A 115,343-nucleotide genomic window follows, 5' to 3' on the forward strand; every position below is an offset into this window, starting at 1 on the left:
GATGGACCCAGGTATCCCAGAGGACGTTGGCGCCTTCGAAGCCCATCTGCGGCGAGTAGCGCGCCGGATAATCCTGAACGTGGACGGGAGCTGAAATGACGGCGCAGGCGACGCCGAGCCGCTTGGCGATGTGCCGCTCCATCTGGGTGCCGAGGACGAGTTCCGGCTGGACCGCGGCGATCGCCTCTTCGACGTCGAGATAGTCGTCCGAGATCAGCGGCTCGACGCCGTACGCCTTGGCGGCGGCCCGGATGTCGCGCGCGAACTCGCGCGAATAGGTGCCGAGGCCGCAAAGCGTGAAGCCGAACTCCTCGGTCGCGACCCGGGCTGCAGCGAGCGCGTGGGTGGCGTCGCCGAAGACGAAGACGCGCTTGCCGGTCAGATAGTTGGAATCGACCGACCGGGAGAACCAGGGAAGGTTCGAGCGGGGTGCGACACCCGTCGCCGCCGCCTCCGGCAATCCTGCAAGCCGGCGCACTTCGGCGACGAAATCCCGCGTCGCGCCATGGCCGATCGGCACGACGGTGGTGAACGCTTGGCCGAAGGTCCGCTTCAGCCATTTCGCCGCGACGCCGGCGATCTCGGGATAAAGGACGACGTTGAAGTCGGCCTCGTCGAGCCGCCCGATGTCGGCGGGCGAGGCGCCGAGCGGCGCGACGACGTTCACGACGACGCCGATCTCGCCGAGCAACTTGCGGATCTCGGCGACGTCGTCGCGATGGCGGAAGCCGAGGGCCGTGGGGCCGAGGATGTTGCAGGTCGGGCGGCGTGCTTCGCGCGGCCCGAAATTCGCGGCTTCGCCGTGTGCGTCGGCCGCTCTCTTCTCTGGTTCGGCGGAAGAGTCGATGCCGGCGTCACCCCCCTCTGCCCTGCCGGGCATCTCCCCCACAAGGGGGGAGATTGACCCCGCTTTTGCGCCGAGGCCACTCTGAGACGCTGGGTCTTGCGTTTCCGACGACGCACCAGGCGAGGCATCGAAACCGCCGACCTCCCCCCTTGAGGGGGAGATGCCGGCAGGCAGAGGGGGGTGCCCCGGCACGGCATTGGCAGGAATGGCGCCTGCGGCATCGCCGACCTGCGGGTGAACCGGGGCGGCCAGCGTCCGGACGATCTGATAAAACGTCTCCGCGGCGCCCCAGTTTTCCTTGCGCTGGTAGGAGGGCAGCTCCAGCGGGATGACCGGCACCGGCAGGTTCGCCGCCTTGGCGAGGCCAGCCGGATCGTCCTGGATCAGCTCGGCCGTGCAGGAGGCGCCGACCAGCATCGCCTGCGGCTGAAACCGCTCATAAGCATCCTTCAGCGTCCGCTGGAACAGGGCCGCCGTGTCGGTGCCGAGATCGCGGGCCTCGAAGGTCGTGTAGGTCACCGGCGGGCGCTTGTCGCGGCGCTCGATCATGGTGAAGAGGAGGTCCGCATAGGTGTCGCCCTGGGGGGCATGGAGAACGTAATGGACGCCTTCCATCGCGGTGGCGACGCGCATCGCCCCCACATGCGGCGGCCCCTCATAGGTCCAGACGGTGAGTTGCATGGCCGCCTCCCCTAGACCTTCAACCGCGTCTTGCGGTCGAGCGGGCGGGCGAAGAGCGCGGCGAGGTCGCCGGCCTGCTCGTAGCCCTGGATCGGGGTGAAGAGGAGCTCGATCGACCATTTGGTCGTCAGCCCCTCGGCCTCCAGCGGATTGGCGAGGCCGAGCCCGCAGACGGAAACATCCGGCCGCGTCGCCCTCGCCCGGTCGAGCTGCCGGTCGACGTCCTGGCCCTCCGACAAAGCAGTTTTCTCTGGCAGCAGCGCCAGTTCCTCGGCGAGATGCTGGCGGTGGAGATAGGGCGTGCCGACTTCGGCGAGATTCATGCCGAGTTCGCGCGACAGCATCCGGGCGAGCGGGATCTCGAGCTGCGAGTCGGGAAAGAAGAAGACCGCGCGGCCGGACAGTTCGGCTCGATATGGCTCCAAAGCCCGCTTCGCCCGGGCCTCGGCCGCGGCCGTCGCCGAGCGAAAGCGCATCGGATCGATCCCGAAAGCGTCCGCCGCCGCCTTCAGCCACAGCGTCGTGCCCTCGGCACCGAGCGGGAACGGCGCCGCGATGCGGCGCGCACCGCGTTCGTCGAGAACCCTCGCCGTCTCGCCGAGGAAGGGCTGGGCGAGGAGATAGCGCGTCGACGGCCCGACCGGCGGCAGGTCCCGCGCCCGGCGCGGCGGCAGAAAGCGGACGTTCTCGATGCCCATCGCGTCGAAGAGACGGGCGAACTGGTCCTCGACCACGTCCGCCAGCGCGCCCACGACGAGGAGCTGCGGCGCCCCGGCCTCGGAGTCCGGCAGTTGCGGCACGAGGGCGGCGAGGCAATTGTCCTCGCCCTGGGTGAAGGTCGTTTCGATGCCCGAGCCGGAATAGTTGAGGATCCGAACGTCGGGCGAATAGCGCTGCGACAGCCGCGCTGCGGCGCGCGACAGGTCGAGCTTGATCACCTCCGAGGGGCAGGAGCCGACGAGGAAGAGCATCCTGACGTCCGGCCGCCGCTCGATCAGCCGCGATACCGCCTTGTCGAGTTCTTCATTGGCGTCGGCGAGGCCGGCGAGATCGCGCTCCTCCATCACCGCCGTCGCAAAGCGCGGCTCGGCGAAGATCATGACGCCCGCGGCCGACTGGATGAGATGGGCGCAGGTCCTGGAGCCGACGACGAGGAAGAATGCGTCCTGGATCTTGCGATGCAGCCAGACGATCCCGGTCAGCCCGCAGAACACCTCGCGCTGGCCGCGCTCGCGCAGCACCGGCCGATCCGCGCAGCCGAGCGACGGCATGATATCCGCGACGGCGGGCGCCGCACCTCGCGACATCGAAGGACCGCCGCTCATGCCGGCACCTCGAGCGTCGGCGAAACGGACCCCGCGCTCCCCTGAAGTCTCGCCGCGCGAAGCTTGAGGACGAACTGGGCGGCATTGAGAACATAGGCGCCATAGCCGGCGAGCGCGACGGTGAACTGCTCGGCCGCCGAGCCGACGCCGGCGATCAGCATGACGAGATAGGCGGTGTGGAGGGCGATGACGCCCATCGACACGGCATCTTCCCAGAAGAAGGCCGGCGCGAACAGCCACCGGCCGAAGACCACCTTCTCCCAGATCGAACCGGTGATCATGATCGCGTAGAGCGCCAGCGTCTTGACGACGACCGAAGCGACGGCCGCCTGGTAGCCCCCGCCGGTCAGAAGATAGCGGCCGACGAGAGCGATGGAGACGAGGCAGATCAGAAATTGCAGCGGCGCCAGAACGCCCTGCACGGCGGTCCAGGCCGTCGCGTCCCGCCGCGCCCGCTCGGCCGGCGTGTAAAGCGACCGGCCCCTTTTCGCGGCGGCGCCCTGGTTCGGCAATGAGATACGAAACGGTGCCATGGCCGAACTGTGAGACCGGCCAACCCATGTGTCAAGCCAAATTGACGTCGAGAGAAATTTACGGTTTCGTTCCGCCTATGATTTTATCTCCGCGCGGCGGATTGCAATCGTTCCAACTTTGGAGGAAGCTTCGTGGGTAAAGATCGCCGAACACACGCAGGCGCCGCGCTGACAGCGCGTTTCGGGCGCGGTGGAGACAGGCGACGATCTGGGAGGGGAGATCAATGGCAGACATCCCCCAAGCGGCAGAACGACCTCACGGAGACCTTCAGCCTCACTTCGATCGGGGCCAGGTGTCAACTCGCGCTTACACAGCCGGTGAGGAGGACTGGCGATACCGCCTGTCCGAGGCCATCGTGGCAAAGGTGATTCCGAGCCTCTACGCCGCGCATGGCGAAGCCGGTCCACTCAACCAGAGATCGACGTCCACGGGGGAGATTCATCGGCGCATCGAAGCCGAGCGCTTTCTGGGTCTCGTTCTCTCGGACAGTCCGGAAGCCCAGTGGCGCCATCTCCTCGACCTCCAGGCCGCCGGCATGGATCTCGAAACGCTGCTGATGGAAATCATGGCGCCCGCCATTCGCGAACTCGGCGAGATGTGGCTGAACGACCGGATGAGCTTCGTCGAGGTCACGACGAAGTCGGCCCGGCTGCAACACATGATTCGTTCGCTCGGCCGGCCCGACTCGTTCCAGATGACGGATGGGCGCGCCAGCGTGTTGTTGGCGGCGGCGCCCGGGGAACAACATACCTTCGGCCTGTTCGTCCTGGCCGAACTCTTCCTCGCCGCCGGCTGGAGCGTTTCGCTCGAAGCCAATTCCAGCCTCGACGTCTTGTGCGAACTCGCCGAAAGCCGCCGCTACGATGCGATCGGCATGAGCGTCGGCAGCGAGCGGTTCCTGCCGCCCGTGCGCGAGCAGGTCGCGGCGTTGCGCCAGGCAACCGGATCGCAAACAAGTCGCATCTTTCTCGGCGGATGGGCTTTCACCGTCGCGGGACAATCGTTAGATGACTACGGGGCCGATCTCGTCGCAGTAGACGGGCGCAGTGCAGTCGAACGGGCGGAAACGCTACTGATCGATCGCTGAGACGCTGCGCAGACGATTTCGGAACCGAACGGGGGGGACGGACGAGAGATAGGTGCCCTGAGGATGGAACATCCGAGCACTGGCCGGCAGTTTTCCGACCCGAGCCGTTCGTTTGCGAATCTCGAAGCCGCCCTCGTTGCGACGATGGTGACCTCGGCGACCGACGTCGCCCTGCTTCTCGATCGTTCCGGAACGATCGTCGACGTCGCGATGCGCGAGCCCGATCTCTTCGGGTCGGTCGAAAAGGCCTGGATCGGCAAGAGCTTCGTCGACGTCGTCACGGTGGAGAGCCGGCAGAAGGTCGAGCGCATGCTCGCCGAGGGTCCCGACCAGGACTCACCGGCCCGGCGCGAGATCAACCATCCGATAGCGAACGGCTCCGATCTGCCGATCAGCTATTCGCTGCTGCGTTTGACCCAGAACGGCATGCGTCTCGCCCTCGGGCGTGATCTGCGGACGATGGCGGCCCTGCAGCAGAATCTCGTCGAGACGCAGCTCGCGCTCGAAACCGACTATGCCCGCCTGCGCAGTACCGAAACGCAATATCGCGTTCTGTTCGATACGGCAGTCGAACCGATTCTGCTCGTCGACGCTGCGGCACGACGCATCATCGACGCCAATCTCGCTGCGCGTCAGCGTCTCGAAAAGGACGGCAGGCGGATCGTCGGAGCGCCGCTGTCGAGCGTCTTCGGCCAGGCCAGCCAGGGGGACGTCGAGGCGTTGATCGCGGCGGCTCGCCGGTCCGGCGAGTCGGAGAGCGCCGAACTCGTTCTGGCCGGCGGCGAAGACGCGGTCGCCGTGGTGATCCGCTTTTATCGTCAGCATGGCAGCAGCCGCATCATTCTGCGTCTGGCGGGCGACGAGGGAGCCGGGAAGCGGGAAATCGGCGACGATCTCGTCGCAAGGCTGGGCCGGGCCTCGCCGGACGCCATCGCCGTCGTCGGCCCCGACCGGGCGGTGCTGGAGGTCAACGAGAGCTTCCTCGACCTCACCGAAATCGCCAGCCGCAGCCAAGTGGTCGGTCGCCCGTTGGACGAGATACTCGGGCGGCGGGGCGTCGAACTCGGCATCCTGATGAAGGCGATCGACGGCGAGGGCTTCGTCCGCAATTTCGCCACCCATCTCAACACCCGCTACGGCGGGGTCGTCGACGTGGACGTCAGCGGCTCGGCGATCACCAAGGGCGACCGGCGCTTCTACGGCTTCTCGATCCGCGAGACGTCGCGCGTGTCGGCAAGGCCCGCGACCTCCGAACCCTTCCGCTCGGCCAACGACATGACCGGGCTCGTCGGCCGCGTGCCGCTGCGCGAGATCATCCGCGAGACCGCGGACATCATCGAACAGCTCTGCATCGAGGCCGCCCTCGAACTGACCCGCAACAATCGGGCCTCGGCCGCCGAAATGCTCGGTCTCAGCCGGCAGAGCCTTTATTCCAAGCTGCGGCGCCACAACATTTCCGGCAATTTCTCCGAAAGCGACGAAACCCATTGAAAGGATCGCGGCGGACCTTCGTCGCCGTCGACGGGCACATGTCGGCCATGACACCGAAGTGTCAAAATTTGTTGACACTCGTTCCCGCCCCGCCTAGCCTCCCGTCATGAGCCGCTTGATCGCAGACACCCCGGCCGGCATGCGACCGATCGTTTCGGCCGGGATCGAATTGTTGAAGCCGATCACCTGGTTCGCGCCCATGTGGGCCTTCGGCTGCGGAGCGATCTCGGCCCGTTACATGGCCGAGCCGGATCGTCAGACCATCTGGATCGTCTTGGCCGGAATCGTGCTCGCCGGGCCGCTGCTCTGCGGTGCGAGCCAGGTTGTCAACGACTGGTTCGACCGCCACGTCGACGCGATCAACGAGCCGAACCGGCCGATCCCCTCGGGGCGGATGCCGGGCCGCTCGGCGCTTTATCTGGCGATCGCCTGGACGGCGTTGGCGCTGGCGGTCGCCTTCGCGCTGGGGCCGTGGGTCGGCCTCGCCTCCGCCCTCGGCTGTCTGCTCTCCTTCGCCTACAGCGCGCCGCCGCTGCGGCTGAAACGCAATGGCTGGTGGGGCAATGCCGCCGTCGCCTTCGCTTACGAAGGGCTCGCCTGGTTCACCGGCGCCGCCGTCGTCGCCGGTGGTCTTCCCGACGCCGAGATCGTCTTCGTCGCCTATCTCTACAGCATCGGCGCCCATGGGATCATGACGCTCAACGACTTCAAGGCCATCGAGGGCGACGTCGCGCTCGGCGTCCGCTCCCTGCCGGTCCAGTACGGTGCGAGGGCCGCGGCGCTGATCGCATGTTTCGTGATGGCGCTGCCGCAACTTCTCGTCGCCATCCTCCTCGCCGCCTGGGGCGCGCCGCTCTACGGCCTCGCCATCCTCGTCCTTCTCGCCGGACAGGCGATGCTGATGCGCCGTTTCGTCGCCGATCCGCGCGGCCGGGCGCCCTGGTACAATGCCACCGGCACCAGCCTCTACGTCCTCGGCATGATGGTCGCCGCCTTCGCACTCGGCGGCATCGTCGGGAGCTAGACGATGGCGCAAGGCGGTCTCACCTGGCTGCAGATTCTCCGGCTGGCCCTGGTCCAGACCGGCCTCGGCGCGATGGTGGTGCTGACCACCTCGACGATGAACCGGGTGATGGTGGTCGAACTCGCCTTCCCGGCCATCGTGCCCGGCGCCCTCGTCGGCATCCATTACGCCCTTCAGCTGACGCGCCCGCTCTTCGGCCACGGCTCGGATGGCGGCCGGCGGCGCACCCCCTTCATCGTCGCGGGCCTGGCGGTCCTCGGCCTCGGCGCCGTCGCGGCCTCCGGCGCGACCGCCCTGATGCAACATCACCCGACGGCCGGGATCCTCGCGGCGATTCTCGCCTTCGCCGCGATCGGCGTCGGCGTCGGCGCGGCGGGAACCAACCTCCTCACCCTGGTCGCGACCCACGTCGCCGCGGACCGTCGCGGACCCGCCGCGACGCTCATCTGGATGATGATGATCTTCGGCTTCGTCGTCACCACCGCCGTCGCCGGCAAGGTTCTCGATCCCTATTCGCCCGAGCGGCTGATCGCCGTGACGGCCGCCGTCTGCGGCATCGCGTTCCTGGTCGCTCTTGCTGGCCTCGCGGGCATCGAACGGCCGGCACGCGAGAACGAGGGGCGCGGGGCCTCTGCCCCCAAGCCTCCTTTCCGTCGGGCGCTCGAAGAGGTCTGGCGCGAGGCGGAAACCCGCCGGTTCACGATCTTCGTGGTCGTCTCGATGCTCGCCTATGCCGGCCAGGATCTCATCCTCGAACCCTTCGCGGGCATCGTCTTTTCGATGACCCCCGGCGAGACCACCGGCCTGTCGAGCGCCCAGCATGGCGGAACCTTTCTCGGCATGCTGCTCGTCGCGGCTCTTTCGCCGATCCTCGCGCCGCGGATGCGGAACGTCCTGACCAGACTGTCCGTCGCAGGCTGCCTCGCTTCGGCCCTGGCGCTGGCCATGCTCGCCGCCTCGGGCCTCGTTCCCGGCTTCCTGCCGATCGGGGTCCTGGTCTTTGCGCTCGGCCTCGGCAACGGCGTCTTCGCCGTCGCGGCGATCGGCAAGATGATGGCGCTTGCCCGCGAGGGTGAGCGCGGGCGCGAAGGGGTGCGCATGGGCGTATGGGGGGCGGCGCAGGCGATATCCTTCGGTGCAGGCGGCTTCCTCGGCACCGTTGCCGTCGATCTCGCCGGCCAGGTCATCGGGCCCGGCGGCGGCGCCTATGGCGTCGTCTTCGCGGTCGAGGCGCTGCTCTTCCTCGTCTCGGCGAAGCTGGTGACCACCACCGTCCGGCAGCATTCGCGAGCTCCGGGGGAAAGCGAAGAGACGCGTTCATCCAACGAGGTGGTGCCGGCATGACGGACGAAACAAACGACATCGCGCACTTCGACGTCGTCGTCGTCGGCGGCGGCCCGGCCGGCGCTACGGCGGCGCAAGCCCTGGCCGAGGCCGGCCATTCCGTCGCCTTGCTCGACCGGGCCGGCCGCATCAAGCCATGCGGCGGCGCCATTCCGCCCCGTCTCGTCCGCGATTTCGACATTGCCCCGGAGCTTCTCGTCGCGCGCATCGCCAGCGCCCGGATGGTCTCGCCGTCGGACAAGCGCGTGCCGATGCCGATCGAGAACGGCTATGTCGGTATGGTCGATCGCGAACATTTCGACGAGTGGCTGCGCGATCGGGCGGCGGCCGCGGGCGCCACCCGCTTCACCGGCCGCTTCCAGGCGATCGAACGCGAGGGCGGCCGCACCCTGGTCCGCTTCCTGCCGTCATCCGGCACGGTCGAAGACGGCAACACCATGACGGAACGGCTGATTTCCACCCGTCTCGTCATCGGCGCAGACGGCGCCCGCTCTTCCGTCGGCCGGCAGGCGATCCCCGGTGCCGACAAGGTGCCCTGCGTCTTCGCCTATCACGAGATCGTCCGCGCCAAACCGGCCGCCCCCGAAGCCGATTACGATCCGGTGCGCTGCGACGTCTATTATCAGGGCCGGATCTCGCCGGACTTCTACGGCTGGGTGTTTCCCCATGGCGCCACCGCCTCGGTCGGCACGGGCAGCGCCATCAAGGGATACGGTCTGCGGCCGGCGGTCGAGCGGCTGCGCGAGACGGCCGGCCTTGCCGGCGCAGAGACCATCCGCCGGGAAGGCGCGCCGATCCCCCTGAAGCCGCTGAAGCGCTGGGACAACGGCCGCGACGTGATCCTCGCCGGCGACGCGGCGGGCGTCGTCGCGCCGGCATCGGGCGAAGGCATCTATTACGCCATGGTCAGCGCCCGGATGGTCGCCGAGGCGGCAGAGGCCTTTCTCGCCACCGGAAACGCCAGGGCCCTCGCCGCGGCGCGAAAAGCCTTCATGCGCGAGCATGGCCGGGTGTTCTGGATCCTCGGCATCATGCAGACCGTCTGGTACCGGTCGGACAAGCAGCGCGAGCGCTTCGTCTCGATCTGCCGCGACGAGGACGTGCAGCGCCTGACCTGGGAATCCTACATGAACAAGAAGTTGACGCGTCGCGACCCGGCGGCGCACCTGCGCATCTTCTTCAAGGATCTCGCCCATCTGTTCCGGCTGGTGTCGCCCTGACCGTCGTCGAAGGCGGCCGTCGGCCACATGCGGCCGATCAGCCGGGAATGGTCACGCCGCGATAGGAGGCGATGGCAAGCAGGATCGCGGCGCCGAGCACCGCGCCGATCATCAGCCAGATCAGCCCGATGGCGAAGTCGCTGGTCCTCGAACGCTGAGGCTTTGCCTGGGTTCTCTGCGCCTTGTCGGGAAAGCGGAGCGGCTCGTCGTCTTCCTCGGCATGCCTCGGACTGCGACCAGCCTGATGGATCTCCCCCGCGCCCATCGCGTCGTCGGCGGCATAGGCCTTCTCGCGCTCGACGATCCGCGCGGCGACATAGTCGGTGACGCGATCGGCGATCACCCGCGGCTCGGTGGATTCGGCCATCGTCAGCCGGCCGATGCGGGTCTCGCGGACGAAGCGGTAGGTGCGCCGGTCGCGCGCCATCATGACGTTGGCCGTCCCGTCGACCCACAGCCGGGGATGGCTGCCGCCGGAGATCGTGAAGTCGAAGAAGTCGTCGGCCGGGTCGAGTTCGCCGACGATCGGCTGAAGCTCTTCGGCGAGGATTTCCAGACGCGCCCGATCGGCCTCGCGGATGTCGACGACGACGTCCGAGCGTTGCGCCGCGGCGATCTTCGCCTGCCGGACGGCGTCGGCCAGACGCTTCGTCCCCATCAGCTGCGCGATGTTGTCTCTCGACTCGCTCATTCTCGCCTCGAATCGACACGGTAACCGAAAATTAACCGTACCGGGCTTTGCGAGCGAAGGAAACACCACCCGGCGATCTCGGCCAAACGACTATCCGGGCTCCGCCCTGCTGATCGCCCGGGCAACGGCGGCGCGCGTCTCGCCCGGCGCCTCGAAAGCCAGCATGTGGCCGACGCCGGCGAGCCGTCTCACGGCAAAGGCGGCGGGCAGGTTCTCGCTCTGCGCGACCGGCGTGACCGGGTCCGCTTCGCCCCAGAGGAGTTCGATGGGAATCTTCGTCTCCGCGACGGCATCGAGCGGCAGCACGCCCTGACGGCCGGACGAAAAGAGCAGGTGGAAGACATGGCGGACCTGATCTCGCGCATCGCAGTCGTTCAGGCCCTGCAAGGCTCCACCCGGAAGGGTGGAGCCCTCCGCCATCATGCCCCGCAGCGCGGCGACCCGGTCCTCCTCCGTCTCGGCCTCCATCATCCTTCGGATCGGCTCGACCCCGATCTGCGGCCCGAAGCCGCCCGGCGCGAGCAGCGTCAGCGACGACACCCGCGCGGGTTCGAACAGGGCCATCAGACAGGCCACCGCACCGCCCATGGAATGGCCGACGACATGGGCAGCATCAATGCCCCGGCGCCGCATCTCGGCGATGACCGCCCGCGCCGCCACCTTCGGCGGGCCGAAGCCGGGGTAATCGCGCGACCGGCCGTGGCCGGGCAGGTCGAAGGCGAGGCACCGCCTTCCCTCGGCGGCAAAGGCTTCGGCGAGCGGGTCGAAGACCTCGGCCCGGCCGTCGAAGCCGTGCAGGAAGACGAGCGGCGGCCGGTCGCCGCCACCTCTTTCGATCGCGTGAAGACGCGGCTGGTCGTTCAAAGCCGTCTCGTCGCGTGCCGGCTCATCTGGTGCCGGCCCGCTCGGCGAGAATGCGGTTCACAGCCGAGACGATGGCCTCGAGCGAGGCCGTGACGATGTTCTTGTTGATCGCCGCGCCGAACAGCCGCCCGCCCGGATGGGCGATCTCCATGTAGCAGATGGCGCGGGCGTCGGAGCCGGCGCCGAGCGAATGCTCCGAATAGTCGAAGACCGAAAACTCGATGCCGAGATGGCGCTTGAGCGCGTCGATGAAGCCATCGATCGGGCCGGTGCCGTTGCCCTGGATGGTGATCTCCTTGCCGTCGTCGACGATCGTCGCCTCGACGACCCGCTCGCCCTTCACGCTCTGGTTCGGCCGGGTGAAGTGATCGACGAATTTCAGCCGCCCCTGCGGCTGCTCGACATAGCGCTCGATGAAGCGGTCGTAGATCGCCTTGACCGGCAATTCGACGCCCGTTTCGTCGGTGATCCTCTGGATGTCCTCGCGGAACTCGATCTGCAGGTTGCGCGGCAGGTTGAGCCCGTAATCGGCCTGCAGGACATAGGCGATGCCGCCCTTGCCCGACTGCGAGTTGATGCGGATGATCGCCTCGTAACTGCGGCCGACGTCCTTCGGGTCGATCGGCAGATAGGGCACCTCCCAGACCTCGCTGTTGGCCGCGCGGCGGGCCTTCATGCCCTTGTTGATCGCGTCCTGATGCGAGCCGGAAAAGGCGGTGTAGACGAGTTCGCCGACATAGGGGTGACGCTCGGGAATCGCCAGCCTGTTGCAGTATTCGTAGACGTCCTTGATCCGGTTGATGTCCGAAACGTCGAGGCCGGGGTCGATCCCCTGCGTGTACATGTTCAGCGCCAGGGTCACGAGGTCGACGTTGCCGGTGCGCTCGCCATTGCCGAACAGCGTGCCCTCGACCCGGTCGGCGCCGGCCATCAGGCCGAGTTCCGTCGCGGCAATGGCGGTGCCGCGGTCGTTGTGCGGATGCAGCGAGACGATGAGGTTCTCGCGGTCGTCGAGATTGCGGCACATCCATTCGATCTGGTCGGCATGGACGTTGGGCGTCGACATCTCGACCGTCGCCGGCAGGTTGACGATCAGCTTGTTCTCGGCCGTGGGCTGGATGATTTCCGCGACGGCGTTGCAGATCTCGGCGGCAAATTCCAGCTCGGTCCCGGTGAAGCTCTCCGGGGAATACTGGAAGCGATAACCGCCGCCGGCCTTCGCCGCCATGTCGGTGATCATCTTCGCAGCGTCCACCGCGATCTGCCTGATCCCGGCGCGATCCTTGTCGAACACCACCCGGCGCTGCAGCTCGCTGGTCGAATTGTAGAAATGGACGATCGGCCGGACCGAACCTTCCAGAGAGTCGAAGGTCTTCTGGATCAACTCCGGCCGGCACTGGACGAGCACCTGCAGCGAGACGTCCTCGGGCGTGCCGCCCTGTTCGATGCACCAGCGGGCAAAATCGAAGTCGGTCTGCGAGGCCGACGGAAAGCCGATCTCGATCTCCTTGAAGTTCATCGCCAGCAGGAGCGCGAAGAAGCGCGCCTTGCGATCGTGGCCCATCGGATCGACCAGCGCCTGATTGCCGTCCCTGAGATCGACCGAGCACCAGATGGGCGCCTCGGTGATCGTCTTCGACGGCCAGCTGCGATCCGGCAAATCGATCGTGCCGTAGGGCCGGTACTTGCGCGGCGCGTCGTTCATGGTGCGCGCCGTCTCGCGCGGGCGCTCCGCCTGTCGCGCGGCTTCGGCGGCAAAGGGAGTGATGGGACTGACTGACATCGGTTTTCAACCTTGATCGCTCGGAACGCCCTCGCGAGGGGCCATGGCGCCGCCTTCATGCGGGAACGCGTCCGAATTTGCACGGATTTTGTGGGATGCAAGGGGCAGAGCGAAGTCGAGGCAGACCGCGCCGGCTCGACCGCCGGACGCCCCTTCGATCAACGGGTCCGACGGCCGCCGCTAAGCAGAAGAAGGAGCGGAAGGAGGCCGCGCGACGCCGTGGCGCGGGAAACGCGCGTACCGATGGCCGAAAAAATGGCGGGCGTCGAAATCATGGCCGGGAACGTAGCCAATCGTGCGCGGAATGCAAGACGGATCGCGCCGATATCCGCGCGGGAGCCGGCGCAGGAGCGGACGTGCTCGTTCGGCGCACGGGAAGTCGATCGAAAAACTTTTCGTGACGCTAGGGTAGATTGATGCATCTCGGCAGGTTTCGTCCTATGAAGACGACCGGGGCTCGTGAATTCCTGCGGTCGAGGCCGTTCCCATGCAGATGTCGAGACGTGGTGTTCTCAAAGCCGTCGCATCGCTGACGATGCTGGGCCTCCTGCCCGTGAGCTTCGAGCAACTCGCAAGTGCCCAACCGCTGAGGGTGCGCCACGACGCCCGCACGGCCGAGGGCAAGGAAATGCTCAAGACCTACGCCCGGGCGGTCGACCTCATGAAACGGACCGGCGCCGGCACGCCGGCCTCTTGGACGTTTCAGTGGTACACCCATGCGGTCAGCGGATCGTCCAGCAAGCTGGCGGAACTGAACCGGATCTACGGCAGCCAGCCGAGTCCGGACCGGGATCTCGCCAATCGCGTCTGGAGCACCTGCCAGGCCCATGGCAGCGGCACCTGGGAGCCGAACTTCCTGCCCTGGCACCGGGCGCTCATCCTGTTCTTCGAGGACACGATCCGGCGGGTGGCGGAGGACGACGGCTTCACCCTGCCCTACTGGAACTATACCGAGGACGCCTCGATCCCGGCCGAGTTCCGCCGCCCGAACGACCCGGCTTTCGCCTCGCTCTATCAGGCGAACCGCAATCCGGGCATCAATGACGGCCTCCCTCTGACGCGGGTCAAGGGCGGCCTGCCGGGACAGCTTCTGTCCCTCGCGGTCATGGACGAGCGGCAATATTACGCCGGTCCCCAAGGTGCTCCGCAGGGTTTCAACGAGCGGATCGACAACGACCTGCACGGCTTCATCCACGTCAATACCGGGGGCACCGAGAACATGGGGTCGGTGCCGTTCGCGGCGCAGGACCCGGTCTTCTGGATCCACCACTGCAACATCGACCGCATCTGGGCGGGATGGAACGCCGAGGGCGGCCGCAACCCGACCGGACGGCAGTGGGCGAGCGAGCAGATCCACGTCTTCGCGGACGCGACCGGCAACCGCATCGAGGTCTCGAACGGCCAGGTGACGGCGATCGAGCCGCTCGGTTACGCCTACGACACGCTGCCGCGCCGGCAGGTCGCCGTCGCCTCGCGCGAGACGGCACGGACGGCGGGATTGAGCGGAGCGGCTGCCGTGAACGACATTCTCGGCGGCGGCAGCACGCAGGTCGCGCAAGCCGGCCAGGACCGGAACGGCCAGGCCGGGCACGACCAGGCCGCCCCGGATCAGGCACAGGCGGCGCAGAGCGAGATGATGGCGACGACCGACCAACCGGTGGTTCTCGGGGCCTCGCCCACGGCGATCACCCTGACGCCGTCCCGGCGCGCCGCGCCGGTCCAGAGCTTCGCGCTCGAATTGAAGAACTCGCCGAAGCGCCAGTATCTCGTCCTCAGCGGTATCAAGACCGACATTCAGCCCGGAACGATCTACAACGTCTTCGCCGGCCAGCCCGGCAGCCAGCCCGCGACGGGAGACAGCCCGAACTACGTCGGATCGCTGCAATTCTTCGACGCCCAGCCTTTCGGAGCGGAGGGCGGGACGAAGCCGGTGCGCTTCGTCTTCGACATCACCGACAAGATCCAGTCCGGAGTCATCACCGATCCGCTGAGCTATTACGTCCTGCCCGCCGACGATCCAGCTGCCAGCGCAAAGCCGGTGATCGGCACGATCGAGCTGGTCAACAACTGAGGATCCGCGCCTTGGCGCAGCCGGTGATGGAGAACCGTTCGGCGCCCGTCCCGGCCGTCAAAGCACCGGCACGCCGGTCTGCTTGGCCTCGTCCTCCGGCTCGACGTGGATCAGCACCCGGGCGCCGGTGAACAGCTCCTGCAGCGCGTCCTCGATCCGGTCACAGATCAGGTGGGATTTCGCCACGGTCATCTCCCCGGGCACGACCAGATGGAACTCGATGAACATGGCGCGCCCGGCAAGCCGCGTCTTCAGGTCGTGCACCTCGATCGCCCCCTCCGCATTCAGGGAAATCGTCTCGCGCACCTTGGCGTCCGATTCGGCGTCGATCGCCTGGTCCATCAGCCCTGAAAGCGACGAGGTGACCACCCGCGTCCCTTCCCAGAGGATGTTGAGCGCGACCAGGGCGGCGAGGATCGGATCGAGGACCGTCCAGCCGGTCGCCGTCGCCACGGCGAGGCCGGCGATGACGCCGACCGAGGTGACGACGTCCGCCCGGATGTGGCGCCCGTCGGCGGAAAGCGCCGGCGAGCGGTGGGTCCGGCCGAGCCGCATCAGGAGGGTCGCCCAGACGGCATTGATTCCCGTCGCGAAGCCGTTCAAAAGCAGGCCTTCGAGCGGCGCGTCGAAGCCGCGCGGATCCCAATAGGCGCCCCAGGCTTCCTTCAGGATGAGCAGCGCCGCGACGACGATGAGGACGCCCTCGACGACGGCGGAGAAATACTCGGCCTTGGTGTGGCCGAAGGGATGATCGCTGTCGGCCGGCTTGTAGCTGACGGCCACCGCCCAGAGCGCGACGAGGCCGGCGACGACGTTGACGATCGATTCCAGCGCGTCCGAAAACAGCGCCACCGAGCCCGTCAGCACATAGGCGTAATATTTGATCGCGAGAACGGCGATCGCTACGACGACGGTCGTCGCCGCCATGCGCATGGCGATCGGGGCTTTCGTATCCGGCATCGTCGATCCCGCCGCCGTCGTCAGGCGGCTTTCTCCCTGGCACGTCGGGGCAGATGGGCGACGACGTTCTCGATCATCCGCATCCCGGCATCGCCACCGAGCGTCATGATGCTCTCTGGGTGGAACTGGACGGCGGCGACCGGCTCGGTCCGATGCTCGAAAGCCATGACGATGCCGTCGTCGGTCTCGGCGGTCACCTCGAAGTCGCGCGGCAGGCGCACCGGATCGGCGAAGATCGAGTGGTAGCGCCCGACGGTGATCTCGGCCGGCAGACCGGAAAAGACGATCCCCGGCTTGTCGATCCGGATGCGCGAGGGCTTGCCGTGCATCGGCACGTGCAGCGTCCTCAGCGCGCCGCCATAGGCTTCGGCCAACGCCTGGAGCCCGAGGCAGACGCCGAAGATCGCCGCGCCGCGCTCGCGCGCCGCCGCGATGGTGCCCCTGCAGTCGAAGTCGGACGGCATGCCGGGCCCCGGCGACAGCACGACGAGATCGGGATCGATGCGCTCGAAGATTTCGGCCGGCACCGGCGTGCGGACGGTCGAGACGCTCGCGCCGGTCTGGCGGAAGTAGTTCGCCAAGGTGTGGACGAAGGAATCCTCGTGGTCGACGAGGAGGATCCTCAACCCCTCGCCCACCCGCGCCGTCTCGCGGTCGCCGGCGCCGGCATTCGACGCGCCGGCCTCGCGGATCGCGCCGAGCAGCGCCGAGGCCTTGAGTTCGGTCTCGGCCTCTTCCTCCTCCGGGTTGGAATCGTAGAGCAGCGTCGCGCCGGCGCGCACTTCGGCGATGCCGTCCTTCAGCCGGATGGTGCGCAGCGTCAGGCCGGTGTTCATGTCGCCGTTGAAATGCACCATGCCGACGGCGCCGCCGTACCAGGCGCGCGGGCTCTTCTCGTTCTTCTCGATGAAACGCATCGCCCAGAGCTTCGGCGCGCCGGTCACCGTCACCGCCCAGGCGTGGGAAAGGAACGCGTCGAAGGCGTCCATCCCGTCGCGGAGGCGGCCCTCGATGTGGTCGACCGTATGGATCAGCCGGGAATACATCTCGATCTGTCGCCGGCCGATCACCTTGACCGAGCCGGGCTCGCAGACGCGGCTCTTGTCGTTGCGGTCGACGTCGGAACACATCGTCAGTTCCGATTCGTCCTTCTTCGAGTTGAGCAGCTTCAGGATCTGCTCCGAATCGGAGATCGCATCCTCGCCGCGCTTGATCGTACCGGAAATCGGACAGGTCTCGACCCGGCGGCCGTTGACCCGGACGAACATCTCCGGGCTCGCGCCGATCAGGAACTCGTTGTCGCCGAGATTGATGAAGAAGGAATAGGGCGACGGGTTCACCGCCTTCAGCCGCCGGGAGATTTCGGACGGCAAGTGCTCGACGCGCTCGTAGAAGACCTGCCCGGGGACGACCTCGAACAGATTGCCGCGACGAAACTCCTCCTTGGCCTTGCGGACGAGCTCGGCATATTCGCCCGGCTCGTGGTCGCCGCGGGGCGGAATCCGGTCGGCCGGCGCGAAGGGCGCGGCCTCCCCGCCACGCCCGAGCGCTTCGGTCGAAGTGCCGTCCATGGCGAAGTCGTAGCGGGTGACGAAGGCCGAGGCCGAATAGTGGTCGACCTCGACGAGTTCGTCCGGCAGATAGAGGACGAGGTCGCGGCGCTCCGGATCGCGGCTTTGAACCTCGCGGACCGGGTCGAACTGAAAGGCGAGATCGTAGCCGAAGGCTCCGTAGAGTCCGACCGCGTCGTCCTCCGGCGAGCGGAACAGAGAGACGATCCGGCGCAGGATCGAGAACACCGTCGGAATGCGCGAGCGCTCCTCCTCGGTGACGGCGACGGTCGGCTCGGCCACGACGACGTCGATGCGCGTCTCGCCGACCGACGTCGACGCGACCTCCTCGCAGCCTTCGAGCACTCCGGCGACGAAGCCGGCGAGCACCCGGCCACGCTCGTTCAGCGCCTCGATCCACAGGCTCCGCCCGCGCGAGGCGATCGCCAGCGGCGGATCGACGAAGGCGACGTCCTGGCGGGTGTAGCGGCCGGGATATTCGTAGTTGGAAAACAGGATCGCGCCGCGCCGCGTATCCAGCCGATCGAAGAACGGTTCGATCGCGCCGGCATATTCGATCGCCTCGCGCCGCCGCGTCACCGTGACGCCGCCGGCCGTCACGTAGCGCTCGGCACCGCCCGGAAGCTCTTCGCTCGCCATGTCCTATTCCTCCGTGTCGGCCCCGCTGGCCCGGACGACGAAAGCAAAAAGGCCGCCCGGTTCACGAGGCGGCCTTTTCGTTCGAGATCACGATGCGTGACGGCTCGGGCCGCTCTTTCAGAGCGTCCACCACCAGTTCATCGCCGTGACGACCATTGTTTCCATGGCTCACCGATAGCCGGTGAAGGGACAAAGGGCAATGGGCCCTGGCGGTGATTCGCCAAAGGGCCGTCGAGCGGTGGAAGCCGCCCTGCCCGACGCCTCACTTGAGGTCGGCGGGAAGGATCGCCTCCGGAATGCCCTGGTAGCAGACCGGCCGCAGGAAACGGCGGATGGAGAGCGTGCCGACCGAGGTCGCGCCGAAATTGGTCGAAGCGGGATAAGGCCCGCCATGGACCATGGCATCGGCCACCTCGACGCCCGTCGGAAAGCCGTTGGCGAGGATGCGTCCGGCCTTGCGCTCGAGAAGCGGCAGGAGCTTCGATGCGGCATCCGCATCGCCCGCATCCATGTGCAGCGTCACCGTCAGCTGACCGTCGAGACCCTTGGCGAGCTTTTCCATCTCGGCGACGTCCTTGACGCGCACGACGATGCCGAGCGGGCCGAACACCTCCTCGGTCAAGGTCTCGTCCTTGGCGAATACCTCGCCGGTGGTCTCGAAGACGTAGGGCGACGCATGGCGCGTGGCATTCGCCTCGCCGGTCAGCGCGGTGACCCCCGGCGTCGACTCGATCCGGGCGGCGCCCTTCCGATAGGCTTCGGCAATGCCCTCGGTCAGCATCGCCTGCTTGGCGACGTCTTTCGCCGCGGCGACGGCGGCCTCGACGAAGGCATCCGCCCCCTCGCCGTCGACGACGATGGCGATGCCGGGATTGGTGCAGAACTGGCCGGCACCCATCGTGAGCGAGCCGGCCCAGCCCTTGCCGATCGCCTCGCCCCGCGCCTTTACGGCCTCCGGCATCAGGAACATCGGATTGACCGAGCCGAGCTCGCCGAAAAACGGGATCGGCTCGGGCCGGCGAGCGCACAGGTCGAACAGCGCCCGGCCGCCGCGGAGCGAGCCGGTGAAGCCCACCGCCTTGATCAGCGGATGGGTGACGAGTGCCTCTCCGACGTCGCGCTTGCCGCCTTGGACGAGCGAGAACACGCCGGGATGAAGGCCGTGCTTCTTGATGGCCGCATCGATCGCCTGGGCGACGATCTCGCCGGTGCCGGGATGGGCGCCGTGGCCCTTGACCACGACCGGGCAGCCGGCCGCGAGCGCGGCTGCGGTGTCGCCGCCGGCGGTCGAAAAGGCCAGCGGGAAGTTGGAGGCACCGAAAACGGCGACGGGGCCGATCGGCCGCTGGATCAGGCGAAGATCGGGCCGCGGCGCCGGCTGGCGATCGGGCATCGCCGCGTCGTGGCGCCGGTCGAGATACGCCCCCTCGCGGATGTGGCTGGCGAAGAGCTTCAACTGGCCGGTGGTGCGGCCGCGCTCGCCCTGCAGGCGGCCCGCCGGCAGCCCGCTCTCCTCAGTGCCGATCTCGGTGATCTCGTCGCCGCGCTTGTCGATCTCTTCGGCGATCGACTCCAGGAAGGCGGCGCGCTCCTCGCGGCTGGAATAGCCGTAGGTCCAGAAGGCTTCCTCGGCCGCCTTGACCGCCGCATCGACGAGTTCGGGCGTGCCGATGGAAAAGTCCCGCGGCTCGCCGGTCATCGGCTCGGACTTGAAGCTCGCGCCGGAGCCCTTCCATTCGCCAGCGATCAGATGTTTGCCGGTGAGTTCCAGTGCCATGTTCGAACCTTCTTCGCTATTCGTCAGTGTTTCGTCGCTTCGGGCCGCGCGCCTCGACGGTCGCGGCGATGGGTCGGACGTCGGAGCGTCGAGCGACACTCTCCTGCATCTTCGCAACGTCTCGCATCGGCCGTATCGGCGCCGATCGATTGCCCGCGATCCGCCATGAGTGCAAGCCGGCCCGGCTCGAGCGCGGGAAAAGCAGCCCGGCCCGGGCCCCTCATATAGGTCGCACTCCCCACGCCCGCTTCCTCCGCGCGGCGGTGCGCCCCTTCTTCGGCGCCGCGTCACCGCGCCCGTGCTCTCACGCCCCAGTGGCGTTCGTTCAAGCGGAATGTCCGTATCCGCCGCCGGGAAAGACGCCGAGGCCAGCCGGGATCGGATTAGCGGATTTGCTCCGCCAGCCGGGATCTAGCCGAAACCTTGCAGGAATCGAGGGGCACCGACGCTCTTTCGCCGAAAAACCGGTCCGCCGACCGGCACCCACATTCCCGCCGAAACCGGAATCGCCCTGTCCGCAGGCGGCTGGGGACCGGCCGCGGAACCCGTCGACACGACACGTCGCCGACATGGAAACCACTGGCAGAGAAGTGGTACGGTTGGCTGGAGTTGAACCAGCGACCTTCGGAGCCACAATCCGACGCTCTAACCAACTGAGCTACAACCGCACGCTGGAACGGGGCGTCACGAGGCGCCGCCGTCCACACAGACCGGATAGTGATTTTCGCCAGCCGATGCAAGCCCGCAAAGCGGCGCAAACGGCGGGGTCCCGGCCAAAAAAATCAAAGGGCCGCGCAGGGCGCGACCCCCTCAATTCTCAACAGGCTGCAGGCAAGCAGCGACCCGAAAAGGGTCCGTCGGGCTCAGTTGCCCTTCGACGCCTTCTGGAAGGCTTCGCGGCCCGGCTTCATCATGTCCTGGGCGACGGCCTGGGTGAGCGTTTGCATTTCCTTGACCTGGTCGGTCGCCATCTCGACCTGCTTGCGCACGTAGGCGGTCTGCATCTCGATCATCTCGGCGAAGGTCTTGGCGGTCATCATCGAATCGAGATGCTGGAAGCCGAGCTCGGCATTCGTGCGCATCGCGTCGATGGCCTTCTTGGAAAGCTGGAGCGAACCCTGATGGGCGTTTTCCATCGTCGATTCGAGAGCCTTCGTGGCCTCGTCGGCGGCAGCCTTCATGCGGCCATAGGCCTCCTTGGACTGCTCCATCGACTTCTGGGTCATCGAACGGAAGGTCTCGTTCATCTGGCTCGGATCCATCCCGAGCATCGACTGGGCATTCGGCATGGCGAACGGATCGCCTCGCGTATCGGACATCTGGTTGTCTCCTCACATCGTGTTCTTGTCGTCGGAAAGGCCCATTCCCTCCGTTCGAGAGCTGACATAACATCGATCATGTTGCACCGCAACATGAACTCGATCAATTTTTTTGCAATTGCTCACTCGTTAACCGTTTCGAAAGTCCGCTGTGCGGGATGGACGGAGGTTCTTTATTCGCTCCGTCCATCTCACTATGAATGAAAGCTTAAGACCAATACCGGATTGACGGGCCTCACCGGCGGCGCGCGTGTGGCGGAAGCAACCTACGAACCCATGGCGACCACCTTCATGCGACAGACGCTGGCCATCATGGCGAACCCTGCCGTACGCGGGGCCAACGCCGCTGAAACCGCAGTTCTGGTTCTCTCTTCGGATCTTTCCCGCCTCCTCTGGGCGAATGCGGCCGGAGCGCAGAGCTTCGGCTTGTCCTCGCCCGGCCCGCAGCGGGCCGCGGACGGGCGTCCCCGGGTTCTCGCTCAGCTTTCGGGATCGTCCGGCATTCTGTCCCGCAAGGGGCGAACGTCGCTGCTCCTGCGCATCCACCAGGGCGTTCGCGCGACGAACCTTTCGGCCGAACTCCGCCGGCTGGCCGTCGAGGACGGCGGCATCGGAGACGGCGAGGACCATGCGCTGCTGACGGTGAGTGCCGTCCGTCCGGCCTATCGGCCGCAGGACCGGGACGGCGCGCTCGTCCGCGAGGCAGGTCTTTCGGACGAGCATGAGGTTCGCCTCGTTCCGTTGGACGCCGCGACGTCGCTTGCGCCGGATGACGATCTGCCGGCCGCCCAGGCGATCGCCGCCTTCATTGCCGGCGGTAAAGCCATCGCGGAGGTCGGCACGACCTCCGGAAGATCTCTCCTGCTGGCACGCATCGCCGACGACAGGATGGTCGTGGCGCCGGGCAAGGACACGGCGCAGATCGCCTCCGAGCCAGAATTCGAGCCTTCGCCGGCCACCCCGCCCTTGGCGGAAAACGCGCCGTCGTCCCCGCAGCACCCGGCGCGCTTCCGCTCGAACTGGGCGAGCGCCGGGTCGACGGCGACGCCGGCGGCCGTCCCGGCTTCGCCGGATGATGCCGATCGCTCGTCGACCGGATCGACGGAAGAGCTCTTCGACGACGCCTCGCCCGCAGAGGCCGCGGCGCCCCCCCCTGCTGGTCTCGACCTGGCCACGGAGGGTTCGACCGCCGCTGCGGGGAACGAGCCGCACGGCCCCGCCGAGAGAGAAGCCGGGGCGTCGCCGCCATTCGAGACGGCATCAGACCCGCGCCCGCTGCGCCGGCATTCGATCTGGAACGTCGCCGCCCCCGCAGGCGGAAAGGTCACCGCGCAACCCGTTTCGGCCGAAACACCACAGCCGACCGCGCCGGACACGAGCCGCACGGATCCGACGGGGCCCGAAGCGCAGGACTCGCACGCCTCGCGGGGTGGCGTGTCGGAAGGCGACCGCCGGCCCGATATATCTTCGAGCGAAGACAGGACCTCGGGCGAAGACGGGCTTTCCTCGCCCGACGGCAGGTTTCATGGCGAAGACGAAATCGCGTTGGTCGAGACGGCGATTGACGAACCCGATACGGGCCCCGACGCCCGAGCCGAAACGGACTCCGTCCCGCAGGACGAGGCTGCGCCAATGATTTCCGGACATCCTTGCGAGCCTGTGGCCGCACCCGGCGCCGTCGACGGTCCGCCGAGGGCCGACGACGACAGTGCCAACGCGGGAGAGCACGTCGAACCTCCCGCGCAAGACGTTCGCCCGGCGAAAGCGTCGGACTTCGCGGCGTCCGGCGCCGGCGGGCAGACGGCACCGTCGAGCCCGTTTCACGCCCGCACCGGCGGCGATCCGGTGCGCTTCGTCTGGCGCATCGACAGCGAGGGCCGGTTCCGCTCGCTGTCGCCAGAATTCGCCGATGCCGTCGGCCCGGCCTCTGCCGCCGTTCTCGATCGCAGCGTCGACGAGGTGGCACGGGCCTATCGGCTCGACGGGGACGGCGCTCTGCGCCGGCTGCTGTCGCGCCGCGACACCTGGTCGGGGCGGACGGTCATGTGGCCGCTCGAAGGCACCGCCAAGAAGGTGCCGGTCGATCTCGCCGCCCTGCCGATCTACGCGCGCGACCGCAGCTTCGACGGTTTTCGCGGCTTCGGCGTCGTGCGTCTCGCGGATGCGGTGGAAGATGCGGATGCGATCGGGCTTTCGCCGGCGGCGGCGCTGCGCGACGTTCCGCCCGCCGATCCGTCCGAAGGAGAGCAGGCCGACACGGCGCTGGAGGATTCGCTTCCGGCCTTCATGCGCAGCATCGGCGCGGCGGCGCCGCCGATCAACTTCGGCCGCCGCGACCCAGAAAGCCGCCCCCCCTCACCGGCCCCGGAGCAGCCGGCCCGGTCGGACGAGCCGCGGGAGCGCTCCGCCGACAAGGTCATCCGGCTGGAGGAACGGCGGCGCGCGCCGAACGCCGGTCTCAGCCAGTCGGAGGAGGCCGCCTTCCGTGCGATCGGCGAGACCCTGGCACAGGACGGCTCGCAGCCGCACGATCTCGCCGAGGCCGTGACGGCCGCGTCGAAGCGAATCGGCGCGATCGAGGAGGCTCGCCAGGCGGACGGCGACACGGCAGATCCGGACGCCGCACGGAATGACCCACGAGCGGCCGGCTCGATCGATCCGGATTTCGCGGCCGCCCTCGAGCGGGCCTACGGAACGCTGCCCATGCCGATCCTGGCGCAGACCGGACAGGAGCTGGTCTATGCCAATCGCGAATTCCTCGATCTCGCCGGCTATGCCGATCTGGCGGCGCTGAAGTCCGCGGGAGGATTCGAAAGCCTGATCGTCGACCGGCAGGAGGGCGACGCGGACTTTCTTCGGCTGCGGCGCAGCAACGGCCAGACCCTGGCCATCCGCGCGCGCATGCAGCGCACGAGCGTCGACGGGACGTCCTGCCTGCTCTTCGCCTTCTTCGCAACGCCGCGCCTGTCGCTCGTCCTGCGTGAAATCGTCGAGACGAGCGAGGCGCAAACGCCCGGCGTCGCCCGCGGCGTCCTCGAAGATCCGTTGCTCGGCCTTGCCGCCGACGGCATCGTGCTCGTCGACGAGGACGGCCTCGTCACCGCAATGAGCGAGCCGGCGCAGCAACTGTTCGACATTCCGCCCGCCGACATTTCCGGCCGCCCCTTCGTCACGCTCTTTGCCCATGAAAGCCAGAAGGCGATCAAGAGCCTGATGAGCGGCCCGGAGGACGGCGGGTTCGCCGCAGCGGAAAGCCGGACGGGACCTGGGGACAAGTGGTTCGCGCGCCGCGACGTGATCGGCCGGGTCGCCGGCGGCGAATTCCTGCCGCTCTCGGTCTCGCTCGGGCGAGCGCCCGGGACGACCGGCTTTTGCGCGGTCATCAACGACATCACGCCGTGGAAGCGGGCCGAGGAGACGGCGCTCCGCGACCGCGCCAGCGCACAGGCTTCGAACCTGCAGAAAAGCACCTTCCTGGGCGAAGTCGCACAGGAGATCAAAGACCCGATCGACGCGATGATCGGCTTTGCCGATCTGATCGGGACCGAGAGCCTCGGGCCGGTCGGCAACGAGCGCTATCTCGAATATCTCGACGACATCAAGCGCTCGGGCCATCAGGTGATCGATCTCGTCACCATCCTGCACGATCTCGCCAAGGTGGAGAGCGGCAGGCAGGAACTGAGCTTCGAGGCGGTATCGCTGGCCGAGATCGTCACCGAGGTCACCGCCGTGATGGCGCCGCAGGCCAACCGCCAGCGCGTCATCATGCGCACGCACATGCCCTCTTCGGTGCCGCCCGTCGTCGGCGACCGCCACACCATCCGTCAGATCGCCACCAATCTCGTCGCCAATTCGATCCGCTCGACGCCCGCCGGCGGACAACTGATCGTCTCGCTGCGGCACGAAGACGAAACCGGCGTCTCATTGCGATTTCGCGACAGCGGCGTCGCCATGCGCCAGGACGAGATCGACAGTGCGCTGCACGGCCCGGGAACCGGCTATGCCTCGACCGGCGCCGAGACCGGCCGCCTCGGTCTTCCGCTGACCAAGGCGCTGGCGGAAGCCAACCGGGCGGAGCTTTCCATCTCTTCGACGCCCGGCGAAGGCACCCTCGTCGAGGTACGATTCCCGCCGTCGCGGGTACTGCTCGACTGAGGCGAGTACGCGAGGGCCCGAAAGTCCGGCCCCCGCAAACGTCGAACGGGCCGCGCTGAGGCGGCCCGTCTCATCAATTCTCGAGCCCGAGCCCGGATCGCTCCGGGACGGGGACCCGACGTCAGTTTTGCTTGCGGCCCTTGCCGTAGACCCAGTAGTGGGCGCCTTCTTCCGCGATGTAGCGGGCGTCCGGCATCGTGGTGACGAGGTGAAGGTCGCCGTCCGCCTCGATCTTCCGGCTGGCCGCCGCGAAGTCCGTGCCTTCCAGATAGCTGTTCCGGGTGGAGGTGACGAGATAGCCGTCGTCCGACAGGTAGGACGCCAGACGCTTCAGACCGTCCGGTTCGACGTGGCCGAGCGTGAACACGCCGCAGCATACGATCAGGTCGTACTTCCCGTCGAAGACCGGAGCCTTGTCGACGTTGAGGTCGACGTTGGCCGCCAGCTTGTCGTAGACGCCGGTCTCGCGGGCGATGTCGCACATCTCCTGGGAGAGATCGAAACCGTCGATCTTCTCGAAGCCCTTCGCCCTCAGCTCGATCCCGCCGAGACCGGTCCCGCAGCCCGCGTCGAGCACACGGATCGTCTTCGATTCGCGGCAGAGATAAGTATCGGCCACCATCAGCGCGATGCTGGCGATTGCTTTCGGGCCGCCATATTCTTCGTTCTTGACGTCGTTGTCGTAACGTTCGGCCCAGTCCGCATAGTATTTTTCGAGCTTCTCAGTATCACCGGCAAGCACGTGCGATGCATGGATGGTGTTTTCCGAATTCGACAAAGTTCGACCTCTCGTCTGATTGCGATGGATTCAACGATTGTCAGATGACGCAATGCAGCGTGCAATTCGAGTCTTGACACGAATATTTTTGCAAACTTTCTCCCTTGTCTTTGATATTGTAGACGTTTCACGATAATTCGTGAAACGTCTTTTGGGCATCGGGACACGTGCGTCGCGAAATGGGGAGGATCGACCGTCATTTGTCCTCCCGCACCCTCTCCCATCCTCATGCAAAGTGCGGTTCCGAACGCGGAACGAAAACGTGATGACCGCCATCCAATTTAGAACCGCACCAGCAATCGCGGTAACGGCTTGAATTGGTTGACCTCCTTCCGGCCACGTCGACCCCGTCAGCCGGCTTTTTAGAACTCTTCCAAGGCGTTGATTTTACTGATGAAAGCGTTGCTGTTATGCCGTCCCGGCATCGCCGAGTCGGTGCGGTCCGGAGCCGACCCGGAAGGTGTCGGGTCAGACGGAGCGCGTCGGCGGTCGCAGTGCACAGCCGCCCCGCATCGAGTTCCGACCCGACAGGACAGAGTCAGATGAAACGTTCCCGTTCCGCCCGCACCGCCCTGCCCCTTGGCTTCTGCCTGCTCGCTTCGGCGGCCTTTGCGACGCCGGCCGCACGGGCCGCGGACGTCAACATCTACACCTCCCGCCAGCCGGAGCTGATCCAGCCGGTCCTTGATGCCTTCACGCAGGAGACAGGGCTGTCCACCGCGACGATCTTCATCGACAAGGGTCTGGAGGAGCGCATCAGGGCCGAAGGCGCCAACTCGCCGGCCGATCTCGTCATGACCGTCGACATCGGCCGTCTCGACGCGGCGAAACAGGCCGGCGTCGTCCAGCCGGTCGACAGCGCCGTGCTCACCGAAAACATTCCCGAGCAGTTTCGCGACGGCGAAAAGGAATGGTTCGCGCTGACGGCCCGTGGCCGCGTGGTCTACGCCTCGAAGGAGCGCGTCGATGCCGAGGCCATCACCTACGAGGAGCTCGCCGATCCGAAATGGAAGGGGCGGCTGTGCACCCGCTCCGGCCAGCATCAGTACAACATCGCCCTGATTGCCGCCTACATCGCCCATCACGGCGAGGACGCGGCGCGCCAGTGGGTCACCGGTCTGCGCGACAATCTCGCCCGCCGGCCCGAAGGCGGCGACCGCGACCAGGCCAAGGCGATCTATGCCGGCGAATGCGACGTCGCCCTCGGCAATACCTACTACGTCGGCAAGATGGCGACGAACGAGCAGGAGCCGGAGCAGAAGGACTGGGCGAACGCGATCAAGGTCATCATGCCGACCTTCGACAACGGCCGCACCCATGTGAACATTTCCGGCGTCTCCCTGGCCAAGAACGCGCCGAACCGGGAAAACGCCGTCAAGCTGATGGAATTCCTGTCGAGCGACGAAGCCCAGAAGATCTACGCCGAGCTGAACTACGAGTATCCCGTCGAGCCCGGCATCGAGACCTCCGATCTCGTCAAGTCCTTCGGCGAGTTGAAGCCCGATACCCTGTCGCTCGACGAAATCGCCAAGCATCGGACCAAGGCCTCCGAGATCGTCGACGAGGTGAATTACGACGGCGGCCCGCAAAGCTGAGGACGGCGGCGTACCGCCGATGTCCGTCATCTCCTCCGGCAAGACCCGAGCCTTCCTGCCGTGGCGGCTCGACCGCCGCGGCAGGGGCGACGACGGTTATCTCGCCCTCGCCTTCGCGGTGGCGGCTCTCGTCGCCATGCCCTTCGCCGCGCTCGTCTGGCTCGCCGCCTCGGGCACCTCTTCGAACTGGTCGCATCTGGCGACGACGATCCTGCCGGAGGCGAGCCGGGTCACGCTCCAGCTGATGCTCGGCGTCGCCCTTCTCGCCGGCACGTTCGGTGTCGTCACCGCCTGGCTGGTGGCGAGTTTCGACTTTCCGGGCCGGCGCCTTTTTTCCTGGGCGCTGGTCCTGCCGCTGGCCGTGCCGACCTACATCGCCGCCTATTGCTTCGTCGAATTCCTGCATTTCGCCGGGCCGGTGCAATCGGCGATCCGGGCGATCTTCGGTTTTCAGACGAGTCGCGACTACTGGTTTCCGGACGTGCGCTCGCTCTGGGGCGCGATCCTCATCCTCTCTTCGGTTCTCTACCCCTACGTCTATCTGACGGTGCGGATGGTATTCCTGATGCAGGGCCGCAAGGCGGCCGACGTGGCGCGGACCCTCGGCGCCTCGCAGGCGGCGGTCTTCCGGAAGGTGCTCTTTCCTCTCGCCCGCCCGGCCATCGCCATCGGCGTCTCCCTCGCCCTGATGGAATCCGTCAACGACATCGGCGCCGTCGAATTCCTCGGGGTGAGGACATTGACCTTCGCCGTCTACTCGACTTGGCTCAACCGCGGCGACCTCTACGGCGCCACGCAGATCGCGCTTCTGATGCTGGCGGTGATCGTGCTTCTGGTGCTGGTCGAGCGGTTCGCCCGCCGCAGGCAGCGCTTCACCCTCGGCCGGGCCGACCGGCCGCAACCAGGCTCGGAAAGGCTCTCGGGCGGCAAGGCCTTCCTGGCCTCGGCGGCCTGCGCGCTGCCGATCCTCCTCGGCTTCGCGATTCCCCTGCTCGTTCTCGGCGACTATGCGCTGAAGCGGCTCGATCAGCTCGGTGATCCGCAGCTCTGGCGCGCGCTCTTCCACACCGTCACCCTCGCCGGCACGACCGGCCTCGCCACCGTCCTCGCCGGTTTCATGCTGGCCTATGGCGTCAGGCTGACCGGCTCGAAGCGATTGCTTCTCATGACCCGTCTCGCCGTGCTCGGCTACGCCGTACCCGGCACCGTGCTCGCAATCGGCATCCTCATCCCCCTTGCTGGTCTCGACAATTGGGTGGACGCTCGGATGCGCGCCGGCTTCGATGTCTCGACCGGTCTGCTGTTGACGGGCTCCGGCTTTGCCATCGTCTATGCCGGCTTCGTGCGCTTCATGGCGATGGGCCACGGCTCGCTCGAGAGCGGCTTCACCAAGCTCTCGCCGCATCTCGACATGGCCGCCCGCACCCTCGGCCGGTCGCCCGGCGCGACGCTCTTCGAAGTGATCCTGCCCTTGATGCGCCCGGCGCTTCTGACCGCCTTCCTCCTCGTCTTCGTCGAGACCTCGAAGGAGCTGTCGGCGACGATCCTCCTGCGCCCCTTCGATTTCGAGACGCTGGCGACCTTCGTCTATGCCCAGACCTCGCGATCGGCCTTCGAGGACGGCGCGGTGGCGGCGCTGCTCATCGTCCTCGTCGGCATCCTCCCCGTCGCCATCCTCAACCGCTCGATCCTCGCGGAAACGGCGCGCGGCTGAGAGCGGGCCGCCGGTTTTCCGCAGCGCACCTTCTCGCCCCTCTCCCAAAGAGGCGCATCGGCCCTAGCTCCCGTTCGAGTGACGCCCCGGTCCCCGGGGCGACCGGCGGGTCTTTTGGGTTAGACGAGGGGTCTTCTCGCAATGTCTGGAACGAGCGACATTTCCGAACCGAAAACGGCCGGCGGCGCGTGGCTGGTCGTCGCCGCCAGCGCCATCGGCGCGGTGGTCGCGGCCTTCGACGTGGTCAATGTCGGCAACGGCATCGCCTTCAGCTTCGGCGCCTGGCTGGTCTTCGCCTCCAGCCTCCTGGTCATGTGCGCCGCGCTGATCCTCGGGCTGCATCTGGCACTCTCCGGCGCGGCGCGCGGCACCCTGGCGGTGCTCCTGCTCCTCGGCATTCTCGGGACGGGCGTCGCCGCCTATTTCCTCACCGCCTGGATCCTTCTCGTCGCCATGGGCGTGGCGCTGGTGGGCTGGCTCATCCATGTCGTCGCCGACCCCTCGCCGCTCGACTGAAGACTTTCTCGCTGACGGGATTATCGATCGATGAAAACAGCCAGAACGGCCGCAACATCCGCGGCTCTCGCCCTCGTCTTCTCACTGGCAGGGGCAGCCTTCGCCCAGCAGGAGCAGGGCGGCGGCCAGACCCCGGCGGCGCCGCAATACGGCGCGACCGACGAACCCGGCAACGCCTCCGGCGGCGGTGCATCCACCTCGGGCAACGAAGGGGAATCGAACGTCCAGGACGACACCGGGCAGTCGGACCGAGCCCGGTCCGAGGGCGCTCGGGACGCTGAGGATACGGGTACGGAGCAGCAGAGCCCCAACCTCACCACCGAGGAGACCCAGGGCGGCGGCAGCGTCGAGCGGCCGGCCGATTCCGAGGCTTCGGACACAGCCGGGCAAGACGAAGGCGCCGCCACCGCCGGGGCTCGTCCGCAGCAGAAGCCCGACGCCTGGATGCAGGATCCGAACAGCTGGGCGACCTTCAACGGCGACCTGATGGCGCAGAAATATTCGCCCGCCGACGAGATCACCCCCGACAACGTCGGAAATCTGGAAAAGGTCTGGGAATATCACACCGGCGACGTCTCTGACGGTTCCGGCGACATTCCGACCAGCGTCTGGTCGGCGACGCCGCTCTTCGTCAACGACACGCTCTATATCGGCACGCCGTTTTACCGGATCATCGCGCTGGAGCCGGACACCGGCAAGGAGAAGTGGGCCTTCGACCCGCACGCCAAGCTCGAGGCGCTGACCCAGCCGGCGATGAAGAACCGCGGCGTCGCCTACTGGCAGGCGGAGAATGCCGAGGCCGGCGACGCCTGCCAGAAGATCGTCTATATCGGCACCATGGACGCCAAGCTCTACGGCGTCGACGCCGACACCGGCAAGCCGTGCCAGAACTTCGGCCAAGACGGCATGGTCGACGTCAACCAGTGGAACACCGTCAACGACAAGTGGCCGCTCTCCCTCCTCCAGGCGGCGACGGTCTATCACGATACGCTGTTCCTCGGCTGGGCCGGCAAGGACTGGACGAACAGCGCCGCCCCTCCCGGGACCGTGTTCGCGCTCGATGCCAGGACCGGCGACCTGAAATGGATGTTCCACGCCTTGCCGAACGAAGTGATCTCGAAGACCGGCACGGCCAATGTCTGGGCCTCGATGTCGATCGACCCCGAGCGCGGGCTTCTCTACATCCCGGTCTCCTCGCCGAGCCCGAACTATTACGGCGGCGAGCGCAAGGAGAAGCTGCCGCTGGCGACCTCGGTCACGGCGCTCGACACCGATACCGGCAAGGTCGTGTGGAGCCGCCAGTTAATCCATCACGACATCTGGGACTACGATACCGACGCCCCGCCGACGCTGGTCGACATCCAGAAGGACGGCAAGAGCGTTCCAGCGCTCGTCCAGACCTCCAAGCAGGGCTTCCTCTACGTTCTCAACCGCGAAACCGGCGAGCCGATCTACCCGATCGAGGAGCGGCCGGTTCCGGCTTCGGACATTCCGGGCGAAGAAGCTTCGCCGACCCAGCCCTTCGTCGACAGGCCGGCGCCGGTGGTCGGTCTCGACTGGCCTGGCGTCGACCCGCTCGCCGATGCCGTCTCGTTCGGCGAATGCTCGCGCCGGGCCGAGAGCTATCGCTGGGAAGGCCGTTTTACCCCGCCGAGCCTGCAAGGCACCATCGCCTACCCGCCCACCACCGGCGGCTCGCAGTGGGGCGGCGGCGCCGTGGATCCGAACACCGGCATCTACGTCGTCAATTCGAACTCGGTCGTGCAGATCTACACGCTGATCCCGCGGGACGAGTTCGAGCAGAAGAGCCAGGAGGGCGAGACGTCGGGCTACTATGCGCAGGGCGACGTGCCCTACGGCTTCAAGCTCGAGACGTTCCTCAACTGGGCGGGCATGCCATGCTGGAAGGGCCCCTACGGCACCATCGCGGCCTACGATCTCAAGACCGGTGATCGGCTTTGGAACGAGCCTTTCGGGCAAGTGCAGAAATACGGCTTCTACATGCCGGAATCATGGGGCTCCGTGACGATCGGCGCGCCGGTCATCACCAAGTCTGGGCTGATATTCATCGGCGCCTCAATGGACAGCCGCGTGCGGGCGCTCGACCTGAAGTCCGGCAAGGTGCTGTGGAAGGCGCTGGTCGATGCGCCGGCCGTCGCCATGCCGGCGGTCTACACCTACGAGGGCCGACAATACGTCACCTTCGTCGCCGGCGGCAACACGATCCTCTTGCCGACGGTCGCCGACCAGGTCGTCACCTACGCTCTCCCCGAGTAGCCGGCCGAGCAGCCGGGTAAAGGATCGCTCTTGTCATCAAGACGTGGTCGGGGAACCGGCAACGTCTTCCGGCGTTTGCTTTCGGGCACCGGCAACAAGAGAGATCAGGGATATGAAACGCCTTTCCATTCTTCTTGCCGGAGCGGCTCTCTGCAGCCTTCCGGTCGCTTCCGCTTACGCCGATTGCCGCGAAGACCTCGCGAGCCTGAAAGCGGACGGCACGACCACCGCCTCCGTCGCTTCGTCCGACCCGGGCGGCATGTCGGGATCCGCCGACGCATCGGCTTCTGCGCCGGGCACCACGACCAACTTCGAGACCGGCAAGACCACCGGCGCTGCGGCAACGGGCACCGACCAGCAGGCCGGGCAGATTTCCAAGGATGGCAGCCTCGCCCCGCTCGAAAATTCCGGTGACGCCGACAAGAGCGCTTCGGCGAGCGGCGCAGGCAAGCAGGACGGGACGTCCGGTGCCATGTCGAACGACCAGTCTCCGGCGTCTGCTCAGGGGATGACGAGCAATTCGTCCGAGAGCGCCAGCGCAGGCAACGTCTCCAAGGACGGGCAGACGATGCCGATGGCGAGCGGTCAGGGCAAGGGCGAGCCAGACGTCGCGATGTCCGGACAGGACGCCGGCGCGCAGCAGTCCGGCGACAAGACCGCCGCCGCGAGCAGCGGCCAGGGAACCGGCAGCGACGATAGCGGGTCTCGGCAGATGGCGGCCGCTTCCGGTGGTGGCTACGATCAAGCGATCCAACGCGCCCAGAGCGCCCTCGACTCCGGCGACGAAGCGGCTTGTATGGCCGCCGTCGAGGAAGCCCGTGCGATGCAGGGCGGACAGAACTCGTCGAACTGAGCACCGCTCAACGGTCGTAATGCTCTTGCCCGCGCGAAATCATCCGCGCGGGCAATTTCCATGGCGGTGAAGCTCGGGCGCTGCGGCGCCCCCTTTCAGATCGACAGCTCCGGCCGCCGCTCGAATTCCCCTAAGGCTTCGGGGTTCGCCAGGGCTTCCTTGTTCTTCACCGGCCGGCCCTCGACCACCTCGCGCACGGCAAGTTCCGTGATCTTGCCGCTCTTGGTACGCGGGATGTCCTTGACGGCGAGCACCCTGGCCGGAACATGGCGGGGCGAGGCACCGCTGCGGATGGCGTTCTTGATGCGCTCGACGAGATCGTCGCCGAGTTCCGCTCCGGCGGCGAGCTTGAGGAACAGGACGACGCGCACGTCTCCCTCCCAACTCTGACCGATGCAGATGGCTTCGGCGACTTCCTCGAACTGTTCGACGATGTTGTAGATCTCCGCCGTGCCGATGCGCACCCCCTGCGGATTCAGCGTCGCGTCGGACCGGCCGTGGATGACGATGCCGCCATGCTCCGTCCATTCGGCGAAGTCGCCATGGGCCCAGATGCCCGGAAAGGTCTCGAAATAGGCAGCCGTGTAGCGCTCGCCGCCCGGATCGTTCCAGAATTCGATCGGCATCGAGGGAAACGCCTTCACACAGACGAGGTCGCCCTTGCCGCTGCGCAGCGGCTTGCCGTCGGGGTCGAACACGTCGACGGCCATGCCGAGGCCGGGCCCCTGGATCTCGCCCTCGTAGACGGGACGCGTCGGAACGCCGAGGACGAAACAGGAGACGATGTCGGTGCCGCCGGAAATCGAGGCGAGATGGACGTTCGCCTTCACCGCTTCGTAGACGTAGTCGAAGCTTTCCGGCGACAGTGGCGAGCCGGTCGAGGCGATGACCTCGACGCTCGCGAGGTCGTGGCTCTCCATCGGCTTCAGCCCGAACTTGCGGGCGGAATCGATGTATTTGGCGCTGGTGCCGAAGAAGGTCGCGCGCTCTTCGGCGATGTAGTCGAAGACGATCGACTTGTGCGGGTGGAAGGGCGAACCGTCGTAAAGCAGGAGCGTACTGCCCCCGGCCAGCGCCGAGACCAGCCAGTTCCACATCATCCAGCCGCAGGTGGTGAAATAGAAGACCCGCGAGCCTTCGCGATTGCCGCTGTGGAGGAGATGCTCCTTGCGATGTTGAATGAGCGTCCCGCCGGCCCCGTGCACGATGCATTTGGGAACGCCCGTCGTGCCCGAGGAAAACATGATGTAGAGCGGATGATCGAAGGGCAGCCGCTCGAAGGTGAGCGGCGCCGGCCGATGGGGCGCGAGCAGATCCGCCAGCGTCACACCGTTGTGGCTGGCAGCGGCCGCTTTCGTCCCGTCGCCGACATAGGGCACGACGATGGTCCGCTGCGGCGCCAGCTTCTCGCTGATCGGCCCGAGCTTTTCGGCGATGTCGATTTCCTTCGAGGCGTAGAAGTAGCCGTCGCAGGCGACCAGCAGCTTCGGCTCGATCTGGCCGAAGCGATCGAGAACGCCGCGCTCGCCGAAATCCGGCGAACAGGACGAAAACACCGCGCCGAGCGACGACGCCGCCAGCATGACGGCGACGGTCTCGGGCAGGTTCGGCATCATCGCCGCGATTCGGTCGCCCGCGACGATGCCCTCCTGGCGGAACGCCTGCTGCAGCCGCGAGACGAGATCTCGGAGTTCGTCCCAGTTCCACCGGTAGGACACCCTGTCCTCCCCGCGGAACACGATCGCGTCTTCCGTGCCGGACCGGGCGAGAAGATTTTCTGCAAAGTTCACACGCGCGTCGGGAAAGAACCGGTCCTCGCGCATCGAGGCTGCGTCGAGGAGAGCGCGCTCACCCTTTTCGCCGACGACGCCGGCAAAGTCCCACAAAAGCGACCAGAACGCCCCGCGATCGGCGATCGACCAGGCATGCAGCGCCGAATAGTCGTCGAAGCTTCGGCCCGTCGCCTCACTCGCCGCGCGCATGAACCGCGTCATCGGATGTCCCTCGACGCGGTCGATCGAGGGAGTCCACAAGGGTTTGTCGCTCATTACGGAACCTGCCTCCAACCGCCTTGCTGGTGCCATACCCATGTAACAAAGGCAACGCGACCGTCGATCCCCGCCTGCCCTGGCCGGGGATATCGTGTCGGGGATGCCGCCGCCGGCTTTCGCCGAAGCCTGGGCGCAGCTACCAAGGGCGGATCGAGGGATCGAGGGGAGAAGCAGCGGCGTGCGACCCAGATGGCCGGCATCGAGACGAGGACCGGCGGACGGCTCAAGGGCCTCCGCGAGGCTCTGGCGTTGGCGTTGGCAGACGGCGGCGATCGCCGCGGCGATGGCGCTCGTCCTCGTCTTCGCCGCGGTGCTGCCCGGCCTCGCACTGGGGTCCGACGCCGCCCGGGCGCTGGTCGTCGAGCGACTGGAGAGCCTGACGGGCCGCAACGTTTCGATCGACGGCCGCATCGACTTTTCGATCCTGCCGCGCGCCCGCCTCAGCCTCGAACACGTCCGCCTCGGTGACGACGACTTCACCATCGACACGCTGGTCGCAGATTTCAGCCTGTTCGACGTCATCGCCGGCAAGGGCAAGATCTCCGGCCTGGTGCTCGTCCGGCCGGAATGGCGCAGCCCCGACGCCCCACCGGCCGTCGAGGGCATCGCAGCGGGAACCGGCAGCGGGCTCGTGACCGGGCTCCACTCGCTGCTCGGCCGCCTCGGCGGGATCGGCGAGGTCGAGATCCGCGAAGGGCTGTTTCGTCCCGCCGGGCCCGGCTTTGCCGGCTCGAGGGGTATCAGCAACGCCAATGTCCGGATCGACCAGTCGGGCTCCGGCGAGACCTTGCGCCTTGCCGGCAGCTTCGTCTGGAACGGTCAGCCGACGACCGTCGATCTCGACGTTTCGAGCGACCGTCCGCTGATCCAGGGCGGCCAGGGCAACGTCGATTTCAGCCTCGATTCGCCGGCTCTGACCGCATCCTATTCCGGCACCGTCGCGATCACGGATTTTCGCCGGGCGGAGGGACGACTGTCGCTCTCCACCCAGTCGTTCACCCGCGGCATCGAATGGCTGTTCGCCCCGTCGATGCGCATTCCCGAGCTCGGCGCGATCAACCTGGCGGGCGACCTGTTTCTCCAGGGTCGGAGCGCCGAGTTGCGGGAGGCGGCGCTGAGCGTCGCCGGCTCCCAGGGGCGCGGCGCCATGGAGGTCCGGCTGGAGAGCGGCGTGCCGGTGATCGGCGGAACGCTGGCCTTCCCCGAACTCAACCTCACGCCGATCGCCCGGTCGATCGCCCCCTTTCCCCGCAACCCGTTGGATTTCGAGCGTCCGCTGGGGATCGATTTCGCCGACGCGCTCCAAATGGAGATCCGCCTCTCGGCGACGGAACTGGCGCTCGGCACGATCCCCTTCGAGGACGTCGCCGCGGTCATCAGTGTCGGTGGCGGCACGGCCAAACTCGACGTCGGCGACGCGACGCTGTTCGGCGGACGGGGCCAGGCGGCGATCATCGTCGATGCCCGTGCAGGACGTCCGCAACGGGTCGAGGGATGGGTCAGCGCCAGCGGCATCGATACGGCCAGCCTGATGTCGAGCCTTGCCGTCGAGTCGATCGGCCTCAGCGGGAGGTCGGCGATACGCGCCAAGCTCGAGGCGCCCGCCGACGACTGGCGCGCCGTTCTGTCCGGCATCTCCGTGACGGCGCAACTCGATGCGAGCAACGGCACGATCTCCGGCTTCGATCCCGGCGTCTTCACCGAGCCCGGCGCGCGGCCGCTCGCTGCGGGAGCGCGGGACGGCACGGTTCCCTTCGTCACACTCGACGCGGCGCTGGCGCTCGACGGCATGACGGTCGACCTCGAGCGGATCGAGCTTCGCAACGAAACCGGAACCTTGACGGCGGCGGGGCGATATTTCGCGAAGTCGAACGAGATCCGGATGGCCGGGAAGTTCGATCCGGTTTCGGCCGCTCCCTCTCTCCCGGTGGGCCGGCCCTCGGCGGAAACGAAGCCGGTCGCCTTCATGATGAGGGGCCAGTGGCCGGACCCGTCGGTGACCACCGAACCCGCGCCGACGCAATGATCGTCACCGTCAAGCGGCGCACCGGAAGAACGGCCAGCCGCAATGCCGTCCAGCCGCTTGGCTCGCTCAAGCTCCTGAGCGCACAATCCGGCCGAGATCCGGAATGTATTCCATCATCACGACCATGAAGCGAAATTGGCCCATGCCGCGCCGAGCCGAAATTCCCGTGTTCCCTATCGCCCCCCTTTCCCCCCGCGCTGATGGGAGGCTCCCTGCCTCCGTCCGTTCGACGATGGCGACGGCGCTCGCAGCTCTCGTGGTTCTCGCCGCGACGAGCCCGCTCGCAGCGCAGTCCGTCATCAAGCTCGGTGAACCGGCAGCGCCGCGGACGGGCCAGACGCCGACCACGGCAAGCTGCGGCGCCGGAAGATACCATGCGGCCCTGGCGGCAATCAGGGACGGGCAGTATCAGGCGGTCGAGACAGCCCGCGAGACCGCCGCCGAGCCGGACCCGACCCTGCCGGGGCGGCTGCTCTTCACGCCCATCGTTCCGCCGAAAAGCAATGACGGCCGCAAGGCTCTGATGTCGGCCAATCAGCTCGCCCGCTCGCAGAACCGACCCGGATGGATGGTCAGCACCGATTCGCGCTGGGTGATGAAGGAGGTCGGCAACGAGCTCGGCCGCTATCTCGGCCAGGACGAAACCGAATTCTTGTGCGGCGGCGTCCCGGACTACCTGAAGACCCTGCGCGGCTATCTCGCCCGGTTCGGCGGCGATCGGAAGACGCTGGACGCCCTCGAATCGGCTCAGGCCGAAATCGCTTCCGACAGCATCCTCGCCACGCACGCCGCGCTCCGCCCGGTGCCGCTTCCGACGCCTGCCCCGGCCGATCCCGCCGTCGCGAGCGGTCAGGTCGGCCCCGCGGAGGCGCAAGCTCCGACGGCCGGGAGCGATCTCAGACCCGCCTTCGGGATGCGCGAGGCCGCGCATGGCGCCGCGCCGAGGAATGCGCCGCAAGCCGGCCGAGCGGCCGGGCGAGGCACCGAAACCGGCCCGGCCCCGACCGCCGGCACCGTCGGCTCTGCGACGATGAGCGGCGAATCGGCGGGCGATCCGGACCTGCCGCCGCTGAGCGCGCCTCGGCCGATCGATCTGTCCACCGACGCCGCTCGCCTCGCCGCCCTCGATGGCCTGATCGACGCGGCCCGGCGCAGCGGCGCCCTCGACGAAACGGCCCCGACACCCTCGCCGGCACCGCTCGTGGCCGGGACGGCTGCCGAGGCGATTGAAAGCGGAGGCTCGGATGGGGCGAGCGCGCGTCCCGTCATCGCGCGGCTCTCGGCCCTCAGACCGCTCGTCTACGGCTCGAACTCGCCGATCCGCGACGTCGCGGTCCGGCGGCGGCTGATCGACAGCTTCTCCTCCGTCGAGATCCTCGACTATCTCGCCCACCGCCCGGCCGAGAGCGCCGACTCCGTCCCCGCCGCGATCGGCCGGACGCTCGACGCGATCGGCGAGGCCCATGCGCAAAGCTGCGGCTGCGACGGCAACTGACGGACCGGCGGTCCGCACGGGCGATCGGGAACTCAACCTTCGGCGGCCAGCCGCTCGTTGCGGGCCTGACGCACCAGACGACGCTTGTTGATCAGCGTCGCGACGATGACGCCGACGGAGACGATGGCGATGAGGATCGTGCAGACGGCGTTGATCTCGGGCGTCACGCCGAGCCGGACCTGGCTGTAGATCTTCATCGGCAGGGTCGTCGCCCCCGGCCCCGTCGTGAAGGAGGCGATGACGAGATCGTCGAGCGACAGGGTGAAGGCGAGCATCCAGCCGGCCGCGACGGCGGGCCAGATCAAAGGCAGGGTGATCTGGAAGAAGGTGACGGTCGGCGTCGCCCCGAGATCCATCGCCGCGTCCTCCAGCGAGCGGTCGAAGCTGACGAGGCGCGACTGCACCACCACCGTGACGAAGCACATGGTGAAGCTGATATGGGCGAGCGTCACCGTCCAGAAGCCCCGGTCGAGATCGATCGCGACGAAGAACAGGAGCAGCGACAGGCCGGTGATCACCTCCGGCATGACCAGCGGTGCGTAGACCATGCCGGTCATCAGCGTCCGGCCGGTGAAACGCCGGTAGCGCGCCAGCGCGATCGCCGCCATGGTGCCGAGAACGGTCGCGATGCTGGCCGAGAGCAGCCCGACCCGTAGCGTCACCCAGGCGGCGTCGAGAAGGCCGCGATTGTTCCACAGCTCCCGATACCAGACCGTCGAGAAGCCCGACCAGACGGTGACGAGGCGCGAGGCGTTGAACGAATAGACGACGAGAAGCACGATCGGCAGGTAGAGAAACGAAAAGCCGAACACCATCGAGACGACGTTGAATTTCGACAGCCGCCAGCCCATCAGCCGATCCTCGCCTGCTGGCGCTGGAAGACGACGATCGGCACCACCAGAATCGCCACCAGCACCACGGCGACCGCCGAGGCGACCGGCCAGTCGCGGTTGGTGAAGAATTCCAGCCACACCGTCTTGCCGATCATCAGGGTGCGCGAACCGCCGAGAAGGTCGGGGATGACGAACTCGCCGGCAGCCGGGATGAACACCAGGAAGCAGCCGGCGACGACGCCGGGCAAGGACAGCGGAAAGGTGATCGTCCAGAACGACTTCAGCGGCGGCGAGCCGAGATCGGCAGCGGCCTCGATTAGGCTCTGATCCATCCGGTCGAGGCTGGCATAGATCGGCAGCGTCATGAAGGGCAGATAGGAATAGACGATGCCGATGAAGATCGCCGTCGGCGTGTTGAGGATCACCAGCGGCTCGGAGATCAGGCCGATCGAGATCAGCAGCTGGTTGAGCAGCCCCTCCGGCTTCAGGATGGCGATCCACGCATAGACGCGGATGAGAAAGCTCGTCCAGAACGGCAGGATGACCAGCATCACAAGCGTCGTGCGCCAGGCGGGCGGCGCCTTCGCCATCCCGTAGGCGAGCGGATAGGCGATGAGGAGCGTCAGCACCGTCGACGCCGCGGCGATGGCGAGGCTGAGCACATAGGCATTGAAATAAAGATCGTCGCTGGAGATCCAGACGTAGTTGTCGAAAGAGAACTGCTGGAGCCCGCTCCACCATGTGGAAGGATCGCCGAAGGTCGGCAGGTAGGGCGGCATCGCCACGGCGGTCTGCGACAGCGAAATCTTGACGACGATCAGGAACGGCACGAGGAACAGGGCGACGAGCCAGAAATACGGCACGCCGATGACGATGCGTCGGAAAAGGCCCCGCGATCCAAATCCACACTTGCGGCGAGTTCCGGGATCGCCGCTTCGCTTTCGATCGATCGCCGGCTCGGCACCCATCCCGTTCGTCCTATTGCGTCAGGACGAGGCCGGCGTCCTCGTCGAAGGTGACGAAGGCCCGGTCGTGCCAGGTCAGTTGCAGGGGCGACTGCCGTGTGGCGTTGACCATAGCAACCTTGACGATCTCGCCGGTGTCGAGACGGATGTGGAAGGAGGTGACCGGCCCGAAATAGGCGATGTCCCAGACTTCCCCTTCCATGACGTTCGGCCCGGAGATCGGCTCTGCCGCGATCTTCAGCTTTTCCGGCCTGAGCACGTAGGAGACCTTCTGGCCGGTCTCGACCGGAACGTCCCGCTCGGCGACGATGTCGAAGCCGCCGCTCGTCTCGATGGTCACCCGGTCCCCCGTCGCCGAGCGCACCGTGCCCTCGAAGACGTTCACGTTGCCGACGAAATCGGCGACGAAGCGGGAGTTCGGCGCCTCGTAGATCTCCGCCGGGGTGGCCACCTGAAGGATCCGCCCCTTGTCCATGACGGCGATGCGATCGGCCAGCGTCATCGCCTCTTCCTGGTCGTGGGTGACCATGATGAAGGTGGTGTGCAACTGATACTGGAGATCCGCGAGTTCGAACTGCGTCTCCTCGCGCAGCTTCTTGTCGAGGGCGCCGAGCGGCTCGTCGAGGAGCAGGACCTTCGGTCGCTTGGCCAGCGAGCGGGCGAGCGCGACGCGCTGGCGCTGGCCGCCCGACAGTTGCTCGGGCTTGCGCTTGGCGTAATCCTCCAGCTTGACGAGCTTCAGCACCTGCTCGACGCGATCCGCCATCTCGCCCTTCGCCATCCGCTCCTGTTTCAGGCCGAAAGCGACGTTCTTCTCGACGCTCATGTGCGGAAAGAGCGCATAGGACTGGAACATCATGTTGACCGGCCGGCGATAGGGCGGAATGCCGGCCATGTCCTCGCCGTCGAGGACGATGCGCCCCGACGTCGGCATCTCGAAGCCGGCGAGCATGCGAAGCAAGGTCGACTTGCCGCAGCCGGACGCCCCGAGCAACGCGAAGAATTCACTCTCGAAGATCGACAGGCTGAGGTCGTCCACCGCCTCGAAGTCGCCGAACCGCTTGGTGACGCCCTCGAAGCGCAGGAAGGGGGTTGAAGCCGGGTCGATCCAGGGCGCGAAATCGCGGCGGATGCTGCCGAGCGATTTCATGGCACCCGATGAAACGTTGGCCGCGAACGCCACGCTGCGGCCGAATTCTCGACTCGCATGAGCCTCCCTACTGCCCCGTCACGATGCTGGTCCACAGGCGGGTCTGGATCCGCTGCGCCTTCGGTCCCTTCGGCAGGATCGCAGTGAGCCGCTTCTGCGTTGCCTCGGGAGGATAGACGCCCGGATCGTCGAGGATGCTCTCGTCGACGAACTTCTTCGCCGCAAGATTTCCGCTGGCATAATTCACGACGTTGCTGGCTTTGGCTATGACCTCCGGCCGCATCAGGTAGTTCATAAATTCGTGCGCGGCTTCCGGATGCGGCGCATCGGCCGGGATTGCCATGTTGTCGAGCCAGATCACCGCGCCCTCCTGCGGGATGACGTATTTGACCTCGACGCCCTGCCCGGCTTCCTTGGCGCGATCGCGCGCCTGCAGCATGTCGCCCGACCAGCCATGGGCCATGCAGATGTCGCCATTGGCGAGCGCCTGGATGTTCTCCGAGGAATGGAACTTGCGGACATAGGGGCGGATCGCCATCAGCAGGTCCTTGACCTTGGCAAGATCGTCCGGATCGTCGGAATTGGGGTCGAGGCCGAGATAGATCAGCGCCGCGGGAACCACCTCGTCGGCAGTATCGAGCACGTAGATCCCGCAGTCCGAAAGCTTTTCGGCAAGCTTCGGATCGAACAGGAGCGCCCAGGTATCGAGCGGCTGATCTTCGCCGAGCCGCTTCGTCACTTCCTCGACGTTGAGGCCGAGCCCGGTCGTGCCCCACATGTAGTTGATCGCGTATTCGTTGCCCGGATCGTATGTCGCCAGACGATCCATGATCTCCGGGTCCATGTTTTCCAGGTTGGGCAGCTTCGACTTGTCGAGCTTCTGGAACACGCCGGCATTGATCTGGCGGGCGAGGAAGCTGCCGGTCGGGACGACGATGTCGTATCCGGTGCCGCCGGTGAGCAGCTTGGTCTCGACGAGTTCGTTCGAATCGAACACGTCGTAGACGACCTTGATGCCGGTTTCCTTGGTGAAATCGGAAAGGATCGATTCGTCGATATAGTCCGACCAGTTGTAGACGTTGACGACCTTGTCTTGGGCCTGAGCTGCGGTCGCCATCATGGCCGTCGCCAGGCCGAGCCCGGCCAGAATTCTCCCGATCATCCGCACCACCCCATTTCCCGATGCCATCACGCGCCTGCGAACCATGCGGCAACCATAGCGGCAAAAACGACGCGATTCCTAGCCCGGCCGAGGCGAGAAATGGAACAAATGCGCCACCTGCTCAATCCTGCGTCAGGCGGACCATGAAGCGGGCATCATCGCCATAACCGGCGAGCTTTTCGGCAGAAACCTCTCCATCCGTCGCGACGAAGCCGAAGCGCTGCCAGAAGGCGGCCGTTCCGTAGACGGAGACGAGACAGGCGCGGGGAAAGCCGTCGGCGATTTCGAGGAGCGCCGCGACGACGGCCTCGGCGTGTCCCCGCCCGCGGGCCTCCGGCGCGATCGCGACGTCGTGGATGTAGAAGGCGTCGGCGTCCGGCGGGATCGCCCCGACGAGCGTGTCGAGCGAAGGCGGATGCGGATAGTGGATCGGGTGGGCGAGCGCATAGCCGGCGATGCCCTCGCCGCACACGAGGACGCGGCAACCCTTCGGAAAAAGCTCCAGCCGCTCGGCGAAGACCGCCTCGTCTTCCGGTAGACCGGGATGGATGCGGCCGGCGAGCTGCATCACCGCCGCGAGATCGGCGATATGCATGGGACGCCAGGCTGGTGAGGGACCCGCCATCATCGGCGGCGGACCGAGATAGGCCGAGAGCGCGCGATCGCGGCGGCGGCCGCCGCGATCTCGGTCACCGGTGCTTGGTGCCCTCGCCGTAGAACAGCTTCTCCCACTTCTTGTGCGCCTTGTAGCCTTCACGGATGAACGGCGTGAACACCGCCATGTTGAGGACGGCCTTGTTGGTCATCTTCGCGGGGAAGTTCAGCGGCTTCTCGAAGTCGACGAAAAGGACGACCCGGACCTTGTCGGAGTGGTTCCAGGCCTCGTGCTCGTAGGCGTCGTCGAAGATCAGCGCCTTGCCCTCTTCCCAGTGGCAGGTCTGATCGTCGACGCGGATGCCGATCTTGTCGGGCTCGTCCGGCACGATGAGGCCGAGATGGAAGCGCAAGACGCCGTTATAGGGGCCGCGATGGGGCGGCAGATGCTTGCCGGGTTCGAAGATCGAGAACATCGCGGACTTCAGCCCCGGGATCTTCTGCAGGATGCGCCAGGTCTCGGGGCACTGGGCGATGGCGTTTTCCGAGGTGATGCCGTAGCCGCAGAGGAAGAAGGTCTTCCAGTTGCTGTCCGACGAGATCGAGCGGACCTCGGACGAGATTTCGTGGAAGGCCGGCAGGTCGCCCTTGCGCACCAGGACCTTGTCGAGTTCGGCGCGGATCAGATGCCACTCCTTTTCGACCTCGCGCGCCCAGGGAAAGGCGTCGGTCGGAAACACCGGCGGGTTGCCGACGGCCGAGTGTTTGAGATTGAGCGCCTCGGCACCGTCGACGAGCTTCTGGACCGTGCGGGCGACGAGACCTTCCCGCGTCATCGTGTCCTCGAGGCCCTTCGTCTTCAGATTCTGCTGGCTGACTCGCTTGTCCATGATTCTACGCTTTGCTCCGCACGGCCCGTCCGCGGCGGCCGAATCGTCCCGGCGCCCACGGCCACCGGGGACCGCAACGTGGATTTATGACGGTTCGGTGACGGGTGGGGCCGCCTCGACCAAAAGGATTTGACGCCGATTTGGACCTCACGTCACTGGAAGTCAAACGCCGAGAGGCCGGTGACCATTTCGTCGAGGCCGAGCGGCCGGGTCAGCGGCGGTTCGGCGCGGGCGAGGCAGCCCTGCCGCTCGCACAGCCGGCAGGCAGGGCCTATCCTGAGGATCGCCGCCTTGTCGCCGAGATGGCGGCCATAGACCGTCTCGTCCTTGAAGCCGATGTCGCAGCCGATCAGGATCGCGGTGCGCCGCGGCCGCTCCTCGAAGCCGCCGGACAGACCCTCGAGGGTCCGGGCGATCAGTAGGAATTCCGCTCCGTCCGGCATCTCCGCCCGCTCGACGAGGATCTGCCCGGGCTGAGCGAAGGCTGCGTGAATCGGCAGTTTCGGACACCCTCCGCCGAAGCGCTGCAGGGGAAAACCGCGCGCGCCTGCCCGGCGGAACCGGTTGCCGGCATTGTCGACCTCCAGCATGAAGAACGGCACGCCCGGCGCCCCCTGCCGCTGCAGCATGGTGAGCCGGTTGGCCGCCTGCTCGAAGGAGACCTGGAAGCGACCTTTGAGCACGTCGACGTCGTATGCCGCCCGCTCGGCGGCGCTCTGAAAGGCGCCATAGGGCATCATGAGAGCATGGGCGGCGTAGCGCAGAAGTTCGAAGCGGGCGAGCCGGCGGGCTTCGTCCGTCTCGAAGGTGAAGGTGCGACCTTCCGCCTCGATCACCTCGCCCATGGCAAGATGGCAGACCTCCATGGCGGTCTCGCGCGTCCGGTCGGCGCTCGACAGACGCTCCGACAGGAACAGCCGGCGCGAATGCCGGTCGAACCGTCGCCGCCAAAGCGGCATCGTCGCCAGCGGCAGGACACGGACCGAGACCTCGTGCTCACGGCGCAGCCAGGCGCGCATCGCTCCGAACAGGTCGTCGCCGGGCGCCAGCCGGGCATGCAGTGCCTCCGCTGCGGTCTCGATGGCGGCGAAGAAGTTCGGCCGCGTCTCGAAGACCTCGTGGACCTCGTCGATCGGCAACCGCGTGCCGGCCGAACCGAGCATGCGCCCTTCGCGGGCAAGAAGCTGAGACAGGTCGCTGAGGCGGGTCTGCTGCTCGCGATAGGCACGATAGAGCTTGGCGACGCCCGCCGCTGCGTTCGGGGCGGCATCGGCGAGTTCGACCAACTCCTGGTCGCCCGCCAACTCGCCGGCGAGCAGCGGATCGGAGAAGATTGCCTTCAGTTCCGAGAAGACGCCCTTCTCGCGCCCCGCCTGAAGATCGGCGAGATCGACCTTGTAGGTCTCGGACAACTTCAAGAGAAGCTGCACCGTCAGCGGCCGCTGATTGCGCTCGATGAGGTTGAGGTAGGACGGCGAGATGCCGAGTTGCTCGGCCATCGCCGTCTGGGTGAGGTTGAGCCCGTTGCGGATGCGGCGGATGCGCGGGCCGGCGAAGATCTTGTTCTCGGCCATCAGCGTCCGGCACCTGCCCGGGCAAGGCTCCGGCCGTGCGCCATCGCGCCACCGCGCCGGCTGCGCCCCGCGCGGCTTCGCAGCCTCAGGCGGCCAGCGTCCTGCCGGTCTTGCGGGCGCAGGCAGGGCCGGGTCCACGCATGTAATAGCGCTCCGGCCGGTAGCTCGGCCGGAAGAATTCGATGACGGTCCGCATCATGGACGCGATGATCTGTGGGCCTGACATGACACCCTCGACGGTTTCGTTCCTCCACCTCCCAATGGAAGCACGAGACTACTTCCCGAAGCTTGACGAAAAGCGAATGAAAAGAGCTGCTTAGGTGCATAACGGAACCATCCGTCGGGCTGTTTTGAGGCAGGGCACGAAGGTCGGCATGAATCCATCGGGGCTGCGGCGTTCGGGTGACACCTTCAAGATCTGCGGAATGGCCAGCCGTAGGCTTTTACAGATTTGACAATATTACAAATCGAGCTCGTCAAAGACAACACATCGCGACGCGAATTTTCGGCCTGATCGACCCGTTCGCGCTTCGTTTGAGCCCGAAACGGTGACAGATATCGCTCCATGCGGCGAGACAGGCGACGACGGCCGCTGCCGCAGACACCGCAGCATGGAGAGTTTTGCAATGACTGACTTTTACAATCTCGTCCCGTCCGCGTCGGAAGGCCGCTTCGACGACGTGGCGCGTCCCTACGGTGTCGAAGACGTGATGCGCCTGCGCGGTTCGGTGCAGATCCGCTACACCCTCGCCGAAAACGGCGCCAACCGTCTCTGGAAGCTGATTCATTCCGAAGATTTCGTCAATTCGCTCGGCGCCATGACGGGTAATCAGGCGATGCAGCAGGTCCGCGCCGGGCTGAAGGCAATCTATCTGTCGGGCTGGCAGGTCGCTGCCGATTCCAACACCGCCTCGGCGATGTATCCCGACCAGTCGCTCTATCCCGCCAATGCCGGGCCGGAACTCTGCCGGCGCATCAACCGGACGCTGCAGCGGGCCGATCAGATCGAGACCTCCGAGGGCAACGGCCTATCCGTCGACACCTGGTTCGCCCCCATCGTCGCCGATGCCGAAGCCGGCTTCGGCGGCCCGCTCAACGCCTTCGAGCTGATGAAGGCCTATATCGAGGCGGGCGCCGCCGGCGTTCATTTCGAGGACCAGCTGGCCTCGGAGAAGAAGTGCGGTCATCTCGGCGGCAAGGTGCTAATCCCGACCCAGGCCCACATCCGCAACCTGACCGCCGCGAGGCTTGCCGCCGACGTGATGGGTGTGCCCTCGCTCGTCGTCGCCCGGACGGACGCCGAGGCCGCGAAGCTCCTGACCTCGGACATCGACGAGCGCGACCGGCCCTTCGTCGACTACGACGCGGGCCGCACCCCGGAAGGCTTCTACCGGGTCAGGAACGGCCTCGAGCCGTGCATCGCCCGGGCGATCGCCTATGCGCCCTATTCCGACCTCATCTGGTGCGAGACCTCCAAGCCCGATCTCGATCAGGCGCGGCGCTTCGCCGAAGCGGTGAAGAAGGAGCATCCGAACCAGCTCCTCGCCTACAACTGCTCGCCGTCCTTCAACTGGAAGAAAAACCTCGACGACGCGACGATCGCCAAATTCCAGCACGAACTCGGGGCGATGGGGTACAAGTTCCAGTTCATCACGCTCGCCGGCTTCCACCAGCTGAACTTCGGCATGTTCGAACTCGCCCGCGGCTACAAGGACCGGCAGATGGCGGCCTATTCGGAGTTGCAGCAGGCGGAATTCGACGCCGAGTCCGTCGGCTACACCGCCATCAAGCACCAGCGCGAGGTCGGCACCGGCTATTTCGACGCGGTGTCGATGGCGATCACCGGCGGCCTTTCCTCGACGACGGCCATGGGCGAATCCACCGAGAGCGCCCAGTTCCGGAAAGAGACGCCGCTCCACGTCGCCGCCGAATGAGGCCGGCGGGCGGAGCCGACGGCATCGCCGCGGCCCCCCTGTCTCCCAACAGAACCAGCGGGACAGCTTTCAGCCACGGCTCCCCGCTCCGGGGACCGGGCGGCCTTGGGAGATGCCGTCCGGTCCCGCCCCGGTACAGCAGTTCACCAACATCGCCGCCAGGCGCGGCAAACCGGATCGGCGCGTCGGAGCCCCTCGCCCGCCGCCGATAATCAGGAGGAAGATCATGAGCGCAGTCGCCCACGAAGACCGCCCCCGCACCCGTGTCAAGGAGCGGGCCGAGGAGCAGTCGTCCGCCATGGACGAAGCCCAGCAGAGCGCCATCCGCATGCTCGCCAACGACCTGCACCGCCTCAACCAATCGGTCATGAAGGCCGTCGAGGCCGGCGTTTCCGTCGAACTCGTCCGTTCCGCCCGCCACCATGGCGGCAACGGCAATTGGGGCGACCTGCTGATACCGGTCGTTCTGAAGAAGGGCGATTGAGTTCGAACGCTCGCCGCGAGGTCCTCGCCGGCCGAGGTTCACTCTCGGCCGGCGGCGTCTTGGGATCTAAGGGATCGATCGCGACGTCTTTTCCGTCAAGCTCTCCCGAATCATCAGACCTGTCCGCAGCTTTACCGTAAAGGCGGCTTGGAACAAAGCAATTGACTTTGCGTCAGCTTCACCGTCATAGCCGAGGTGGGGCAACGGCGGATCGGCCAAGGCCATCCCGGCCGGACGATCGGCCGATCATTCAGGTCTCGTTCCATGCGGGTTTCGTTCACGTCGTTCCGGTCGCCGGTGCCGGCACCCGGCACCCTTGCCGCCGCTCTGACCGCCTTTTCGCTCTTCGCCTCGTCCCTCCCCGCCTCCGCCGCCGAGGTCACCGTCAGGCCGGACCTCTACGAGCGCGTGGCGAAGGTGAAGCGGCTGTTTCCGCCCCGCTCGCAGTCCAGCGCGGACGGATTGAAGTCTGACGACGCCGGCGCCTTCACCACGCTCGACGTGTTTTCGCCGGATGCCAGCTCGGGCACGAAACCGGCCGTCCTGCGCATCGAAGGGCAGATCGACAAGGGCGATGCCGAGAAGGTGCGGAAGGTCCTCGAGGACTGGACCTACTATCCGCTCGTCGTTTCCTTCAACAGTCCCGGCGGCGTCTTCGCGGAAGCCTTCCGCATCGCCGAGGTGCTGCGTTACGACATCGAGAGTCAGGATCCGCGCATCGGCGGGCTGATCGTCATGGCCGGCGACCAGTGCCTCTCGGCCTGCGCCATCGCCTTCGCCGCCTCGGTCGACCGGGCCCACCCCGACACCGACAAGCGCCTCATTGAAAAAGGCGGCAAGCTCGGCTTCCACATGCCCTACATTCCGGAAGGCACCGACACGAGCACGGCCGGCGCCCGCGAGATGCTCGGTCTCGGCTACGACGTGGCGACCCAGATGGTCGCGCTTCTCCAGGACAGCGCCAATCCGCCGGAACTGCTCCTGCGCATGCTGCGCCATCGCACGGCCTCGTCCTTCTACGTGCTCGGCGGCGATCTGGAAGCCTGGCGCATGGGCTTCACGCCGGTCGCAGCGCCGGGCGCGGTCAGCGCGATCGGCCCGGCCGGCCTCGATACCGATGCCATCGGCCTGTTGTGCAATCTCAACCTCACCGCCGGGCCGATCCGGATGAGCGGCGCGGAAGACGAATTCACCTATTTCCAGCCCACCCTTTCCGAAGGCCAACGCAGCGCCGACCTGCCGCTCCTGACGCAACTCGCCACATCCGGCGGCAAGTCCTTCGACGTCACCGGCGGCTGGTTCGCCTGTCAGATCCGCCTCGACGACGAATCGAAGGTAGGGGTGGCAATCCGGCGCGGGGACGCGGCCTGCGGGGGCGCCGGCCAGAGGGAGCCCGGCGAAATCTGCGCCGCGCCTTCGACCGGCGTCGACACCGTCAGCAACGTCTTCCTCGCCGAAGCCTATTCCTGCCGCGACGACGTGGTTCTGCCGGGCACCTTCGCCGGCGAACGCCAGCCGAAGATCAAGCGCGACGTCTATCTGCGCGACGCGCCAGGTCGGAGCGGCCAGGTCGTCACGACGCTTGCCGCCGACAGCGCGGTCGAGGTGACGGGTTGCCGGGTAACGGCCGACGATCAGGGCGTCTGGTACGCCGTCAGCCGGCCCGGGGCGAAAGGCTGGGTCTCGGCGCGCTTCGTGGGCGGACAGGCGGAGACCTTCGCCTATCGCGGCGAGCGCTTTGCCATCGATCCTCCGGCCGGTGGCGAAGGCAGCGACTGAAACCGACGCTCACGACCGCTGGCACGTCCGCCGCCGGGCACCCGACGAGCCGGCTCCCGCCTCGAGGCGCAGATGCCAGGGCGCCGAAAATGAGAAGCCCCGGAACCATCATGGCGCCGGGGCTCTGAATGTCACGGTTCCGTCGGACGTCCGGCGAAACTGCCGGGACGCCGCATGAAGCTTCAGTGCGCGCTGCCCTGGCGGGCGGCATCCTTCCGGCGGCGAACGCGGACGACGACGTCCACATTGACGATTTCCATCCCCTCCGGCGGCTCCGGCAGCTCGTCGAGCTTCAGCGTTCCGACCGGAATGTCGATCATCTCGTTCTCATCCTCGATGAAGAAGTGATGATGATCGGAGGTGTTGGTGTCGAAATAGGTCCGCTGGCCCTCGGCCGAAAGCGGACGGACGAGCCCGGCGTCGGTGAACTGGTGCAGCGTGTTGTAGACCGTCGCGAGAGAGACCGTCTCGCCCGCCTTGTGCGCCTCTTCGTAGAGCTCCTCGGCAGAAAGATGCCTGTCGCCGGCACCGAACATGAGGTTGCACAAGGCCACCCGCTGCCGGGTCGGCCGCAGGCCCACCGAACGGAGCCGTTCGAACACGCAAAAACCCTGCGTCCGCGTCTGCTTTTCCATTCCCGAAAATGCCATGGTCCGAATTGCGTTCGCCCGCCACCGGGAAAGGTGGGGACCGGTTCAATGGCGGCACATAGCACAACGGCACGGCGGGCGCATCAAAAATCAGCGATAAACATGATATTCACGATCATGTTTCCACCTGCGCCTTTCCGCCGGCAGCGCCGCGTTCCGCCTCACGGGCAGCCGGAAGACGCGGCGAGAGCGTCGAGCGCCTTCGCCGAACCCGACAGCGGCAGGTCGTAGCGACCCGCCGGCGTCGCGACCTCCGCCTTGCGCCCCTTGCGCAGTGCCGCGACCAGTTCCCCGGCAGCACTTCCCGAGACCGAAGTGACCAGCGCCGGCAGCCTGGCCCCCGGCCGCTGCGCCGGTCTGGCGCGGAAGCGGCGCGCCGTATCGTCGACGGTCAGGACGACCGAATGGGCCGTGCCGGGCTGGAGGCGGGCGGCAAAGCCGAAGAAGCTCAGCGACAGTGCCCCGCCCCGGCAGCCCACGGCAAGCCCGTTGAAGCCGCCGTCGACCCACAGCCCGGCCTCCCCGCCGGCAAAGCGCCAGCCGGCCGCGAGCGCAGGATACGTGGCGGCGCAAAGGGAGACGAGAACGAGCGTCCGGACGAGACGTCGGGGCGGGCGGGAGATCGTCTTTTTCATGCGCGTCGAGGCTTTCGTGCGGGTGGGCTCGGCCGGCGGCATTTCTGCCGCCATCGATCGTTATCTAGACTTACTGGAATAACTTTGGCGAAGGATTCCGGGCGTCGGGGGTTTAAATGTCACCCACCCTCGACACATTTAACGTGCCCTTGCTTCCGCCGCGGTTCCGCGCTCCACGGAGCCGGGTCGGGGCGAACCGGCAGGGATCGGATGCGCTCCCGGTTTTCACGCGCGCATCCGACATGCTAAGGGCGCCAACGACAACGGCCATGTTTCGACCGGCCATCACTTCAGGGCGGAAAATCGACACCGATGACAGCGCGCAAATCCTTCTTCGACTACGACGATCTTCTCGCCTGTGGTCGCGGCGAGTTGTTCGGCGCTGGCAATGCGCAATTGCCGCTGCCGCCGATGCTGATGTTCGATCGGATCACCAGGGTCGAGGAAGCCGGCGGTGAAAACGGCAAGGGGCTGATCACCGCCGAATTCGACGTGAAGCCGGATCTCTGGTTCTTCCAGTGCCATTTCCAGGGCGATCCGGTCATGCCGGGCTGCCTCGGCCTCGACGCGCTCTGGCAGATGACGGGCTTCTTCCTCGGCTGGCTCGGCGAACTCGGCCGCGGCCGGGCGCTGGGGGTCGGCGAAGTGAAGTTTTCCGGCCAGGTGACGCCGAAGGTCAAGCTGGTCGAATACGGCGTCGAGTTTCGCCGAGTCATGCGCTCCAAGCTCAAGCTCGGCATCGCCAATGGCTGGATGAAGGCCGACGGCGAGATCATCTATCGGGCGAGCGACCTTCGGGTCGGCCTTTTCACCGATGCCGAAGCCGGCGCCGGTGCCTGAAGCGCCCGGCGGCGACCAACGGGCTGAACGAAGAACCAGGAACGAAGCGGCCGCTCCATCGTCGAGCGACGACCGCTTCCTCGAGACGATGGCCGGGTCTTGGGCGCATCGTTCTCGGGGAGACAGGAGAGGACGCACGGGATGAGACGGGTCGTCGTCACGGGCATGGGGATCGTGTCCCCGATCGGGAACGATGTCGAGGAGGTCGCCCTCTCTCTTCGGGAAGCCCGCTCGGGCATCTCCTTCGCGCCGGAATACAAGGAGCTCGGCTTCCGCAGCCACGTCCACGGCAAGCCGACCCTCGACCCCTCGACGGTGCTCGACCGGCGGGCGATGCGCTTTCACGGCGGCGGCACGGCGTGGAACCACGTCGCCATGGATCAGGCGATCGCCGATGCCGGGCTGAGCCAAGCGGAGATCTCCAACGAACGCACCGGCATCGTCATGGGCTCGGGCGGCTCGTCCACCATTTCCATCGTCCAGGCCGCCGACATCACCCGCGACAAGGGACCGAAGCGAATCGGGCCGACGGTCGTTCCCAAGGCGATGTCGTCGACCGCCTCCGCGACGCTGGCGACCTGGTTCAAGATCAAGGGCATCAACTATTCGATCTCCTCGGCCTGCTCCACCTCGAGCCACTGCATCGGCAACGCGGCCGAGCAGATCCTGATGGGCAAGCAGGACGTGATGTTCGCCGGCGGCTGCGAAGACCTCAACTGGTCGCTCTCCAACCTCTTCGACGCCATGGGCGCCCTCTCCTCGGACTTCAACGAGACCCCCGGCGTCGCCTCCCGCGCCTATGACAAGGACCGCGACGGCTTCGTGATCGCCGGCGGCGCCGGCGTGCTGGTGCTCGAGGACTACGAACGGGCGAAGGCCCGGGGCGCGAAGATCTACGCCGAGATCGTCGGCTACAGCGCCACTTCGGACGGCGCCGACATGGTCGCGCCCTCCGGCGAAGGCGCGGTGCGCTGCATGCGGCAGGCGCTGCAGGGCTTCGACGGCAAGAGCAACGCCTCGGTCGACTACATCAACCCCCACGCGACTTCGACGCCGGTCGGCGACCGGGTCGAGATCCAGGCCATCCGCGAGGTCTTCGGCGCGGACATCCCGCCGATCTCCGGCACCAAGTCGCTGACCGGTCACAGCCAGGGCGCCACCGGCGTCCACGAAGCGATCTACTCGCTGATCATGATGCGCGACGGCTTCATCGCCAAGAGCGCCCACATCGACGAAGTCGATCCGGAATTCGCCGACATTCCGATCGTGCGCGAGCGCCTCGACGACGCCCGGCTCGACCGGGTGCTCTCCAATTCCTTCGGCTTCGGCGGCACCAATGCCTGTCTCGTCTTCCAGCGAGTGGGCGAATAATGAAAAGAGACACCGCCATGGGCGATCTGATGAAAGGCAAGCGCGGCCTCGTCATGGGCGTCGCAAACCACAACTCGATCGCCTGGGGCGCAGCCAAGGCCTTGTCCGACCAGGGGGCGGAGGTCGCCCTCACCTATCAGGGCGACGCCTTCGGGCGGCGGGTGAAGCCGCTGGCCGAAGAGATCGGCTCGAAGCTGGTGATCCCCTGCGACGTCGAGGACACGGCGTCGCTCGATGCCGTCTTCAAGACGCTGAAGGACGAGTGGGGCTCGATCGACTTCGTGCTCCACGCCATCGCCTTTTCCGACAAGAGCGAGTTGAAGGGTCTCTACGCCAACACGACGCGCGAGAACTTCGTGCGCACGATGGTGATCTCCTGCTTCTCCTTCACCGAGGTGGCGCGGCGCGCCGCCGAGATCATGGAGAATGGCGGGTCGATGGTGACCATGACCTATGGCGGCTCGGTTCGCGTCATGCCGAACTACAACGTCATGGGCGTCGCCAAGGCGGCCCTCGAGGCCTCCGTTCGGTATCTCGCCGCCGACTTCGGCCCGCGCAACATCCGCGTCAACGCCGTCTCGGCCGGACCGGTCAGAACCCTCGCCGGTGCCGGCGTCTCCGACGCCCGGCTGATGTTCAACTACCAGCGCCGCAACGCGCCGATGCGCCGCAATACGACGATCGAGGAGGTCGGCGGCGCCGTCCTCTATTTGATGTCGGAGCTTGCCAACGGCGTCACCGGCGAGATCCACTATGTCGATTCGGGCTACAACGTCATGTCGATGCCCGCGCTCGACGAGCTGAAGGCGCAGGAACAGCGCAAGGCGATCGTCGAGGGCGAAGACGACGCCGAAAGCTGAGCCTCGGCGCGGCGGCCTACGCCGACGAGCGTCGCGACGATCCGATACGAAAAAGGGCGGCCCGAGAGCCGCCCTTTTCTCATTCCGTCGTCTGCCCTGCAGGTCAGTTGCGGTTGCCGAAGAGCTGCAGCAGGAACAGGAACATGTTCAGGAAGTCGAGGTAGAGGCGCAGCGCGCCCATGACCGCCTTGCGGCCCATGACGGCCGAGCCGTCGCCCTCGTAGTACATTTCCTTGATCTGCTGCGTGTCGTAGGCGGTCAGGCCCGCGAAGACCAGGACGCCGATGACCGAGATCGCGAAGGTCAGAGCCGGCGAAGCCAAGAAGATGTTGACGACCATCGCGATGACGATGCCGATCACGCCCATGAACAGGAACGAGCCCCAGCCCGAGATGTCGCGCTTCGTCGTGTAGCCCCACAGCGACAGCGCGCCGAAGGAGGCAGCGGTGATGAAGAACACCTGGGTGATCGATTCCTGCGTGTAGACGAGGAAAATCGTCGCCAGCGACAGGCCGACCATCGCCGCGTAGCTCCAGAAGGTCGCCTGCGCCGCCTGCACGCTCATCTTGTGCACGCGGAACGACAGGAAGAATACCATTGCCAGCGGCGCCAGCATCAGCACCCACTTCAAGGGCGATACGAAGACGGTGTAACCGAGATCGGTCAGGAACAGATCCGGACGGACCTGATAGGCCGTCGGCTCGGTCGTGACCGACATGGCGTAGAGAGCATAGGCAGCGATGCCGGTCAGCGCGAGGCCGCCCGCCATCAGGTTGTAGACCTTCAGCATGTAGCTGCGAAGGCCCTGGTCGATATCGGTCCGCGTACCGGCAGCGGGCACGGACCGCATACTGGCATTGCGATAATCAGCCATGGATCGAATTCCTTTCTGCGTGTCCCGTCCGGTGTCCGCGCCCTGGATTACTTCAGGAACGGGCGGGGAGGCGCCGCTGGCGGGACGCCCAGCAGTCCTGCGGCTAATATGCGGATTGCGGTTTTCCGGCACAAGAGCGCAATCCGCGCGAATGCCCGAAATCCCGGCCGATACGATTAAATCTGCGTTATCGGCGAAGCCGGACGCGGCGTATCGCCAACCCCGGCATCCCGATGATGCCGTCGCCAGTCTTACAGGTTCCTCAACACCGGCGCCGCCTTCTGGCCGAGGATGCGCCACGTGCCCGCGAGGCCGAAGCCGACGGTGAGCACCAGCGAGACGATCAGCGTCGTCAGCGCCACGGTCCAGTCGAACACCCAGGGCAGCGCCATGATCGTATCGACGACGAACCACGAGGCGGCCGCCCCGGCAGCGACGGCAAAGACGCCCGTCGCGAGGCCGAGCATCATGTATTCCGTGGCGAAGGCCTGGACGAGCGTCACCCGCGTCGCCCCGAGCGTCTTCAGAACCACCGCATCGTGCATGCGCCCGCGATTGCCGGCCGCGAGCGCACCGGCCAGAACCAGCACCGAAGAGACGAGGGCGACGCCCGCCGCGACGCGGATCGCCAAAGCGAGCTGGGCGATCAGCGCGTTGACCGCGTCGAGCGCTTCCTTGACGCGCACGGTGGTCACCGCCGGAAAGGCGTTGGTGATGCCATTCACGACGCTCTTTTCCGCCGCTTCGTCGTCGTTCTGGATCGACAGCGTCGCGAGCCACGCGTGCGGCGCCCCGGCGAAGGCGTTGGGCGAGAACACCATGACGAAGTTGATGCCGAGATTTTCCCACTCGATCCGGCGGAAATTGGCGATCTTCGCGGTCACGTTCCGTCCGAGCACATTCACCGTCAGCGTGTCGCCGATCTTCAGGCCGAGTTCGCCCCCCTCCTCGGCCGCAAAGGAGACTAGCGGCTCGCCGGAATAGTCTTTCGGCCACCATTCGCCTTCCGTGAGAGACGAGTTTTCGGGCACCGTCGGCGAGTAGGTGATTCCGCGGTCGCCGCGCAGCACCCAGCCGCCCTCGGCCGGGATCTTCATCTTTGCGACCTCCTGGCCGTTGAGACGGGTAATCCGCCCGCGCAGCATCGGCGCGGCATCGAGCGTCGAGCCGGGCGCCAGTTCCTCGACCTTTTCGCGGAACGGGTCGATCTGGCCGCTCTGGATGTCGATGAAGAAGAAGTCGGGCGCACGGTTGGCGAGCCCGGTGCCGACTTCCCGGCGCAGGTCGTAGTCGATGATCGCGAGGGTGACGAGCAGCGTCAGGCCGAGGCCGAGGGAGAGAACGACGGAAGGCGTCAGCGCGCCGGGACGGTGGATGTTGCCGATGGCGAGGCGCAACGGCGTCGAGCGCACCCGCGGCGCGCGCCGTGCGAGCGCCGCGATCCCCGTCGCGACGACGCGCAGGATGACGAAGGCGGCCGCCGTGCCACCCAGGAAGATCAGCGCCACCCTCTTGTCGCTCGCCATGGCGACGGCGAGGCCCGACATCATCAGCGCCAGCACCACCGCTGCACCGAGATAGAACCAGCGCATGGGCACCTTGCCGCCACCACCCGCCTCACGGAACAGCGCCGTGGCCGGCACATCCCGGGTCCGACCGAGCGGGATCAGGGCAAAGGCGAGCGACGTCAGGATGCCGAACAGTGCGGCGACCAGCAACGCTCCCGGATAGAACGATGCGTCCGCCGCGACGGGAATGATGCTCTCCAGAAAGCGGGCGGTGACGAAGGGCGCAATGATGCCGAGGACGAGACCGAGCACGATGCCGACACTCGCCAGCGCCATGATCTGGATGAGATAGACTGCGACGACGAAGCGGCCACTCGCTCCGAGGCTCTTGAAGGTCGCGATCACGTTGCGCTTGGAATCGAGATAGGCCCGGACCGCATTGGCAACGCCGACACCGCCGACGATGAGCGCGGTGAGACCGACCAGCGTCAGAAATTGCGAGAAGCGCTCGATATTGTTCTGCAGGGAGGGCGAGGCATCCTTGGCGGTGCGCACGCGAAAGCCCGACTGGGGAAAGCGCTCGTTCGCCTCGGTGGCGATCGCTTCGGCATCCCGGCCGGGCGGCAGCTTCACCTTGTAGTTATAGGCGATCAGACTCCCCGGCTGGACGAGGCCGGTGGCCGACAGCGCGTCTTCCGAGATCATCAGCCGCGGTGCGAAGGCGAGCCCCTCAGACAGAAGATCGGGCTCGCGGTCGAGGACGCCGGTCAAGGTCAGTGTGAGATCGCCGAGCCTGACCTTATCGCCGGGATTGACGCCGAGACGGTCGTAAAGCCCCTCGACCGCCACCGCGCCGTAACCGTCGGAGGTCTTGGCGAGGAGCTCGGAAAGCGGTTGCTCCGGGGTCGTCTCGACGCGGCCGTAGAGCGGATAGGAGCCGTCGACCGGCTTCACCTCGGCGAGCGCCTGATCGCTGCCGTCGGACAGCCGCACCATCGAGCGCAGCGATTGGGTCTCGGACACCTCGCCGAGGGAATTCAGGTAGCGGAGCTCCTCCGGGGTCGCCTGGCGCTGGACCAGCGCGAAGCGCAGGTCGCCGCCGAGAATCGCCTTGCCTTCCCGCGCAATGCCCTCCGACATCATTCCCGCGACGGAATTCACCGCCGCGATCGCACCGACGCCGAGGGTAATGCAGGCGAGAAAGATGTAGAAGCCAGAAAGGCCGCCGCGCATCTCGCGCAATGCGAAGCGCAGGGCAAGACGAAGCCTCGCCTTGCGGCCGAGCGCATCCTGCCGCTCCATATCACGGGCCCGGGCAATGTCCTCGGCGGCGACGCTCATCGGGCCGCCTGCGCGGCAGAGTCCGGACGCTCTAGCGACGCCGTCTCACGCGGCTGCGCCTTGCCGAGCCGGTCATCGCGGAGGCCGTCGTCGTGGATGATGCCGGATCTGACGGCGATCGTCCGCTGGCAGCGCGAGGCGAGCGCCGGGTCGTGGGTGACGAGGACGAGGGTCATCTGCCGGCGCGCCTGCTCGGCGAAGAGAAGATCGGCGACCTGCCGGCCGGTCTCCTGGTCGAGATTGCCGGTCGGCTCGTCGGCGATCAGGATGGCCGGCTCCGGCGCCAGCGCCCGTGCCATGGCGACGCGCTGCTGCTCGCCGCCGGAAAGTTCGCCGGGATAATGGGTCGCGCGGTCCTTCAGGCCGACATTCGACAATTCGCGCTCGGCCCGGGCGAACGCGTCGGGCGCGCCGGCGAGTTCGAGCGGCACGGCGACGTTTTCGAGCGCCGTCATGTTGGGGATCAGGTGGAAGGACTGGAAGACGATCCCCACGTTGCGGCCGCGAAACGCCGCCAGTTGATCCTCGCTCATGCCGGCGAGCGGCGTGCCGGCGATCTCGACCACCCCCTCGTCGGCGCGCTCCAGCCCCGCCAGGACCATCAGCAGCGTCGATTTGCCCGAGCCCGAAGGGCCGACGATGCCGACGGATTCGCCGCGTTCGACCGAAAGATCCACCCCCTTCAGCACGTGAACGGTCGAGCGGCCGGAGCCGAGGGTGAGTTGAACGTTTCGTAATCGGATTGCCGTTTCCGCCAAGGTCGTCGCTTCCTATGTCAGGATGGTTGAATTCTGCGGGCCCGAAGTCCGGCCCGCAAGGCGGTTCGGCCGGCTCGGCTGACCATATGGGTGCCTCATGCAATGCTTCCAACCGCTCGTCGGCCGTCTGGCCATCGTCCTCACGGCCTTGTCATGGCTCGCCGTCGGCGCGGCATCGCCGACGGCGGCGCAAACGTCATCGCCCGAGCCCGAGGGGAAGACGATCGAGATCGTCGCTTTCGGCGACAGCCTGACCCAGGGCTACGGCGTCGATCCCGGCAAGGCCTTTCCCGAGCAGCTTCAGGCGGCCCTTCGAAAAGACGGGCTGAACGCGACGGTCGAAAATGCCGGCGTGTCGGGCGACACGACCACCGGCGGGCTCTCCCGGCTCGACTGGTCGGTGCCGCAGTCGGCCGATCTCGTCATCGTCGAACTCGGCGCCAACGACGCGCTGCGGGGAATATCGCCCGAGATCACCCGCCAGAACCTCGACGAGATCCTGAAGCGGCTGACCGAACGGGGGCAAAAGGTGGTGTTTGCCGGCATGCTGGCCCCGCCGAACATGGGCGAGGACTATGCCAGGAGCTTCAACACCATCTATCCGGATCTCGCGCAGCAATATCCGGTGACCTTCTATCCGTTCTTCCTCGAAGGCGTCGCGGCCGAGGCCGGCCTCAACCAGGCCGACGGCATGCATCCGAACGCCGACGGGGTCGCAAGAATCGTCGACCGGATGAAACCGGTCATCGAGGAGGCGCTCGGCGAGACCGCGACCGCGGACGGCGGCGCCTCCGACTGACCTCAGGACGGGCGGGCGGATGCCTCGATGCTCTCGCGGCGCGTCGCCGTCGGCGGCTGGCCGAACTGTCGCCTGAAGCTGCGGGACAGTGCGGAGACAGACGAAAAGCCGGTTCTGACGGCGATCTCGGCGATGGAGATGTCGGTGTCGACGATCAGCCGCCTCGCGGCGGCAAGGCGCAGCGACAGGTAGAACGCGCCGGGGGCGCTGCCGGTCAGCCGCTCGAACGAGACTTCCAGGCTGCGCCGCGAAACCGCGACACGGCGAGCGATCTCGCTCACCGTCAGCGGTTCGTCGACATGCGCCTCCATGATCCGCACCGCCGCCGCAAGGCGGGGATCGCGGGCGGCGATGCGGCCGAGAGCGACCGGCGACTGGTTCCGGCTGCCGGCTTCCAGACCGTCATAGACGTAGAGGCCGGCCACCTCCAGCGACAGCACCTGGCCCTGCCGCGCCCGGATGAGATTCAGCAGGAAATCGAGGGCCGGCGCGGCGGCGCCGGTGGTGAAGACCCGTCCATCCATCACCCAGCGGTCGGAGACCGTGCGGACGTTCGGGAAGGCGGCGGCGAAATTCTCCAGATCCTCCCAATGGGTCGTCGCCGCGCGGCCGTCGAGGAGCCCGCAAAGGCCGAGGACCCAGGGCCCGGCCTCGATCCCGCCGACGTGACCGGCATTGCGCGCGGCGGCCAGAAGCGTGTGGCGGAAGGCGGCGTCGGCATGGCGGTGGACGTTGAAGGCCGCCAGCACGATCAGGACGTCGCAGCGTGCCGCCGGATCGAGCCGTCCGTCGACCTTGACGACCAGCCCGCAGCTCGTGGCCGGATCGGTGCCGTCGGGCGAGACCACACGCCAGCGGTAGCATTGGCGGCCGGAGATGCGGTTCGCGCCGCGCATGGGGTCGAGCGTCGCGGCGAGCGACATCAGCGAGGTGTCCGGCAGGACCACGAGCGTGACGTCGAGGGGTTGGGATGATCTTTCAAGCATTGCTGCGCAAAACGCCAAATCAGTCGCGCAACAGGTTAAGCGACCGAAACGCCTCTCCGTCAATCTCTCTCGCCAGGACATCGAGCGTTGGCTGGACCGCGCAACGACCGCCCGCAGCGATGGCGCCGGGACGTCGAAAGATCGCGAAGGGTCCGATCCCGCAGCGCTTGCGATCGCGCCCGCCGAAACCCGGCGCCCCGTTCGAAACCAGGAGGCAGACCCCGATGCCACTTCGCCCGAGCCGAGACGTCTTCATCACCTGCGCCGTGACCGGCGCCGGCGACACGACAGGACGGTCCGACAAGGTGCCGGTGACGCCCGAGGAAATCGCCGCGGCGGCGATCGAGGCGGCGAAGGCCGGCGCCGCGATCGCCCACATCCACGTCCGCGATCCCGAGACCGGCAAGCCCTCTCGCGATCTCGGCCTCTACCGTGAGGTCGTGCGGCTGGTTGCCGCCTCGGGCGTCGACGTGGTTCTCAACCTCACCGCCGGCGCCGGCGGCGATCTCGTCCTCGGCTCGCCCGAGGCGCCGCTGCCGCCGGATCCGGCAGGCACCGACATGGCCGGCGCCGAGGAGCGTCTCGCCCACGTCGCCGAGCTTCGGCCCGAAATCTGCACGCTCGACTGCGGGACGATGAATTTCGGCGAGGGCGACTACGTCATGACCAACACGCCGGCCATGCTGAAGGCGATGGCCGCGCGGATCAGGGAACTCGGCGTCCGCCCGGAGATCGAGATCTTCGACACGGGTCATCTCGTCCTCGCCAAATGGCTGAAGGACCAGGGCCTGATCGAAGACCCGGTGATGGTGCAGCTCTGCATGGGCATTCCCTGGGGCGCGCCGGACGACGTCGCGACCCTTTCGGCCCTGGTGCAGAACCTGCCGGACGACTGGATCTTCTCGGCCTTTTCGATCGGCCGCAACCAGCTGCCCTATGCGGCGCTGGCGCTCGCCGCCGGCGGCAACATCCGCGTCGGGCTGGAGGACAACATCTGGCTGGCGAAGGGCGTCCTGGCGACGAACGGCGATCTCGTCCGGCGCGCCGTGCAGATTGCCGAAGGCGTGGGCAGCCGCGTGCTCTCGCCGGCCGAGGTGCGCGCGAAGCTGAAACTCGAACGCCGGTGGTGAGCGACATGGATCACGCCACACCCTCTTCGGCCGCAACGCCCGCCCTCGCCCGGGTCACCAAGGCCGCCTGCGTCGGCGGCGGGGTGATCGGCGGCGGCTGGGTCGCCCGCTTCCTCCTGGCCGGCATCGACGTCGCCGTCTTCGACCCGCATCCGGAGGCGGCGCGCATCGTCGGCGAAGTCGTCGCCAATGCCGAGGCCGCCTATGCGGCGCTGACCGACGCGCCGCTGCCGAAGCCTGGCACCCTCACCTTCCGCGCCAGCATCGCCGAGACCGTCGCCGGCGCCGACTGGATCCAGGAGAGCGTGCCGGAGCGGCTCGACCTCAAGCGCAGTGTCCTCGCCGAAATCGACGCCGCCGCCCGGCCGGACGCGCTGATCGGCTCCTCGACCTCCGGTCTCCTGCCGAGCGACCTCCAGGCCGAGCTGCGTCATCCCGAGCGCTTCTTCGTCGCCCATCCCTACAACCCCGTCTATCTCCTGCCGCTGGTCGAGATCGTCGGCGGCAAGGCGACGGCGAGAGAGACGATAAGCGAGGCGATCCGGCTGATCGAGCCAACGGGCATGAAGGGCGTTGCGATCGACAGGGAGATCGAGGCCTTCGTCGGCGACCGGCTGCTCGAAGCGCTGTGGCGCGAGGCGCTCTGGCTGATCAAGGACGGAATCTGCGACGTCGAGACCCTCGACGACGTGATCCGCTATTCCTTCGGCCTGCGCTGGGCGCAGATGGGCCTGTTCCAGACCTACCGGATCGCCGGCGGCGAGGCCGGCATGCGGCATTTCCTCGGCCAGTTCGGCCCGGCGCTCCAATGGCCCTGGACGAAGCTTACAGACGTCGTCGACCTCGACGAGGCGCTGGTGGACCGGATCGCGAGCCAGTCCGACGCCCAGAACGAGGGCCTGTCGATCCGCCGCCTCGAACGGATCCGCGACCAGAACCTCGTCGGCATCCTGCAGGCGCTGAAGGGCGGCGACGACGGCCGCGGCTGGGGCGCCGGCAAGCTCCTCGCCGACTTCGAGCAAGGGCTGTGGCGGCAGGCATCGGCCGAGGCCGCCGGCGCGGACGCGCTCCGGCCCCTGACCGTGCGCGTGTCGCCGAGCTGGATCGACTATAACGGCCACATGACCGAGCACCGCTATCTGCAGGTCCTCGGCGATGCAACCGACCAGCTATTGCGGTTCATCGGCGTCGATCTCGCCTATGTCGAGGCGGGCGCCAGCTATTACACGGTCGAGAGCCACCTGCGCCATCTCGGCGAGGCGAAGCTCGGCGACAGAATCACCGCGACGAGCCGCGTCCTGTCCTTCGACGGCAAGCGCCTGCATCTCTTCCATCGCCTGACCCGCAGCGCGGACGGAGCGACCATCGCGACCGGCGAACACATGCTCCTGCATGTCGAGCGGGCGAGCGGCAAAGCGGCGCCCGCGGCCGATACGATCCTGCGGCGCATCGCGGCTCTGGCGGCCGCGCAGGCTCATGAAGCCGCGGAAGCCGAAGCCGGCCGCGCCATCCGTCCCGCCACGCCTCCTGCGGACCATGCCGCCGCAGCCGCGGAGGCAAACACATCCAACCGCGGCTGAGACGCCGCATCTCTCGCAACCGGAAGAAAGGAAACGGAATGATCAAGCTCTTGCAGACGACCGCCGCCTTCTCGCTTCTCCTCGCCGGCACCGCCATGGCCAAGGAGCCGGCCTCCTGCCAGACCGTGCGCTATTCGGATCCGGGCTGGACCGACATCTCCTCGACCAACGCCCTCCTGAAGGCGGTGCTCGGCCCGCTCGGCTATCAGGCCGACATCAAGACCCTGTCGGTGCCGATCACCTTCCGCGGCCTCGCAAACGACGAACTCGACGTCTTCCTCGGCAACTGGATGCCGACGCAGACGAAGATCGTCGATCCGATGGTCGAGAAGGGCGAGCTGGACGTCCTGAAGGTCAATCTCTCCGGCAACCGCTTCACCCTGGCCGTGCCGGACTACGTCGCCGAGGCGGGCGTCACCTCCTTCGACGACCTGGCGAAAAATGCCGACAAGTTCGATCACAAGATCTACGGCATCGAGGCCGGCGCCTCGGTCAACCAGAACATGCTGCGGATGATCGACGACGACGCCTTCGGTCTCGGCGACTGGAAGCTGGTCGAATCCTCCGAGCAGGGCATGCTCTCGCAGGTGCAGCGGGCCGAGCGCTCGGACAAGTGGGTGGTCTTCCCGGCCTGGGAGCCGCATCCGATGAACACCGAATACGAGCTGACCTATCTGAAGGGCGGCGACGAGTATTTCGGCCCGAACATGGGGTCGGCCGAGGTGCGCACCGTCGCCCGTCCGGGCTTTGCCGAGGAGTGCACGAACCTCACCGCGCTTCTGAAGAACATGACCTTCTCTGTCGATCTCGAGAACGCGATGATGGCGCGGATCCTCACGGACGGCATCTCGGCGGACGAGGCCGCCAAGGAAGCGATCGGCAAGCATCCCGAGCTTCTGGATACCTGGCTGGCCGGCGTCACGACCTTCGACGGCGAGCCGGGTCTCGCCGCGGTCAAGGGCAAGCTCGGGCTCTGAGGCCCATGGCGGCACGATCGGCAGGCCCCTCGGATCTCAGATCCGCGGGGCTCTTTTCCGTCGCTGCGATCAAGTGGCGGCGGGGTGCTAGCGACCGATCGTGTCGAGGAACTGGTACCAGCCGGCGGTCAGACGCACGGCTGGTTCCCGCAAGGAATAGAACGGCACGTTCGGCAGTTTTCTCGGGCCGAGAAGGGCGAGGTCGGGCCGGTCCCCGAGCGTGACGTCGGCAGCATACCGGCCCATGAGCGAGGCCATGGCGATGCCCGCCCCGTTATATCCGAGCGCAAACGCGATCCGGTCGTCGAGCCGGCCGATCTGCGGGACGGCGTCGAGCGTCATGGCGACGAGGCCGGACCAGCGATGGGTGACCGGCACGCCCTCCATGTCCGGAAAGACCCGCTGCATCGCCCGCTCCAGGGCGTCGAACGCAGCCTTGCTGTCGGTCTTGCCGAAGGCGCCGCGTCCGCCGAAGATCAGCCGGTCCCGGTAAGGCCGGAACCAGCGCATCATCCGCCGTGTCTCGGAATAGCTGCGTCCGTGACGCAGCAGCCGGGCACGAAGCTCTTCCGGCAGCGGCCCGGTGGCGACCATTGCGCTGCGAAACGGGATGACGGATCGACGGATCGCCGCCGTTCCGGGAGTAAGGTCCGAATATCCGTTCGTCGCGAAGAGCACGTGCTTCGCGCGGATCGCGCCAACGGGCGTTTCCACCACCACCTCGGAACCGTCATGGCGGATCGCGGTCGCCGGGGCGCCCTCCCAGATGCCGACACCCCGCCCGCAGACGCCCTCGGCGAGGCCGAGCGCATAGTTCAGCGGATGGATGAGACCGGCATGGGAGACCAGCACGCCGCCGACGAAATCCTGCGAGCCCGTCTCTTCGGCGACTTCGTCACGGTCGAGGATGCGGATCGTCTCGTCGCCGAAATCCTCCCGCATCGTCCGCGCCTCGGCCTTCAGGGCGTCGAATGCGCCCGACGAATGGGCGCAGCGCAGATTGCCGGTCATGGCGAGGTCGGCATCGGCGATCCCGTTGCGGCGCACCGCCGCCTCGACGGCCTCGACGGCTTCGTGGCCGAGTTCGGCCATCCGCCGCGCGACGCCGAGTCCGTGCCGTCGCGCGATGTCGGGAATGGCGAAGCGGAACTTCGGCGAAACGACGCCGCCGTTTCGCCCGCTCGCCGCCCAGCCGATGCCATTCGCCTCGACGATCAGTGGCCGAAGGCCCCGCTCGACGAAGCGTTGGGCCGCGGACAGTCCGGTATAGCCGCCGCCGACGATGACGACGTCCGCCCTCTGGCTCCCGCCCGCTTCGCCGAAGGACGGGCGAGGCCGCGCCGTTTCCCTCCAGAGCGAGGCCGGCCATCCCTTTGTGGAAGCCGCCATCGCTCCTTCCGTGCCGGGCGCTGCGGTCGTCACCGTCCGCCGGCCATGTCGGCCTCGACCGCGTCGGCCAGTTGGGCGAGCGTGGCGAAGTGGAAGTCCGGCTTCGTCACCTCCTTCGGCACCGGCGTTCCGCCGAAGCCCTTCTGCCCCTGCCGCCGCTCGATCCAGCAGACCGTGTAGCCGAGCTTGCGCGCGACGCCGATGTCGTGGTGCTGGCTCTGGGCGACGTGCAGGATCTCCTCCTGCTTGTAGCCGAAGGCCGACTGGCGACCGCGATTGAAGGCGAAGAACTCCGGATTGGGCTTGGGAACGCCCGCTTCGTCCGCCGTCACGCTGTCGTGGAAGGGATGGTCGAGGGTGTGGGAATAGCAGGAGAACGCCACCCGGTCGGCATTGGTCATCGCCACCAGCCGAAAACGGCTGCGGAGCCGCTTCAGGGCCTCGATGGAGTCCGGAAAGGCCGGCCACTGCAGCACCTTCGTCTGAAAGGCGGCGGCCGACGCCGCGCTCGCATCGAGCCCGAGCTTCCGCGCGACATGGAGGTAGACGTCCCCCATGACCTGGCTGGAGCGGCCGGGATGAATGTCGCGGGCCTCGACATAGGGACCGAAGATGTCGTCGTCGCCGAGATCGCTCGTGGCCGGGCCGCCGATCGCGCGAAAGCCGTCGAGGACGCCCTTCTCGAAATCGATGAGCGTTCCGACGACGTCGAAGGTGAACACCTTGAAGCGGGCGAAAGTCATGAGACGCGTGTCCTTTTCGAAAAAGCGGTTCGGGTGGGCCGGCTGGCCGATGCCGCGATCGTCAGAGCGGGCTGCAGATGCGGATCGCGTCGAGCATCGCGGCATGGATGTTGCGGCTGGACACCGCGTCGCCGATGCGATGGAGCGCGAAGCCGTCCCGTTCCGACGGAGGTTGCGGCGCGGCGCGCACGAAGGTCTCGATGTCGGTGACGCCCTCGTTCGAGGAAGCGGTGCGAAGCTCCTCGAAAAGCTCGTTCATCGGGATGCTGCCCTGCTCGACGATCACCTGATCGACGGCCACCGAACGCTCCTCGCGCGAGATTTCGTTCAAAAGCACGGCTTCGAGCCGGTTGTCGCGGCGGCGAACGGCGAGGAGCCGGGTCTCGGAGATCGGCTGGAGGCCGAGCGAGAGGAAGCGCTTCTTCCAGCGCAGCCTTTCGGCATAGGTCAGCTCTTCGGCGAGGTTCGCGTCGATCGTCGCATAGGTGACGCTGGCGCCCGCTTCCTTCGCCCGCTCGGCGGCGAGCGGCGCCGGGTGGCGGCCGGTGCCGTCATAGACGAGGACGTCGCGGCCGACCGGCATCTGGCCCGAAACGATGTCCCAGGTGCTGACGCAGAGTTCGCTGCCCTCGACGAGGTCGATCTGCGGCAGGCCGCCGGTCGCCAGGATCACCACGTCGGGTGCGAGCGCGGTGATGTCGCCGGCCTCCATGTAGCTGTTGGTGTGGATCGGAACCCCGCGCCGCTCCAGCTCGGCGACCCGCCACTCGACGATGCCGACGAGGTCGCGGCGCCAGGAGCCGGTCGCACCGAGGAGGATCTGACCGCCGACGTCGGCCGCCGCCTCGTAGAGAGAAACGTCGTGGCCGCGCTCGGCGCTGATTCTGGCCGCTTCCAGTCCTGCGGGGCCACCGCCGACGACGACCACCTTGCGCTTCGGCCCGCTCGTCGGCGCCGTGGCGTGGCTGAGGACCGTCTCCCGCCCGGTGACCGGATTGTGGAGGCAGGAGGGGCGATAGGGCGATTGGCAATGGGTCGCGCCGATGCACGGGCGCACCTGGTCCTCGCGGCCGGCGGCGAGCTTCTCAACCATGTGCGGATCGGCGATCTGGGCACGGGTCATGCCCGCCATGTCGACCTTGCCCTCGGCGACGGCGAAGCGCGCCGAGGCGAGATCGGAAATCCGCGCGGCATGGAAGACCGGCAGCCCGACCTCGCGCCGGAAGGCGCCGACTGGCTCGACCCAGGGCGCGAGCGGCGAGCCCATGCCGGGCATGTTCTCTTCGGCGAGCGCCCGGGTCGTGTCCATCGTGCCGTAGATGGCGTTGAAGAAGTCGACCGCCCCTTCCCGCTTCAGGATCTGCGCGGCCTTGACGCATTCGTCGAAATCCATGCCGCCGGAGATCGCCTCGTCGACGACGAAGCGCATGCCGACGAGGAAGTCGTCACCGGTCGCCTCGCGGATCGCTTCATGAACCATCAGCGCGAAGCGGCAGCGGTTTTCGAGCGAGCCGCCGAAGCGGTCGGTGCGCCGGTTGGTCGCCGGCGACAGGAACTGGCCGATGAGATGGCCGGCCGAGAGCGTCTCGATCCCGTCGAGCCCGCCGTCCTTGCAGCGCCGGGCGGCGGCGCCGTAGGCCTTCACCACCCGGTCGACGTCGTGCTCGTCCATCTCCCTGGGGATGCTGCGGTGGAGGGTCTCGCGCAAGGGAGACGGGGCGATGGTGCTCAGCCAGTCTCCGGCATAGGGGTCGCCCCGCCGGCCGAGATGGCTGATCTGGCACATCAGGGCGGCGCCCGCGCCATGCATGCGCTCGGCGAACTGCTGAAGGTGCGGGATGATCGCGTCCGAGCCGACGTTCAGCTGACGGAAGATGTTCGGGGAGTCCCGGTCGACGTTGGACGAGCCGCCGAACATCGAAAGGGCGAGGCCGCCCTTGGCCTTTTCCAGATGATAGCGCTGATAGGCCTCCTGCGGCATGCCGCCGACCTCGAGGCCACAGGCATGACTGGTGCTCATGATGCGGTTGCGCAGCGTCAGATGCTTGATCGTCAACGGCTGCAGAAGGGGATCCTTCGGCGCACCTCTTCCTCGGGACGGGACGGTCGTTTCGGGTGAATCCAGCATGGATCGGTCTCTTCGGTTCAGGCAAAGGGATGACGTCGGCTGAACGGGCACCCGTCCGACCGTTGCGTCCACCGGCCCTTCGCGGGCGAGCGGTTAGAAGATCTGGCTGAGGAAGCGCCGCGTGCGCTCGTCCCTGGCCTCGGTGAAAAGCTCCTCGGGCGGCCCGTGCTCGACGATCACGCCCCTGTCGGTGAAATACACGTGGTCGGCGACCTCCCGGGCAAAGCCCATTTCGTGAGTCACGAGAATGCAGGTCATGCCCTCGGCGGCGAGTTCCTTGATCGTCAGGAGCACCTCCTTGACCGTTTCGGGGTCGAGGGCGGCGGTGACCTCGTCGAACAGCATCACGTCGGGCCGCATCGCGAGGCTGCGGGCGATCGCCACGCGCTGTTGCTGGCCGCCGGACAGATGGCCGGGATAGACGTCTTCCTTGCCGGAGAGCCGCACCTTGGCGATCAGCGCCCTCGCCCGCGCCTCGACCTCGCGCTTCGGCTCCTTCAGCACCTTCACCGGCGCCATCATGACGTTCTCGAGCGCCGTCTTGTGGGGAAAGAGATTGTACTGCTGAAAGACGATGCCGACCTTCTTTCGCAAGGCGAGCTTGTCGAGCTTGGGATCGTTGACCTCCTGGCCCTCGACCAGGATCGAGCCCCGCTGGATGTCGTTGAGACCGTTGATGCAGCGGATCAGCGTCGACTTGCCGGAGCCGGACGGCCCGATGATGCAGACCACCTCGCCCTTCTTCACGTCCATGCTGACGCCGCGCAGCACCTCGAGCTTGCCGAAGGACTTGTGGACGTCCCTGACCGAAACGAGCGGCATGTCCGGAGTCCAGGCCGCCGGCGCCGCTCCATGCGGGGAAAGCTCAGGATTCGACGGCATATTTGCGCTCGATCATTCGGGTCCAGATGGAAATCGGATAGATGTAGGCGAAGAACAGAAGCAGCAGGAACAGGTAGAACGGGACGAGGAGTTCCGGCCGGGCGCCGGCCGCCTCCATGGCCGCCTGGGCGTTGCCGACCGCCTCGCGCACACCGAGGATCGAGGCCATCGGCGTCGCCATGGCCAGCAGCGCGTACCAGTTCATCCAGGGCGGAATCGCCCGCTTGACGCATTGCGGCAGGATGATCCAGCGCAGCGTCTGGCCGTGGGTGAAGGCGAGGCTCTCGGCCGATTCCCACTGGCCCTTCGGGATCGAGACGATGGCGCCGCGGACGATCTCGCTGACATTCGCCATGACCGGGAGCGAGAAGGCGAATGTGGCCTTCAGCCAGTCGGACATGATGAAGATCCCTCCACCGGGCAGTTCGAGCTCGAACGGCACGAGAAGCATGACGACGAAGAGGATCACCAGCCAGGGCGAATTGCGGAAGAGGTGGGTCACCAGCCAGGCCGGAGCGCTGAGGAAGCGCGTCCGGCTGAGTTGCAGGAGGCCGAGGCCGATGCCGAGGACGGTGGCGATCGCCATGGCGAGGAAGCTCATGCCGAGATTGAGCAGGAAGCCCCTTAGGATGAACGGAATCCATTCGATCAGCGTGCTCAGCGGCGATCGCGGCCCTCCCCCGCCGCCGCTCTGGGCATGGGCCGTGGCGACGGCGAGACTGGCGAGGAACAGCGCCAGGATCAGGATCCCGTGCCAGCCGCGAAGCGCGCGGCTCGGCAGGAAGGACGAGAGAGCCTCGACGTCGATCCGGAAGGGTGCGGCCGGCGGTTTCATCGACCGTATCCCGGCAGTGCGAGGCGCTTTTCCAGAGCATGCAGCCCGGCTGCGATCAGGCTGACGACGACGACGTAGAACAGGAACAGGACGAGCATCATCTCCGGAACGTTGATGTTGTCGGACCAGACCTGGTTCAGCGTGTAGGTCATTTCGGGAACCGAGATGACGTAGGCGAGCGACGTCGTCTTCGCCAGGGAAACGAGGTTGTTCGTGAGCGCCGGCAGGCTGATGCGGAAGGCCAACGGCAGGGTGACGTAGGCATAGGTCTGCCATGACGAGAAGCACAGGCTCTCGGCCGCCTCGGCGGTGGCCTTCGGCACGGCCTCGATGCCGGAGCGAAAGATCTCGACGTTGAAGGCCCCGCCGAAGATCCCGAGCGACAGGACCGCCCAGGTGAACGCGGAGATCATCGGCTCGTAATAGCCCCCCATGTCGACCTGCGGCGTGAAGGCGCCGAGGCCGAAATAGAAGAACAGGAGCTGGATCAGCGGCGGGGTGTTGCGAAACAACTGGATGTAGCCGTCGACGATGCCCCGCAGCAGCGCCGAGCGCGCGGTCTGCACCCACGCGCCCAGCACCCCGATGACGAGAGACAGCAGCGTCGACCACAGGATGAGCTGCAGCGAGATCGAAATGCCCGTCACGAACCGATCATATTCGTAGCGGTCGTAGAATATGATGAAGTTCCATCCCGTCTCCTCGAAGAGACGCTGGAAGATCGGGGCAATCAGCTCGAACACGCTACGGTCCTGTGCGCGACGGTCTCAACGGCGGCTCCCTTCGGCCGGGGTCATTGGCCCTGCAGATAGCTCTCGTCCCATTCGAGCCGCTCGTGCTGCTCGGCGATCCACTCCGACGGCTTGACCTCCCACTTCTTCTCGAGCTCGACGAGCGTGCCGTCCGCCTGCCATTTGTAGGCCATTCCGGTCATGAAGACGCCCCAGGGCTTGTCGAGCTCCTCGATCGGTACGGCCGACGCCCAGGGATTGTTGAACAGGACGGAGACCGGCATCGCGTAGCCCTCCCATTCGCCGGAGGCGAGGTCGGCCATGATGCTGGCGTCGTCATAGAGCCAGGCGACGCACTTGCCGGCCCTGAGCGCCGCCTTGCCCTCGGTGTTTCCGGCGAAGGCGACGAGACGCGGCCCGTAGTCCTGCTGGACCTGCTTGTTGTAGTTGGCGCCCTGCTTGGCGCAGACCGGCTTGCCCTTGATGTCGTCCCAGCCGGAGACCGCGCCCTCCTTGGCCATCAGGGTCGGGCCCGAGGTCCAGTAGGCCGGCTCGACGATGCCGACGATGTTGCGCCGCTCGGCGGTGTCGTACATGCCGCCGATGATCACGTCGATCTTTCCCTGCTGCAGGAACTGCATGCGGTTCGCCGAGGTGACGACCACCGGCTCGAGCTTCACGCCGAGGGTGTCGGCGACGCTCTGGGCGAGATCGACCTCGATGCCCTGCTGGGAGCCGTCGGGCGAGGGAAACGACCAGGGCTTGAAGGCGCCGAGAACGCCGACGCGCAACGTGCCGCGATCCAGGATCTCTTCGAGCCGGCCGCCGGCCGCCTTCGCAGGAGCCGCCGCCGCGAGAAGCGTCGCCCCCATGACGGCGGCAAGGACGGGAAGGCGCATGATTTTGGCAATCGAATTCATGGCTGCATGTCTCCTGTTGAGGTTGGCATTGCATAAGATCGATCGGCAGTACCGGCTCGAAACACGGTTCGTTGATAGGCGAGGAACTCGTCGACCTCCCGGGCGACCCGTTCGGGCGACCATGCGAGCAGGTCGGCGACCGAGGCGGCCGCGTCCTCGACCTCGTGACGCGCCAGATGCCGGCGCCACGCCAGCGCCGTGCGCGTGTAGAGAATGCCCTTCAGATCCCGGGCGCGTTCTTCGCTGACCGCACGGCGCATCGCCGCCCGGCGGAGATTTCCCGAGGGCTCCGGCTCGGACAGGCGCGGGGCGTTGCTGGCGATCCGCCAGGGCGCCGGCTCGCCGCGCATCGTCCTTTGGGGCTTGCCGAGAATGGCCTCGGCCCGTTCGCGCATCGTCCTCGCGGCGCTGCGATGCGACATCACCGGCCCCGCCGTCATGGCCAGGACGCCCGGCAGCCCGTCGTCGGACAGATCGTGGATCTCGCGCGAGCGCCGCCCCATCGGCTGCGCCTCGTCGAAGGTCAGCGGCCGCACGCCCGCCCAGGTGAAGACGACGTCTTTGCGCGTCAGACCGAGGCCCGCCAGGAGGAAATTCGCCTCGCCAAGGAGAAAGTCGATCTCCGCCTCGGTCGCGGCGACATCTGCGGCGTCGCCTTCGAACGGGGTCTCCGTCGGCCCGAAGTAGAAGAAATCGTCATGGGACGGCAGGCAGTAGAACGGCATGCCCTGGCGATGCATGGCGGCGATGCCGTAGCCGCGATAGGCCTCGGGCAGCCGCACCATGACATGGCTTCCCTTGGTGCCGCGGACGAGGCGGCGGGAGCGGGTCGGCCGTTCGCCCGCCCCGGCATTCACACCGTCGATCCAGGTGCCGGCCATGTTGAAGACGAGACGCGCGCCCACCTTGGCCGTCGATCCGTCTTGCGCCTCCAGCGCGATCTCCCAGCACCCGGCGGCGTCGGGCTCGACGAGCCGCGCCTTGCAGAAGTTCAGCACCGTCGCACCGCCGGCCTCGGCTTCGAGCGCGGCATCGACGCAGAACCGCTCCGGCCAGTCGAAGACGTATTCCCGATACGTCGCGATCAACTGCAGGCGATCGCGATCCCGCAGATGCCCGGCAAATGGAAGCCGTGCCTCGAAGTCGGACGTGATCTTGCGGTATTCGAGCGGCGGCTCGCTCGGACCGAGCTGCTTCAGCAGCCTCAGACCGGCGTCGAGATGCCAGGGCCTGACGGGGCTCTCGGGATAGACCGGAAAGCACATGGTGAAGGGCTTCACGGCCTCCGGTGCCGTCGTCGCGATCTCGTGGCGGGCGATCATCCCCGCGCGCGCCATCGTCACCGCCTGAAGAAAGCGCCGGGGGTGGAGAGCGAATGCCCGGACCGGATCCTCGGCCTCGAAATAGCGCAGCCCGCAATGGAGCATGCGGGACGAACGACTGGACGCGCCGTCGGCGAAATCGCCCTTCTCGCAGAGCAGCACCGAATACCCGGCCATGGTCAGTTCGCGGGCGGTCGCGGCGCCGTTGATGCCCGCCCCGATGACGGCGACATCCCATTGCGATCCAGCGATACCGGCCAGCGCGTGCTGCATTCCATCCCCGTTCCGACGGTTCCGGAGCCGACTATGCAGAGAGGTTCGAAATGTTCAAAATTGAAAATGCGGCGATGGTTATGCGAGAATGTAATAACGAGCCAGACGAGCTGCGCAGGACCGTTTTTCCGGTCAGGTCGGGACCTGCGCCAGGATCTCGTCCCGCTCGGCCCGCGCCAGGAAAAGCATGTGCTCGACGGCCGGGGTCGCCCCGCGCGATTCCGGGCGAAGCAGAGCGAGATTGAACGGGATGGCCGGGCGAAAGGGGATCAGCCGGATCCGGTCGTCGGCCTGGAGGACCGCCGTATAGGGGTCGACGATGGCGATGCCGAGCCCCAGTTTGACCATCTCGAAGGCGGCCCCCGAAAGGCTCGTCTCGCAAAGCGCCTCGATCCGCACACCGGCGGTGACGAGCACCTGATCGAGCAGATGACGGGCCGCAACGAAGGGCGTCCAGTTGATCATCGGTCCCTTGCGGAGGTCTTCGGGCGTCAGGCAGGAGCGATCGGCGAGTTCGTGGCCGCTCGGGACCGCGGCGACATAGGGCGCCGTGGAGAAGATCTCCGTCTCGAAGCCGGAGCGTCGCACCGGCATCTCGGCGAAGCCGAAATCCACCTGCTGGCCCGCGGCCCATTCCTCGACGGTCGGCGACATGCGAATGTTGAGGCTGACGCGGGTCTCCGGCCAGTCCTGCCGGAACCTGGCGATCACCCGCGGCATGAAGCCCATGCCGAGCGCCGGCAGGATGGCGAGGCTGATCTGGTTGCCCTGCCCCTTGGCGAGGCGCGAGGCGAGATTTTGCAGGGAATCGAGTGAGACATAGGCGCGCTCGACCTCGTCGAGCAGCCGGTGGGCCTGGGCCGTCGGCCGGATCAGGCCCTTCCTGCGCTCGAAGAGGGCGAGGCCCAACTCGGCTTCCAGCCGGTCGAGCAACCGGCTGACGGCCGGCTGGCTTCGCCCGAGGATCTCGGCCGCCCCGCTGACCGTGCCCGTCATCATGACCGCGCGAAAGGCGGCGAAGTGCTGGATGTTCACCGGCAGCGCCCCATCAGCGAAGATCGATCTCGGCGAAGACGAAGGCCTTGAGACGCTCCTCGTCGAGCGCGACGCCGTAGCCCGGCGCATCCTCGATGGGAATGCGCCCGTTCACGACCCGCGTCTCCAGCGGGTTTTGCAGGACCTCGACATGGCCTGGCGTGCGGTCCCAATAGGGGAAGTGCTCCTGGACGTAGAAGTTCGGGATGGCGGCGCTGAAATGCGCCCCGATCGCGGTCGACAGCGAACTCGCGCAGACATGCGGCTGCACCTTGAGGCCGTAGGCCTCGGCCATGGCGGCGATCTTGCGGCCCTCCCAGATTCCGCCGGTATTGCCGAGATCGGGCTGGACGATCGCGACGCTGCGGCTTTCCAGAAGGTCGCGGAAGCCCTGCCGCCCATAGAGGCGTTCGCCGACGGCGATCGGCTGCGAGATCGAGCGGGCGATCTGCTGCAGCGCGCCGAGATCGTCCGGCTCGGTCGGCTCCTCGACGAAGGCGATCTCGTATTTTTCGATCGCGCGGCAGAACCGGATCGTATCGGACGGGGTGAGCCCGGCGGACAGATCCAGAATCACCTCGACATCAGGCCCGACCGCGTCGCGAACCGCGGCGACGCGGGCGATTCCCCGCCGCACGAGATCCGGGTCGCCGGCGCCGCGAAAGGCCGGATGGCGCAGCCGGCCATCGGGCAGGATCGTCGCGAAGGGATAGAATTTCAGGCCCTCATAGCCCTCCGAGACGACCTTTTCCGCGGCGGCCGGCAACTCGGCGTCGGATGCGCAGCCGAAATACCAGCCATTGGCATATGTTCCGAGTTCGTCACGCAGCCGGCCGCCGAGGAGGTCGTAGGCAGGAACGTTCAGGCTGCGGGCCTTGATGTCGACGAGCGCCTGTTCGATCGCGCTGAGCCCCGCATTGAGGATCGGCCCACCGCCCTTCGCCCAGAAGGAGAAATCGCGGATCGCGGCGGTGATCGCCTCGATGCGAAAGGGATCGATCCGGCCGATGAGGAAGCGCCCGGCGAGTTCCTTCAGCATCGCCGCCGCAGCGCTCGCGCCGACCCCGTAGGCGACGGCAGCCTCCCCCAGTCCGACGACGCCCTCGTTCGTTTCGAGGCGGAGGATGACGGGGCGAATCCCGCCGCTTTCGACGGCGTATATGCGCGCAGAAGTCAGAAACATCAGCTTTCGACGGTCCTCGTTGAATTTCGGGACATCCCGCATGCCGCGGCGCCGACCGACGGGTTCGGCCAATTCCGAACGAAACGCGACTGCTTCGCCGCGGACGATCCTATCCGAGATGGTCTTCGAGGAAACCGGAATTCGGTCGGCGAAGGTCCCGAACTGCACTGTACGGGCGAGCCTGCCGACGCGACTCGGCGGTTCTGCCCGGGAAGATCCGGAAAGAATAAGCAGCCACGATCGACGCAAAGGTCCGATCCGACTTGACAGGACGGCGCAACCCGCTCACCCATCTCTCGCCCGGCTGGTGCGATCTCCACTTCCATGTCTGGCATGGCGGCACCGACATCTCGATCCGCGCGTCGCAGGCGGGGCGGGCCACCGGGGTCACCGCCATGGCCGATGCCGGCAGCGCCGGCGAAGCCTCGTTCCACGGCCTGCGCGAATACGTCATCGACCCGGCGACGGAGACCATCAAGGCCTTCCTCAACATCGGTTCGATCGGCTCGTCGCCTGCAACCGGGTGCCCGAGCTGATCGATCTGCGCTCGATCGACGTCGACCGGACGCTGGCGGTCATCGAGGCCAATCGCGACGTCATCTGCGGTGTGAAGGTGCGGGCCTCCGGGGTCATCGTCGGCGGCTGGGGGATCACGCCTGCCAAGATCGCCAAGCGCGTCGCCGAGATCGTCAACCTGCCGCTGATGGTCCACGTCGGCGAACCGCCGCCGCTGATCGACGAGGTCTTCGACATCCTGACCGAGGGCGACATCGTCACCCACTGCTTCAACGGCAAGAAAGCCGGCTCGATCGCCGTCGAGATCTGCCGGCCGCGCGGGGTGCCGGTGATCGTCGACGCGGCGTCGGAATACGACCTTCGCGGCTTTCTCGCCCGCGGCGCCGACATCGTCATCTACTCCGGCCACAAGTTCTTTTCCAACCCGACCAGCGGCATCGTCGCCGGGCGGAAGGATCTCGTGCGCGCCGCCTATCTCCAGAACAAGGGGATCGGCCGGGGGATGAAGGTCGGCAAGGAATCGATCGCCGGCGTCATGGCGGCGCTCGAAGCCTGGGAAAAGCGCGACCACGACGGCATCAGGGCGCGGGAGACGGCGGCGCTCGATCTTTGGGCCGGGACGATCGGCTCCCTGCCGGTCCTATCTGCCGAGATCGAACCGGATCCGACCCGCAATCCGTTGGACAGGCTGAAAATCGTCGTCTCGCCGGAAAGCGGCTTCGCCGCGACGGGCCTGTCGAAAGCCCTGGCCGCCGGCGAACCGCCGATCGTGGTCCGGGATCACGAGGCCGAGCTCGGCTTCTTCTTCCTCGATCCCTGCAATCTCCATCCGGGCGAAGCGGAGGTTGTCGCAGAGGTGCTGACGCGGGTGATGACAGCCCCGCGGCCGGAATCCGCCATGGCCGAGCCGCGCCATGGCACGGCGAGGGCGCTCCGCTGGCCGGACTGACGCCGATTCCCGAACGGGCGGCCGCAGAAATGTCCGCGGCCGCCCGTCACCTCACTGCGGCTTGGCGGTCGCGACGTTTTCCGGCCAGATGATCTGGTTCTTGCCGTCCTGAATCTGCGCGACCGGAACCGGAATGAAGTCCGGGCCCGACTTCATGGCGTGATCCTCGCCGAACTTCATGTGGCCGACGACGCAGTCGTAGTCGGTCTGGCTCAGCTTTTCGGCGATCGCCTTCGGATCGGTGCTGCCCGCCGCGTCGATCGCCCTCAGCGCGATCTCCATGGTGCAGTAGGCATGGGCGGTGCTGTAGGTGCCGGGATTGCCGAATTCCGCCTCGACCTTGTCGCTGAAGGCCTTGTGGGCCGGATTCAGCTCGGCGCTGAAGGTCAGCGCGGCCCAGTACATGCCCTCGGCGATGTCGGCGGCCTGATCCATGAATTCCGGCTTGGTCGGGTAGTAGATCGCCAGATGCGAGCTCTCCAGCGCCTGCTCCTTCATCTGCCGGACGAAGGCGACGCCGGAATTCGGCACGGTGAAGACCGAAACGACCACGTCGGGCGCGGCATCGCGAAGCTTGGAAAGCTGGGGGTAGAAGTCCGTCGTCGCGGGAGGCACCGTCTCCGTCGCCGCCAGGGTCCAGCCGTCCGCCTTGAACAGGTCGCCGATCTTCTGCGCATTGGCGATGCCGTAGTCCGTGTCCTCGACGACGAAGGCGATTTTCTTGCCGCCCGGATCGAGGGTCTCGTTGGCGAAGGCCCATGCATAGAAGTCGTGGACGGCGGTGCCGTAGCCGTCGCTGTTCCAGTTGCCCTTCCAGTAGAGCTGGTAGCGGTCGGGATCCGCCTCGACCTTGTCGGCAATCGCCGAGCTGACCGGTTCGGCGCTGAGGATCGGCAGATCGTACTGCGGCGCCAGCTCCATCAGCGCCAGCGTCACGTGGCTGTGCAGCGTGTCGCCGATCAGCATGTTGACCTTATCGCGGGTGATGAGGCGCTGGGCTGCGCTGACGGCGACCTCGGGCTTGCCGGAGCTGTCCTCCATCGTGAACGTCACTTTGGGGGGATTCTTGGTGACGTAGTCGCCCTTGCCCTCGTTCCACTCCTTGACCGCCAGCTCCAGCCCCTGCCGGTGGTCCTTGCCGGTGTTGGCGGCGGGACCGGTCAAGGGTCCGACGGCGCCGATCGTGACCGTGAAGTCCTCGGCCGATGCGGCGCCGGCGACAAGGCCGGTTCCGAGGATGCCTGCCGCGAGCAGGCTCCGGACTGTTCGATTGGACATGCTTTACCCTCTCCGTGTTGCGGTGTCGGGCGCCCTGCGGCGCCGCCTTCTGGTTTCCGTCCGTATCTCAGGTCGCCTCCGCCGGCTTCGATGCCGCTCCCGGGCGCTTGCGCCAGGAAGCCGGCTTCAGACCGGCGATGCCGGCCGGCGCGGCGAAGACGAAAATTACGATGAGAGCGCCATAGAGCAGCATCCGGTAGTCGCCGAAGTCCCGCAGCAGCTCGGAGGTGACGGTCAGGAGCAGCGCCCCGTAGATCGGGCCGAAGAAGCGACCGACGCCGCCGACGATGATCATCGCCAACAGGCTGATCAGCATGTCCGGTCCCGCCACCGAACTGGGCGTCAAGATCAGGACGTAATGGGCATAGACGGCACCGCTGAGGCCGACGACCGCCGCGCTCACCGCGAAGGCGAAGATCTTCCAGGCGGCGAGCTTGACGCCGAGGCTTTCGGCCGCCGCCTCGGCGTCGCGGATCGCGAGGAAGGTCAGGCCCGAACGGCTCTTCAACAGCATCAGGAGTAGGAGATGGACGCCGACGAACATGACGGCGGCCACCGCGAAGGAGCCGAAGGCGTTGCCGAGCCCGAACTCGATCGTCCTCGCGCCGATCGGAATCGGATCGAAGGGCGGAATGCCCCAGAAGCCGAGTTCGCCGCGGGTGATCTCCTTCAGATTGCTGAGGACGAGGCGGACGATCTCGGCGAAGGCGAGCGTCACGATCGCCACATGCGGCATCGAGCGGATCCGGAGGATCGGAAAGCCGATGACGACACCGGCGAACGACGCCGCAAGCGCCCCGAGCCAGATGGTGATCCAGGGGCTGACGCCGAAATAATGCGACACCAGCGCCGAGGCATAGGCGCCGATCGCGAAGAAGGCGTGGTGGCCGAGGGTCTTCAGCCCGAGGATGCCGAGGGTCAGGTTCCACCCCGTCGCGAAGACGGCGAAGATCAGGAACAGCGTCAGGATGTGCAGGACGTAGTCGTCGAGCGGCAGGAACGGCACGACGACGAGCAGCACGGTCCAGACCAGAAGGTCGCGGTACGGATGCCGGCCGAAGACTTCAAGCATCGTCCATCCTCCTCACGCTCCGCGGCCGGCGAACAGGCCCTCGGGCCGGGCCGTGATCACGGCGATCAGAAAGGCGAAGGCGATGACGTTGCTCCATTCGGACGGAACGAAGGCGACGCTGATCGTCTCGATCAGGCCGAGCAGGAAGCCCGCCGCGACGGCGCCGCCGAAGCTCCCGAGCCCGCCGAGGATGACCACGGCGAAGCCCTTCAGGAGATAGGCCGTGCCCATCCACGGATTGACGGTGATCAGCGGCGACAGGAGGATGGCGCCCGTACCGGCGAGAGCGGCCGAGATCGCGAAGACGGTGGTGTGGACGAGACCGGCCGGAATGCCGACGGCGAGCGCCGCCTCCGAATCCTGCGCCGTCGCCCGGACGATGCGCCCGAGCTTGGTGCGGTAGAGGATCAGGCCGCAGATCCCCATGACCAGGAGCGCGACGACGAGGATGGCGATGCGCTGCCAGGGCATGCGCACCTCGCCGATCACCGCGACGCCATGGAAGAAATACGGCACGCCCTGGTACTGTTCGCCCCAGACGAGCTGGGCGCCGCTCTGCAGGAAGATCGACAGGCCGATCGTCGCGGCGATGACGCTGAAGGCCCAGTCCTCCCGCTTCATCAGCGGCGCGATGGTGACCCGCTGCAGAAGTGCGCCCAGCACCATCACGAGGACGATGGTCGCGATGGCGGCGAGGATCACCGGCCAGCCCAGCGTGACGGCGAACATGAGGATGAAATAGCCCGCCAGCATCAAAAGCTCGCCATGGGCGAAATTCAGGACGCGCGTGGTGCCGTAGATGAGCGCCAATCCCGAACCGATCAGCGCATAGATCGACCCGCTGATCAGTCCGTTGATCAGGGTTTCGAGAAGATGGGTGCCGCTCAAGCCGCCGCCTCCCGAACGCCGAGATAGACGCGCTTGACCTCGGGATGCTCCAGCATCTCCTCTCCCGATCCGCTGAGCACCACCCGGCCGCTCTCCAACAGGTAGCCGCGATGGCTGACGGCGAAGGAGAGCTTGGCGTTCTGCTCGTTGAAGAGGATCGCGACGCCCCGCTCGTTGATCGTTTTCATGATCGCCAGCACGTTCTTCACCATGGCCGGCGACAGGCCGAGAAACGGCTCGTCCATCAACAGGATCTTCGGATCGGCCATCAGACCACGGGCGATCGCCACCATCTGCTGCTGGCCGCCGCTGAGCCGGCCCGCCGTCGCCTGGAGATGCGGCTTGATTTCCGGCAGGATCTCCAGAACCCACTCGTAGGTCTCGCGCGCTTCGGACGCCTTGCGCACATAGGCGCCGAGCATGACGTTCTCTTCGACGCTCATGCGCGGGAACAGCCGCCGGCGCTCGAGCACGATGCTCATGCCGCGCTGCGGCCGCACGGTGGCGGGCTTGGTCTGCAGTTCCTCGCCATTCAGCGAGACGACGCCGGACGAGGGCTTCTTCAGCCCCATGGCGGCCTTCAGGACGGTGCTCTTGCCGGAGCCGTTCGGCCCCATGACGGCCACCATCTCGCCGGAGCCGACGCTGATCGAGACGTCCCAGAGCACGCGGGTCGCCCCATAGTGGACGTTCACCCGGTCAAGCTGCAGCATCGATGTCGCCCAGATAGATGCTGCGGACCGCCTCGTGCCCGGCGACCTCTTCCATGCCGCCGGTGACCACCACCTCGCCGCGATTGAGGAAGACCGCATCGTCCGCAAGGTCGAGCAGCACCTCCATGTTGTGCTCGACGACGACGATGGTGATCCGCCGTTCTTCCCGCAGCCGGCGGATCAACGACAGCAATTCGGGAATGCTCGGACGGTCGACGCCGCCCGTCACCTCGTCGAGGAGAAGAAGGCGCGGATGCGTCGCCAGCGCGCGGGCGAGTTCGAGACGCTTGCGCTGGCCGGTGCTGAGCACGCGGGCAGGATCCTCGGCTTTGGCCGTCAGGCCGACGAAGTCGACATAGGTTGCGGCCTCGCGGCGCGCATCCGCCATCGAAGCGCCTTTCGTCGCGAGGGCGACCATGACGTTCTCGATGACGGACAGGCCGCCGAAGGGCTGGGTGATCTGGAAGGTCCGGGCGATGCCCGAATGGCAGCGGCTGCTGGGCGACTTCGTGCTGATGTCTTCGCCGAGGAACCGGATCTTCCCAGCCGTCGGCCGCACGGCGCCGGAGATCGCGTTGAAGAGCGTCGTCTTGCCGGCGCCGTTCGGGCCGAGGATCGCCGTCGTCCGCCCCTCGTCGATCGCAAACGACACGTCCTTCAGGGCGAAGACGCCGCCGAAGGCGACGGTCAGTCGCTCGACGCTCAGAAAATCAGCCGCCATCCATCGTCCTCGCCCCCAACATTCGGGAAAGGCTAGTCGGCGGATGGATGGTAAGCAAGTCTGCCGAGCGATAAAACGCACAGTCCTTCATCACCGATGGCTGCTGTCGATTTTTTGCTCGCCCTGGCAACCCGGTCGTTGACGATCGGCAGATTCCCTGACTATTCAAGGCGGTGGGAACGCGATCTTCCCTCTCTCCCCCTCTCCATGCGGGATCGGAACCCATGTCTCTCGATCCAAAGCTGCGCCAGGACATCCTCGCTTCGGTCGAGGCCGGGTTCGACGACCAAGTCGGTTTCACCCGGAAGCTCGTATCGTTTCCCTCGACGCGCGGCGGCGAGCACGCCATCCAGGATTTCGTCTTCCGTGAATACAGAAAGCGCGGCTACGGGCTGGACCGGTTCTCCATGGACCGCGAGGCGATCGCCCGCCATCCGGGCGGCTCGCCCTGGTCCGAAGAGCATTCCGACGCCCCGATCGTGGTCGGGATCCATCGTCCACGCGAAGAAACGGGCCGCTCGCTGATCCTGCAGTCGCATCTCGACGTCGTCCCGGCAGGCCCGTCCGCGATGTGGGAGAGCCCGCCTTTCGAGCCGCGGATCTCGGGCGACTGGATGTTCGGCCGTGGCGCCGCCGACATGAAGGCGGGCGCGGCGGCCAACGTCTTCGCCATGGACGCGTTGTCCCGGCTCGGGCTGCAGCCCGCCGCCACCGTCACCATTCAGTCGGTCGTCGAGGAAGAATCCACCGGCAACGGCGCGCTGATGGCCCACCTGCGCGGTTATCAGGCGGATGCCGTGCTCATCCCCGAGCCGGAAGACGAGATGCTGGTCCGTGCCAACACCGGTGTCCTGTGGTTCCAGGTCGAGGTCAGCGGCCTTCCGGTCCATGTCCGCGAGATGGAGACCGGCACGAATGCGATCGATGCGACCTACCGGCTGATCGCTGCGTTGCGAGAGCTCGAGGAGGCTTGGAACGCGCAGCGCCATGAGCATCCCTATTTCGACGACCTGCCGCACCCGATCAATCTGAACGTCGGCAAGATCCAAGGCGGCGACTGGGCCTCATCCGTGCCCTGCTGGTGCCGCATCGACTGCCGCATCGCGATCTACCCGGGAACCAGCGCCGCCGCGGCGGCAGACGACGTCCGCGGCTGGATCGCGGCCTTCGCCCGCCGCGATCCGTATCTTTCCAACCACCCGCCGCAGGTGACTTTCAACGGCTTCCATGCCGAGGGCTATGCGCTCGAGCCCGGTTCCGACGCCGAGGCGGTGCTCGAAAGCGCCCACGTCGCCGCCGTCGGGGAACCGCTGAAAAGCTTCACCACGCCCGGCTACCTCGATACCCGCGTCTACGCGCTCTACGACCGGATCCCGGCTCTCTGCTACGGTCCGGTGTCGCGCAACGTCCACGGTTTCGACGAATGCGTCAGCCTCGCCTCGGTCAAGCGGATCACCGGCGCGATGGCGCTGTTCATCGCCGAATGGTGCGGCGTCGAAGCAAAGTCCTGACGTCTTCGCAACCGGCGGAGTCGGCCTGCAGCCGTCGCGGAGCCGGAGCCGAAGCCGAACGGTCGTCGCCCATGCCGTGCGCAACGGCGAAGACGGGACGATTACGATTGAGAACGGTCACGCGTGGCCATGCAGGAGGATCGAGATCATGAGCACCATCCGCACCGTCGAGGAATTGCGCTCCGTCTACAAGCCGGCGCTCGAACGGTCCCTCCAGAAGGAAATGAAATCTCTCGACAAGCACGCCAAGGCGTTTCTGGCGATCAGCCCGTTCCTGTTGATCGGCTCCTGCGCGCCCGGCGGGCGCGCCGACGTCAGCCCGAAGGGCGATCAGCCGGGCTTCGTCCGGCCCCTCGACGACAGGACGATCGCAATTCCCGATCGGCCCGGCAACAACCGGCTCGACACCTTCGAGAACATTCTGGGCAATCCGCAGGTCGGCCTCATCTTCCTCGTTCCCGGCATGAACGAGACGCTGCGCATCAACGGCCGGGCCGAACTGCGCACCGACGCCGATCTGATGGCGATGTTCGAGCACCAGGGCAAGCTGCCGATCAGCGTCCTCGTCGTCCACGTCGATGAAGTCTATCTCCACTGCGCCAAGGCCTTCATGCGGTCCGGGCTGTGGGATCCCTCGACCTTCATCGAGCGCAGCAGCTTCCCCTCCTTCGGCGCGATGCTGAAGGATCAGATCGCGCTCGAAGAGCCGGCCGACGACATCGACCGCAACCTTGCGGAGCGCTACAAGGTGACGCTCTACTGACGTCGCCGGGTCCCGCAGCGTCGAAGAGGCGACGGCCCGGCTGGCGCCCTCGGCCCGGCCACTCCGCCCCTCGCCGGCAGGCGCAGACGGGCGGATCGAAGCCCGCACGGCGCGAGCGGGCATTTGAGCCCTTGGCCGTCGTGCACGGAGGAGACCGGCGACGGCTGCGCCGGTCGATCGCGTCCCCCCTTCCCGATCCATTTCGTCCCGCGAAGGCGACGTCTCGACCGGTCTCCCTCGCGCATGGGCGCGTCCTTTCGCCCGACGCCGGCGACGGCCGCGCCGGAGGGTGACATACTTTTCGGCAACGCCGTAGTTCCCAGACGGCATTTCAGCGCATCACCTCCCCCTGCTAGCCTCCGGCGGATCATCGCAGCGGAGGCGGTCCTTGAGCGGCAAAAATCCCACCGGCGGCTATACGATCGGCCATCTGCCCGGCCAGCGCTGGACGATCGGCGCCGAGATGGTCGGCACCGTCCGGCCGCAGCCGTCGAGCCGCCCCGTCCGCATTCCGGCCCGGCCGCTCGACGTCGAGATCGACGTGGCACGGACGGCGCTCCTCGTCGTCGACATGCAGAACGACTTCCTGCACCCCGATGGCTGGTTCGCCGGCCGGGGCGTCGACGTGTCGCCGCTTGCGGCCGTCATGCCCGCAGTCCGCGATCTCTCCGCCACCTGTCGTGCGGCGAATTTCCCCGTCGTCTGGGTGAACTGGGGCGTCGGCTACGGCGCCGACGGCCTGCCGGCGAACGTCCTCTTCCGTGGGAAGCGCAAGGCCGACGCCGTCGGTTACGGCGAGCCTGGCGCCCTGCGCGAAGGCAGTTGGGGCGCCGCCGTCGCCGATGACCTCCTGCCGGAGGCGAGCGACCTCGTGGTGCCGAAGCAGCGCTTTTCCGGCTTTTACGAAACGAGGCTCGACAGCGTCCTGCGCAATCTCGGCGTCACGACGCTGCTCTTTGCCGGCGTCAACGTCGATCGCTGCGTCTTCGAGACCCTGACCGATGCCGGCGCCCGCGGCTACGACTGCCTGCTCGTCGAGGATGCCTGCGCCACCGTCTCGCCGCCCGAAATCGGCCGGGCGATCACCTGGCTCGTCGCGGAACTCCACGGCTTCGTCGTCCGGCTGGACCAACTCGCCGAGGGCCTCGCGCCCACCCCCTGACATCTCCGCCATCCCGCCCCTCCCCAAGAAGAAGGACGCATCATGCGACACGCGACGCTCTCCTGCCTTTCGGCCGCGCTGCTCTCGGCCGCCCTCTCGGCAACGCCGGCTCTTTCCCAGGAAACTCAGATCGATTTCGTCCTGAACTGGAAATACCAGGGACCGCAGTCGGCGTTCTTCATCGCCAAGGACAAGGGCTACTTCAGCGAAGAAGGCCTCGACGTCACCCTCGATCAGGGCGAAGGCTCGGCCGCGGCCATCACCAAGGTGGCGAGCGGCGCCTACGACGCCGGTTTCGGCGACATCAACGCCCTGATCGCCCTCGCCGCAGACAAGCCCGAGGAAGCGCCGATCGCCGTCTACGTCCTCTACAACAACCCGCCCTTCACCATCGCGGTGAAGTCCGAAAGCGACATCCGCGAGCCGAAGGATCTCGAGGGCAAAACCATCGGCGGGCCGGCCAGCGACGCCGCGCTGCAACTCTTCCCAGCCTTCGCGGAGATCACCGGCATCGATGCCTCCAAGGTCGAGATCACCAACATGCAGTCGAACCTGCGCGAGCAGATGCTGGCGCGCGGCCAGGTCGACGGCGTCTTCGGCTACGTCAACACCATCGCCTTCAGCGCCAAGAGCGCCGGGATGAACCCGGACGAGGACTTCCGCTTCATCAACTACGGCGATTTCGGCATGGATCTTTATTCCAACGCCGTCGTGGTTTCCAAGCAGCTGGCGGAGGAGCATCCGGACGCCGTCGAGGGGCTGCTGCGGGCCATCAACCGCGGCGTCAAGGACATGATCGCCGATCCGGACGGCTCGGTGAAATACGTCGTCGACCGCGAACCGCTTCTCAATTCCGAGGTCGAGGCGGAGCGGACCGTCGCCACCCTCAAGATGGAGATGAGCAATCCGGAGGCGGAGACGATCGGCCTCGGCGACGTCGACGAGGCGCGGCTGAAGCGCTCGATCGACACGCTGGTCAAGGCGCGCGACCTCGCCCGGGCGCCGGAAGTCTCCGAGATCTTCACCGACCGCTTCCTGCCGCCGCTCTCCGAGCGTCCGACCAAGATCGCCGACTGAGAGCAGCGCAGATGGAACTGAACATGCAAGGCCGGACCGCGATCATCACCGGTCCGGCCAAGGGAATGGGCGCGGCGGTCACCCGCGCCTTCGCCTCCGAGGGCTGCAACCTCGTTCTCGCCGGGCGCGACGTCGCGGCGATCGAGCCGGTCGCCGAAGACGTCCGGCAGGCCGGGCGCGCGGTCGAGGTCGTCGCCTGCGACGTCACCGACGTAGGCCAGTGCGAGGATCTGGTGGCGCAGGCGAAAGCCCGCTTCGGCCGCGTCGACATCCTCGTCAACGTCGCCGGCGGCTCCGGCCCGATCGGCAAGACCGGCTGGGAGACGACGCGCGAAGAATTCGACGACATCATCGAGGTCAACATGGCCGGCTGCTTCAACACCATGCGGGCGGTGATGCCGGTGATGATCGAGCAGCGCTACGGCAAGATCGTCAATGTCGGCGGCACCTTCGGCATGCGCGGCCGGGCCGGCCGGATGGCCTACTCGGCCTCCAAATGGGGCCTGCGCGGCATCACCAAGAGCTTCGCGCTGGAAGCCGGGCCGTACAACGTCAACGTCAACTACGTCGCGCCCGGCATGGTCGACGGCGAGCGCTTCCGCGGCAAGGTGGTGCCGGAAATGGCTCGGCGTCTCGGGATCTCCGAGGCCGAGGCCGCCGAGCGCCACGCCGAGGATTACGCGATGCGCCGGGTCTCGACCGGCGAGGACGTGGCCAGCGCCTGCCTGTTCCTTGCCAGCGACGTTTCGCGCCAGATCACCGGCACCGACCTGCCGGTCGACGGAGGATGGGCCCAGCTATGACCACGACCGACATCCACCCCGAAGGGGCTTTCATCGCCGACCTCGTCATCGCCGGCGGAACGCTGGTGCGCGAGGACGCCACCGTCCCCGCCTCGATCGCCATTCTCGACGGCCGCATCCTCGTCGTCGGCGACGAAGCGGCCATGCCGCCGGCGCGTGAGACGATGAGGGCGGAGGGTCTCCATATCCTGCCCGGCGCGATCGACGTGCACGTGCATTTCCGCGATCCCGGCTACACCCGCAAGGAGGACTTCGGCACGGGAACCGCCGCCGCGGCCATGGGCGGCGTTACCACCGTCTTCGAGATGCCGAACGTCGTCCCGCCGACCTCGACGCCAGAGGGCCTGCGCATCAAGCAGCAGGCGGCCGAAAAGGCGATGGTGGATTTCGGCCTTTACGGGCTGCTCGGCGAGGAAAACCTCGATCAGATCGAGGCGCTGATCGACGGCGGCGTCGCAGCCTTCAAATGTTACATGGGCAACACCTTCGGCGATCTTCCCTCGCCCTCGACGGGAGCGATGCTGGAAGGCTTCGAGATCGTCGCCAAACACGGCATCCGCGTCTCGCTCCACGCCGAAACCGCCTCGATCAACAAGTGGCGGCAGCGGCGGCTGACCGAGGCCGGCCGGCACGACGCCATCGCCCATCTCCAGGCCCGTCCCCCGGTCGTCGCCGTCGAAGCGGTATCCCGCGCGGCGGTGCTGGCGGAATGGACGGGCGCGCGCATCCATGTCCTGCACATCTCCTCGGGCGACGAACTGCGCCCCTTGCGCGAAGCGCGGGCCCGCGGCGTCGACGTCACCGGCGAGACCTGCCCGCACTACCTCCTGCTCGACGAGACCGCCTACGAGCGGCATGGCTCGATCGTCCGGGTCAACCCGCCGGTCCGCGAGCGCGCGCATCAGATGGCGCTATGGGAGGGCATCGCCGACGGCACGATCGACATGATCGCCACCGACCACGCCCCCCACACCGACGCCGAGAAGGTCAATGCCGACATCTGGAAGGCCGATTGCGGCTTTCCGGGCATCGAGACCCAGATGCCGCTGATGCTGACGGAGGTGCATCGGGGACGGTTGAGCCTCGAGGATTACGTTCGCCTGTCGAGCGCAGCACCCGCCCGCAGCTTCGGGCTCTATCCGCGGAAGGGGACGCTCCTGCCCGGCAGCGACGCCGACATCGCCATCGTCGATCTGTCGCGGCGCGAGACGATCCGTGCCGCCGGTCTGCATTCGCGTTCCCGCATCAACCCCTTCGAAGGCATGGAGACGGTCGGTGCGCCGATCCACACGCTCGTACGCGGCCGCTTCGTCATGCGCGACCGCAAGCTGATGACCGACGCCGCCGGCTGGGGCCGCAACGTGTCGGCCAAGCAGAAGATGCCGCCGCCCGCCCCGCGCAACCTCGACCTGACCATGGAAGCGGTGACGCGTCCGGGCGCGGGACGCTTCGGATCGGGCGGTGCACGATGACCGAGGCTCTCCAGCGAACCGCACTGCACGCCCCGCCGCCGGCGACCGCGCCCGAAGCGAGCGTCGCCCGCCCCCTGATCCGGATCGAGGACGTCTCGCTCACCTATGGCCGGGGCGAGCGCAAGGTGCAGGCTCTCTCGCGCACCTCGCTCGACGTCCCGAACGGCGATTTCGTCGCCCTCGTCGGGCCGTCCGGCTGCGGCAAGTCGACGATCCTCAAGATCGTCGCGCAGCTGCTCTCGCCGAGCGAGGGCCACGTCTTCGTCGCGGGCCGCGAGATCGGCGCCGTCGACATCCGCATCGGCATGGCCTTCCAGAACCCGACGCTGCTGCCATGGCTGTCGATCCGCGACAACGTCATGCTGCCCTTGAAGATCTCCCAGCCGTTCCGAAGCGACTGGCGGCGCAAGAAGAACGGCGAATATCGCGACCGCGCCGATGCCCTGCTCGCCAAGGTCGGCCTCGGCGGCTTCGCCGGGCACTATCCTTGGCAGCTCTCCGGCGGCATGCAGCAGCGCGCCTCGCTCTGCCGCGCCCTCGTCCACGAACCGACGCTCTTGCTCCTCGACGAGCCGTTCGGCGCGCTCGACCAATTCACCCGCGAGGAACTGTGGGACGTCCTGCAGGCGCTGTGGATGGAGCAGAAGCCGACGGTGCTGCTCGTCACCCACGATCTTCGGGAAAGCGCCTATCTCGCCAACCGGATCGTCGTGATGAGCGCCCGTCCCGGCCGGATCATCGTCGACGAAACGGTCGACTATCAGCGCCCCCGGTCGATCGAGACCACCTTCCGCAGCGATTTCGTCGAACTCAACCACCGTCTGCGCTCGCTGATCTTCGAGGCCCGCGCGGCCGGTTCGGGCGCCATCCCCGCCGGAGTTGCCGCATGAAGCGCTGGTACAAGGAACGCTTCGCCTCCACGGCACTCATCGTCGGCTTCTTCCTCGTCTGGGAACTCGCCTGCGTCGCCTTCGGCATCAGCGAGATCGTGCTGCCGCGGCCCTCGCAGATCATCGTCACGCTGTTCGACCGCTGGCCGGCCCTCGTGCCCCACACCGTCCAGACGCTCTACACGACGCTCGTCGGCTTCGCGCTGGGGGTCGGGATCGGGGTGGTGATCGGCATGATCATCGGCTCCTCGCGCGTCGCCTACGACGTCGCCTTTCCGCTACTCGTCGGGCTGTCCTCCATCCCGAAGGTCGCGGTGGTGCCGATCTTCGTCCTGTGGTTCGGCGCCGGCACGGTGCCGGCAGTGCTGACCGCCATGGTGATCTCGATCTTCCCGGTGGTGGTGAACGTCGCCACGGGTCTCGCCACCACGGAGCCGGAACTCGAAGACGTGCTGCGGACGCTCAGGGCGAGCCGGACGGATATCCTCGTCAATGTCGGCCTGCCGCGGGCGATGCCCTATTTCTTCGCCTCGCTGAAGGTCGCCGTGACGCTCGCCTTCGTCGGTTCGGTCATCGCCGAGACGGTCGCCGGCAACAGAGGCATCGGCAACATGATGCTGATCGCCTCGGCCAATTTCAACGTGCCGCTGACCTTCGCCGGCCTGTTCATTCTCGCCGCGATGGGGATCGGTCTCTATCTCGTCTTCGCCGCCATCGAGAAGCGGGTCACCGGCTGGGCCAACCGCAAGGCCGAGCTCGCCATGGGCTGAGGCACTCGGAGGAAAGCGACATGGCAGGGACCAGCAGCAAGGGACATCGGAGACCATGAGCGAACGGACGATCCTCTGCGCCTCGACCGCCGAGGGCGAGGACTACGGGCTCCGCCGCGGCCGCGCCATCACCCTCGCGGGCGGGCGCATCGCCGCGATCGACGGCGCGCCGGCGCACGAGCCGGGACTGTTCGCCATGCCGGCCCTCGTCAACGCCCACGACCACGCCCGGCCGATCCGTTCGAGCGCCTTCGGCGCCGTCGGCATCCCGCTGGAACTCTGGCTGCAGTATCTGGCGCTGCTGCCGGCGGTCGATCCCTATCTCGCGGCGGCCGCCTCGCTCGGGCGCAGCGCGCTCGGCGGCTGTGGCGCGGTGATGATCCATTACACCCGGACGAACGGGCTGACCCCGCTCCCGCAGGAAGCGGCCGAGGTCGCGCGGGCGGCGCGGGACGTCGGCGTGCGGATCGGCTTCGCCGTCGCCCTGAAGGACCGCAACCCGCTGGTCTACGGGCCGTCGGAGCCAGTGCTTGCGGCGATGCCCGAGACGGCGCGCCGGACCATCGAGCAGCGGCTGTCGAAACCGCAGCTCGCCCCGGCCGAGCAGATCGCGCTGGTGGACGAGGTCGCCGAGGCTGCCGGATGCGATCTCGTCGACGTCCAGTACGGGCCGACGGGCGTCCAGTGGTGCACGCCGGAGCTGCTCGAAGCCGTCGCGCAAGCCTCCGCCGAGACCGGGCGCCGCGTCCACATGCACTGCCTCGAGACCGGCTATCAGCGGGACTGGGCCGACCGGGAGTTCCCGGGTGGCATGCTGCCCTTCCTGAAGGAGATCGGCCTCCTTAGCCCGCGGTTGACGCTGGCCCACTGCACCCATGCCCGACCGGACGAACTGGAACTCATCGCCGGGTCCGGCGCGACGATCACCGTCAACACCCACTCCAATCTCGCACTCAAGTCCGGCATCGCCCCCGTCGCGGCCATGCTGAAGGCCGGATGCAACGTCGCGCTCGGTCTCGACGGCACCAGCTTCGACGAGGACGACGACGCCTTCAGCGAAATGCGTCTCGCCTTCGAACTGCATCGCGGCTGGGGTTTCGACGAGACGATCGCCGAGCCCGGAATGCTGCGCATCGCCACCCGCAACGGCCGGGCGAGCGTCACGGGCTCGGCCGATGGCGGTTTTCTCGCTGCAGGCATGCCGGCTGATATCCTCCTCCTCGACGAAGCCGCGCTCGACGAACACCGCCTCGTCGCCGATCTCTCGCCGGTGGATCAGCTGTTCACCCATGGCCGGGCGCGGCACATCGCCGAACTCCTCGTCGCCGGCCGCTCGATCGTCAGGGACGGTCGGCTGACCGGCATCGATCACGCGGCGCTGCAAGGCGAACTCGTCGACCGCTTCCGGCACGGCATGCGATCGGGCGGCCAGCTCGCCGCCGCGCTGCCGGAACTCGGCACGGCCATGCGCCGGCATTTCCGCGACCCGCCGTGCTGCTGACGGCAAACGGCGAAGGCGCGGTTCCGATCGCCCGAACGCGGGATCAGCGGGCGAACGGCGGCAACGCGCCGGTCGATCTCATGCGAAATCCCGGCCGGACTTCGAACTCGCGGACGTCACGCCCGCTCGAAGCGGATGTCCTGGGCGCCCTGCCACAACACCATCGGCCCGAGTTCGGCGAGGTTTTCGAGGCCCGAGGTCAGGGTGATGAAGTGATTGCCGGCGAGCTGGCCCATCTTCGAGGCGAAATGGACGCCGCCATAAGCGAGCAGGATCTCGGTCTCGCTGATGCCGCCCGGATAGAGGATGATCTGGCCGGGCGCCGGATAGCTGGTGTGGTTCTCGTAGCCGAGGCCGAAATCGTGGTCGCCGAGCGGGATCCAGACGCCCTCGCCGCTCCAGCGGACATGGACGATCTTGCTCTGGTAGGGGAGCAATTTCGTGAAGGCCTCGCAGGTCTTCGGCGCCTTTTCGGTTTCGAGCCGGGCGTCGAAGGTGAACGGTCCGGCGGTGATCTTCAGCTTGCTCATGCGGGTCCTGCTTGCGGGAAAGGGGTGGCCGGGAGCGACCGGTCACTCAAGATGAGTTCGAGCCTAGCGGCGCCGAGCGTGCGGCTCAAACGCCGATTGGCCGCTGGCGTGGTGCCGGAAGGTATACACGAGGAGACTGTGCGCGATGCGTCACATGCGGATCTGGACCTATGTCGACGAAGCGGCCCGTCTCGGCTCGCTGCGCAAGGCGGCGGAAAAGCTGAACATCACTCCCTCGGCGCTGCAGCGGCGCATCCGCGACGTCGAGGAGGACCTCGGCACGCCGATCTTCGAGCGGACGGCCCAGGGCATCCACCTGACGGCCGCCGGCGAAGGCATGGTGCGCTGGATCCGCGGCCAGTCGGCGGATCTGGAGCGATTGAAGTCGCAGATCGAGGACATGTCCGGGCTCCGGCGGGGCAACGTCCGCATCGCCTGCAGCCAGGCGCTGGTGCCGTTCTTCCTGCCGCAGGAGATCTCCGAGTTCCGCAGCCGCTTTCCGCAGGTGCGCTTCTCCGTCGAGGTACAGGATCACGGCGTCGCCCTGCGCATGCTGCGCGACTTCGAGTGCGACCTCGCCATCGTCTTCCGCCCGGACCGCAGTCCCGACATCCATCCCCTGTTCGTCCTCGGCCAGCGGCTCGTCGCGATCATGCGCCGGGACCACCCCCTGGCCGAAAGGGACCAGCTGCGCCTGCGCGACTGTGCCGCCTATCCGGTCGCGCTGCCGAGCAGCGGCTTCGGCACCCGCGCGATCATCGACGACCTCCTGGCGGGGAGCTCGACGCGCTTCGACGTCCAGCTCCAGTCGAATTCCTTCGAGATGCTGCGCAACCTCGCGTCGTCCGGCGACGTGGTCACCTTCCAGGCCGAGATCGGGGCGCCGCGCGAGGATCCGGACGGCGAGCTCGTCTACCGCGTCCTCAGCGACCGCGATCTCGCCCATGGACCGCTCGTCGTCTGCCAGCTGAAGGGCCGGACCCTGCCGGTGGCTGCGGCGAAATTCGCCGAGCAGCTGTCGCGCAGCCTGGAGGCGATCCGCAGCACGCCGGGGCCGGACGTCTGAGGACACACCACACGATGGCCACGCCGTCCCGGCACCGCCCCCGCGTTGCGATCGGCGACGCCGCCAAATCCTCCGCACCGCCCACGCCATGACGAAAGAGACCTCGATGACCGCCAGACCGAAGCTCGTCACCGGCGCGCGCGTCTTCGACCTCGACGGCGACGTCGACCAGCCGCCGCAGCACGACATCCTGATCGAGGCCGGCCGAATCGCCGCTCTCGGTCCCGAGGCGAGCGCCCGCGCGGCCGGGCGCCCCGAGGTCGAGCGCGTGCCGGCCGACGGCCTCATGGCGATCCCCGGCCTCGTCAACGCCCATTATCACTCGCACGACGTACTTCTGCGCGGCCTGTTCGAGCAGATGCCGCTCGACGTCTGGGGCTTCTACAGCTTCCCGGCCAACTACACGCGGCGCAGCGGCCGGGAGGTGCGGCTGCGCACCCTTCTCGGCGCCGCCGACTGCCTCGCCAACGGCATCACCACGATCCAGGACATGGTGACCGTCGTCGGCCCCGACCGCGAGCATGTCGGCGAGATCCTCTCCGCCTATGGGGCGATCGGCACCCGCGTGGTACTGGCCCTGCAGCTCGGCGACCGCGCGGCGGAAGAGGCCGTGCCCTTCTGGGACGAACTGCCCGAGTCGGTGCGGGCCCGCCTGCCCGGCCGGCTCGACACGGCGCCGACGCGGGCGATGATCGAGGAGTTGCTGGACGAGAAGGCCCCGCCCCGCCTCACCTGGGGCCTCGGCCCCTCGGCGCCGCAACGCTCCTCCGACACGCTGCTCGAATGGACGGCGAAACAGGCCGAGCGGCACGGCCTGCAGGTCTTCACCCATCTCTACGAGGCCCGCTCCCAGGCGGTGCTCGCCCGCCGCGAAGGCGGTTCGCTCCTGTCGACGCTGGAGCGCTTCGGGCTGCTGTCGCCGCACCTCACGATCGCCCATGGGGTCTGGATCGACGATGACGAGATCGACCGCTTCGGCGCGTCCGGCGCCAGCCTTGCCTGCAATCCGATGAGCAACATGAAGCTTCTGAACGGCTTCGCCCCCGTCCGCCGCTATGCCGATGCCGGCGCCAACCTGTCGCTCGGCTGCGACAATTGCAGCGGCAACGACGCCCAAAGCCTGTTCCAGTCGATGAAGATGTTCGCGCTCTATTGGGGGATGCAGACCGCCGCGGGCGAGACCGGCGCCGCGCGCGAGGCCTTTCGGGCGGCGACACTCGGCGGGGCACAGGCGCTGGGCCTTGCCGGCGAAATCGGCGCGCTGAAGCCGGGCTACCGGGCCGACATGGTGCTGATCGATCTCGCCGCGCCCTGCTATCGCCCGCTCAACAGCGCCCTGCGCCAGCTCGTCTATGGCGAGACCGGCACGGCGATCCGCAGCGTCATGGTGGAGGGCGAAATCGTGCTGCAGGACGGCCGGCTCGTCGGTCAGTCCGAGGCGCAGTTGAAGGCCGATGCCGAAGCGGCGCGGGGGGCATCGCGCGAAGAGATCGCCGCCATCGGCCGGCGCAATGCCGAATTCGTCGGCGACCTTCTCGCCGCCTACGAGCGGGCCGATGCCTATCCGCTGCCCTTCGACCGCTTCTCGATGCGCTGAACGCCGACGCCGGACCGGCCGAATGCCGCCGTCAGGCCCGCAGGCGCCCGGCGGCTTCCTCGACCGCCTCGACGATCGCCTGATAGCCGGTGCAGCGGCAGATGTTGCCGGAGAGCGCCGCCCGGATCTCGGCCCGGTCCGGCGCCGGAGTGTGCTCCAAAAGTTCCGCCGCCTGCAGGAGGATTCCCGGCGTGCAGAAACCGCATTGCAGCGCCGCCCGCTCAAAGAAGCAGTCCTGCAGCACGGCGACGCGCCCCGATCGCGTCGCCCCTTCGACGGTTTCGACGCGGGCACCGTCCGCCTGCACCGCCAGCATCAGACAGCCGCGCACCACGCGCCCGTCCACCTGAACGTGGCAGGCGCCGCAGACGCCGTGCTCGCAGCCGACATGGCTCCCGGTCAGGCCGAGATCGTGCCGCACCCAGTCGACCAGCGACCGGCGCACCGGCACGACGTCGCGCACGGCTTCGCCGTTGACGGTGCAGGTGATCGTCAGGGTTTCCTCGTCGACCGTCATCGGGCGGCTTCCTCCTCGAGCTGGCGCCGGGTCTCCAGCAGCAGATTGCGCGCCAGGAGAAGCCGGTAGGCGGCGGGGTATTCGGCCCCCTCGATTGGATCCAGAACCGCGCCGAGGCCGTCGCCGGCTGCCCGCCACGCCTGCTCGTCCGAGACGGCGGCGCCCGCCAGTGCCGCTTCGACGGCGGCGAGGCGTCGGGGACTTTCCTCGACGCCAGCGAAGACGACGCGGCACTCGCCGACGCGGCCGGCCTCGATGCGTCCGGCAAAGGCGATCGCCGCCAGCGCGAAATCGCCGTGCCGCCGCGAGACCTCGCGGAAACAGAAGCGAAAATCCGGGCCGAGCGGGGCGAAGTCGACGCCGACGAGCAACTCCTCCGGCCGGAGCGCCGTCGTATAGACGCCTTCGAAGAACGAGGCCGCGGGGATCCGCCGCTCGCCGGTCGAGGAACGGGCGAGGATCGCGCCATCGAGGCAGACGGTGACGGCGGGGATTTCGGCGGCGGGATCGGCGAGCGCCAGGCTGCCGCCGAAGGTGCCGCGGTTGCGCACCGCCTCGTGCGCGACGTTGCCGAGGGCCAGCGCCAAAAGCGGCGCCGCACGCGCGACCGTCGCGGACCGGAGCACCTCGGCATGGCGGGCGCGGGCGCCGACATGCAGCCGCTCACCGATAATTTCGATCCGGTCGAGCCCGGCAATGCGGTTGACGTCGATCAGCACGGCGGGCTGCGCCATTCGCAGGTTGAGCATGGGAACGAGGCTCTGGCCGCCCGCGAGGACCGCCGCATCATCTCCCCACTCGGCGAGCATCGCCAGCGCCTCCTCCAGCGTCTCCGGCCTCAAATAACGAAACCGGGCGGGCTTCATGGCGCCTCTCCCGCGCCGAGATCCCCGAGGGCGCGCAGGACCGACACCGGCTTGATCGGCAGCGCGGCGAGGCTGGCGCCATGCGGGGCGAGCGCGTCGTTGACGGCGTTCAGGATGGCGGCCGGGGCACCGCAGGTGCCCGCCTCCCCGGCCCCCTTGGCGCCGACGGACGATCCGCTGTAGGGCGTTTCGACATGGCCGATCGCGATCTCCGGCAGGTCGCCGGCCATCGGCACCAGATAGTCGGCGAGCGTGCCGCTGGTGAACTGGCCGGCCGCATCGTAGCGGCAGGCCTCGTAGAGCGCCTCGCCGATGCCCTGGACCACCCCGCCGCGGATCTGCTCGTCGACGAGGAGCGGATTGATGATTCGGCCGCAATCCTCGACCACCCAGTGACCGAGCAGGCGGACGAAGCCGGTGGCGCGGTCGATCTCGACCATCGCCGCCTGGATGCCGTTGGTCGGCAGGAACGGGTCGTCGTCGCGGTGATACTGCTCGGCGACGGTGAATTGCGGCCGCACACCCGCCGGAAGCTCGTGGCTGCGGAACAGGACGAGGTCGGCGAGATCGGCAAGCGTCATGCGCGGGGTGCCGGTCGCGACCTCGACGACCTCGCCGGCGCGGATGTCGAGATCCGCCGGTTTCGCCTGCACGAGCGCCGCGACGGCGGCCAGAATCTCGCCGCGCAGCCGGCGCCCGGCGCGCCAGGCCGCCTCGCCGGCGATGGCCGCGCCGCGCGAGGCCCAGGCGCCGCCGCCATGAGGCGCGGTGCGCGTGTCGCCCGTCTCGACCCGGACGTTCGACGGGTCGAGGCCGACGCCATCGGCCAGAACCTGCGCCAGCGCCTGCCGGACCCCCTGGCCGATCTCGCTGGCCGAAGCCTGCGCCCGGACCGAACCGGACGGCTCCAGCGACGCCACCACCGTGTCGCCGGCGGCGACCTTGACGCCGGCCGCGCCATAGGCCTGCGACCCGGTCGCGGTGAATTCGACGAAGCTGGCGAAGCCGAGGCCGAGCAGCCGCCCCGCGGCCCGGCCGGCGCGAACCTCCTCGCGCTTGGCATCGAGGTCGACGAGCCCGATCATCGCGTCGAGGCAGGCGTGGTGGGAGAGTTCGAACATCCGCCCGCCCGCCGGATTGGTCCAGGGCATGGCCTCGACGGGGAGGAGATTGCGGCGTCGGAAGGCCAGCGGGTCCTCGCCGCGCCGCGCCGCAGCGAGGTCCACGAGGCGCTCGGTCACGGCGCAGGCGATCGGATGGCCGACGGAGCGGTACTGGCCGGTCAGCGACTTGTTCTGCAGCAGGCATTCGAGCCGCGCGCGATAGGCCTCGAACCGATAGGGGCCGCCCATCGCCCGCAAGACGCTCATCGCCTCGGTGGTGCTCGACCGGGGGAAGACGGAATAGGCCCCGAGCCCTTGGACGTCGTGGATGTCGAAGCCGAGGATGCGGCCCTCGCCGTCCACCGCCATGCGGGCGTCGACCTGATGTTCGCGGGCGTGGATGTCGGTGGCGAGCGCCTCGATGCGGTCGGCGACGAACTTCACCGGCCGGCCGAGCAGCTTTGCCGCCGCGCAGGTCGCGAGTTCGTCGGGATAGACGTGCATCTTGATGCCGAAGCCGCCGCCGACGTCGCCGCAGGCCACCCGCACCCGGCCGATCGGAAGGTCGAGCTGTTCGGCGATGTGGAGCTGCAGCTGGTGAGGCATCTGGTGGGAGATGCGGACGTCGAGGAGCCCCTCGGCGGGATCGAATTCGGCGAGCACCCCGCGCGGCTCCAGCGAGACGCCGGTCTTGCGCTCGAAGGCGAAGCGCTCCTCGACGACGAAGTCGGCGCCGGCAAAGACGGCGTCGAAATCGGCCGAGCCGAACTCCGTGCGCCAGGCGACGTTGTCGGCCAGCTCCGGATGCGTCAGGGCTTCGGCGGACAGGGCGGCGGCGAGGCTGGCGACGGCCGGCAACTCCTCCCAGTCGACCGCGATCAGATCCAGCGCGTCCTCGGCCCGGGCCCGGCTTTCGGCGACGACCATCGCCACCGGCTCGCCCTGGAAGGCCACCCGGCCGTCCGCAAGTGCCCGCTGCACCGGCGAGACCAATCCGGGAAAGGCGCCGGAGCGGCATTGCCAGGGCCGGCACACCGGCGCGAGATCCGCCGCGGTCAGCACGGCGACGACGCCGCTCAGGCCGGCGGCCGTCGACGTATCGGCGATCGTGAAGCGGGCATGGGCGAAGGGGCTGCGCAGGAAGGCGGCGTGCAGGCAACCCCGTGGCGCGCCGTCGTCGACATAGCGCCCGCGCCCGGCCAGCAGCCGCCGCGTTTCGGCCCTCGGCATGGAGCGACCGATGGCGGGTGTATCGGTCCGGATCATGCCGATCGGCGCTGTGGTCTCGGGGGCGCTCGTCATCGGCTCATCCTGCCGCCGGGGCGATCGAGCGCCGCCATGGCGTCGGCGAAGCGGCTCAGCTCGGGGTCGCGGCTGGCTGCCGCCGGCCTCGAACGGGCAAGCCGCAGCCGAACCTCGCGCAGCCGCTCCTCCGCCTCGGCGCTCCGTTCGTAGACGCTGCGCCCGGCCACCATGGTACGGCACACGGCACCGCCGCGGACGGCGAAGACCAGTTGCTGGACCGGATCGTTCAGTGGGCAGAGGGACGGATCGTCGAGATCGTAGAAGACGAGATCGGCGACCGCCCCCGCCTCGATCCGCCCGGTGACGCCCGGCTGGCGAAGAGCGCGCGCGCCGCCGACGGTAGCAAGGTCGTAGGCGTCGGCCGCGCCGATCCCCTTGCCCTCGCCGCGCGAGACGAGCGCCGCCAGCCAGATCGCCTCGTGCAGGTCGAGGCTGTCGCTGGTGCTGGCGCCGTCCGTGCCGAGGGCCACGGTGATCGCCTGATCGCGCATCGCCGCCACCGGCGCCGTTCCGACGCCGAGCTTGGCGTTGCTCGCGGGATTGTGCACCGGCACCGCGCCGGACGCGGCGAGTGCGGCCCGGTCGTCCTCGTCGACCCAGACGCAGTGGGCGAGCGACCAGCGGTCGGAGAGGATGCCCAACCGGTCGAGGCGCGCGACGTTGGAGACGCCGTGCCGCGCCCGGCTGATCTCCCGTTGCCGGCGGGTCTCCAGCATGTGCGCATGGAGGCCGAGATCGCGCGCCTCGGCGAGTTCGGCAGAAGCGCGCAGCAGGTCGTCGCTGCAGCGGAGCGGATTGGACGGGCCGGGCAGGACCGCGAGCCGGTCCCCGGCACCGTGCCAGCGCGCCGCCGCCTCGTCGCAGAGGCCGATCAGCCCGTCGATCGAGCCCGGCGCCAGCGGCGACGGGTCGGGCGGAACGAGACCAGTCGAGGGATCCGGCAGGATGTCGTCATAGGCGCCGTCGAAGATCCGCAGCGCCAGATTGCAGCGGATCCCGGCATCGAGATAGGCCTGCGCGGCGGCGTCTATCATCTCGCGCGTCGGATTCTGCTCCGGGAAATGGTCGATCATCGCCGTCGTGCCGGTGGCCAGCGCCTCCAGCGCCTGGGCCAGCGCGTGATCGTAGACCTCCTGCGGGTCGCGCCCGGCCGTGTCGGCCTGGTTGCGCCACATGAAGCCGACATGCCCCAGCCCGTCCGTCGTGCCGCGCAGCGAGGACAGCGGCGAATGCGTATGGGCGTTGATCAGGCCCGGCGCGACGAGGCATCCCGCCGCGTCGACGATCGTCTCGCCGTCCTTCCGCGGCTCCTGCGGATCGCCGATCCGCCGGATCTGGCCGTCCTCGATCCACAGATCGCGCGCCAGCGCGCGCCACTGCGAACCCTCCCGAAGGAACACGAGAGCGCCGGCGATGCGGGTCACGGGGCTAGCGGTAGAGCGCATCGGGCAACACCATCGAGATCCAGGGCACGTAGGTGATCACGAGCAGGCCGAGAAGGACGATCAGCGTGCTCGGCAGCACCGCCAGAGCGACGAAGTGGATCGGCTTGCGGGTGATCGCGCAGGCGACGAAGAGGTTCAGCCCGACCGGCGGCGTCATCATGCCGAGTTCGACGTTGACCAGAGTGACGATGCCGAAATGCACCGGATCGATGCCGACCGAACTGATGATCTTCAGCATCAGAGGCGCCAGGATGATGACCGCCGACGTCCCGTCGAGGAAGCAGCCGGCGACGATCAGGACGAGGTTGAACAGAAGCAGGATCAGCGCCGGATTGTCGGTCGTCCCCAGCACCTGCGCCGCGACGTCCCCGACGATGCCCTGGCTCGCGAGCAGCCAGGAGAGCGCCGAGGCACCGGCGGCGATCAGCAGCAGCGTCGCCGAGACGAGGCCGGATTCCTTCAAAACGCGCCCGAGCGCCGGAAGGTCGATGCTGCGATAGACGAGCATCCCGACGACGAGCCCGTAGGCGACCGCCACGGCGGCGGATTCGGTCGGCGTGAAGACGCCGGTATAGATGCCGCCGAGGAGAAGCACCGGCAGGCCGAGCCCGAAACCCGCGTCCTTGAAGGCCCTGCCGACTTCGCCGGCGCTCGGCCGCGGCTCCAGCGGCACCGCGTAGCGCCAGCCGGCATAGCCGCAATAAGCGATCAGCATGGCGGCCAGCATGATCCCCGGGACGAGACCGGCGGCGAAGAGCTGTCCGATCGAGGTGCCGGTGACGGCGCCGTAGATGATCAGCGTGATGCTCGGCGGAACGACGATCCCGAGGGAGCCGGCCGTGGTCATCAGGCCGATGGAGAAGCGCTCCGGATAGCCGGCCTTGATCAGCGCACAGATCATGATGCTGCCGACGGCGGCGAGCGTCGCCGGGCTCGAGCCGCTGATCGAGCCGAAGAACAGGCAGGCGACGACACCGGAGGCCGCGAGCCCGCCGGGCAGCCAGCCGACCAGGACGCGCGCCAGCCGGATCAGCCGATCGGCGATGCCCGCGACGCGCATCAGGTCCGCCGCGAGCACGAAGAACGGAATCGACATCAAGGTGAAGTTGTCGATGCCGGCGAACAGGCGCTGGGCGACGATCACCGGCGGCGTCGAGGTGAACAGGCCGATCCCGAGAAAGGCGGTGAGCGCCAGAGCCAGGAAGATCGGAACGCCGATCAGCAGCGTCGCGCCGACGAGGGTCAGGAGGATGACGGGCATGGTTCAGACGCCCGCCTCGCGCGCCAGATGATCGATGTCGATGCGGGCCGTGCGGCGGCCGGTGTGAAGCTCCCAGCCGATCTGCGAAAACCGCACGAACTGCAGGACGCCGGCGATCGGCAGGATCAGATAGACCCAGCCCATCGGGATCCGCATCGCCGAAGAGAGCTGTCCCATCGCCAACGCATGACGCACCAGCGCGAGCCCGTACCAGAACAGGAGCACGGAGAAGAGGCAGCCGATCACCACGCCGGCGAGCGCCACCAGGCGGGCCGGGCGCTCCGGCAGAAACGTCTGCAAGAGGTCGACGGAGATGTGCTTGCCGTTGCGCAGCCCCATGCCGGCGCCGATGAAGGCCGTCCAGACGATGGTGTAGCGGACGAGCTCCTCGGCCCAGAAGATCGAGCTGTTGAAGACGTAGCGCAGGACGACCTGGATCACGACGAGGACGGTGGCGAGCGCGAGCCCCGCCACCATCGCCGCGTCTTCCGTCCGGTCCAGAACCTTGAGGAAACGGCCCATCACACCCTCCGGTCGGCGGGGACGATCTATTCGGTCGCCTCGTAGATCCGCTGCAGCAGTTCCGGCGTGACCACCGATTCGAAGTTCTCGTGCACGTCGCGGCTCGCCTCGACGAACTTGGCGCGGGCGTCCTCGCCGAGTTCATGCACGCGCATGCCCTTTTCCTCGAACTTGTCCACCAGCTTGGAATCGACGTCGGCGGTGAGCTGGCGGTTGTAGTCGCGCATCTCGGTGACAGTGTCCTGGACGACCTTCTGCAGGTCTTCCGGCAGCCCGTCCCAGGCCTGCTTGCTGACGATGAAGGCGTAGGGCAGATAAGCGTGGCCCGAAAGCGTCAGGTCGGACTGCACCTCGTAGAACTTCATCGTGTCGATCGAGGTGAGCGAGTTCTCCTGCGCATTGGCGACGCCGGTCTGCAGGGCGTTGTAGACCTCGGCGAACGCGATCGGGATCGGGTTGGCGCCCCAGCTGCGGTACTGGTCGATGATCAGCGGGCTGTCCATCGTGCGGACCTTGACGCCCGAGAGGTCGGCGAGGCTCTCGATCGGATGGTCGGCGGTCAGGTGTTTGAAGCCGCTCTCCCAATAGGCGAGGCCCTTCAGGCCCTTCTCGTCGAGGGTGTCGAGCAGCTCCCGGCCGATCTCGCCGTCGAGGACGGTGTAGGCGGCCTCCGGCGTGGGAAAGATGAAGGGCAGATCGAAGACCTGCATGCGCGGCTCGAAATTGCCGAGCTTGGCCGTCGGCGGGATGCCCATCTGCACGGTGTCGAGCTGGATCTGCTCGATGATCTGGGCGTCGTCGCCGAGCTGCGCGGAGGGAAACACCTCGACCGACATGCGGCCGCCGGAGCGCTCTTCGATGAGTTCGGCGAGCTTCGCGGCAGCCTTGCCGGAGGGCGTGTCCGGGCTGACGATGTGGGCGAACTTCCAGTCGAAATCCGCAGCCGCGGCCGCCTGCGTCATGGCGAAGCCGGCAACGGCGATCGTGGCGAGATGAAAGGCTGTGCGTGTCATGCCTTGCTCCTTCGGTGACGGCGATGGGCTGCATCTCATTTTTGAGATAAGCTCGAACCTACCAAAGCCGCCGCATCGGCATAGTGCCGCCTTCCGACTGCGGCGTTGACGAAAAGTACACACGGCGGGCGAACCGGCCGGGAATGCCCGGGTCCGCGGCTTTTCCAGCCGGCCGCTGCGATCTCGCGCGGTGAAAGGGACGGACGCCTGCCTGTTCCGGTTCGCGCGGAGCTGGATTAATCCTCTCGGCAGAAACCCGTGAACCGAGCGGTTCGCCGCGCTCCGAACGTTCGGGAGATCCTCGAGTGACACGCTCCGACCTGCATTCCACCCGAGACGAGACGCGGCTTTCCTCCGAAACCGACCTGACGGACGGGGTGCAGGCCGGCCGAAAGGAGGTGGGCGAGATATTGTCGGAGACGGGCGAAACCGCGCCCATCCGGCTGAGCGACATCGGCGCGCGGCTGCGCGCCTTTCGCATGGGCCGGGGACTGACGCCCGAGGCGGTCGCCGCCAGCCTCGGCATTTCGCGGGCGGCGCTCTACCGCGCCGAGAAGGGCGAGATCCCGAAGATCGAGACGCTGACGCGGATCGCCGACGTCCTCGGCACGTCGCTGCCCAGTCTCCTCGGCGTCGGCGTCGAATATGTCGACACGGCCATCGCCTTCTTCGAGCGCATGCGCCAGATCGAGGAAGAGGCCGAGCAGATCATCGGCCTGTTCGGCCCGGTCTCCTATCTTCTCACCTCCGACGCCTATGACGGGATGCTCGAGGCGGTGATGCTGGAGGCGATTCCGCCCGGCGAGGACGCGTCCGCCGCAGCGCGCCAGTCGGTCGACGCCCTGATGGCCGTGCTGCGCCAGCGCAAGAACTGGTACAAGCGCCGGCAGCCACTGATCGTCAGCCTGATCGCCTCCTCCGACCTCGAGCGCTTTCTCCTGCATGGGGCGCTCGGCCGCCACGACCTGCCGGCCGAGACCGTTGCCGAGCGCCGCCGCCTCGCCAGGAGCGAGGTCGAGCGCATCGAAGCCCTCCTGCGCCACCCGCCTTCCGGGGTCCAGATCGGCATCGCCCGCGAGCCGACGCCGGCGACGACGTTCCAGATCTTCCGGCAGCGTCACCGCTCGACGCTGGCGATCAGTCCGTTCCGGCTCGGGGAGCAGCCGAACGTCAGGATCGGCGTCGCCCTGATCACCTCGGCGCCGGAGCCGATGCGCCTGCACGAGGACATCGCCCGCAGGTTGTGGGAGGGCGCCTTGAAGGGCGACGCCGCTGCCGACTTCCTGCGCGGCCTCGTCGCTCGATACGGGATCGACGGCAGCGGCGATCCGTCTCATTTTTGAGATTTCCGCTTGACACCCCCGCCCCGGACGGCTCTTCTCTCGCCTTCCGTCAATCATGGGCAGGGGTAGTTCTTCGATGTTTGGGACGCATTTTCGCATTGCCGGCGTGGTCGCTCTGGCGGCGACGCTTTTGGCCGGCACGGCGGCCGCGCAGGAATTCACGGCGCGCATCGGCCATCTGGAGTCGCCGCAGCAGGCGCGTCACCAGGGCCTCGAAATGGTCGCGGACCTCGTCAAGGAGCGCACCAAGGGTGCGGTCGAATTCAGCATCTATCCGGCCGGCCAGCTCGGCCAGGCACGTGAGATGAACGAGGGCGTCCAGCTCGGCGTCATCGAGGGCACGGTCTCGCCCGCGGCCTTCCTCGCCGGCTTCAACCCGGCCGTCTCGATCCTCGACGTCCCCTTCCTCTACCCGGCCGACCGCAAGACGGCGGCCGAACTCCGGGACGGCCCCTTCGGCGACGCCGTGCTCGAAAGCTTCGAGCCGCTCGGCTTCAAGGCGGTGGCGATCTGGCCGAACGGCCGCAAGAGCTTCACTTCCAACAAGCCGATGGAGAGCGTCGACGCCTTCGACGGCCAGCGCTTCCGCGTGATGGATTCGCAGGTGCTGATGGCCCAGTTCGACGCCGTCGGCGCCTCGGCCGTGCCGCTGCCCTTCGGCGAACTCTACACGGCGCTGCAGACCGGCGTGGTCGACGGCCAGGAGAACGCGCTCGATACGATCGCGACGATGAAATACAACGAGGTGCAGAAGAACCTCCTCGTCTCCGGCCATGGCGCCAACGAGGACGTCGTCCTGTTCAACCCGGCCTGGTGGAATTCGCTTCCCGCCGAGTATCAGACGATCATCGTCGAGGCTTTCGACGAGGTTCGCCCGAAGGTCGAGGCGATCAAGGAAGCCTCGCAGGACAAGGCGCTGCAGACCCTCGAGGACGCCGGCATGAACGTGCGCGAGCTGACCGACGAGGAGCGCCGGAAGATGCGCGAGCTGATGTATCCGAAGGCGCGCGAGGCCTATCTCGCTCAGGCCGGCGATGCCGGCAAGGCGATCGTCGACGCCTACGAGGCCCAGTACGAGAAGGTCACCGGCGACAACTGATCGCCGGCCTCTTCGCGCCCGCCGTGCGCCGCGCGGCGGGCCTTTTCTTTCCGGAAGTCTGAAGGAAGTGCCGGATGAAGGCGGTTCTCGAGACCTTGGGTCGAGTGGAAGAATTCCTGCTCGCCGGCATCATGGTCGTCATGACCGTGCTGTTCAGCGGGTCGGTGCTGGTCAGGGCCGTTTCCGACGAGCTGTTCCGCCAGATCGCCTGGGTCGACGAGGCGACGCGTTACCTGATGGTGTGGATGGTCTTCCTCGGCCTCGGCCTCGCCCTCCAGCGCGGCCGCCACATCGCCATGGGCTCGCTGCTGGAACGCCTGCCGCAGCGGCTCCAGACCCTCGTGCGCAAGCTGATCGACTTCGCCGGCCTCGCCTTCAGCGGTTTCATCGCCTGGTTCGGCACCGACATCGCGCTCCTGGTGCTGCGCTCCGGCCAGTCTAGCCCGACCCTCGGCGTCACGACGGCGCTCCTTTATGCCGCGCTGCCGGTCGGCTTCGCGCTTCTCGCCATCCGCTATCTCGCGAGCCTCGTCGGCGTCTTCGACCGCTGGGCGGCCACATCCCCGGCGGACGCCCACTGATGCTCGCCCTCGCCATCTTCCTCCTCGCCCTCGTCCTTCTGGGGCTCGGCTTCGAGATGTTTCTGGTGCTCGGGCTGCCGGGCCTCGCGATCAAGAGCGGCTATTTCGGCGCCCTGCCCGACATCGTCGTCGGCCAGAAGATCGTCGCCGGCATCAACCAGTCGACGCTGCTCGCCATCCCCTTCTTCATCTTCGCCGCCGAACTGATGGCGAGCGGGCGGATCGCGCGCGACCTGACGAGCCTCGTCAAGGCCTTCCTCGGCCATCGCGCCGGCGGCATCGGCTACACCACCATCGCCGGCTGCGCGGCCTTCGGCGCCGTGTCCGGCTCGGCGCCGGCCACCGTCGCGGCGCTCGGCCGGATCATGTATCCGGAACTGATCAAGGCCGGATACCGCGAACGCTTCGCCCTCGGCCTGATCGTCTCCTCGGCCGAGACGGCGCTGCTGATTCCGCCCTCGATCACGCTGATCATCTATGGCTGGCTGACCGGCACCTCGATCGCCGGGCTGTTCGCCGGCGGCCTCGTCATCGGCATCTTCCTCGCCCTCGCCTTCGCCCTCTACGTCGTCGTCGACAGCATCCGGACCGGCCGCAAGGGCGGCGCGGCGATGCCCTGGGGAGAGCGGCTCGCGGTGCTCCGCGCCGCCGGATGGGCGCTCGGCCTGCCCGTCATCATCCTCGGCGGCATCTATGGCGGCATCTTCACCCCCACCGAGGCGGCGGCGGTCAGCGTCGTCTACGCCGTCCTCGTCGAGGCGGTCGTCTATCGCGAACTCGGCCTGCGCGACCTCTTCCGGGTCGCCGGACAGGCGGCGATCACCAATTCGGTGATCTTCATCCTCCTCGGCATGGGCAGCCTCGTCTCCTACTTCATCACGCTCGGCCAGTTCCCGGCGCTGGTGATCGACTTCATGCAGACGATCGGCGCCGACTGGCTGATCTTCCTTCTGATCGTCAACGTCCTGTTCCTCCTCGCCGGGATGTTCATCGACCCGAACTCGGCGCTGCTCCTGCTGGTGCCGGCGCTCTATCCGGTCGCCATGACCTTCGGCATCGACCCCATCCATTTCGGCCTGATCGTCTGCCTCAACATCTGCATCGGCATGATCACGCCGCCCTTCGGGCTCGACATCTTCGTCGCCTCCTCGACCCTCGACAAGCCGGTCATGACCATCATCGCGGGCGTCTGGCCCTTCGTCCTGATCAACATCCTGACGCTCCTCGTCGTCACCTACGTGCCCCAGCTTTCGACCTTCCTGCCGAAACTGATTTTGGGCTGAGGAAAAACCGATGCAAGCTGCGACCCTTCCCACGCCCGCTCCGACGCCGTCGCTCGTGGCGCCACGCGCCGGCGAATTCGACGCGCGGATCCTTGCGAACGATCCCGTCAACGCCGAGTACCGGCTGATGACGGTCGCGGTGCCGGACGGCTCGGCGAATGCCCGGCCCGGTCAATTCTTCCAGATCCTCTGCCCCCACAGCGGCGCCCTGCAGCCGTTCTTCCGCCGACCGATGAGCATCTATCGCATCGAGCCCGAGGCGGGGCGGCTGTCGTTCCTCTACAAGGTCACCGGCACCGGCACCCGCACCATGGCAGAGCTCGACCCCGGCGCCTCGATCAACCTTTTCGGCCCGCTCGGCAACGGCTTCTCGCTGCCGAAGGACGGCGCGCCGATCGCCCTTCTCGGCCGCGGCGTCGGCCTCGCCACCATGGCCCCGCTGGTCTCCCATGCCCGCGAGGCCGGTCACGCCGTCACCGCCATCCTCAGTGCCCGGACGCCGGAACTGGTGATGTCGAAGGACGAGTTCCTGGAAGCCGGAGCCCGCGTCATGACCGTCACCGATTCGGAAGGAACCTCGGCGGTCGAGAACGTCGAGAACATGCTGCATGCGCTGCACGGCGAGGGCCGCCTCGGCGCCCTCTATGTCTGCGGCTCGAACCGGCTGATGCTGGCGGCGCAACGGGTCTCCCGCCGCCTCGGTGTGTTCGGCGAGGCTGCGCTGGAGCAGCAGATGGCCTGCGGCGTCGGCATGTGCTTCTGCTGCGTCCGACCGTTCCGTCAGGGCGATGAGATCGTCCACCGCCGGGTCTGCAGCGAAGGCCCGGTCTTCCCCCTGCTGGAGGCGCTCGAATGGTAGACCTCTCGGTCGACTGCGGCGGCATCCGCCTCGCCAATCCGGTGATGCCGGCCTCCGGCACCTTCGCGTCCGAGCTCGCCGAGATCATCGCGCTCAAACGCCTCGGCGCCTTCGTCACCAAGACCGTCACCCCCGGCAAGCGCCAGGGCAATCCGACGCCGCGCGTCTCCGAGGTTCCCGGCGGCATGCTGAATTCGATCGGCATCCCCTCGAAGGGCGTCGATGCCTTCGTCGCCGAGACCATCCCGCTCTACGCCAATTTCGACGTGCCGCTCGTCGTCTCGATCTCCGCCGACACGCCGGACGGCTTCGCCGACATCTGCCGCCGCGTCAGCGTGCCGGGCGTCGCGGCGGTCGAGGTCAACATCTCCTGCCCGAACATCGAGGACGACGGGCGGGCCTTCGCGATGCGGCCGGAGACCACCCTCGCCGTCATGCGCAAGCTGCGCCAGGCGACCGATCTGCCGCTCTGGGCGAAACTGACTCCCAACACAGGCGAGATGCCGGCCGTCGCCGAGGCGGCCGCGGCGGGCGGCGCCGACGCGCTGGTCGTCGCCAACACCATTCTCGCCATGAGCGTCGACATCCGCACCCGCCGCGCCAGCCTCGGCCGGGTCATGGGCGGGCTGTCCGGGCCGGCGGTCAAGCCGATCATCCTGCGCATGGCCTATCAGTGCGTGCGCGCCGTCGACATTCCGGTCATCGGCTGCGGCGGCATCATGACCGCCGCGGACGCGCTGGAATATCTGATCGTCGGCTGCCGGGCCGTGCAGGTCGGCACCGCCACCTTCGTTCACCCCGGCGCGATGCTCACCGTCATCGACGGGCTGGAGGACTACTGCCGGCAGAACGGGATCGAGCGCATCGCCGACCTCACCGGAACGCTGAGCGCCGAGGCCCACGACGCCTCGCTGGAATGGGAAGCCATCGCGTGAGCCCGACGACCGCCATCGCCGAGGGTGCACGGTCCGGCGAGACACCCGACCTCCCGGACCTTGCAGGCCTCGCCGAGAAGATCTTCGCCGACGTCGCGGCGATGTCGCCGGACGTCCTCGGCGTGTCGCGTCCGGCCTACAGCACTGTCGAAACCGAGACGCTCGATTATCTGGAGCGCTTCGCCCGCGACTTCGGCCTCCGGACCTGGCGCGACGCCGGCGAGAACCTGGTGGTCGCCGCCCCCGGCGACACCTCGCCCGAGGCGCCCTGCGGCTACTTCGGCTCGCATGTCGATTCGGTGCCCCAGGGCGGCAATTTCGACGGGCTCGCCGGCGTCGTCGCCGCGCTGCTGACGCTGATTGCGCTGGTACGGGAAGACGCGCCGATGCGCGTTCCGCTGCGCGTCCTGGCTCTGCGCGGCGAGGAAAGCGCCTGGTTCGGCAACGCCTATATGGGCTCCCAGGCACTGTTCGGCCGGCTCGGCGAGAAAGCCCTTTCGACCCGCCGCCGGGACGGGCGCGGAACGCTCGCCGACGCCATGCGCGAGACCGGGATCGAGATGGCGAAGATCGAGGCGGGCGAGCCGCTGGTCGACGCCACGCAGATCCGCTTCTTCCTCGAACTCCACATCGAGCAGGGGCCGGTCCTCGTCGAGCGGCAGTGGCCCGTCGCGGCGGTGACGGGGATTCGCGGCAACGTCCGCCACCGGGAGGTGCAGTGCATCGGCCAGGCCGGGCATTCCGGCGCGGTGCCGCGCTGGCTCAGGCGCGACGCGGTGTTCGCGACGTCCGAACTGATCATGCGAATGGACGACCACTGGGCGACCATTCAGCAGCATGGCGGCGACCTCGTCCTCACCGCCGGCATCTTCCAGACCGACCCCGCTCATCATGCGATGTCGCGCATTCCGGGGGAGTGCAGCTTCAGCTTCGAGGCGCGCAGCCAGGATACCGGCACCCTGCGCGCCTTCGAGGAACTTCTGAAATCCGAGTGCCGAATCATAGAACGCGAACGCCGGGTGAAGTTCGTCTTCGACGAGGCCGTGCGCAGCGATCCCGCCGAGCTCGATCCGGCGATGATCGAGGCCATCCTCACCGCCTGTTCCGCAGTGGGTCTGCCGGCGGAGGCGATTCCGAGCGGGGCCGGGCACGACGCCGCGATCTTTGCGCAGGCTGGCGTGCCGACCGGCATGATCTTCGTGCGCAACCGCAACGGCTCTCACAATCCCGACGAACAAATGGAGGTCGAGGATCTCGTCGCCGCCATCGGCGTGATGCGGCGGGTGGCGCGGGAGCTGACGCAATGAGCCGATGTGCCGCAATCGCCCGAAACCTCGGCGCAGCGACCGCCCCGGCTCGGCCGGGAACCGCGGCCCGTCGCCATGCTCGGGCGTTTGCTGCTCTCGGCTTCGCCGCCGCCGCGGTCGCCCGCGAGGGCAAACCGGCGGAGGAAAGCGGCGCTCTTGATATTGAAGCCGGCTGCAGGGTGCGAGTAAGGGTGGGGAGGCCTGATGCGGATTTGCAGTGGTCGGAGAGAGCGTGGCGCTCGCCCGACGGGCCTCACTCATTCCAGGAAAGGCACCGGACTTGACGAGCTTCACCGACAAAACCCTGATCGCCGAAATGACCGCGAAGATGCTCCTCGAGGTCAAGGCGGTCCATTTTCGCGCGGACGAGCCCTTCCGCTTCACCTCCGGCTGGGCGAGCCCGGTCTATATCGACTGCCGCAAGCTGATCTCCTATCCGCGGGTGCGCAACACGCTGATGGACTTCGCGTCCTCGGTGATCCTCAGGGACATCGGCTTCGAATCCCTCGACGCCATCGCCGGCGGCGAGACCGCCGGCATTCCCTTCGCCGCCTGGATCGCCGACCGCCTGTCGATGCCGATGCAGTACGTCCGCAAGAAGCCGAAGGGCTTCGGCCGCGACGCGCAGATCGAGGGCGACTACCGTGAAGGCTCGCGGATCGTGCTGGTCGAGGACCTTTCGACCGACGGCCGCAGCAAGATCCGCTTCTGCGAGGCGCTGCGCAAGGCCGGCCTGACGGTCGAGCACACCTTCGTCATCTTCCACTACGACATCTTCCCCGAGACCAAAGAAACCCTGAAGGAAAACGGCATCCAGATGCACGCCCTCGCCACCTGGTGGGACGTTCTGAAGGTGGCGCGGGACCAGGGCTATTTCGAAGAATCGATCCTGCAGGAAGTCGAAGCCTTCCTCCACAATCCGATGAGCTGGTCGGCCGCCCACGGCGGCGCCAGCTCCTATCCCAAGGACTAGGAGCAGCCGTTTATGTTGAGCGACGTCAAGCGCATCATCGCCGAGGGCCATCTCGGCGTCCGGACATACGAAGAGTTCGCCCAGTCCTGCCTCCAGAAGGCGGCCCGGGGCGAGGAGGACACCGTGGCGCTCTTCGTTTTGGCGAAGATCGTCCAGCCGTTCTGCGACTACTACTTCGATCAGGCGCTGAGCGAAGCGACCGCCGTCGCGTTTCGCCAGCAGATCCTCGAGACGATCGAGGCCTACGAGGCGGCCGGTAGCCTCGCCGACAAGAACGCCGCTCTCGCCCGCGCCGTGCAGAACAGCCTGGCCAGCGCGGACGTTTGAACCCGCGCGCATGAGCATGGAGGCGGTCCGGTCGATCCGACCGGATCGTCAATCGCCTTCGCCAGCAAAAGTCGGGGAACCATCCCAGGGGGGCAGGACCTCGCCGGCGGCCAGGCAGAGTTCGAGCCGGTAGATCGCGATGCGCCCCGCTTCGAAGCGCCTGCCCGTCTCGCTCGCCATCTTTTCGGAAAAGCCGGCGACCACGTCGGCGAGCGGCGCCGCATCGCCGGCCTCCGCCAGGAGGACGCCCGCCGGCAACTCGGGGGTCTCGCGGCGCAGGCCGTGTTCCGCCGTCTTCTCGCGGCTCGCATTGGCATCGCAGCGCAAGAGATGAAGGCCGGTCAGCGCGGATTGTGCGGCAAACAGCGCTTCGGCCGTCCGTTGCAGGGCGCTCCGGAAGGCCCCATCGGCATCGGCGAGTTCCGGCAGGACGGCGGTCGCGACGAAGCCGCCCACCCCCGCCCCGAGGCTGAACTCCACACGGCACAACGCGCGCGAAGCCTGCCGGAACGCCGGCATGACGCGCCGCGTCCACGGGGTCGGGTCGTTCAGACGGCGCAGATACGCCCCGCCGAGAAACGCCTCGTTTTCGACCTCGTAGAGGGTGAAGAACTCCGGCCCGCCGGAGACCGCCCGGCCCCGCCGGCCGCGGCGAAAGCCCGCGATCGAGACCCGCTCGGGAACGTGTTCCCGGCCGTGCCAGGCGAGGAAGTCGGACCGTGCCTCGGGCGTGACGTCGTTCCAGATGACGACGGCCGCCTTGCCCGCGAGTGCCATGCGATCTTCTCCTTTCTTGCTGGACCGGTTCCACCGGAGCCGAGGCCCGGCATCGACTTCCTTCGCCTTGGCGGGCGTGCAGGCCGAAGACGAGCCGAGGCCGACGGCCGGGAGATCGTAAGCGACATGCGCCTCGACCCGATTGCTCGCAAGCCCCATTCACGCGGCCTCCGATCGGCTCCGTGAATGGACGCGGCTTGTCGTGCGAAATCGACTGGTATAACGACATGATGATACAAGACGCCATCGACCACATCTCTCCCGCATCCATGACCCAAACCGACATCGCCCCAGCGCGCAGCCAACTCGCGACCGATCGGATCGAGGCCGACTATCTCCTCGAAACGCCCGTCGCGGTCGAGAGGGCGGCGGAGGTCATGGCCGGCGAACAGTCGAGCGGGACGTTTCTGCCCGTCCCCGGCGAGACGCCCGAACTGAAGGCGCGGGCGGCGGCCCGGGTCGAGCGGATCGCGGTGCTCGGCACCGTCGCGGAGCCCTCGCTGCCGGGCGCCGCGAAGCCCGCCGAGGCGGGGCGCTTCACCCGGGCCCGGGTGACGCTCTCCTGGCCGCTCGACAACATCGGCGCCTCGCTGCCGAACCTTCTCGCCACCATCGCCGGCAATCTCTACGAGCTGAAGCAGGTTTCCGGCCTGCGCCTTCTCGACGTCCGTCTGCCGCGCGCTTTTGCGGACAAATATCGCGGTCCGCAATTCGGCATCGCGGGCACCCGGAAGCTCGCCGGCGTCTTCGATCGCCCGCTGATCGGCACGATCGTCAAGCCGAGCATCGGGCTGACGGCGGAGGGAACGGCCGAAATCGTCGACACCCTCGCCGCCGCCGGGATCGATTTCGTCAAGGACGACGAACTCCAGTCGGACGGCCCCGGATGCCCCTTCGAGTCGCGTGCGCGGGCGGTGATGGCGGTGATCGACCGCCACGCCCAGCGGACGGGCAAGAAGGTGATGTTCGCCTTCAACATCACCGGCGACCTCGACGAAATGCGCCGCCGGCACGACCGCGTCCGCGATCTCGGCGGCACCTGCGTGATGGCGAGCATCAACTCCGTCGGCCTCGTCGGCATGATCGAACTCGCCCGCCATTCGGAGCTGCCGATCCATGCCCATCGCAACGGCTGGGGCTATCTCTCGCGCCACCCGGCCCTCGGCTGGTCCTACCGCGCCTGGCAGAAGATCTGGCGGCTCGCCGGCTGCGACCACATGCACGTCAACGGCCTTGCGAACAAATTCTCCGAGGACGACGACAGCGTCATCGAAGCGGCGCGCGCCTGCCTGACGCCGCTTTCCGACGACGCGCCCTGCCTCGCCATGCCGGTGTTCTCGTCAGGCCAGACGGCCCTGCAGGCACCGGAGACCTTCGCGCGGCTCGGCTCGAGCGACCTCATCCACGCGGCCGGCGGCGGCATCATGGCGCATCCGCACGGCCCAGCCGGCGGCGTCGCCAGCATGCGCGAGGCCTGGGAAGCGGCGATGGCCGGCACACCGCTCGACGTCCATGCCAGGACGCATCCGGCGGTCGCGGCGGCCTTGGAGACGTTTCGCTAGGCCTTGCAGGCAGGCGCGACTTGCGGCGAGCCGAAGGCGGTCGGGTCGCTGCCGCCGGGCTCATCCCTTCTGCCGGAACGCTTTTGCCGCCTCCGGCGCCATCGCCTCGCCGAAGCCGTTTTCGTTCAGCCATCCGAGCGCCGAGAGCACGCCGTCGGCGACGTCCCGGCGGGTTCCGGTCGCCTCGACGAGCTTGCCGTAATAGCTGATGTCTTTCAGCGCATTGGCATTGGTGAAGCGCATCTGGCCGGTCTCGCCGTCGAGCAGGAAGGGCGCCACACGCTCGAGCGCCGCGCCATGTCCGCCGCCCCGGCGCAGACAGTCGACGAGGATCTCCGGCGAAATGCCGTTTTCGGCGGCGCAGGCGGCGGCTTCGCTGATCAGCGTCACGGTGCCGAGCGAGACGAAGTTGTGGATCAGCTTCAGCATCTGGCCGGAGCCGACGGGGCCCGCATGAAAGCGGTTTTCCGAAAACGCCTCGAAGAGCGGAGTCAATTCGGCGACGATGGCGTCGTCCCCCCCGATCAGAAGGTTCAGCCGCCCCTCCTCGGCTTCCTTCGGCGTGCGCGTCATCGACGCGTCGACGAAGCGGCCGCCGGCCACCGCCACCCGCTCGGCCGCCTCGACGGTCACGGCGGGAATGCCGGTCGAGCAGTCGACGACGATCGCGCCGGGGCGAAGCGCGTCCGCCAGGCTCGCCTCGCCGAGGATCAATTCCTCGATCTGCGCACTGCCGGTGACGCAGAGGATGACGACGTCGCTCCCTGAGACGAGGTCCTGCAGCGCATCGAAGCGCCGCGCGCCGGCCGCATCGAGATCGTCGGTCGGCTGGTTGCCGGGATGGGCGAGATAGCCGAGCGGCCAGCCGGCCTTCAGGACGTTGCGGGCGATGCCGTGGCCCATCATGCCGATGCCGACGATGCCGATGGTCTGTTTGCTCATCAAGGTCTTCCCGTTCTCGAATGTCAGGCGAGAGCCCGCAGGATCGCCTCGGTCATCTCGCTGCAGCGGGCCTTGCCGCCGAGATCGGTCGGCACGTGCTCGCCCGTTTCGAGCACCGTCTCCACCGCCCGTTCGATCCGCTCGGCATCCCGTGCCAGAGCCTCGTCGCCATGGCGGTCCGCCAGCCAACGCAGCATCATCACGCCCGAGAGGATCGCTGCGATGGGGCTCGCCAGATCCT

The 115,343-nt window shown here is 67.4% G+C and carries 97 protein-coding genes, 1 tRNA gene and 2 pseudogenes (2 of these 100 cut by a window edge); 47 read left to right on the forward strand and 53 right to left on the reverse strand.

The window, feature by feature from the left end:
- The 3 genes in view from LZD57_RS03570 to bchF are tightly spaced (at most 50 nt apart) and all read right to left on the reverse strand, a layout consistent with a single transcriptional unit that may run on beyond the window.
- Positions 1–1,528, reverse strand: the 5' portion of a protein-coding gene (locus LZD57_RS03570) for a ferredoxin:protochlorophyllide reductase (ATP-dependent) subunit B (RefSeq protein ID WP_233717743.1). It extends 362 nt beyond the left edge of the window; the window shows 1,528 of its 1,890 coding nt (coding positions 1–1,528); the start codon lies at positions 1,526–1,528; its stop codon lies beyond the left edge, outside the window.
- An 11-nt stretch (positions 1,529–1,539) separates the two neighbouring features.
- Positions 1,540–2,799 carry a ferredoxin:protochlorophyllide reductase (ATP-dependent) subunit N gene (locus LZD57_RS03575; RefSeq protein WP_233717910.1) on the reverse strand — a complete coding sequence of 420 codons (1,260 nt, stop codon included), beginning with the start codon at positions 2,797–2,799 and terminating at the stop codon, positions 1,540–1,542.
- Positions 2,800–2,849: 50 nt separating this feature from the next.
- The gene (gene bchF, locus LZD57_RS03580) at positions 2,850–3,386 is read right to left on the reverse strand and encodes a 2-vinyl bacteriochlorophyllide hydratase (protein ID WP_233717744.1); all 537 of its coding nucleotides are present in this window, start codon (positions 3,384–3,386) and stop codon (positions 2,850–2,852) included.
- A gap of 224 nt (positions 3,387–3,610) precedes the next feature.
- Between bchF and LZD57_RS03585 the strand changes: the two genes are divergently transcribed.
- From LZD57_RS03585 to LZD57_RS03605, 5 genes are all read left to right on the forward strand, one after another.
- Positions 3,611–4,474: a cobalamin B12-binding domain-containing protein gene (locus LZD57_RS03585; protein ID WP_233717745.1), complete on the forward strand. Its 864-nt coding sequence runs from the start codon at positions 3,611–3,613 to the stop codon at positions 4,472–4,474.
- Between the two features lie 63 nt (positions 4,475–4,537).
- Positions 4,538–5,965, forward strand: a complete 1,428-nt coding sequence (ppsR, locus tag LZD57_RS03590) for a transcriptional regulator PpsR (protein WP_233717746.1) — start codon at positions 4,538–4,540, stop codon at positions 5,963–5,965.
- Positions 5,966–6,071: 106 nt separating this feature from the next.
- A complete protein-coding gene (gene chlG, locus LZD57_RS03595) occupies positions 6,072–6,989 on the forward strand; it encodes a chlorophyll synthase ChlG (RefSeq protein WP_233717747.1) in 918 nt (305 codons plus the stop codon).
- Positions 6,990–6,992: 3 nt separating this feature from the next.
- The gene (locus LZD57_RS03600; RefSeq protein ID WP_233717748.1) at positions 6,993–8,333 is read left to right on the forward strand and encodes a BCD family MFS transporter; all 1,341 of its coding nucleotides are present in this window, start codon (positions 6,993–6,995) and stop codon (positions 8,331–8,333) included.
- Positions 8,330–9,553, forward strand: a complete 1,224-nt coding sequence (locus LZD57_RS03605; RefSeq protein WP_233717749.1) for a geranylgeranyl diphosphate reductase — start codon at positions 8,330–8,332, stop codon at positions 9,551–9,553. The genes LZD57_RS03600 and LZD57_RS03605 overlap by 4 nt, the downstream gene beginning before the upstream one ends.
- A 37-nt stretch (positions 9,554–9,590) precedes the next feature.
- Here LZD57_RS03605 and LZD57_RS03610 read toward each other — a convergent pair whose 3' ends face one another.
- From LZD57_RS03610 to leuA, 3 genes are all read right to left on the reverse strand, one after another.
- Positions 9,591–10,244, reverse strand: a complete 654-nt coding sequence (locus tag LZD57_RS03610; protein ID WP_233717750.1) for a hypothetical protein — start codon at positions 10,242–10,244, stop codon at positions 9,591–9,593.
- Positions 10,245–10,334: 90 nt separating this feature from the next.
- Positions 10,335–11,108, reverse strand: a complete 774-nt coding sequence (locus LZD57_RS03615) for an alpha/beta fold hydrolase (protein WP_233717751.1) — start codon at positions 11,106–11,108, stop codon at positions 10,335–10,337.
- A 22-nt stretch (positions 11,109–11,130) separates the two neighbouring features.
- On the reverse strand, positions 11,131–12,891 hold the full coding sequence (gene leuA / locus LZD57_RS03620) for a 2-isopropylmalate synthase (RefSeq protein ID WP_420844731.1): 1,761 nt from the start codon (positions 12,889–12,891) through the stop codon (positions 11,131–11,133).
- A gap of 487 nt (positions 12,892–13,378) precedes the next feature.
- On the opposite strand from leuA, the gene LZD57_RS03625 reads away from it, so the two are divergent.
- Positions 13,379–14,962 (forward strand): tyrosinase family protein, encoded by a 1,584-nt coding sequence (locus LZD57_RS03625; RefSeq protein ID WP_233717752.1) that lies wholly within the window; start codon positions 13,379–13,381, stop codon positions 14,960–14,962.
- Positions 14,963–15,019: 57 nt separating this feature from the next.
- Here LZD57_RS03625 and LZD57_RS03630 read toward each other — a convergent pair whose 3' ends face one another.
- From LZD57_RS03630 to LZD57_RS03650, 5 genes are all read right to left on the reverse strand, one after another.
- A complete protein-coding gene (locus LZD57_RS03630; RefSeq protein ID WP_233717753.1) occupies positions 15,020–15,922 on the reverse strand; it encodes a cation diffusion facilitator family transporter in 903 nt (300 codons plus the stop codon).
- A gap of 20 nt (positions 15,923–15,942) precedes the next feature.
- A complete protein-coding gene (locus tag LZD57_RS03635; RefSeq protein WP_233717754.1) occupies positions 15,943–18,132 on the reverse strand; it encodes an anthranilate synthase in 2,190 nt (729 codons plus the stop codon).
- Between the two features lie 262 nt (positions 18,133–18,394).
- Positions 18,395–19,909, reverse strand: a complete 1,515-nt coding sequence (locus LZD57_RS03640; RefSeq protein WP_233717755.1) for an aldehyde dehydrogenase (NADP(+)) — start codon at positions 19,907–19,909, stop codon at positions 18,395–18,397.
- A gap of 591 nt (positions 19,910–20,500) precedes the next feature.
- Positions 20,501–20,577 (reverse strand) — tRNA-His (locus LZD57_RS03645).
- A 195-nt stretch (positions 20,578–20,772) separates the two neighbouring features.
- Positions 20,773–21,228 carry a phasin family protein gene (locus LZD57_RS03650; protein WP_233717756.1) on the reverse strand — a complete coding sequence of 152 codons (456 nt, stop codon included), beginning with the start codon at positions 21,226–21,228 and terminating at the stop codon, positions 20,773–20,775.
- A gap of 276 nt (positions 21,229–21,504) precedes the next feature.
- Here LZD57_RS03650 and LZD57_RS03655 point away from each other — a divergent pair, with 276 nt between their 5' ends.
- Positions 21,505–25,383: an ATP-binding protein gene (locus LZD57_RS03655; RefSeq protein WP_233717757.1), complete on the forward strand. Its 3,879-nt coding sequence runs from the start codon at positions 21,505–21,507 to the stop codon at positions 25,381–25,383.
- 121 nt (positions 25,384–25,504) lie between these two features.
- Here the strand turns inward: LZD57_RS03655 and LZD57_RS03660 are convergent, their stop codons facing one another.
- Positions 25,505–26,161, reverse strand: coding sequence for a class I SAM-dependent DNA methyltransferase (locus tag LZD57_RS03660; RefSeq protein WP_233717758.1), 657 nt, complete (start codon positions 26,159–26,161; stop codon positions 25,505–25,507).
- Positions 26,162–26,703: 542 nt separating this feature from the next.
- Between LZD57_RS03660 and LZD57_RS03665 the strand changes: the two genes are divergently transcribed.
- The 5 genes from LZD57_RS03665 (at position 26,704) to LZD57_RS03685 (ending at position 33,116) form a co-directional block, all read left to right on the forward strand.
- Complete coding sequence (locus LZD57_RS03665) at positions 26,704–27,756, forward strand: Fe(3+) ABC transporter substrate-binding protein (RefSeq protein ID WP_233717759.1); 1,053 nt, start codon at positions 26,704–26,706, stop codon at positions 27,754–27,756.
- Positions 27,757–27,775: 19 nt separating this feature from the next.
- The gene (locus tag LZD57_RS03670; protein ID WP_233717760.1) at positions 27,776–29,470 is read left to right on the forward strand and encodes an ABC transporter permease; all 1,695 of its coding nucleotides are present in this window, start codon (positions 27,776–27,778) and stop codon (positions 29,468–29,470) included.
- Between the two features lie 141 nt (positions 29,471–29,611).
- On the forward strand, positions 29,612–29,986 hold the full coding sequence (locus LZD57_RS03675) for a hypothetical protein (RefSeq protein WP_233717761.1): 375 nt from the start codon (positions 29,612–29,614) through the stop codon (positions 29,984–29,986).
- 30 nt (positions 29,987–30,016) lie between these two features.
- Positions 30,017–32,263 carry a pyrroloquinoline quinone-dependent dehydrogenase gene (locus LZD57_RS03680; protein ID WP_233717762.1) on the forward strand — a complete coding sequence of 749 codons (2,247 nt, stop codon included), beginning with the start codon at positions 30,017–30,019 and terminating at the stop codon, positions 32,261–32,263.
- A 112-nt stretch (positions 32,264–32,375) separates the two neighbouring features.
- Positions 32,376–33,116, forward strand: a complete 741-nt coding sequence (locus tag LZD57_RS03685) for a hypothetical protein (RefSeq protein WP_233717763.1) — start codon at positions 32,376–32,378, stop codon at positions 33,114–33,116.
- 95 nt (positions 33,117–33,211) lie between these two features.
- Here LZD57_RS03685 and LZD57_RS03690 read toward each other — a convergent pair whose 3' ends face one another.
- Positions 33,212–35,164 carry an acetoacetate--CoA ligase gene (locus tag LZD57_RS03690; RefSeq protein WP_233717764.1) on the reverse strand — a complete coding sequence of 651 codons (1,953 nt, stop codon included), beginning with the start codon at positions 35,162–35,164 and terminating at the stop codon, positions 33,212–33,214.
- Between the two features lie 286 nt (positions 35,165–35,450).
- Here LZD57_RS03690 and LZD57_RS03695 point away from each other — a divergent pair, with 286 nt between their 5' ends.
- Both LZD57_RS03695 and LZD57_RS03700 read left to right on the forward strand, forming a co-directional pair.
- Positions 35,451–37,193, forward strand: a complete 1,743-nt coding sequence (locus tag LZD57_RS03695) for an AsmA family protein (protein WP_233717765.1) — start codon at positions 35,451–35,453, stop codon at positions 37,191–37,193.
- Between the two features lie 232 nt (positions 37,194–37,425).
- A complete protein-coding gene (locus LZD57_RS03700) occupies positions 37,426–38,688 on the forward strand; it encodes a hypothetical protein (protein WP_233717766.1) in 1,263 nt (420 codons plus the stop codon).
- Between the two features lie 32 nt (positions 38,689–38,720).
- Here LZD57_RS03700 and LZD57_RS03705 read toward each other — a convergent pair whose 3' ends face one another.
- The 8 genes from LZD57_RS03705 to LZD57_RS03740 form a co-directional block, all read right to left on the reverse strand.
- Complete coding sequence (locus LZD57_RS03705) at positions 38,721–39,539, reverse strand: ABC transporter permease (RefSeq protein WP_233717767.1); 819 nt, start codon at positions 39,537–39,539, stop codon at positions 38,721–38,723.
- Positions 39,539–40,489, reverse strand: coding sequence for an ABC transporter permease (locus LZD57_RS03710; protein ID WP_420844732.1), 951 nt, complete (start codon positions 40,487–40,489; stop codon positions 39,539–39,541). Before LZD57_RS03710 ends, LZD57_RS03705 begins: the two co-directional genes overlap by 1 nt.
- Positions 40,490–40,499: 10 nt before the next feature.
- Positions 40,500–41,636 carry an ABC transporter ATP-binding protein gene (locus tag LZD57_RS03715; RefSeq protein WP_233717768.1) on the reverse strand — a complete coding sequence of 379 codons (1,137 nt, stop codon included), beginning with the start codon at positions 41,634–41,636 and terminating at the stop codon, positions 40,500–40,502.
- Between the two features lie 67 nt (positions 41,637–41,703).
- Complete coding sequence (locus LZD57_RS03720; RefSeq protein ID WP_233717769.1) at positions 41,704–42,798, reverse strand: polyamine ABC transporter substrate-binding protein; 1,095 nt, start codon at positions 42,796–42,798, stop codon at positions 41,704–41,706.
- A 121-nt stretch (positions 42,799–42,919) separates the two neighbouring features.
- On the reverse strand, positions 42,920–43,393 hold the full coding sequence (locus tag LZD57_RS03725; RefSeq protein WP_233717770.1) for a GNAT family N-acetyltransferase: 474 nt from the start codon (positions 43,391–43,393) through the stop codon (positions 42,920–42,922).
- A gap of 94 nt (positions 43,394–43,487) precedes the next feature.
- A complete protein-coding gene (locus LZD57_RS03730) occupies positions 43,488–44,282 on the reverse strand; it encodes an aspartyl/asparaginyl beta-hydroxylase domain-containing protein (protein WP_233717771.1) in 795 nt (264 codons plus the stop codon).
- Between the two features lie 152 nt (positions 44,283–44,434).
- On the reverse strand, positions 44,435–45,856 hold the full coding sequence (locus LZD57_RS03735) for a helix-turn-helix domain-containing protein (RefSeq protein WP_233717772.1): 1,422 nt from the start codon (positions 45,854–45,856) through the stop codon (positions 44,435–44,437).
- Between the two features lie 85 nt (positions 45,857–45,941).
- Complete coding sequence (locus tag LZD57_RS03740; protein ID WP_233717773.1) at positions 45,942–46,082, reverse strand: hypothetical protein; 141 nt, start codon at positions 46,080–46,082, stop codon at positions 45,942–45,944.
- A gap of 400 nt (positions 46,083–46,482) precedes the next feature.
- Between LZD57_RS03740 and aceA the strand changes: the two genes are divergently transcribed.
- The 3 genes from aceA (at position 46,483) to LZD57_RS03755 (ending at position 50,053) form a co-directional block, all read left to right on the forward strand.
- Entirely contained in the window at positions 46,483–47,790 is a 1,308-nt protein-coding gene (gene aceA, locus LZD57_RS03745; protein ID WP_233717774.1) for an isocitrate lyase, read from the forward strand.
- 226 nt (positions 47,791–48,016) lie between these two features.
- Positions 48,017–48,274 (forward strand): SMc00767 family acetate metabolism repressor, encoded by a 258-nt coding sequence (locus LZD57_RS03750; RefSeq protein ID WP_233717775.1) that lies wholly within the window; start codon positions 48,017–48,019, stop codon positions 48,272–48,274.
- Positions 48,275–48,538: 264 nt separating this feature from the next.
- Positions 48,539–50,053: an SH3 domain-containing protein gene (locus LZD57_RS03755; RefSeq protein ID WP_233717776.1), complete on the forward strand. Its 1,515-nt coding sequence runs from the start codon at positions 48,539–48,541 to the stop codon at positions 50,051–50,053.
- Between the two features lie 182 nt (positions 50,054–50,235).
- On the opposite strand, the gene irrA is transcribed toward LZD57_RS03755, so the two are convergent.
- On the reverse strand, positions 50,236–50,688 hold the full coding sequence (gene irrA / locus LZD57_RS03760) for an iron response transcriptional regulator IrrA (RefSeq protein ID WP_233717913.1): 453 nt from the start codon (positions 50,686–50,688) through the stop codon (positions 50,236–50,238).
- 176 nt (positions 50,689–50,864) lie between these two features.
- Positions 50,865–51,338, reverse strand: coding sequence for a hypothetical protein (locus LZD57_RS03765; protein ID WP_233717777.1), 474 nt, complete (start codon positions 51,336–51,338; stop codon positions 50,865–50,867).
- Between the two features lie 312 nt (positions 51,339–51,650).
- Between LZD57_RS03765 and fabA the strand changes: the two genes are divergently transcribed.
- The 3 genes from fabA (at position 51,651) to fabI (ending at position 54,409) form a co-directional block, all read left to right on the forward strand.
- The gene (gene fabA / locus LZD57_RS03770; RefSeq protein WP_233717778.1) at positions 51,651–52,178 is read left to right on the forward strand and encodes a 3-hydroxyacyl-[acyl-carrier-protein] dehydratase FabA; all 528 of its coding nucleotides are present in this window, start codon (positions 51,651–51,653) and stop codon (positions 52,176–52,178) included.
- A gap of 141 nt (positions 52,179–52,319) precedes the next feature.
- Positions 52,320–53,549 (forward strand): beta-ketoacyl-ACP synthase I, encoded by a 1,230-nt coding sequence (gene fabB / locus LZD57_RS03775; protein WP_233717779.1) that lies wholly within the window; start codon positions 52,320–52,322, stop codon positions 53,547–53,549.
- 17 nt (positions 53,550–53,566) lie between these two features.
- Positions 53,567–54,409: an enoyl-ACP reductase FabI gene (fabI, locus tag LZD57_RS03780; protein ID WP_233717914.1), complete on the forward strand. Its 843-nt coding sequence runs from the start codon at positions 53,567–53,569 to the stop codon at positions 54,407–54,409.
- 103 nt (positions 54,410–54,512) lie between these two features.
- On the opposite strand, the gene LZD57_RS03785 is transcribed toward fabI, so the two are convergent.
- The 3 genes from LZD57_RS03785 to LZD57_RS03795 form a co-directional block, all read right to left on the reverse strand.
- Positions 54,513–55,283 (reverse strand): Bax inhibitor-1/YccA family protein, encoded by a 771-nt coding sequence (locus LZD57_RS03785; protein ID WP_233717780.1) that lies wholly within the window; start codon positions 55,281–55,283, stop codon positions 54,513–54,515.
- Positions 55,284–55,534: 251 nt separating this feature from the next.
- Positions 55,535–58,093 (reverse strand): ABC transporter permease, encoded by a 2,559-nt coding sequence (locus LZD57_RS03790; RefSeq protein ID WP_233717915.1) that lies wholly within the window; start codon positions 58,091–58,093, stop codon positions 55,535–55,537.
- A gap of 35 nt (positions 58,094–58,128) precedes the next feature.
- Positions 58,129–58,890, reverse strand: a complete 762-nt coding sequence (locus LZD57_RS03795) for an ABC transporter ATP-binding protein (RefSeq protein ID WP_233717781.1) — start codon at positions 58,888–58,890, stop codon at positions 58,129–58,131.
- Between the two features lie 97 nt (positions 58,891–58,987).
- On the opposite strand from LZD57_RS03795, the gene LZD57_RS03800 reads away from it, so the two are divergent.
- The gene (locus LZD57_RS03800; RefSeq protein WP_233717782.1) at positions 58,988–59,689 is read left to right on the forward strand and encodes an arylesterase; all 702 of its coding nucleotides are present in this window, start codon (positions 58,988–58,990) and stop codon (positions 59,687–59,689) included.
- Positions 59,690–59,691: 2 nt separating this feature from the next.
- Here the strand turns inward: LZD57_RS03800 and LZD57_RS03805 are convergent, their stop codons facing one another.
- Positions 59,692–60,675: a GlxA family transcriptional regulator gene (locus LZD57_RS03805; protein WP_233717783.1), complete on the reverse strand. Its 984-nt coding sequence runs from the start codon at positions 60,673–60,675 to the stop codon at positions 59,692–59,694.
- 224 nt (positions 60,676–60,899) lie between these two features.
- Between LZD57_RS03805 and LZD57_RS03810 the strand changes: the two genes are divergently transcribed.
- From LZD57_RS03810 to choX, 3 genes are read left to right on the forward strand one after another with little or no spacing between them, the layout of a single operon-like run.
- Positions 60,900–61,805: a beta-keto acid cleavage family enzyme gene (locus LZD57_RS03810; protein WP_233717784.1), complete on the forward strand. Its 906-nt coding sequence runs from the start codon at positions 60,900–60,902 to the stop codon at positions 61,803–61,805.
- A gap of 5 nt (positions 61,806–61,810) precedes the next feature.
- On the forward strand, positions 61,811–63,385 hold the full coding sequence (locus LZD57_RS03815) for a carnitine 3-dehydrogenase (RefSeq protein ID WP_233717916.1): 1,575 nt from the start codon (positions 61,811–61,813) through the stop codon (positions 63,383–63,385).
- Between the two features lie 38 nt (positions 63,386–63,423).
- On the forward strand, positions 63,424–64,362 hold the full coding sequence (gene choX, locus LZD57_RS03820) for a choline ABC transporter substrate-binding protein (protein ID WP_233717785.1): 939 nt from the start codon (positions 63,424–63,426) through the stop codon (positions 64,360–64,362).
- 87 nt (positions 64,363–64,449) lie between these two features.
- Here the strand turns inward: choX and LZD57_RS03825 are convergent, their stop codons facing one another.
- The 10 genes from LZD57_RS03825 to LZD57_RS03870 form a co-directional block, all read right to left on the reverse strand.
- Positions 64,450–65,751 carry an NAD(P)/FAD-dependent oxidoreductase gene (locus LZD57_RS03825; protein WP_233717786.1) on the reverse strand — a complete coding sequence of 434 codons (1,302 nt, stop codon included), beginning with the start codon at positions 65,749–65,751 and terminating at the stop codon, positions 64,450–64,452.
- A gap of 29 nt (positions 65,752–65,780) precedes the next feature.
- Positions 65,781–66,494, reverse strand: coding sequence for an HAD-IA family hydrolase (locus LZD57_RS03830; RefSeq protein WP_233717787.1), 714 nt, complete (start codon positions 66,492–66,494; stop codon positions 65,781–65,783).
- 61 nt (positions 66,495–66,555) lie between these two features.
- On the reverse strand, positions 66,556–68,622 hold the full coding sequence (locus tag LZD57_RS03835) for an NADH:flavin oxidoreductase (protein ID WP_233717788.1): 2,067 nt from the start codon (positions 68,620–68,622) through the stop codon (positions 66,556–66,558).
- Between the two features lie 93 nt (positions 68,623–68,715).
- On the reverse strand, positions 68,716–69,444 hold the full coding sequence (locus LZD57_RS03840; RefSeq protein ID WP_233717789.1) for an amino acid ABC transporter ATP-binding protein: 729 nt from the start codon (positions 69,442–69,444) through the stop codon (positions 68,716–68,718).
- Between the two features lie 43 nt (positions 69,445–69,487).
- Entirely contained in the window at positions 69,488–70,339 is an 852-nt protein-coding gene (locus LZD57_RS03845; protein WP_233717790.1) for an ABC transporter permease subunit, read from the reverse strand.
- A complete protein-coding gene (locus LZD57_RS03850; protein WP_233717791.1) occupies positions 70,336–71,082 on the reverse strand; it encodes an amino acid ABC transporter permease in 747 nt (248 codons plus the stop codon). Before LZD57_RS03850 ends, LZD57_RS03845 begins: the two co-directional genes overlap by 4 nt.
- Before the next feature lie 50 nt (positions 71,083–71,132).
- Positions 71,133–71,990 carry a transporter substrate-binding domain-containing protein gene (locus LZD57_RS03855; protein ID WP_233717792.1) on the reverse strand — a complete coding sequence of 286 codons (858 nt, stop codon included), beginning with the start codon at positions 71,988–71,990 and terminating at the stop codon, positions 71,133–71,135.
- Entirely contained in the window at positions 71,987–73,585 is a 1,599-nt protein-coding gene (locus LZD57_RS03860) for an FAD-dependent oxidoreductase (RefSeq protein ID WP_233717793.1), read from the reverse strand. The genes LZD57_RS03855 and LZD57_RS03860 overlap by 4 nt, the downstream gene beginning before the upstream one ends.
- Before the next feature lie 132 nt (positions 73,586–73,717).
- Positions 73,718–74,620, reverse strand: coding sequence for a LysR substrate-binding domain-containing protein (locus tag LZD57_RS03865; protein ID WP_233717794.1), 903 nt, complete (start codon positions 74,618–74,620; stop codon positions 73,718–73,720).
- A gap of 13 nt (positions 74,621–74,633) precedes the next feature.
- Positions 74,634–75,803 (reverse strand): mandelate racemase/muconate lactonizing enzyme family protein, encoded by a 1,170-nt coding sequence (locus LZD57_RS03870; RefSeq protein WP_233717795.1) that lies wholly within the window; start codon positions 75,801–75,803, stop codon positions 74,634–74,636.
- A 293-nt stretch (positions 75,804–76,096) separates the two neighbouring features.
- On the opposite strand from LZD57_RS03870, the pseudogene LZD57_RS24220 reads away from it, so the two are divergent.
- A pseudogene (locus tag LZD57_RS24220) lies at positions 76,097–76,614 on the forward strand (amidohydrolase/deacetylase family metallohydrolase); the annotation flags it as partial.
- 3 nt (positions 76,615–76,617) lie between these two features.
- Positions 76,618–77,268: pseudogene (locus LZD57_RS24225) on the forward strand (aminotransferase class V-fold PLP-dependent enzyme); the annotation flags it as partial.
- 51 nt (positions 77,269–77,319) lie between these two features.
- Here LZD57_RS24225 and LZD57_RS03880 read toward each other — a convergent pair.
- The 5 genes from LZD57_RS03880 to LZD57_RS03900 form a co-directional block, all read right to left on the reverse strand.
- Positions 77,320–78,546 (reverse strand): ABC transporter substrate-binding protein, encoded by a 1,227-nt coding sequence (locus LZD57_RS03880; RefSeq protein WP_233717796.1) that lies wholly within the window; start codon positions 78,544–78,546, stop codon positions 77,320–77,322.
- 67 nt (positions 78,547–78,613) lie between these two features.
- Positions 78,614–79,618 (reverse strand): branched-chain amino acid ABC transporter permease, encoded by a 1,005-nt coding sequence (locus tag LZD57_RS03885; protein ID WP_233717797.1) that lies wholly within the window; start codon positions 79,616–79,618, stop codon positions 78,614–78,616.
- A gap of 12 nt (positions 79,619–79,630) precedes the next feature.
- Positions 79,631–80,506, reverse strand: coding sequence for a branched-chain amino acid ABC transporter permease (locus tag LZD57_RS03890; RefSeq protein WP_233717798.1), 876 nt, complete (start codon positions 80,504–80,506; stop codon positions 79,631–79,633).
- Positions 80,503–81,219: an ABC transporter ATP-binding protein gene (locus tag LZD57_RS03895; protein WP_233717799.1), complete on the reverse strand. Its 717-nt coding sequence runs from the start codon at positions 81,217–81,219 to the stop codon at positions 80,503–80,505. Before LZD57_RS03895 ends, LZD57_RS03890 begins: the two co-directional genes overlap by 4 nt.
- Positions 81,206–81,940, reverse strand: coding sequence for an ABC transporter ATP-binding protein (locus LZD57_RS03900; RefSeq protein ID WP_233717800.1), 735 nt, complete (start codon positions 81,938–81,940; stop codon positions 81,206–81,208). Before LZD57_RS03900 ends, LZD57_RS03895 begins: the two co-directional genes overlap by 14 nt.
- Positions 81,941–82,164: 224 nt before the next feature.
- Between LZD57_RS03900 and LZD57_RS03905 the strand changes: the two genes are divergently transcribed.
- The 9 genes from LZD57_RS03905 (at position 82,165) to LZD57_RS03945 (ending at position 91,889) form a co-directional block, all read left to right on the forward strand.
- On the forward strand, positions 82,165–83,451 hold the full coding sequence (locus LZD57_RS03905; protein WP_233717801.1) for an ArgE/DapE family deacylase: 1,287 nt from the start codon (positions 82,165–82,167) through the stop codon (positions 83,449–83,451).
- 148 nt (positions 83,452–83,599) lie between these two features.
- Positions 83,600–84,214 (forward strand): pyridoxamine 5'-phosphate oxidase family protein, encoded by a 615-nt coding sequence (locus tag LZD57_RS03910; RefSeq protein WP_233717802.1) that lies wholly within the window; start codon positions 83,600–83,602, stop codon positions 84,212–84,214.
- A gap of 388 nt (positions 84,215–84,602) precedes the next feature.
- Positions 84,603–85,376: a cysteine hydrolase family protein gene (locus tag LZD57_RS03915; RefSeq protein WP_233717803.1), complete on the forward strand. Its 774-nt coding sequence runs from the start codon at positions 84,603–84,605 to the stop codon at positions 85,374–85,376.
- A gap of 42 nt (positions 85,377–85,418) precedes the next feature.
- Positions 85,419–86,453, forward strand: coding sequence for an ABC transporter substrate-binding protein (locus LZD57_RS03920; RefSeq protein ID WP_233717804.1), 1,035 nt, complete (start codon positions 85,419–85,421; stop codon positions 86,451–86,453).
- Positions 86,454–86,476: 23 nt separating this feature from the next.
- Positions 86,477–87,256 carry an SDR family NAD(P)-dependent oxidoreductase gene (locus LZD57_RS03925; protein WP_233717805.1) on the forward strand — a complete coding sequence of 260 codons (780 nt, stop codon included), beginning with the start codon at positions 86,477–86,479 and terminating at the stop codon, positions 87,254–87,256.
- The gene (gene allB, locus LZD57_RS03930) at positions 87,253–88,728 is read left to right on the forward strand and encodes an allantoinase AllB (protein ID WP_233717806.1); all 1,476 of its coding nucleotides are present in this window, start codon (positions 87,253–87,255) and stop codon (positions 88,726–88,728) included. Before LZD57_RS03925 ends, allB begins: the two co-directional genes overlap by 4 nt.
- A complete protein-coding gene (locus LZD57_RS03935; RefSeq protein ID WP_233717807.1) occupies positions 88,725–89,618 on the forward strand; it encodes an ABC transporter ATP-binding protein in 894 nt (297 codons plus the stop codon). The genes allB and LZD57_RS03935 overlap by 4 nt, the downstream gene beginning before the upstream one ends.
- A complete protein-coding gene (locus tag LZD57_RS03940) occupies positions 89,615–90,388 on the forward strand; it encodes an ABC transporter permease (RefSeq protein WP_233717808.1) in 774 nt (257 codons plus the stop codon). The genes LZD57_RS03935 and LZD57_RS03940 overlap by 4 nt, the downstream gene beginning before the upstream one ends.
- 55 nt (positions 90,389–90,443) lie before the next feature.
- Entirely contained in the window at positions 90,444–91,889 is a 1,446-nt protein-coding gene (locus LZD57_RS03945; protein ID WP_233717809.1) for an amidohydrolase family protein, read from the forward strand.
- A gap of 116 nt (positions 91,890–92,005) precedes the next feature.
- Here LZD57_RS03945 and LZD57_RS03950 read toward each other — a convergent pair whose 3' ends face one another.
- Positions 92,006–92,419 carry a DUF3830 family protein gene (locus LZD57_RS03950; protein WP_233717810.1) on the reverse strand — a complete coding sequence of 138 codons (414 nt, stop codon included), beginning with the start codon at positions 92,417–92,419 and terminating at the stop codon, positions 92,006–92,008.
- Positions 92,420–92,564: 145 nt separating this feature from the next.
- On the opposite strand from LZD57_RS03950, the gene LZD57_RS03955 reads away from it, so the two are divergent.
- A complete protein-coding gene (locus tag LZD57_RS03955) occupies positions 92,565–93,485 on the forward strand; it encodes a LysR family transcriptional regulator (RefSeq protein ID WP_233717811.1) in 921 nt (306 codons plus the stop codon).
- A gap of 106 nt (positions 93,486–93,591) precedes the next feature.
- Complete coding sequence (locus tag LZD57_RS03960) at positions 93,592–95,082, forward strand: amidohydrolase family protein (RefSeq protein WP_233717812.1); 1,491 nt, start codon at positions 93,592–93,594, stop codon at positions 95,080–95,082.
- A gap of 31 nt (positions 95,083–95,113) precedes the next feature.
- Here LZD57_RS03960 and LZD57_RS03965 read toward each other — a convergent pair whose 3' ends face one another.
- Genes LZD57_RS03965 through LZD57_RS03995 form a run of 7 tightly spaced genes read right to left on the reverse strand, consistent with a single transcriptional unit; the run spans position 95,114 to position 103,114 of the window.
- Positions 95,114–95,599, reverse strand: coding sequence for a (2Fe-2S)-binding protein (locus LZD57_RS03965; RefSeq protein WP_233717813.1), 486 nt, complete (start codon positions 95,597–95,599; stop codon positions 95,114–95,116).
- On the reverse strand, positions 95,596–96,465 hold the full coding sequence (locus tag LZD57_RS03970) for an FAD binding domain-containing protein (RefSeq protein ID WP_233717814.1): 870 nt from the start codon (positions 96,463–96,465) through the stop codon (positions 95,596–95,598). The genes LZD57_RS03965 and LZD57_RS03970 overlap by 4 nt, the downstream gene beginning before the upstream one ends.
- A complete protein-coding gene (locus LZD57_RS03975; RefSeq protein WP_233717815.1) occupies positions 96,462–98,870 on the reverse strand; it encodes a xanthine dehydrogenase family protein molybdopterin-binding subunit in 2,409 nt (802 codons plus the stop codon). Before LZD57_RS03975 ends, LZD57_RS03970 begins: the two co-directional genes overlap by 4 nt.
- Positions 98,867–100,318: an amidohydrolase family protein gene (locus tag LZD57_RS03980; protein WP_233717816.1), complete on the reverse strand. Its 1,452-nt coding sequence runs from the start codon at positions 100,316–100,318 to the stop codon at positions 98,867–98,869. The genes LZD57_RS03975 and LZD57_RS03980 overlap by 4 nt, the downstream gene beginning before the upstream one ends.
- Positions 100,302–101,579 carry a TRAP transporter large permease gene (locus tag LZD57_RS03985; RefSeq protein WP_233717817.1) on the reverse strand — a complete coding sequence of 426 codons (1,278 nt, stop codon included), beginning with the start codon at positions 101,577–101,579 and terminating at the stop codon, positions 100,302–100,304. The genes LZD57_RS03980 and LZD57_RS03985 overlap by 17 nt, the downstream gene beginning before the upstream one ends.
- Positions 101,580–101,582: 3 nt before the next feature.
- Positions 101,583–102,101 (reverse strand): TRAP transporter small permease, encoded by a 519-nt coding sequence (locus tag LZD57_RS03990; protein ID WP_233717818.1) that lies wholly within the window; start codon positions 102,099–102,101, stop codon positions 101,583–101,585.
- A 26-nt stretch (positions 102,102–102,127) separates the two neighbouring features.
- Complete coding sequence (locus LZD57_RS03995) at positions 102,128–103,114, reverse strand: TRAP transporter substrate-binding protein (protein WP_233717819.1); 987 nt, start codon at positions 103,112–103,114, stop codon at positions 102,128–102,130.
- Positions 103,115–103,419: 305 nt separating this feature from the next.
- Here LZD57_RS03995 and LZD57_RS04000 point away from each other — a divergent pair, with 305 nt between their 5' ends.
- From LZD57_RS04000 to LZD57_RS04040, 9 genes are all read left to right on the forward strand, one after another.
- Complete coding sequence (locus tag LZD57_RS04000; RefSeq protein WP_233717820.1) at positions 103,420–104,457, forward strand: helix-turn-helix domain-containing protein; 1,038 nt, start codon at positions 103,420–103,422, stop codon at positions 104,455–104,457.
- A 76-nt stretch (positions 104,458–104,533) separates the two neighbouring features.
- The gene (locus LZD57_RS04005; RefSeq protein ID WP_233717821.1) at positions 104,534–105,556 is read left to right on the forward strand and encodes a TRAP transporter substrate-binding protein; all 1,023 of its coding nucleotides are present in this window, start codon (positions 104,534–104,536) and stop codon (positions 105,554–105,556) included.
- A 74-nt stretch (positions 105,557–105,630) separates the two neighbouring features.
- Positions 105,631–106,137: a TRAP transporter small permease gene (locus LZD57_RS04010; RefSeq protein ID WP_233717822.1), complete on the forward strand. Its 507-nt coding sequence runs from the start codon at positions 105,631–105,633 to the stop codon at positions 106,135–106,137.
- Positions 106,137–107,420 (forward strand): TRAP transporter large permease, encoded by a 1,284-nt coding sequence (locus LZD57_RS04015; RefSeq protein WP_233717823.1) that lies wholly within the window; start codon positions 106,137–106,139, stop codon positions 107,418–107,420. Before LZD57_RS04010 ends, LZD57_RS04015 begins: the two co-directional genes overlap by 1 nt.
- 10 nt (positions 107,421–107,430) lie before the next feature.
- The gene (locus LZD57_RS04020) at positions 107,431–108,279 is read left to right on the forward strand and encodes a dihydroorotate dehydrogenase electron transfer subunit (protein WP_233717824.1); all 849 of its coding nucleotides are present in this window, start codon (positions 107,431–107,433) and stop codon (positions 108,277–108,279) included.
- Complete coding sequence (locus tag LZD57_RS04025; RefSeq protein ID WP_233717825.1) at positions 108,273–109,214, forward strand: dihydroorotate dehydrogenase; 942 nt, start codon at positions 108,273–108,275, stop codon at positions 109,212–109,214. The genes LZD57_RS04020 and LZD57_RS04025 overlap by 7 nt, the downstream gene beginning before the upstream one ends.
- Complete coding sequence (locus LZD57_RS04030; protein WP_233717826.1) at positions 109,211–110,521, forward strand: hydantoinase/carbamoylase family amidase; 1,311 nt, start codon at positions 109,211–109,213, stop codon at positions 110,519–110,521. The genes LZD57_RS04025 and LZD57_RS04030 overlap by 4 nt, the downstream gene beginning before the upstream one ends.
- Positions 110,522–110,801: 280 nt before the next feature.
- Positions 110,802–111,494 (forward strand): orotate phosphoribosyltransferase, encoded by a 693-nt coding sequence (locus LZD57_RS04035; RefSeq protein ID WP_255699742.1) that lies wholly within the window; start codon positions 110,802–110,804, stop codon positions 111,492–111,494.
- Positions 111,495–111,506: 12 nt separating this feature from the next.
- Complete coding sequence (locus LZD57_RS04040) at positions 111,507–111,821, forward strand: hypothetical protein (protein WP_233717827.1); 315 nt, start codon at positions 111,507–111,509, stop codon at positions 111,819–111,821.
- A gap of 48 nt (positions 111,822–111,869) precedes the next feature.
- On the opposite strand, the gene LZD57_RS04045 is transcribed toward LZD57_RS04040, so the two are convergent.
- The gene (locus tag LZD57_RS04045) at positions 111,870–112,598 is read right to left on the reverse strand and encodes a DUF4286 family protein (protein ID WP_233717828.1); all 729 of its coding nucleotides are present in this window, start codon (positions 112,596–112,598) and stop codon (positions 111,870–111,872) included.
- A 269-nt stretch (positions 112,599–112,867) separates the two neighbouring features.
- On the opposite strand from LZD57_RS04045, the gene LZD57_RS04050 reads away from it, so the two are divergent.
- Positions 112,868–114,160, forward strand: coding sequence for a ribulose-bisphosphate carboxylase large subunit family protein (locus LZD57_RS04050; protein ID WP_233717918.1), 1,293 nt, complete (start codon positions 112,868–112,870; stop codon positions 114,158–114,160).
- A gap of 60 nt (positions 114,161–114,220) precedes the next feature.
- Here the strand turns inward: LZD57_RS04050 and LZD57_RS04055 are convergent, their stop codons facing one another.
- Both LZD57_RS04055 and LZD57_RS04060 read right to left on the reverse strand, forming a co-directional pair.
- Entirely contained in the window at positions 114,221–115,102 is an 882-nt protein-coding gene (locus LZD57_RS04055) for an NAD(P)-dependent oxidoreductase (RefSeq protein ID WP_233717829.1), read from the reverse strand.
- A gap of 23 nt (positions 115,103–115,125) precedes the next feature.
- On the reverse strand, positions 115,126–115,343 hold the final stretch of the coding sequence (locus LZD57_RS04060) for an isocitrate/isopropylmalate dehydrogenase family protein (protein WP_233717830.1). The gene runs 895 nt beyond the window's last position; the window shows 218 of its 1,113 coding nt (coding positions 896–1,113); its start codon lies beyond the right edge, outside the window — the gene reads right to left on this strand; its stop codon occupies positions 115,126–115,128.

The sequence above is a fragment of the Jiella avicenniae genome, assembly GCF_021390325.1.
Lineage (GTDB): Bacteria > Pseudomonadota > Alphaproteobacteria > Rhizobiales > Rhizobiaceae > Jiella > Jiella avicenniae.

Bases quoted from the DNA above. Each gene is read 5' to 3' on its own strand.
- LZD57_RS03755 (WP_233717776.1), top strand. From the start codon at position 48,539: ATGCGGGTTTCGTTCACGTCGTTCCGGTCGCCGGTGCCGGCACCCGGC.
- LZD57_RS03940 (WP_233717808.1), top strand. From the start codon at position 89,615: ATGAAGCGCTGGTACAAGGAACGCTTCGCCTCCACGGCACTCATCGTC.
- LZD57_RS03640 (WP_233717755.1), bottom strand. From the start codon at position 19,909: ATGGCACTGGAACTCACCGGCAAACATCTGATCGCTGGCGAATGGAAG.
- LZD57_RS03800 (WP_233717782.1), top strand. From the start codon at position 58,988: ATGCAATGCTTCCAACCGCTCGTCGGCCGTCTGGCCATCGTCCTCACG.
- LZD57_RS03905 (WP_233717801.1), top strand. From the start codon at position 82,165: ATGTCTCTCGATCCAAAGCTGCGCCAGGACATCCTCGCTTCGGTCGAG.
- LZD57_RS03715 (WP_233717768.1), bottom strand. From the start codon at position 41,636: ATGAAATCGCTCGGCAGCATCCGCCGCGATTTCGCGCCCTGGATCGAC.
- LZD57_RS03910 (WP_233717802.1), top strand. From the start codon at position 83,600: ATGAGCACCATCCGCACCGTCGAGGAATTGCGCTCCGTCTACAAGCCG.
- LZD57_RS03635 (WP_233717754.1), bottom strand. From the start codon at position 18,132: ATGGCGAGCGAAGAGCTTCCGGGCGGTGCCGAGCGCTACGTGACGGCC.
- LZD57_RS04055 (WP_233717829.1), bottom strand. From the start codon at position 115,102: ATGAGCAAACAGACCATCGGCATCGTCGGCATCGGCATGATGGGCCAC.
- LZD57_RS03900 (WP_233717800.1), bottom strand. From the start codon at position 81,940: ATGGCGGCTGATTTTCTGAGCGTCGAGCGACTGACCGTCGCCTTCGGC.
- LZD57_RS04040 (WP_233717827.1), top strand. From the start codon at position 111,507: ATGTTGAGCGACGTCAAGCGCATCATCGCCGAGGGCCATCTCGGCGTC.
- LZD57_RS03610 (WP_233717750.1), bottom strand. From the start codon at position 10,244: ATGAGCGAGTCGAGAGACAACATCGCGCAGCTGATGGGGACGAAGCGT.
- fabB (WP_233717779.1), top strand. From the start codon at position 52,320: ATGAGACGGGTCGTCGTCACGGGCATGGGGATCGTGTCCCCGATCGGG.
- LZD57_RS04045 (WP_233717828.1), bottom strand. From the start codon at position 112,598: ATGGCACTCGCGGGCAAGGCGGCCGTCGTCATCTGGAACGACGTCACG.
- LZD57_RS03995 (WP_233717819.1), bottom strand. From the start codon at position 103,114: ATGACACGCACAGCCTTTCATCTCGCCACGATCGCCGTTGCCGGCTTC.
- aceA (WP_233717774.1), top strand. From the start codon at position 46,483: ATGACTGACTTTTACAATCTCGTCCCGTCCGCGTCGGAAGGCCGCTTC.
- LZD57_RS03955 (WP_233717811.1), top strand. From the start codon at position 92,565: ATGCGTCACATGCGGATCTGGACCTATGTCGACGAAGCGGCCCGTCTC.
- LZD57_RS03975 (WP_233717815.1), bottom strand. From the start codon at position 98,870: ATGACGAGCGCCCCCGAGACCACAGCGCCGATCGGCATGATCCGGACC.
- LZD57_RS03680 (WP_233717762.1), top strand. From the start codon at position 30,017: ATGAAAACAGCCAGAACGGCCGCAACATCCGCGGCTCTCGCCCTCGTC.
- LZD57_RS03870 (WP_233717795.1), bottom strand. From the start codon at position 75,803: ATGTTTCTGACTTCTGCGCGCATATACGCCGTCGAAAGCGGCGGGATT.
- irrA (WP_233717913.1), bottom strand. From the start codon at position 50,688: ATGGAAAAGCAGACGCGGACGCAGGGTTTTTGCGTGTTCGAACGGCTC.
- LZD57_RS03600 (WP_233717748.1), top strand. From the start codon at position 6,993: ATGGCGCAAGGCGGTCTCACCTGGCTGCAGATTCTCCGGCTGGCCCTG.
- LZD57_RS03705 (WP_233717767.1), bottom strand. From the start codon at position 39,539: ATGGGCTGGCGGCTGTCGAAATTCAACGTCGTCTCGATGGTGTTCGGC.
- LZD57_RS03690 (WP_233717764.1), bottom strand. From the start codon at position 35,164: ATGAGCGACAAACCCTTGTGGACTCCCTCGATCGACCGCGTCGAGGGA.
- LZD57_RS04010 (WP_233717822.1), top strand. From the start codon at position 105,631: ATGAAGGCGGTTCTCGAGACCTTGGGTCGAGTGGAAGAATTCCTGCTC.
- LZD57_RS03655 (WP_233717757.1), top strand. From the start codon at position 21,505: ATGGCGACCACCTTCATGCGACAGACGCTGGCCATCATGGCGAACCCT.
- LZD57_RS03720 (WP_233717769.1), bottom strand. From the start codon at position 42,798: ATGATCGGGAGAATTCTGGCCGGGCTCGGCCTGGCGACGGCCATGATG.
- choX (WP_233717785.1), top strand. From the start codon at position 63,424: ATGATCAAGCTCTTGCAGACGACCGCCGCCTTCTCGCTTCTCCTCGCC.
- bchF (WP_233717744.1), bottom strand. From the start codon at position 3,386: ATGGCACCGTTTCGTATCTCATTGCCGAACCAGGGCGCCGCCGCGAAA.
- LZD57_RS03965 (WP_233717813.1), bottom strand. From the start codon at position 95,599: ATGACGGTCGACGAGGAAACCCTGACGATCACCTGCACCGTCAACGGC.
- LZD57_RS04020 (WP_233717824.1), top strand. From the start codon at position 107,431: ATGCAAGCTGCGACCCTTCCCACGCCCGCTCCGACGCCGTCGCTCGTG.
- LZD57_RS03895 (WP_233717799.1), bottom strand. From the start codon at position 81,219: ATGCTGCAGCTTGACCGGGTGAACGTCCACTATGGGGCGACCCGCGTG.
- LZD57_RS03985 (WP_233717817.1), bottom strand. From the start codon at position 101,579: ATGCCCGTCATCCTCCTGACCCTCGTCGGCGCGACGCTGCTGATCGGC.
- LZD57_RS03950 (WP_233717810.1), bottom strand. From the start codon at position 92,419: ATGAGCAAGCTGAAGATCACCGCCGGACCGTTCACCTTCGACGCCCGG.
- LZD57_RS04005 (WP_233717821.1), top strand. From the start codon at position 104,534: ATGTTTGGGACGCATTTTCGCATTGCCGGCGTGGTCGCTCTGGCGGCG.
- LZD57_RS03935 (WP_233717807.1), top strand. From the start codon at position 88,725: ATGACCGAGGCTCTCCAGCGAACCGCACTGCACGCCCCGCCGCCGGCG.
- LZD57_RS03945 (WP_233717809.1), top strand. From the start codon at position 90,444: ATGAGCGAACGGACGATCCTCTGCGCCTCGACCGCCGAGGGCGAGGAC.
- LZD57_RS04050 (WP_233717918.1), top strand. From the start codon at position 112,868: ATGACCCAAACCGACATCGCCCCAGCGCGCAGCCAACTCGCGACCGAT.
- LZD57_RS03630 (WP_233717753.1), bottom strand. From the start codon at position 15,922: ATGCCGGATACGAAAGCCCCGATCGCCATGCGCATGGCGGCGACGACC.
- LZD57_RS03695 (WP_233717765.1), top strand. From the start codon at position 35,451: ATGGCGCTCGTCCTCGTCTTCGCCGCGGTGCTGCCCGGCCTCGCACTG.
- LZD57_RS03960 (WP_233717812.1), top strand. From the start codon at position 93,592: ATGACCGCCAGACCGAAGCTCGTCACCGGCGCGCGCGTCTTCGACCTC.
- LZD57_RS03765 (WP_233717777.1), bottom strand. From the start codon at position 51,338: ATGAAAAAGACGATCTCCCGCCCGCCCCGACGTCTCGTCCGGACGCTC.
- fabI (WP_233717914.1), top strand. From the start codon at position 53,567: ATGGGCGATCTGATGAAAGGCAAGCGCGGCCTCGTCATGGGCGTCGCA.
- LZD57_RS04025 (WP_233717825.1), top strand. From the start codon at position 108,273: ATGGTAGACCTCTCGGTCGACTGCGGCGGCATCCGCCTCGCCAATCCG.
- LZD57_RS03625 (WP_233717752.1), top strand. From the start codon at position 13,379: ATGCAGATGTCGAGACGTGGTGTTCTCAAAGCCGTCGCATCGCTGACG.
- LZD57_RS03605 (WP_233717749.1), top strand. From the start codon at position 8,330: ATGACGGACGAAACAAACGACATCGCGCACTTCGACGTCGTCGTCGTC.
- LZD57_RS03805 (WP_233717783.1), bottom strand. From the start codon at position 60,675: ATGCTTGAAAGATCATCCCAACCCCTCGACGTCACGCTCGTGGTCCTG.
- LZD57_RS03735 (WP_233717772.1), bottom strand. From the start codon at position 45,856: ATGGCCGAGAACAAGATCTTCGCCGGCCCGCGCATCCGCCGCATCCGC.
- LZD57_RS03670 (WP_233717760.1), top strand. From the start codon at position 27,776: ATGTCCGTCATCTCCTCCGGCAAGACCCGAGCCTTCCTGCCGTGGCGG.
- LZD57_RS03700 (WP_233717766.1), top strand. From the start codon at position 37,426: ATGGCGACGGCGCTCGCAGCTCTCGTGGTTCTCGCCGCGACGAGCCCG.
- LZD57_RS03845 (WP_233717790.1), bottom strand. From the start codon at position 70,339: ATGAAACCGCCGGCCGCACCCTTCCGGATCGACGTCGAGGCTCTCTCG.
- LZD57_RS03730 (WP_233717771.1), bottom strand. From the start codon at position 44,282: ATGGACAAGCGAGTCAGCCAGCAGAATCTGAAGACGAAGGGCCTCGAG.
- LZD57_RS03810 (WP_233717784.1), top strand. From the start codon at position 60,900: ATGCCACTTCGCCCGAGCCGAGACGTCTTCATCACCTGCGCCGTGACC.
- LZD57_RS03750 (WP_233717775.1), top strand. From the start codon at position 48,017: ATGAGCGCAGTCGCCCACGAAGACCGCCCCCGCACCCGTGTCAAGGAG.
- LZD57_RS03970 (WP_233717814.1), bottom strand. From the start codon at position 96,465: ATGAAGCCCGCCCGGTTTCGTTATTTGAGGCCGGAGACGCTGGAGGAG.
- LZD57_RS03825 (WP_233717786.1), bottom strand. From the start codon at position 65,751: ATGGCGGCTTCCACAAAGGGATGGCCGGCCTCGCTCTGGAGGGAAACG.
- LZD57_RS03860 (WP_233717793.1), bottom strand. From the start codon at position 73,585: ATGCAGCACGCGCTGGCCGGTATCGCTGGATCGCAATGGGATGTCGCC.
- LZD57_RS03840 (WP_233717789.1), bottom strand. From the start codon at position 69,444: ATGCCGCTCGTTTCGGTCAGGGACGTCCACAAGTCCTTCGGCAAGCTC.
- LZD57_RS03650 (WP_233717756.1), bottom strand. From the start codon at position 21,228: ATGTCCGATACGCGAGGCGATCCGTTCGCCATGCCGAATGCCCAGTCG.
- fabA (WP_233717778.1), top strand. From the start codon at position 51,651: ATGACAGCGCGCAAATCCTTCTTCGACTACGACGATCTTCTCGCCTGT.
- allB (WP_233717806.1), top strand. From the start codon at position 87,253: ATGACCACGACCGACATCCACCCCGAAGGGGCTTTCATCGCCGACCTC.
- LZD57_RS03585 (WP_233717745.1), top strand. From the start codon at position 3,611: ATGGCAGACATCCCCCAAGCGGCAGAACGACCTCACGGAGACCTTCAG.
- LZD57_RS03740 (WP_233717773.1), bottom strand. From the start codon at position 46,082: ATGTCAGGCCCACAGATCATCGCGTCCATGATGCGGACCGTCATCGAA.
- LZD57_RS03980 (WP_233717816.1), bottom strand. From the start codon at position 100,318: ATGCGCTCTACCGCTAGCCCCGTGACCCGCATCGCCGGCGCTCTCGTG.
- ppsR (WP_233717746.1), top strand. From the start codon at position 4,538: ATGGAACATCCGAGCACTGGCCGGCAGTTTTCCGACCCGAGCCGTTCG.
- LZD57_RS03885 (WP_233717797.1), bottom strand. From the start codon at position 79,618: ATGCTTGAAGTCTTCGGCCGGCATCCGTACCGCGACCTTCTGGTCTGG.
- leuA (WP_420844731.1), bottom strand. From the start codon at position 12,891: ATGTCAGTCAGTCCCATCACTCCCTTTGCCGCCGAAGCCGCGCGACAG.
- LZD57_RS03815 (WP_233717916.1), top strand. From the start codon at position 61,811: ATGGATCACGCCACACCCTCTTCGGCCGCAACGCCCGCCCTCGCCCGG.
- LZD57_RS03925 (WP_233717805.1), top strand. From the start codon at position 86,477: ATGCAAGGCCGGACCGCGATCATCACCGGTCCGGCCAAGGGAATGGGC.
- LZD57_RS03710 (WP_420844732.1), bottom strand. From the start codon at position 40,489: ATGGGTGCCGAGCCGGCGATCGATCGAAAGCGAAGCGGCGATCCCGGA.
- LZD57_RS03920 (WP_233717804.1), top strand. From the start codon at position 85,419: ATGCGACACGCGACGCTCTCCTGCCTTTCGGCCGCGCTGCTCTCGGCC.
- LZD57_RS03855 (WP_233717792.1), bottom strand. From the start codon at position 71,990: ATGAATTCGATTGCCAAAATCATGCGCCTTCCCGTCCTTGCCGCCGTC.
- LZD57_RS03665 (WP_233717759.1), top strand. From the start codon at position 26,704: ATGAAACGTTCCCGTTCCGCCCGCACCGCCCTGCCCCTTGGCTTCTGC.
- chlG (WP_233717747.1), top strand. From the start codon at position 6,072: ATGAGCCGCTTGATCGCAGACACCCCGGCCGGCATGCGACCGATCGTT.
- LZD57_RS03990 (WP_233717818.1), bottom strand. From the start codon at position 102,101: ATGGGCCGTTTCCTCAAGGTTCTGGACCGGACGGAAGACGCGGCGATG.
- LZD57_RS03835 (WP_233717788.1), bottom strand. From the start codon at position 68,622: ATGCTGGATTCACCCGAAACGACCGTCCCGTCCCGAGGAAGAGGTGCG.
- LZD57_RS03725 (WP_233717770.1), bottom strand. From the start codon at position 43,393: ATGCATATCGCCGATCTCGCGGCGGTGATGCAGCTCGCCGGCCGCATC.
- LZD57_RS03575 (WP_233717910.1), bottom strand. From the start codon at position 2,799: ATGCCGTCGCTCGGCTGCGCGGATCGGCCGGTGCTGCGCGAGCGCGGC.
- LZD57_RS03830 (WP_233717787.1), bottom strand. From the start codon at position 66,494: ATGACTTTCGCCCGCTTCAAGGTGTTCACCTTCGACGTCGTCGGAACG.
- LZD57_RS03880 (WP_233717796.1), bottom strand. From the start codon at position 78,546: ATGTCCAATCGAACAGTCCGGAGCCTGCTCGCGGCAGGCATCCTCGGA.
- LZD57_RS03685 (WP_233717763.1), top strand. From the start codon at position 32,376: ATGAAACGCCTTTCCATTCTTCTTGCCGGAGCGGCTCTCTGCAGCCTT.
- LZD57_RS03785 (WP_233717780.1), bottom strand. From the start codon at position 55,283: ATGGCTGATTATCGCAATGCCAGTATGCGGTCCGTGCCCGCTGCCGGT.
- LZD57_RS04015 (WP_233717823.1), top strand. From the start codon at position 106,137: ATGCTCGCCCTCGCCATCTTCCTCCTCGCCCTCGTCCTTCTGGGGCTC.
- LZD57_RS03790 (WP_233717915.1), bottom strand. From the start codon at position 58,093: ATGGAGCGGCAGGATGCGCTCGGCCGCAAGGCGAGGCTTCGTCTTGCC.
- LZD57_RS03675 (WP_233717761.1), top strand. From the start codon at position 29,612: ATGTCTGGAACGAGCGACATTTCCGAACCGAAAACGGCCGGCGGCGCG.